80 protein-coding genes, 1 tRNA gene and 2 rRNA genes (1 of these 83 only partly in view) are annotated in these 92,728 nt (G+C 64.3%); 24 read left to right on the forward strand and 59 right to left on the reverse strand.

Annotated features, from left to right (window positions below; genetic code table 11):
* Positions 1-42 precede the first annotated feature (42 nt).
* Together rimK and metH are read right to left on the reverse strand one after the other, a co-directional pair.
* Entirely contained in the window at positions 43-939 is an 897-nt protein-coding gene (gene rimK / locus I6L39_RS04805) for a 30S ribosomal protein S6--L-glutamate ligase (RefSeq protein WP_216991194.1), read from the reverse strand.
* Positions 940-1,177: 238 nt separating this feature from the next.
* Entirely contained in the window at positions 1,178-4,873 is a 3,696-nt protein-coding gene (metH, locus tag I6L39_RS04810; protein ID WP_216991195.1) for a methionine synthase, read from the reverse strand.
* A gap of 205 nt (positions 4,874-5,078) precedes the next feature.
* On the opposite strand from metH, the gene I6L39_RS04815 reads away from it, so the two are divergent.
* A complete protein-coding gene (locus tag I6L39_RS04815) occupies positions 5,079-6,356 on the forward strand; it encodes a sodium:proton antiporter (protein WP_042077943.1) in 1,278 nt (425 codons plus the stop codon).
* A gap of 476 nt (positions 6,357-6,832) precedes the next feature.
* Positions 6,833-7,009 carry a hypothetical protein gene (locus tag I6L39_RS04820; RefSeq protein WP_010672653.1) on the forward strand — a complete coding sequence of 59 codons (177 nt, stop codon included), beginning with the start codon at positions 6,833-6,835 and terminating at the stop codon, positions 7,007-7,009.
* Between the two features lie 65 nt (positions 7,010-7,074).
* On the opposite strand, the gene I6L39_RS04825 is transcribed toward I6L39_RS04820, so the two are convergent.
* The gene (locus I6L39_RS04825; protein WP_209793766.1) at positions 7,075-7,596 is read right to left on the reverse strand and encodes a GNAT family N-acetyltransferase; all 522 of its coding nucleotides are present in this window, start codon (positions 7,594-7,596) and stop codon (positions 7,075-7,077) included.
* Positions 7,597-7,748: 152 nt separating this feature from the next.
* Here I6L39_RS04825 and I6L39_RS04830 point away from each other — a divergent pair, with 152 nt between their 5' ends.
* Together I6L39_RS04830 and I6L39_RS04835 are read left to right on the forward strand one after the other, a co-directional pair.
* A complete protein-coding gene (locus I6L39_RS04830; protein WP_042077947.1) occupies positions 7,749-8,012 on the forward strand; it encodes a hypothetical protein in 264 nt (87 codons plus the stop codon).
* Between the two features lie 73 nt (positions 8,013-8,085).
* Positions 8,086-8,931 carry a neutral zinc metallopeptidase gene (locus I6L39_RS04835; RefSeq protein ID WP_042077948.1) on the forward strand — a complete coding sequence of 282 codons (846 nt, stop codon included), beginning with the start codon at positions 8,086-8,088 and terminating at the stop codon, positions 8,929-8,931.
* Positions 8,932-8,997: 66 nt separating this feature from the next.
* Here the strand turns inward: I6L39_RS04835 and I6L39_RS04840 are convergent, their stop codons facing one another.
* On the reverse strand, positions 8,998-9,675 hold the full coding sequence (locus tag I6L39_RS04840) for an ATP-binding domain-containing protein (RefSeq protein ID WP_042077951.1): 678 nt from the start codon (positions 9,673-9,675) through the stop codon (positions 8,998-9,000).
* A gap of 188 nt (positions 9,676-9,863) precedes the next feature.
* On the opposite strand from I6L39_RS04840, the gene I6L39_RS04845 reads away from it, so the two are divergent.
* The 3 genes from I6L39_RS04845 to I6L39_RS04855 all read left to right on the forward strand — a co-directional run bounded on the left by I6L39_RS04845 (position 9,864) and on the right by I6L39_RS04855 (position 12,395).
* A complete protein-coding gene (locus I6L39_RS04845) occupies positions 9,864-11,180 on the forward strand; it encodes an MFS transporter (RefSeq protein WP_216991196.1) in 1,317 nt (438 codons plus the stop codon).
* 132 nt (positions 11,181-11,312) lie between these two features.
* Positions 11,313-12,032: a MarC family NAAT transporter gene (locus I6L39_RS04850; RefSeq protein WP_216991197.1), complete on the forward strand. Its 720-nt coding sequence runs from the start codon at positions 11,313-11,315 to the stop codon at positions 12,030-12,032.
* A gap of 159 nt (positions 12,033-12,191) precedes the next feature.
* The gene (locus tag I6L39_RS04855; RefSeq protein ID WP_042077957.1) at positions 12,192-12,395 is read left to right on the forward strand and encodes a hypothetical protein; all 204 of its coding nucleotides are present in this window, start codon (positions 12,192-12,194) and stop codon (positions 12,393-12,395) included.
* Between the two features lie 109 nt (positions 12,396-12,504).
* Here the strand turns inward: I6L39_RS04855 and tldD are convergent, their stop codons facing one another.
* From tldD to I6L39_RS04980, 25 genes are all read right to left on the reverse strand, one after another.
* A complete protein-coding gene (gene tldD, locus I6L39_RS04860; protein WP_216991198.1) occupies positions 12,505-13,953 on the reverse strand; it encodes a metalloprotease TldD in 1,449 nt (482 codons plus the stop codon).
* 57 nt (positions 13,954-14,010) lie between these two features.
* Positions 14,011-14,817: a carbon-nitrogen hydrolase family protein gene (locus I6L39_RS04865; protein ID WP_216991199.1), complete on the reverse strand. Its 807-nt coding sequence runs from the start codon at positions 14,815-14,817 to the stop codon at positions 14,011-14,013.
* Positions 14,818-14,919: 102 nt separating this feature from the next.
* Entirely contained in the window at positions 14,920-18,822 is a 3,903-nt protein-coding gene (locus tag I6L39_RS04870) for a YhdP family protein (protein WP_216991200.1), read from the reverse strand.
* Entirely contained in the window at positions 18,823-20,292 is a 1,470-nt protein-coding gene (gene rng, locus I6L39_RS04875; RefSeq protein ID WP_039040432.1) for a ribonuclease G, read from the reverse strand.
* 79 nt (positions 20,293-20,371) lie between these two features.
* On the reverse strand, positions 20,372-20,959 hold the full coding sequence (locus I6L39_RS04880) for a nucleoside triphosphate pyrophosphatase (protein ID WP_128342118.1): 588 nt from the start codon (positions 20,957-20,959) through the stop codon (positions 20,372-20,374).
* Between the two features lie 51 nt (positions 20,960-21,010).
* A complete protein-coding gene (mreD, locus tag I6L39_RS04885) occupies positions 21,011-21,496 on the reverse strand; it encodes a rod shape-determining protein MreD (protein WP_010672635.1) in 486 nt (161 codons plus the stop codon).
* Complete coding sequence (gene mreC, locus I6L39_RS04890) at positions 21,496-22,401, reverse strand: rod shape-determining protein MreC (RefSeq protein ID WP_216991201.1); 906 nt, start codon at positions 22,399-22,401, stop codon at positions 21,496-21,498. The genes mreD and mreC overlap by 1 nt, the downstream gene beginning before the upstream one ends.
* A 41-nt stretch (positions 22,402-22,442) precedes the next feature.
* Entirely contained in the window at positions 22,443-23,483 is a 1,041-nt protein-coding gene (locus tag I6L39_RS04895; RefSeq protein WP_005308111.1) for a rod shape-determining protein, read from the reverse strand.
* A 216-nt stretch (positions 23,484-23,699) separates the two neighbouring features.
* Positions 23,700-27,716, reverse strand: coding sequence for a DUF6701 domain-containing protein (locus I6L39_RS04900; RefSeq protein WP_216991202.1), 4,017 nt, complete (start codon positions 27,714-27,716; stop codon positions 23,700-23,702).
* A gap of 25 nt (positions 27,717-27,741) precedes the next feature.
* Entirely contained in the window at positions 27,742-28,206 is a 465-nt protein-coding gene (locus I6L39_RS04905; protein WP_254203737.1) for an MSHA biogenesis protein MshP, read from the reverse strand.
* Positions 28,196-28,960 carry a PilW family protein gene (locus I6L39_RS04910; RefSeq protein WP_244462938.1) on the reverse strand — a complete coding sequence of 255 codons (765 nt, stop codon included), beginning with the start codon at positions 28,958-28,960 and terminating at the stop codon, positions 28,196-28,198. Before I6L39_RS04910 ends, I6L39_RS04905 begins: the two co-directional genes overlap by 11 nt.
* Before the next feature lie 110 nt (positions 28,961-29,070).
* The gene (locus tag I6L39_RS04915; protein WP_216991204.1) at positions 29,071-29,646 is read right to left on the reverse strand and encodes a prepilin-type N-terminal cleavage/methylation domain-containing protein; all 576 of its coding nucleotides are present in this window, start codon (positions 29,644-29,646) and stop codon (positions 29,071-29,073) included.
* Positions 29,633-30,109, reverse strand: a complete 477-nt coding sequence (locus I6L39_RS04920; RefSeq protein WP_216991205.1) for a prepilin-type N-terminal cleavage/methylation domain-containing protein — start codon at positions 30,107-30,109, stop codon at positions 29,633-29,635. Before I6L39_RS04920 ends, I6L39_RS04915 begins: the two co-directional genes overlap by 14 nt.
* A gap of 68 nt (positions 30,110-30,177) precedes the next feature.
* A complete protein-coding gene (locus I6L39_RS04925) occupies positions 30,178-30,615 on the reverse strand; it encodes a prepilin-type N-terminal cleavage/methylation domain-containing protein (protein WP_209793778.1) in 438 nt (145 codons plus the stop codon).
* Positions 30,616-30,633: 18 nt separating this feature from the next.
* Positions 30,634-31,281, reverse strand: a complete 648-nt coding sequence (locus tag I6L39_RS04930) for a type II secretion system protein (RefSeq protein WP_042077972.1) — start codon at positions 31,279-31,281, stop codon at positions 30,634-30,636.
* Between the two features lie 77 nt (positions 31,282-31,358).
* Positions 31,359-31,817, reverse strand: a complete 459-nt coding sequence (locus I6L39_RS04935; protein WP_042077997.1) for a hypothetical protein — start codon at positions 31,815-31,817, stop codon at positions 31,359-31,361.
* 326 nt (positions 31,818-32,143) lie between these two features.
* Positions 32,144-33,364 (reverse strand): type II secretion system F family protein, encoded by a 1,221-nt coding sequence (locus I6L39_RS04940; RefSeq protein WP_216991206.1) that lies wholly within the window; start codon positions 33,362-33,364, stop codon positions 32,144-32,146.
* Between the two features lie 59 nt (positions 33,365-33,423).
* Positions 33,424-35,136, reverse strand: coding sequence for an MSHA fimbrial ATPase MshE (gene mshE, locus I6L39_RS04945; protein ID WP_216991207.1), 1,713 nt, complete (start codon positions 35,134-35,136; stop codon positions 33,424-33,426).
* An 80-nt stretch (positions 35,137-35,216) separates the two neighbouring features.
* The gene (locus tag I6L39_RS04950; protein ID WP_216991208.1) at positions 35,217-36,386 is read right to left on the reverse strand and encodes a tetratricopeptide repeat protein; all 1,170 of its coding nucleotides are present in this window, start codon (positions 36,384-36,386) and stop codon (positions 35,217-35,219) included.
* A complete protein-coding gene (locus I6L39_RS04955; RefSeq protein WP_216991209.1) occupies positions 36,383-37,273 on the reverse strand; it encodes an ExeA family protein in 891 nt (296 codons plus the stop codon). Before I6L39_RS04955 ends, I6L39_RS04950 begins: the two co-directional genes overlap by 4 nt.
* A 95-nt stretch (positions 37,274-37,368) precedes the next feature.
* Positions 37,369-39,045 (reverse strand): pilus (MSHA type) biogenesis protein MshL, encoded by a 1,677-nt coding sequence (mshL, locus tag I6L39_RS04960; RefSeq protein ID WP_216991210.1) that lies wholly within the window; start codon positions 39,043-39,045, stop codon positions 37,369-37,371.
* 69 nt (positions 39,046-39,114) lie between these two features.
* Positions 39,115-39,417: an MSHA biogenesis protein MshK gene (locus tag I6L39_RS04965; RefSeq protein ID WP_216991754.1), complete on the reverse strand. Its 303-nt coding sequence runs from the start codon at positions 39,415-39,417 to the stop codon at positions 39,115-39,117.
* A gap of 49 nt (positions 39,418-39,466) precedes the next feature.
* Complete coding sequence (locus I6L39_RS04970; RefSeq protein ID WP_216991211.1) at positions 39,467-40,114, reverse strand: MSHA biogenesis protein MshJ; 648 nt, start codon at positions 40,112-40,114, stop codon at positions 39,467-39,469.
* On the reverse strand, positions 40,114-40,707 hold the full coding sequence (locus I6L39_RS04975) for a PilN domain-containing protein (protein ID WP_216991212.1): 594 nt from the start codon (positions 40,705-40,707) through the stop codon (positions 40,114-40,116). The genes I6L39_RS04970 and I6L39_RS04975 overlap by 1 nt, the downstream gene beginning before the upstream one ends.
* A complete protein-coding gene (locus I6L39_RS04980) occupies positions 40,707-41,570 on the reverse strand; it encodes an MSHA biogenesis protein MshI (protein ID WP_216991213.1) in 864 nt (287 codons plus the stop codon). Before I6L39_RS04980 ends, I6L39_RS04975 begins: the two co-directional genes overlap by 1 nt.
* 69 nt (positions 41,571-41,639) lie before the next feature.
* On the opposite strand from I6L39_RS04980, the gene I6L39_RS04985 reads away from it, so the two are divergent.
* Entirely contained in the window at positions 41,640-42,587 is a 948-nt protein-coding gene (locus I6L39_RS04985) for a 1-aminocyclopropane-1-carboxylate deaminase/D-cysteine desulfhydrase (protein ID WP_216991214.1), read from the forward strand.
* 59 nt (positions 42,588-42,646) lie between these two features.
* Here the strand turns inward: I6L39_RS04985 and I6L39_RS04990 are convergent, their stop codons facing one another.
* Positions 42,647-44,566, reverse strand: a complete 1,920-nt coding sequence (locus I6L39_RS04990) for an EAL domain-containing protein (RefSeq protein WP_209793788.1) — start codon at positions 44,564-44,566, stop codon at positions 42,647-42,649.
* A 499-nt stretch (positions 44,567-45,065) separates the two neighbouring features.
* Here I6L39_RS04990 and I6L39_RS04995 point away from each other — a divergent pair, with 499 nt between their 5' ends.
* Together I6L39_RS04995 and I6L39_RS05000 are read left to right on the forward strand one after the other, a co-directional pair.
* The gene (locus tag I6L39_RS04995) at positions 45,066-46,595 is read left to right on the forward strand and encodes an EAL domain-containing protein (protein WP_254203739.1); all 1,530 of its coding nucleotides are present in this window, start codon (positions 45,066-45,068) and stop codon (positions 46,593-46,595) included.
* Positions 46,596-46,767: 172 nt separating this feature from the next.
* Entirely contained in the window at positions 46,768-47,865 is a 1,098-nt protein-coding gene (locus I6L39_RS05000) for a calcium:proton antiporter (protein ID WP_209793790.1), read from the forward strand.
* A 62-nt stretch (positions 47,866-47,927) separates the two neighbouring features.
* On the opposite strand, the gene hutH is transcribed toward I6L39_RS05000, so the two are convergent.
* The 10 genes from hutH to ftsY form a co-directional block, all read right to left on the reverse strand.
* Complete coding sequence (gene hutH, locus I6L39_RS05005) at positions 47,928-49,460, reverse strand: histidine ammonia-lyase (protein ID WP_216991216.1); 1,533 nt, start codon at positions 49,458-49,460, stop codon at positions 47,928-47,930.
* Between the two features lies 1 nt (position 49,461).
* Positions 49,462-51,165, reverse strand: coding sequence for a urocanate hydratase (gene hutU, locus I6L39_RS05010; protein WP_216991217.1), 1,704 nt, complete (start codon positions 51,163-51,165; stop codon positions 49,462-49,464).
* Positions 51,166-51,231: 66 nt separating this feature from the next.
* Positions 51,232-52,188: a formimidoylglutamase gene (hutG, locus tag I6L39_RS05015; RefSeq protein ID WP_216991218.1), complete on the reverse strand. Its 957-nt coding sequence runs from the start codon at positions 52,186-52,188 to the stop codon at positions 51,232-51,234.
* Entirely contained in the window at positions 52,181-53,416 is a 1,236-nt protein-coding gene (gene hutI, locus I6L39_RS05020; RefSeq protein ID WP_216991219.1) for an imidazolonepropionase, read from the reverse strand. The genes hutG and hutI overlap by 8 nt, the downstream gene beginning before the upstream one ends.
* 156 nt (positions 53,417-53,572) lie before the next feature.
* On the reverse strand, positions 53,573-54,277 hold the full coding sequence (gene hutC / locus I6L39_RS05025) for a histidine utilization repressor (RefSeq protein WP_042076163.1): 705 nt from the start codon (positions 54,275-54,277) through the stop codon (positions 53,573-53,575).
* Positions 54,278-54,288: 11 nt separating this feature from the next.
* Complete coding sequence (gene can, locus I6L39_RS05030; protein ID WP_042076162.1) at positions 54,289-54,948, reverse strand: carbonate dehydratase; 660 nt, start codon at positions 54,946-54,948, stop codon at positions 54,289-54,291.
* 125 nt (positions 54,949-55,073) lie between these two features.
* Positions 55,074-55,928, reverse strand: coding sequence for an RNA polymerase sigma factor RpoH (gene rpoH / locus I6L39_RS05035; protein WP_209793795.1), 855 nt, complete (start codon positions 55,926-55,928; stop codon positions 55,074-55,076).
* A gap of 453 nt (positions 55,929-56,381) precedes the next feature.
* Positions 56,382-57,335 carry a permease-like cell division protein FtsX gene (ftsX, locus tag I6L39_RS05040; protein WP_209793796.1) on the reverse strand — a complete coding sequence of 318 codons (954 nt, stop codon included), beginning with the start codon at positions 57,333-57,335 and terminating at the stop codon, positions 56,382-56,384.
* Between the two features lie 195 nt (positions 57,336-57,530).
* The gene (ftsE, locus tag I6L39_RS05045; protein WP_042076158.1) at positions 57,531-58,199 is read right to left on the reverse strand and encodes a cell division ATP-binding protein FtsE; all 669 of its coding nucleotides are present in this window, start codon (positions 58,197-58,199) and stop codon (positions 57,531-57,533) included.
* Between the two features lie 130 nt (positions 58,200-58,329).
* Positions 58,330-59,964, reverse strand: coding sequence for a signal recognition particle-docking protein FtsY (ftsY, locus tag I6L39_RS05050; protein ID WP_216991220.1), 1,635 nt, complete (start codon positions 59,962-59,964; stop codon positions 58,330-58,332).
* Positions 59,965-60,074: 110 nt separating this feature from the next.
* Between ftsY and rsmD the strand changes: the two genes are divergently transcribed.
* Both rsmD and I6L39_RS05060 read left to right on the forward strand, forming a co-directional pair.
* Positions 60,075-60,704, forward strand: a complete 630-nt coding sequence (rsmD, locus tag I6L39_RS05055; RefSeq protein ID WP_216991221.1) for a 16S rRNA (guanine(966)-N(2))-methyltransferase RsmD — start codon at positions 60,075-60,077, stop codon at positions 60,702-60,704.
* A 230-nt stretch (positions 60,705-60,934) separates the two neighbouring features.
* Entirely contained in the window at positions 60,935-61,249 is a 315-nt protein-coding gene (locus I6L39_RS05060; protein ID WP_042076154.1) for a DUF1145 domain-containing protein, read from the forward strand.
* A gap of 37 nt (positions 61,250-61,286) precedes the next feature.
* Here the strand turns inward: I6L39_RS05060 and I6L39_RS05065 are convergent, their stop codons facing one another.
* Positions 61,287-61,652 (reverse strand): YijD family membrane protein, encoded by a 366-nt coding sequence (locus I6L39_RS05065; RefSeq protein WP_042076152.1) that lies wholly within the window; start codon positions 61,650-61,652, stop codon positions 61,287-61,289.
* Between the two features lie 19 nt (positions 61,653-61,671).
* Positions 61,672-62,292 (reverse strand): HTH-type transcriptional repressor FabR, encoded by a 621-nt coding sequence (fabR, locus tag I6L39_RS05070; protein WP_216991222.1) that lies wholly within the window; start codon positions 62,290-62,292, stop codon positions 61,672-61,674.
* Positions 62,293-62,441: 149 nt separating this feature from the next.
* On the opposite strand from fabR, the gene I6L39_RS05075 reads away from it, so the two are divergent.
* On the forward strand, positions 62,442-63,560 hold the full coding sequence (locus I6L39_RS05075) for a fatty acid desaturase (protein ID WP_216991223.1): 1,119 nt from the start codon (positions 62,442-62,444) through the stop codon (positions 63,558-63,560).
* Positions 63,561-64,032: 472 nt separating this feature from the next.
* Here I6L39_RS05075 and I6L39_RS05080 read toward each other — a convergent pair whose 3' ends face one another.
* Positions 64,033-65,286 (reverse strand): phospholipase D family protein, encoded by a 1,254-nt coding sequence (locus I6L39_RS05080; RefSeq protein ID WP_216991224.1) that lies wholly within the window; start codon positions 65,284-65,286, stop codon positions 64,033-64,035.
* Positions 65,287-65,361: 75 nt separating this feature from the next.
* Between I6L39_RS05080 and I6L39_RS05085 the strand changes: the two genes are divergently transcribed.
* Positions 65,362-65,523: a hypothetical protein gene (locus I6L39_RS05085; protein WP_164884656.1), complete on the forward strand. Its 162-nt coding sequence runs from the start codon at positions 65,362-65,364 to the stop codon at positions 65,521-65,523.
* A gap of 4 nt (positions 65,524-65,527) precedes the next feature.
* Here the strand turns inward: I6L39_RS05085 and I6L39_RS05090 are convergent, their stop codons facing one another.
* From I6L39_RS05090 to tatA, 3 genes are all read right to left on the reverse strand, one after another.
* Complete coding sequence (locus I6L39_RS05090; protein WP_209793802.1) at positions 65,528-66,991, reverse strand: lytic transglycosylase F; 1,464 nt, start codon at positions 66,989-66,991, stop codon at positions 65,528-65,530.
* 236 nt (positions 66,992-67,227) lie between these two features.
* The gene (locus tag I6L39_RS05095) at positions 67,228-67,530 is read right to left on the reverse strand and encodes a YfcZ/YiiS family protein (protein ID WP_042076144.1); all 303 of its coding nucleotides are present in this window, start codon (positions 67,528-67,530) and stop codon (positions 67,228-67,230) included.
* Positions 67,531-67,539: 9 nt separating this feature from the next.
* The gene (gene tatA, locus I6L39_RS05100; RefSeq protein WP_042076141.1) at positions 67,540-67,701 is read right to left on the reverse strand and encodes a twin-arginine translocase TatA/TatE family subunit; all 162 of its coding nucleotides are present in this window, start codon (positions 67,699-67,701) and stop codon (positions 67,540-67,542) included.
* Positions 67,702-67,972: 271 nt separating this feature from the next.
* On the opposite strand from tatA, the gene I6L39_RS05105 reads away from it, so the two are divergent.
* Positions 67,973-68,950: a LysR family transcriptional regulator gene (locus tag I6L39_RS05105; protein ID WP_216991225.1), complete on the forward strand. Its 978-nt coding sequence runs from the start codon at positions 67,973-67,975 to the stop codon at positions 68,948-68,950.
* A gap of 60 nt (positions 68,951-69,010) precedes the next feature.
* Here the strand turns inward: I6L39_RS05105 and I6L39_RS05110 are convergent, their stop codons facing one another.
* The gene (locus I6L39_RS05110) at positions 69,011-69,610 is read right to left on the reverse strand and encodes a YhgN family NAAT transporter (protein WP_216991226.1); all 600 of its coding nucleotides are present in this window, start codon (positions 69,608-69,610) and stop codon (positions 69,011-69,013) included.
* A gap of 101 nt (positions 69,611-69,711) precedes the next feature.
* Positions 69,712-69,957, reverse strand: coding sequence for a YecH family metal-binding protein (locus I6L39_RS05115; RefSeq protein ID WP_042076135.1), 246 nt, complete (start codon positions 69,955-69,957; stop codon positions 69,712-69,714).
* Between the two features lie 207 nt (positions 69,958-70,164).
* Between I6L39_RS05115 and I6L39_RS05120 the strand changes: the two genes are divergently transcribed.
* The gene (locus tag I6L39_RS05120; RefSeq protein ID WP_216991227.1) at positions 70,165-71,448 is read left to right on the forward strand and encodes a dicarboxylate/amino acid:cation symporter; all 1,284 of its coding nucleotides are present in this window, start codon (positions 70,165-70,167) and stop codon (positions 71,446-71,448) included.
* Positions 71,449-71,461: 13 nt separating this feature from the next.
* Here I6L39_RS05120 and I6L39_RS05125 read toward each other — a convergent pair whose 3' ends face one another.
* Both I6L39_RS05125 and I6L39_RS05130 read right to left on the reverse strand, forming a co-directional pair.
* Positions 71,462-71,776 (reverse strand): DUF2007 domain-containing protein, encoded by a 315-nt coding sequence (locus tag I6L39_RS05125; RefSeq protein ID WP_042076131.1) that lies wholly within the window; start codon positions 71,774-71,776, stop codon positions 71,462-71,464.
* Positions 71,777-71,991: 215 nt separating this feature from the next.
* The gene (locus tag I6L39_RS05130) at positions 71,992-72,894 is read right to left on the reverse strand and encodes a LysR family transcriptional regulator (protein ID WP_042076128.1); all 903 of its coding nucleotides are present in this window, start codon (positions 72,892-72,894) and stop codon (positions 71,992-71,994) included.
* A 97-nt stretch (positions 72,895-72,991) separates the two neighbouring features.
* Between I6L39_RS05130 and I6L39_RS05135 the strand changes: the two genes are divergently transcribed.
* Positions 72,992-74,044 (forward strand): HlyD family secretion protein, encoded by a 1,053-nt coding sequence (locus tag I6L39_RS05135; RefSeq protein WP_216991228.1) that lies wholly within the window; start codon positions 72,992-72,994, stop codon positions 74,042-74,044.
* Complete coding sequence (locus I6L39_RS05140; protein WP_209793807.1) at positions 74,044-75,597, forward strand: DHA2 family efflux MFS transporter permease subunit; 1,554 nt, start codon at positions 74,044-74,046, stop codon at positions 75,595-75,597. Before I6L39_RS05135 ends, I6L39_RS05140 begins: the two co-directional genes overlap by 1 nt.
* Positions 75,598-75,684: 87 nt before the next feature.
* On the opposite strand, the gene I6L39_RS05145 is transcribed toward I6L39_RS05140, so the two are convergent.
* The gene (locus I6L39_RS05145; protein WP_042076122.1) at positions 75,685-76,311 is read right to left on the reverse strand and encodes a lysoplasmalogenase; all 627 of its coding nucleotides are present in this window, start codon (positions 76,309-76,311) and stop codon (positions 75,685-75,687) included.
* Between the two features lie 172 nt (positions 76,312-76,483).
* Between I6L39_RS05145 and I6L39_RS05150 the strand changes: the two genes are divergently transcribed.
* Positions 76,484-76,642: a hypothetical protein gene (locus I6L39_RS05150; protein ID WP_084202639.1), complete on the forward strand. Its 159-nt coding sequence runs from the start codon at positions 76,484-76,486 to the stop codon at positions 76,640-76,642.
* A gap of 104 nt (positions 76,643-76,746) precedes the next feature.
* Here the strand turns inward: I6L39_RS05150 and I6L39_RS05155 are convergent, their stop codons facing one another.
* The 5 genes from I6L39_RS05155 to I6L39_RS05175 form a co-directional block, all read right to left on the reverse strand.
* Positions 76,747-79,311 carry a TRAP transporter permease gene (locus I6L39_RS05155; protein WP_216991229.1) on the reverse strand — a complete coding sequence of 855 codons (2,565 nt, stop codon included), beginning with the start codon at positions 79,309-79,311 and terminating at the stop codon, positions 76,747-76,749.
* Between the two features lie 87 nt (positions 79,312-79,398).
* Positions 79,399-80,370, reverse strand: a complete 972-nt coding sequence (locus I6L39_RS05160; protein ID WP_042076184.1) for a TAXI family TRAP transporter solute-binding subunit — start codon at positions 80,368-80,370, stop codon at positions 79,399-79,401.
* Positions 80,371-80,926: 556 nt separating this feature from the next.
* Positions 80,927-83,080 carry a S9 family peptidase gene (locus I6L39_RS05165; protein WP_216991230.1) on the reverse strand — a complete coding sequence of 718 codons (2,154 nt, stop codon included), beginning with the start codon at positions 83,078-83,080 and terminating at the stop codon, positions 80,927-80,929.
* Between the two features lie 312 nt (positions 83,081-83,392).
* Positions 83,393-83,824, reverse strand: coding sequence for a DUF411 domain-containing protein (locus I6L39_RS05170; RefSeq protein WP_216991231.1), 432 nt, complete (start codon positions 83,822-83,824; stop codon positions 83,393-83,395).
* 48 nt (positions 83,825-83,872) lie between these two features.
* The gene (locus I6L39_RS05175; protein ID WP_216991232.1) at positions 83,873-84,196 is read right to left on the reverse strand and encodes a hypothetical protein; all 324 of its coding nucleotides are present in this window, start codon (positions 84,194-84,196) and stop codon (positions 83,873-83,875) included.
* Positions 84,197-84,448: 252 nt separating this feature from the next.
* Between I6L39_RS05175 and I6L39_RS05180 the strand changes: the two genes are divergently transcribed.
* The 5 genes from I6L39_RS05180 to I6L39_RS05200 all read left to right on the forward strand — a co-directional run bounded on the left by I6L39_RS05180 (position 84,449) and on the right by I6L39_RS05200 (position 90,828).
* Positions 84,449-85,048 (forward strand): NAD(P)H-dependent oxidoreductase, encoded by a 600-nt coding sequence (locus I6L39_RS05180; RefSeq protein ID WP_216991233.1) that lies wholly within the window; start codon positions 84,449-84,451, stop codon positions 85,046-85,048.
* 40 nt (positions 85,049-85,088) lie between these two features.
* A complete protein-coding gene (locus I6L39_RS05185) occupies positions 85,089-86,945 on the forward strand; it encodes a monovalent cation:proton antiporter-2 (CPA2) family protein (protein ID WP_216991234.1) in 1,857 nt (618 codons plus the stop codon).
* Positions 86,942-87,328 (forward strand): SirB2 family protein, encoded by a 387-nt coding sequence (locus I6L39_RS05190; RefSeq protein ID WP_209793813.1) that lies wholly within the window; start codon positions 86,942-86,944, stop codon positions 87,326-87,328. Before I6L39_RS05185 ends, I6L39_RS05190 begins: the two co-directional genes overlap by 4 nt.
* 288 nt (positions 87,329-87,616) lie before the next feature.
* Positions 87,617-88,603, forward strand: a complete 987-nt coding sequence (locus I6L39_RS05195) for a YafY family protein (RefSeq protein WP_209793814.1) — start codon at positions 87,617-87,619, stop codon at positions 88,601-88,603.
* A 1,071-nt stretch (positions 88,604-89,674) separates the two neighbouring features.
* Positions 89,675-90,828 (forward strand): IS3 family transposase gene (locus I6L39_RS05200; RefSeq protein WP_216990557.1). Its coding sequence is split into 2 segments (ribosomal slippage): positions 89,675-89,912 and positions 89,912-90,828, totalling 1,155 coding nucleotides; the frame shifts between segments, so codons are not numbered across the junction.
* 115 nt (positions 90,829-90,943) lie between these two features.
* On the opposite strand, the gene I6L39_RS05205 is transcribed toward I6L39_RS05200, so the two are convergent.
* From I6L39_RS05205 to I6L39_RS05215, 3 genes are all read right to left on the reverse strand, one after another.
* A tRNA-Asp gene (locus I6L39_RS05205) sits at positions 90,944-91,020 on the reverse strand.
* Positions 91,021-91,116: 96 nt separating this feature from the next.
* Positions 91,117-91,231 (reverse strand): 5S ribosomal RNA (gene rrf, locus I6L39_RS05210).
* Between the two features lie 83 nt (positions 91,232-91,314).
* Positions 91,315-92,728 (reverse strand): 23S ribosomal RNA (locus I6L39_RS05215); it runs 1,475 nt beyond the window's last position.

Raw genomic sequence — 92,728 nt, forward strand, 5'->3', positions numbered from 1 at the left:
CCGAGGGCGCCCTGTTTTATCTGTCTGACACTCGTTTGGGACTCATTCCGCCGGCTTGTGCTTGCGACTCGCCTTGAGCTCCAGATACTCGATGATCTTGCCCGCTACGTCCTTGCCGGAGGCGGTCTCCACCCCCTGCAGGCCGGGGGAGGAGTTCACCTCCAGCACCAGGGGGCCGCGGGCGCTGCGCAGTATGTCCACCCCGGCCACGTCCAGCCCCATGATCTTGGCGGCCTGCACCGCGGTCGCCCGCTCCTCCGGGGTGATCTTGATGGCCGAGGCCTCGCCGCCCCGGTGCAGGTTGGAGCGAAACTCCCCCGGCTGGGCCTGACGACGCATGGCGGCCACCACCTTGCCGTTGACCACCAGGCAGCGGATGTCGGCGCCGTTCGCCTCGCGGATATACTCCTGCACCAGGATGTTGTTGTTGGTCTGGATGAAGGCCTCGATCACGCTCTCGGCGGCCTTCTGGGTCTCGCACAGCACCACCCCTATCCCCTGGGTCCCCTCCAGCAGCTTCACCACCAGGGGCGCCCCGCCCACCATGGTGATGAGGTCGGGCACGTCGTGGGTACTGTGGGCATAGCCGGTGATGGGCAGGCCTATGCCGTGACGGGAGAGCAGCTGCATGGCGCGCAGCTTGTCCCGGGAGCGGGAGATGGCCACCGAACTGTTGAGGGCCATGGTGTTCATCATCTCGAACTGGCGCAGCACGGCGGTGCCGTAGAAGGTGATGCTGGCCCCGATGCGCGGGATCACGGCGTCATAGCTCTCCAGTTCCCGTCCTTCGTAGTGGATAGAGGGATTGTGGGAGGCGATGTTCATGTAGCAGCGCAGGGTGTCGAGCACCTCGACCTGGTGCCCACGGGCCCGGGCCACTTCGACCAGGCGGCGGGTGGAGTAGTTGTTGGGCTCGCGGGATAAGATGGCAATATTCATGGCGATTCCGCTAGAAGGCTGTGCCTGGGCAGGATGGGGCGGGAGAGTATAAAGTGCCACAGCGCCAAGACAACGCCAATTGTTTATCCTGACAACAAGGCAAACCACGCAGAACTCCGCTATGCCATCCCGTTGTCATCCAGATGTCACACGGCGGCACCAGACTGGTCTGTCCCCCAGCACAGGATGCCGCCGTTGTTCGTCAAAGATCAATCTGGATTGACCCGGTTGCCACGCCTCAGTGCAGGTTCGGCCCCAGCCAGCGCTCGGCTTCTGCCAGGGTCATGCCCTTGCGCTGGGCATAGTCTTCCACCTGGTCCGGCTGGATCTGGGCCACGGCGAAGTATTTGCTCTCGGGGTGGGAGAAGTACCAGCCCGACACCGCCGCCCCCGGCCACATGGCGTAGGACTCGGTGAGCTGCATGCCGATGGCCTGCTCCACGTCCAGCAGCTCCCAGATGCTCCCCTTCTCGGTGTGCTCGGGGCAGGCCGGGTAACCCGGCGCCGGACGGATGCCCCGATAGTTCTCGCGGATCAGCTCCTCGTTGGAGAGCGCCTCGTCCGGGGCATAGCCCCAGTGCACTTTGCGCACCTGCTCGTGCAGGTATTCGGCAAAGGCCTCGGCCAGGCGGTCGCACACAGCCTGGATCAGGATGGCGTTGTAGTCGTCGTGGTCCGCCTTGTAGGCCTTGGCGATGGCCTCCTCGCCGATGCCACCGGTCACCGCGAAGGCGCCAATCCAGTCGGGCTTGCCGCTCTCCTTCGGGGCCACATAGTCTGCCAGACAGTAGTTGGGGAAGCCCTGCTTCTCGCTCTGCTGGCGCAGGTGGTGCAGCACCTTGCGCACCTGGGTGCGGGTCTCGTCGGTGTAGACCTCGATGCTGTCCCCCACGGCATTGGCCGGGAACAGGCCGATGATGCCGGCGCAGCGCACGCTCCGATCCTTCTCCAGCCGATCCAGCATGGCGTTGGCGTCGGCGTAGAGGCGCGTCGCCTCCTCCCCCACGACTTCATCCTCCAGAATGCGGGGGAACTTGCCCGCCAGCTCCCAGCTGAGGAAGAACGGCGTCCAGTCGATGTAGGGGCGCAGCACCGAGATGGGCACGTTCTCGAAGGTCTGCACGCCGGGCTCCCGGGGCGCCGGGGGCTCATAACCCACCCAGTCCAGCTGGTGGCGGTTGGCACGGGCATGGGCCAGGGAGACCGGCTTGGAGCGCGGCTGCTTGCGGGCATGCTGATCCCGGGCAATCTCGTACTCCTTGTCGATGCGGGCGACGAAGGCGGGCTTGAGCTCGGGGCTCAGCAGGCTCTGGGCCACCCCCACGGCGCGGGAGGCGTTGGAGACATAGACCACGGGCTCGGAGTAGTTCAGCTCTATCTTCACCGCGGTGTGGGCCTTGGAGGTGGTGGCACCGCCGATGAGCAGGGGCAGCTTGAAACCCTGACGCTCCATCTCCTTCGCCACGTGCACCATCTCGTCCAGCGACGGGGTGATAAGGCCCGACAGGCCTATGATGTCGGCCCCCACTTCCCGCGCCGTCTTGAGGATGGTCTCGCAGGAGACCATGACCCCGAGATCCACGATCTCGAAGTTGTTGCACTGCAGCACCACCCCGACGATGTTCTTGCCGATGTCGTGCACGTCGCCCTTGACGGTGGCCAGCACGATTTTGCCGTTGCTGGAGCCGCCGGACTTCTCCGCCTCTATGTAGGGCTGCAGGTAGGCCACCGCCCGCTTCATCACCCGGGCCGACTTCACCACCTGGGGCAGGAACATCTTGCCGGCGCCGAACAGATCGCCCACCACGTTCATGCCGTCCATCAGCGGCCCCTCGATGACGTGCAGCGGCTTCTCGGCCTGGGCGCGCGCCTCCTCGGTATCCTCCTCGATGAAGTCGGTGATCCCCTTGACCAGGGCGTGTTCGAGCCGCTTGCCCACCGGCCAGCCGCGCCACTCCTGATCCCGCGGATCCTCGGCCTGGGCCCCCGCGCCGCGATACTTCTCGGCGATGGCCAGCAGCGCCTCGGTGGCGTCGGGATTGAGGTTCAGCACCACAGCCTCGACCTTCTCCTTCAGCTCGGCAGGGATGTCCTCGTAGATGGCGAGCTGGCCCGCGTTGACTATCCCCATGTCCATGCCGTTCCTGATGGCGTGGTAGAGGAAGACGGCGTGGATGGCCTCGCGCACCGGCTCGTTGCCACGGAAGGAGAAGGAGACGTTGGAGACGCCGCCGGAGATCATGGCGTGGGGCAGGTTGCGTTTTATGTCGCCGACCGCCTCGATAAAGTCCACCGCGTAGTTGTTGTGCTCGTCGATGCCGGTCGCCACCGCGAAGATGTTGGGGTCGAAGATGATGTCTTCCGGCGGGAAGCCGACGCGGTCCACCAGGATCCGGTAGGCGCGCTGGCAGATCTCGAACTTGCGGGCCCGGGTATCGGCCTGGCCCACCTCGTCGAACGCCATCACGATGACGGCGGCGCCGTAGCGGCGCAGCAGTTTCGCCTGCTCGATGAACTTCTCCTCCCCCTCCTTCATGGAGATGGAGTTGACCACGGGCTTGCCCTGCACGCACTTGAGGCCCGCCTCCAGCACCTCCCACTTGGAGGAGTCGATCATCACAGGCACCCGGGCGATGTCCGGTTCCCCGGCGATGAGGTTCAGGAAGCGCACCATGGCCGCCTCGGCGTCCAGCATCCCCTCGTCCATGTTGATGTCGATGATCTGGGCGCCGTTCTCCACCTGCTGCTTGGCCACGTCCAGCGCCTCGTCGTAGAGCCCTTCTTTTATCAAGCGCTTGAACTTGGCCGAGCCGGTGACGTTGGTCCGTTCCCCCACGTTCACGAACATGGATTCGGAGGTGATGATGAGGGGTTCCAGGCCCGACAGGCGACAGGCCACCGGCAGATCCGGCAGGGCGCGGGGCTTGATGCCGGCGACGGCGTCCGCCATGGCGCGGATGTGGGTCGGGGTGGTACCGCAGCAGCCCCCCACCAGGTTGAGGAAGCCGCTCTGGGCCCACTCGCGGATATGCTCCGCCATCTCGACCGCGTCGAGATCGTACTCGCCGAAGGCATTGGGCAGGCCGGCGTTGGGGTGGGCGCTGACATGGGTCTCGCTGATGCGGGAGAGCTCCTCCACGTACTGGCGCAGCTCGTCCGGGCCGAGCGCACAGTTGAGGCCGAAGGAGATGGGCTTCACGTGGCGAAGGGAATGGTAGAAGGCTTCCGTGGTCTGGCCCGAGAGGGTGCGACCGGAGGCGTCCGTGATGGTGCCGGAGATCATCACCGGCAGGCTGTAGCCCAGCTCCTCGAACACCAGGTCCACCGCGAAGGCGGCCGCCTTGGCGTTGAGGGTATCGAAGATGGTCTCGATCAGGATGAGGTCGGCCCCCCCCTCAATGAGGGCATGGGTCGATTCGGTGTAGGCGGCCACCAGCTCGTCATAGGTGACGTTGCGCTTGCCCGGATCGTTCACGTCCGGCGAGATGGAGGCTGTGCGGTTGGTGGGGCCCAGCACCCCTGCAACAAAGCGCGGTTTCGCCGGATCCTTGGCCGTCCACTCGTCCGCCACGGCGCGGGCCAGGCGGGCTGCCTCCCGGTTGATCTCGGCCGAGAGCGCTTCCATCTCGTAGTCGGCCATGGCGATGCGGGTGGCGTTGAAGGTGTTGGTCTCGAGGATGTCGGCGCCGGCGGCGCAGTACTGGTCGTGGATCTCGCGAATGACGGCGGGACGGCTCAGCACCAACAGGTCGTTGTTGCCCTTGATGTCGGTATGCCAGTTCGCAAACCGCTCGCCTCTATAGTCCGACTCGCCGAGCTTGTAGCCCTGGATCATGGTGCCCATGGCCCCGTCGATGATCAGGATCCGCTCCCTGAGACAGGCTTCCAGCCTGGTTGTGACATCCGCTTTCTTGTTCGACTCTCTGCTCGACACCGCTCGTACCCCTTACATCCATGCAACTGCGTGATGCCCATCCTAGCAGCAATCAAATTAAATGGAAATCTAGCCGTCTATCTGTCCGTATCGGCGATTAAATATAACCATAAATAGGTAATGAGCGGGCACTAGCCCGGGAGTACCCTATGCCCGTCCTCAATAGGGATACGTGCTTGCTGTTTACTAAAGAGAAAAAATAACTATGAGCGTCTACTACACACTCTGCTTCCTGGCAGCCCTGGCGATCTTCATCGCCTTTGCCAACCAGTATGTTGTGAAGATCCAGACCACCATCGCCATCACCGCGGGATCCATGCTGATCTCCGCCCTGATGGTGCTGTTTGGTAAGTTGGGATGGTTCAACCTGGAACCTCTGGCCGTCGAGACCATGGAGAGCATCGACTTCCAGAACTTCCTGCTGAAGGGGATCCTGGGCTTCCTGCTGTTCGCCGGTGGCCTCGGCATCAACCTCAAGGCGTTGCGCAGCCAGAAGTGGGAGATCACCATTCTCTCCATAGTGGCGACCCTGCTCTCCACCTTCATCATCGGCTACGGCTTCTGGTTCATCGCCAGGCTGCTGGGCTGGGAGCTGCCGCTGGTCTACTGCATGCTGTTCGGTGCCCTGATCTCCCCCACCGACCCCATCGCCGTGCTGGCCATCGTCAAGAAGATGAAGGCGCCACCCCAGATCGCCATCCAGATCGAGGGGGAATCCCTGTTCAACGACGGGGTCGGCCTGGTGATCTTCGCCACCGTGTTTGCCGTGGCCTTTGGCGGTGTCGAGCCCACCTTCACCAGCGTGGCCGGCCTGTTCCTGCACGAGGCCCTCGGCGGCATCCTGTTCGGTGCCGTGCTGGGCCTCATCGCCCACGTGATGATCAGCGCCACCGACGACGGCTCCCTGGAGCTGCTGCTGACCCTCTGCATCCCCACCGCGGGCTTCGCCTTCGCCAACATGATCGGCGTCTCCGGCGCCCTGGCCATGGTGGTGACCGGCATCATGATCGGCAACTGGACCCGCCACAGCGGCTTCTCCGAGCAGAGCAGCCACCACCTGGATCACTTCTGGGAGTTGATGGACCAGTTCCTCAACGCCCTGCTGTTCCTGCTGATCGGCCTGGCCCTGGTGCTGCTGGATCTCGCCTGGCAAGACTGGATCCTGCTGGTCATCGCGGTGCCGCTCTGCCTGGCCGCCCGCTTCGTCAGCGTCTCCCTGCCCTACGTGGCCTTCCGCCGCTATCGCAGCTACAACACCTTCTCGGTGCGCATCCTGACCTGGGGCGGCCTGCGCGGCGGCCTGGCCATGGCCATGGCCCTGGCGCTGCCCTCCGGCGTCATGGTGCTGCCGGAGCACGGCGTCGACCTGCGGGAAGTGATCCTGGTGATGACCTACTCGGTGGTGATGTTCTCCATCGTGGTACAGGGCATGACCATCACCCCCATGATCACCGCCGCCAAGAGGGCCTGCGGCGACGCCTGAGTCGCCCGCATCCCCTGACAGACAAGGCACAAAGGGCTCCCTCTGGAGCCCTTCTTTCGTCACCACGACAGTGAAAAATGAGGGAATGCCGGATGGCAGCACAATGAGTGTTTGCTTTTTATGCATTTTGAAGAGAGAATGCGCGCCGGCTAGTCAATCAGCCCTGATTATGTTCGCAATGCTTCACCTCACGATGAATCCTGCCAGTACCTACATAAGCTCCCTCTGATTTACTCGCCTTGAGAACCGTTCAGGCTGTCTGCCTGCGTTGCCCGGCTCTCACGGTGCAGACCCGATCTGCCCATCCATTGGTCTATGCATGTCGCATAGGTCTTGGCGCCTTCCTTGAAAGTGCAGACGCCCCTTATCCGGGCTGGGTATTCCTGCGCGCCCGTCAGCCAGAACGCTGACCGCGCCCATCGACCTGACATTTGCCAACACAAGGAGCAAACACTTAATTTATATAGAGAAATACCATGATGAAACACGTACAAATCCGCAAACCCCTGCGTCGCAGCAAGCCCATCAACCTGCCCGTGCAAGAACACGACGATGATGCGTTTCTGATCCAGTTCAGCACCCGCTTCAGCGGCGGCTTCGCCATCTCCTGCGATGGCATCGCCGGCGAGTTTTCCATCGAAGAGCTCAACTGACCCTGCCTGACGGCAGTGTCCGATGCAGACAGGCCGCAGCTCACGGCGGCCTCCCTTGCCCAGACCTAGACCCGGCAGGGCGCCTTATCCGGCGCCTCCAGCAGCAGGCACTCCTCCTCGCTCTCCCCCAGCCTGACCCGCTTGCCCTGACTCAGCCCCAGCTTGGCCAGTAGCCGGACCGAGCGCTCGTTGCCCGGGGTGACGATGGCCACCACCCGCTCGATGCCGAGCCGCTCGCGACCATCCTTCAGCGCCGCCCGCGCCGCCTCCAGGGCATAGCCCTGTCCGCGCCAGGCCGGCAGGAAGGCGTAGCCGATGTCCTCGCACGGCAGGGTGTCGCGCTTGATGAGACCGCAGATGCCGAGCCTGGCCCCGTCGCTGCGCCTGGCCACCAGATAGAGGCCGTGACCGTGGCGGGCATAGCTGACCGCCGGCCCCTGCTGGATGTAGTTCTCGGCATCGTCCCGGGTACGCACCCCGCGATCGCCGATCCAGCGGTGGAAGTCGCCGTCGTTGAGCAGTTCGAGAATGAAGGGGGCATCGGCAGTGGTCAGTTCGCGCAGTTCCAGGCGCTCGGAGAGGATCATGACAGGGGCTCTGTTGACAAAAACGGGTCACCCAGACTGCCCCCGTCGCCCGATCTTGGCAAGATCCGGGCAGACATTTCTGCCCCGACGGCAGGCGTCCCGGCTATACTGCCCACCCCATGACAACCCCATGCAACAGACAGGACACCACCATGACGGACACCACCGAATTTTTTGATGAAGCGACGCTGCTGGAGATGGTGGAAAACCAGCTCGCCGACGGCCATCCCCTGCAGGTGAAAGCCACCCTGATGCGGCTGGTGATGAAGGGCACCCCGAGGGAAGAGGCGCTGCAATACATCGCCTGCGCCCTGGGCGCCGAACTCATGGCCATGGAGGCCGATCAGGGCCCCTTCAACCTCGCCCGCTACGGCGAGTTTCTCGACAGCCTGCCCGAGATGCCCTGGGCCGAATAAGGCCCCAGGTTAGGCAAGGCGCGGGACCCGCCATTATCATTACTGCCACCAAAGATGACGGGAGTATGGGGATATGCGCTGGCAAGATCGCCGTGAGAGCAACAACGTGGAAGACAGGCGCCAGCAGGGCGGGGGCGGCGGCCTGCCCATCGGCGGCAAGGGGCGCCTCGTCCTGCTGGTCGTGGTCATGGTCGCGGGTTACTACGGCGTTGACCTGAGCCCCCTGCTCGACGAACCGGCCCCGCAGAGCCAGCCCCAGCGTCAGAACCCGTCCCAGGCCGCCAGCGACCCCCTCGCCCGCTTCACCTCGGTGATGCTCGCCTCCACGGAGGATGCCTGGGGCGAGATCTTCCAGCAAAGCGGCAACCACTATCAGGCCCCCAAGCTGGTGCTCTATCGCGGGGCGACCCGCACCGGGTGCGGCCAGGGCCAGTCGGTGATGGGGCCCTTCTACTGCCCGGCGGACGGCTCCGTCTACATCGATCTCTCCTTCTATCAGGACATGCGCGACAAGCTGGGGGCCGACGGTGACTTCGCCCAGGGCTATGTGGTCGCCCACGAGGTGGGTCACCATGTGCAGCACCTGCTCGGCATCTCCACCAGGGTGCGCCAGCAACAGCAGGGGCTGAGCCAGGTGGCCCAGAACCGGTTGTCGGTCAGGCTCGAACTGCAGGCGGACTGCTTCGCCGGGGTCTGGGGCCACTACATGGAAAGAGAGCAGGTGCTGGAGCGCGGCGATCTGGAAGAGGCGCTCAACGCCGCCCAGGCCATCGGCGACGACAGGTTGCAGCAGCAGGGTCAGGGCCGGGTAGTGCCCGACAGCTTCACCCACGGCACCTCGGCCCAGCGCCTCGCCTGGTTCAAACGCGGCTTTGACAGCGGCAGACCCGCCAGCTGCGACACCTTCACCGCCCGCTGACACGCGGCAACGACAGGGCCGGATCCCCGAGGATCCGGCCCTTTCTCTGGGCGCTGGCGGCCCGCCTCAGGCGATCTCGTCCGCCAGCAGATCGGTGAAGACGAAGCCGTCCCTCAGCACAGTCTCCCCCACCCGGATGGCCAGGGGCCGCTGGAACATGGGGCCGTCCCAGGCCAGGGTGTGGAACTCGCCGTTTTCGCCGCAGGGGTCGACCCCGGCGGGCAGGGCCGCCAGCAGGGCCTCATCGAACTCGTGTCCCCCCAGGCTCATGTCCAGCGTCTTGGGATCGAGGGTGCAGACCCTGGCCCTGAGCCCGGCGGCCATCATCTGCTGCGCCAGCTCGGTCGTGTCGCTGCCCCAGAGCGGGAACAGCGGCGTGATGCCGGTTCCCGCGAGCTGGCGCTCCCGGTAGGCGCGCACGTCCTCGAGGAAGAGATCGCCAAACGCCATATGGCGGATCCCCCGGGCCATCACCTCCCCGATGAAGCCGGTCATGGTGCGGCCGTACTCCTCGTTGCTGCAGGGCCAGGGCAGGTCGATGGTCATCAGCGGCAATCCCACGCACTGGGCCTGCCGCGCCAGCAAACTCTTGCGCACCCCGTGCATGGCGACCCGCTCGAATGCCTGATTGAGGGTGGTGAACAGGCCCACCACCTCGATGGCCGGATCCTGCCGCAATCTGTGCAGCGCCCAGGCGCTGTCCTTGCCGCTGCTCCAGGAGAGCAGCACTTTGGTCTTGGTCATGGTTTCTCCCACTGTGTCGTCCCGGGCCAATGGCCGCTCTCCGGTCTCGTTGCACCAGGATGCTGCAAGACAGTGTTGCGAATTGTGCGATTTACATCGCGGGACACAAAAGCATACCCTCGTGATCGAGCGTATCCCCGCAGAGCCTGGGGGAGAATAACTAAAAAAACGATGGGAAACATAAGGATATGAGTACAGTCAGCACATCGAACGACCACGGTCGCCCCCTCAACCGACAGGATTACAAGACCCTGAGCCTGGCCGCGCTGGGCGGCGCCCTCGAATTCTACGACTTCATCATCTTCGTCTTCTTCGCCGTGGTCATCGGCGAGCTCTTCTTCCCGGCGGACATTCCCGAGTGGCTGCGCCAGTTCCAGACCTTCGGCATCTTTGCCGCCGGCTACCTGGCCCGCCCGCTCGGCGGCATCATCATGGCCCACTTCGGCGATCTCATCGGCCGCAAGCGGATGTTCACCCTCAGCATCATACTGATGGCCCTGCCGACCCTGCTGATCGGCCTGCTGCCCACCTATGCCGTGCTCGGCATCGCCGCCCCCCTGCTGTTGCTGCTGCTGCGGATCCTGCAGGGAGCCGCCATCGGCGGTGAAGTGCCTGGGGCCTGGGTCTTCGTGGCCGAGCACGTCCCCGCCCGCCGGGTCGGCGTCGCCTGCGGCACCCTCACGGCGGGCCTGACCGCCGGCATCCTGCTCGGCTCCCTGGTGGCCACCGCCATCAACCGCGGCATGAGCCCGGACGACGTGAGCGACTGGGGCTGGCGCCTGGCCTTCGTGCTCGGCGGCGTGTTCGGCATCGTCGCCATGTACCTGCGCCGCTGGCTGCACGAGACCCCGGTCTTTGCCGAGATGCAGGCCAACAAGTCGCTGGCAGAGGAGCTGCCGCTCAAGACGGTGCTGCGCGAGCACAAGGGCAGCGTCATCGTCTCCATGCTGCTGACCTGGCTGCTCTCCGCCGGGATCGTTGTGGTGATCCTGATGACCCCGACCTATCTGCAGAAGGTCCACGGCATCAGCCCCGCCGATGCCCTGACCGCCAACTCCCTGGCCATAGTCGCGCTCACCCTGGGCTGCATCTTCTACGGCCGCCTGATCGACGCCCTCGGCAGCGGCCCCACCTTCGTGCTGGGCTCCCTGCTGCTGGCGGGATCGACCTACGCCTTCTACCACGGCCTGGCGGCCGGCATGGCGCAGCTGGTGCCGCTCTACATGCTGGCCGGCTTCGCGGTGGGGATAGTCGGCGCCGTGCCCTACGTCATGGTCAACGCCTTCCCGGCGGTGGTGCGCTTCTCCGGCCTGTCCTTCTCCTACAACGTGGCCTACGCCATCTTCGGCGGCCTGACGCCCATGCTGGTCACCCTCTGGATGAAGAGCGACGTGCTGGCCCCGTCCCACTATGTGGTCAGCCTGGCCGGCCTCGGCTTCGTACTGGGCCTCTGGCTCTGGCTGCGCCAGCGCGGTCAGCGTCAGGTCACGCCACAAACCGCCTGATCACCATGGGGCCCCGCACTGTCGGGGCTCCTTCATTCCGGCTATATTCAGCCGGGCTCCCATAGAGTAGCCCCCCCTTGAGGCCAGACCCCCGTCTGGCCCTGTTGTTTGCCAACCACCCCGAGGTACACGATGTTCTTCCAGGTCGTCTTCATCGCCTTGCTGGCCCTGCTGCCCATGGTCAACCCCCCCACCACGGCCACCCTGCTGCTGGGTCTGAGCAAGGGGATGTCCCGCGAGCACATACGCCGCCAGATCAACATGGCCGCCATCTATCTGTTCGCCACCCTCTGCGTCAGCTTCTTCATCGGATCCTCCATCCTGGATCTGTTCGGGATCTCCATCCCGGGGCTGCGCCTGGCCGGTGGCCTCATCATCGCCTTCATCGGCTTTCGCATGCTGTTCCCTGCGCCGAGCCAGGCCGCCGGCGTCGATACCAACCAGAGCATCGCCTTCGTGCCGCTCACCATGCCCAGCATGTGCGGGCCCGGTACCATGGCCCTGGTGATCAGCGGTGCGGCCCAGATAGCCGAGCTGCCGGCGGAGGCCGACCGCTTCGTCATCTATGCCGCCATGGTGACCGCCTTCGCCCTGATGAGCCTCATCAGTTGGGGCGTGCTCAAGCTCGCGGATCCGGTGTGCAAGATCCTCGGCGCCACCGGGATCGACGCCATTACCCGGATCATGGGTTTCCTGCTGGTGTGCATGGGCATGCAGTTCTGCATCAACGGCGTCAAGGAGGTGGCCCAGGATCCCGTGTTCCACGGCGCCCCGGCACCGCAGACGTCCCCCGCCTCGCCCCAGGCCGGCGCCGGCACCCTGGATCATCTCTCCCTGCCGCGCCAGCCCTGACTGAAAACGCTGTCATCCGTCTCGAGAATCGCCCTGGATCTTGCGCCCGATCATGTTGCCCACCCACAGGTGAGGTAGTCTGATTTTTGTACAGGCAGGGTTCAGAGGGTCGCCGTTAGCCTGACTGACGCAGACCCCGTCACTTGAGGAGATATGCAAATGGAAAAGATGCTGACCGAGATTGGAAGCTACAGCCTGTTTCATGAATATCTGAACGTGGTCGGGGCCGCCAGCCCCGCCCTGACCCGGATCAAGACGAGGTGGGAGTTCAAGCAGAAGGATCGTCTGGTTGCCCAGATAAGGGTGGATGCCCAGGGCCACGCCCGGTTCTTCATCGACGCCCGCGCCATCTCGGTCAACTGATCCGAGCCCCCTTCACCAGCCCCGGCCCTGTCCGGGGCTTTTTGTTGCCTTTTCTCCGGCCAATAAAAAACCCCGGCACCGGGCCGGGGTTCGAGAGGGCGAGTGAGCCTTACTGGGTGCCACCCACGGTCAGTTGATCCAGCTTGAGGGTCGGCTGGCCGACGCCGACCGGCACGCTCTGCCCCTCCTTGCCGCAGACCCCCACCCCGCGATCCAGGGCGAGGTCGTGGCCCACCATGGAGACCTGGCTCATGGCCTCTGGGCCGTTGCCGATCAGGGTCGCGCCCTTGATGGGGGCGGTGATCCTGCCGTCTTCGATGAGGTAGGCCTCGGAGGCGGAGAAGACGAACTTGCCGGAGGTGATGTCCACCTGGCCGCCGCCGAAGTTGGGGGCATAGATCCCCTTCTTCACCGAGGCGATGATCTCCGCCGGATCATACTGGCCTGCCAGCATGTAGGTGTTGGTCATGCGCGGCATCGGCAGGGCGGCGTAGGATTCGCGGCGGCCGTTGCCGGTGAGCGGCACCCCCATCAGGCGGGCGTTCTGCTTGTCCTGCAGATAGCCCTTGAGGATGCCGTTCTCGATCAGGACGTTGTAGCCGCCCGGCGTCCCCTCGTCATCGATGGAGACGGAGCCGCGTCGACCCGGCAGGGTGCCGTCGTCGACTATGGTGCAGTGTCTGGAGGCGACCTGCTCGCCGATGCGGCCGGCGAAGGCGGAGGAGCCCTTGCGGTTGAAGTCCCCCTCCAGACCGTGGCCCACCGCCTCGTGCAGCAGCACGCCGGGCCAGCCGGCGCCGAGCACCACCGGCATGGTGCCGGCCGGGGCGTCGATGGCTTCCAGGTTCACCAGGGCCTGGCGCACCGCCTCGCGTACATAGCCAAACGCCCGACTCTCGAGGCCATCCAGTTCGAGGAAATAATCGTAGCCGAAGCGGCCACCGCCGCCGGCGCTGCCGCGCTCCCGGCGATCCCCCTTCTCGGCAATGACGGTCACCGACAGGCGCACCAGGGGGCGCACGTCGGCGGCCAGGGTGCCGTCGGTGGCAGCCACCAGGATCTCCTCGTAGACACCGCTGATGGAGGCCATCACCTGATTGATGGCGGGATCCAGACTTCTGGCGAACCTGTCCATCTGCTCCAGCAGGGCGATCTTCTGCTGCTTGTCGAGGGTCTGCAGGGGGTCCATGGCCGGATAGAGCAGGTTCGCTTCGGTTCTGGCCCAGGCCTTCACCTTGCCCTGCGCACCGGCGGCGGCGATGCCGCGGGCGGCGGTCACCGACTGCTGCAGCGCCAGCAGGCTCAGCTCGTCCGAGTAGGCGAAGCCGGTCTTCTCGCCGCTGACGGCGCGTACCCCCACCCCCTGATCGATGTTGTAGCTGCCGTCCTTGACGATGCCGTCCTCCAGCATCCAGGACTCGTGCCAGCTGCGCTGGAAATAGAGGTCGCCGAACTCCACCTCATGGCTCATCAGGCTGCCGAGCAGCTGCTGCAGGCGCCCTTCGTCGAGGTCGTTCGGGGCCAACAATGCGGCACTAACCTGGCTCAATAGACTCAAATCTTTCTCTCCACTCTCATGCGAGATGTCGTAACGGTTAAATCCACGGCCGCAGGTTCACAGCAGGCGGGCATGATCCAGCACCGGCATGGTGCGCTTCAACTCCTCGACAAGGCCGGCATCCATCTGCGCCAGCACTGTGCCCTGTCCGGTCTCCCGACACGCCAGCACCCGGCCCCAGGGGTCGATCACCATGCTGTGGCCCCAGGTCTGACGTCCCGTCTCGTGGGTGCCCCCCTGGTTGGCGGCCACCACATAGCACTGGTTCTCGATGGCGCGGGCCCGCAGCAGCGGCTCCCAGTGTGCCTCGCCGGTCACGGCGGTGAAGGCGGCAGGCACCAGCAGCACCCGGGCGCCGGCCCGGGCCAGCTGGCGGTACAGCTCGGGAAAGCGCAGATCATAACAGATCGACAGGCCGAGGGGACCAAGGGGGGAGTCTACCAGCACAGGTACCTCGCCAGGGCTGAAGGTCTCGGACTCCCGGTAGCGGCCGTGATTGTCCGCCACGTCCACGTCGAACAGGTGGATCTTGTGGTAGTGACCCCTGAGCTCACCGCTGGGGTCGAACACCAGGGAGCTGGTGTGGATATGGTCCGACCCCGGGATCCGGGTCGGCATGGCCCCGGCCACCAGCCAGATCCCGTGCTCCCTGGCCCAGGCGGCCAGCTGCTGCTGGATGGGGCCTTCCCCTATCGTCTCGGCACCGTCCAGATAACCCTGGCGCTCGCCGAACAGGGCGAAGTTCTCCGGCAGCAGGGCCAGCAGGGGACGCCGTGCCGGCAGGGCCGCCAGCTCGGCGTCAATCCGTGCCCGGTTGTCCTGCCAGTGACGGCCTGACACCAGTTGTATTGCGGCTAACCACATGACTCGCTCCTTGTCGTTGTTTGGCCCCCCTGGATGCGGATCGCATCCCGGGTATCAGGCAGCACTATGCCCCCTCGCCGCCCGGCGCGGAAGATGGCCGGCTCAACGCTGGGCCGGCCCGCCGTGCTTGGGGGTGAGCAGGAAGGGGGTCACCTCCTCGGCGGGCAGGCTGGGCGCCACCGCGTCCACCGCCTCCTTCTGCTGCTGGTTGAGCTTGATGCGGGCGCGGTTGCGCCCCGCCTCGATCAGCCTGGGATCGTCCAGCGGGCCCGAGACCCTGAAGTCGATGCGGGTCACCACGTCCACCACGGGCTCCAGCAGCTTGGAGAGCGCCAGCACGTAGAGTCCGGTGATCGGGGTCAGGGAGAAGGCCGCCACCACAGGCAGGGTCCCCCCCAGGTTCGGCGAGAAGCTCAGATCGTAGTCGAGTTGCCAGCGCACCAGATCGGCGATCCCCTCCCCGCGCAGGTTGCCCGCCGCCCCCTTCATGTAGAAGTCCTTGTTCTCCACCACCCCCTGGCTGACCTTGGCGGAGGCGGACATGGACTCGAAGTAGAAGCCCTTGTCGAAGACGTCGCGAAAATCGAGGCGCAACTTGCGCAGCAGGGAGTCGAGGCTGAGCAGGGAGAGCAGCCGCGCCCCCTTGTCGTTCACCTCCCGCAGGGTCCCCCCTTCCAGCTGGTAGTCGGCGCTGCCGGCCAGAGTCGGCAGGCTCAGCCGGTAGGGGGTATCGCGCCAGTTCAGATCCAGCGCCAGCTTGCCCGGCGCATCGCCGATGGGGGAGGTAAAACCGAGCCGCTTGAGCAGCAGCTCGCTGTTCGGGGTGTCGAGGTGGAGCCGGGCCCGGGTCTGCATCTGGCCGGCGCGCGACAGCCACTCGGCGCCGCCGCGCAGGGTGCTGCCGGCCAGGCGCATCTCCAGCCCCTTGAGATCGAGCCGGTTGGCACCGGGGACCAGCTCCCCCTTCACCTCGCCCAGGGGCAGCTCGCCGAAGCGGCAGTCCACGCAGCTGAAGCGCAGCCAGGGGATGGCGTCCATGATAGCCTTGTCCTGGCGCGCATCGGGATCCGGGCTCAGGTCCGACCCCTTGCCGGACCAGTGGATGCGGGCAAACCTGGCGTCGATGGGCTGGCGGTCGGTCAGCGGCAGGCGCACCACCCCCATCACGTCCGGGCTGTCGATCATCACCTCGGTGGCTTGCTGTACCGGCCCCACGGTGAAGTGCACCGCCTTGAGGGTGGCGGTGCCGATGTCGGCCCGGGCCAGCTGGCCGTCCACCCACCACTCCTGGGGCAGGAAGGCGGGGCCCACCACCGCATTGCCGGTCGTCTCCTGCCCCTTGCCGGGCAGCCAGCGCGTGAGCCTGCCCAGCCAGCCCGCCACGTCCGCCTGCTGCTGGTTGATGGCGAGCAGCATGGGCCTGTCCTGGAGCACGCGCGCGCCGGGCTGGCCGACGTTGACCCTCACCCGGCTCATGTAGGGAGCCCCCTCGCCGTAGACCAGGCGGCCCTGCATGTCCACGTCCGCCCCCAGCACGGCCCGGAGGTCGGCGCTGCCGTCCCGGCCCCGCGCCGTCACCTTGAGGGGGAGGCGAGCCCCGGCGGCCTTGGCCAGCGGGGCCGGCAGATCCAGCCCCATCCCCTGCAGGCTGGAGTCCAGCGCCAGCTGGAAGCTGAAAGGCTTGTCCTCCGGCAGGGTCAGCCCCAGGCTGCCCGCCCAGTTGCTGTTCCCCTGGAGCAGCTCCAGGGCCGGGATGTCCCGGCGCTGGCGGCGGCTGTCCCAGCTGCCCCTGAACTTGAGGTCGGCCTGATAGCCGCGGGGCAGCAGCCTGCCCTCATAGTCCAGGGTCAGCGGCTGGTTCCAGAGGCTGGCCTTGAGGTTGTGAATGCGCGTGTGTTCATTGTCATATTCGAGCCTGCCCGCCACCTTCTCCAGGGGCAGATCCAGGGCGGCGATCCTGACCCTGTTGTCGTGGAAGCTGGCGTCCCCGCTGGCCTTGACCTCCCCCTTGCCGTCCAGCGGTATGTCCAGCTTGACCGTGCCCTTCATGGGGCCGCGGATCTCCACCTCCTGCAGCGCCTTCCCCACCGAGCCGCCGAGGGGCGAGTCCTGCAGGTAGTCGCTGACGGCCTGCCCCTCCCCCTCGACTCTGGCATCCACATAGAGGTGGGCGCCGGGGGAGAGATCCGGGATCCAGGCGTGGACCGAGTCGGAGCTGGCCTTGCCGAGCCGGGTCGAGCGGCTGCGCATGTCCAGCCCCGCGTTCTGGAACAGGAGATCGATCTGCAGGTCGGTCAGCGGCTGCCAGCCGGGGAAGAACTCGTAGGTGGCCTGTTCCAGCGGCACCGCCACCTGGAAGATCCCCTTGCCATTGTCATAGGGGAAGTCCCGGAACTCCCCGTACCATAGCAGATCCGCCCCCTTGGCCCTGCCCCCCTTGATGGCCCCGCTCAGGTAGTCCACCAGGCCATCGCTCATCACGGCAAGGGGGTAGTAACGATCCGCATGGGCCGCATTCTTGACGTCGATGCGGCCGGTCAGGGCGAGGAAGGGGTGATCGAACAGCTCCAGGCGAAAACGGCTGGCGAGGCGCAGGTCGGGGTTCTCCAGGGCGATGTCCTGGCCGTAGAGCACCCACCCCTCTGGAGTCTGCCACCAGTCGAGCCTGGCGCTCAGGCTGTCGACAGGGATGGGCTCCTTGAAGTGGCGCGCCGGATCCACCTTGCCCTTGCCCAGGCTCAGGCGGGCGCTGCCCCCGGCCGGGGTCAGCCAGAAATCGCCGTCCAGTTTCTGCAGGCCGGGCACGTCGTGCCAGGCCCGGGTCTCGAAGCCCCTGAGCTGCCCGCTCAGGGAGAGTCCCTGCCAGTCCCCGTCGGCCTGCAGCAGCAGATCCTGCAGCTGGCCCCTGGGCCGGGTGCGCTTGAGGGTCTCGGTCAGCTCGGGATAGAGGCCAGAGACCAGTTGGCTCAGGTTGGCCACCTGGTCGAGATCGATGGCGGGCACATAGCCCTGGATGCGATCCCCCATCCGTTCGAGCTGCAGACGGCTCTGCAACCAGGTGGCACCGTCGAGCTTGAAGGTGACGTCGTGGCTGGCGAGCTGCCACTCCTCGCCGTCGCGGCGCAGCTGGATCTTGCCGCCCCGCAGATCGAGGCGGTGCGGCTCTCCCTTGACCTCGTCCTGCCAGATCAGGTGGTTGTTGCCAAAGGCCAGCAGGGAGTTGCCGAGCCGGCCCCCCTCGAACTCGCTCCAGAGCTGGAAGTCGAGCTGGCCGGTGACCCTGGGTTCACCGGCGTGGATCCTGGCCAGCATGGGGCTGATGTCCAGCTCGCTGGCCCCGAGATAGAGCTGCCCCTTGAGCCTGTCGAGGCGCACTTGCGGGGCATCCACGTCGATGATGAGGTCCAGGGTGCTCTCGCCCACCCCGTTGATGAGGTAGGCCTTGCCGACCCCCTGGTGGCGCTTGCCGCGATTCTGCCAGCGCAGCTGGGCGATGTTGAGGGCACGCACCTCCCCGAGCGCCGTGGTGAGGCTCAGGCGGCTGTCGTGAATGTCGAAGGTGGAGAGCTGGGTCAGCAGGAAGCGCAGTAGGGCCTCCTGCTGGTTCGGACCCTTGCCGCTGGCGGGGTCCGCGGGCTTCGTCAGATCCAGCGCGATGTCGCCGTCGCTGAGCAGCAGCTGGCCGAACACCGGCTTCCAGTCGTTGAGGGAACGCCAGAAGTCGAGGTGGGCCCAGACCTTGCCGAGCCGCAGGGAGAAGCGGCCCGAGTCCGGGGCGATGACGAGTCCTTCGAGTTCGAGGGCGGGGCCGCGCTGGGTCCAGTCCAGCCCGACGTGCTCGACGCTCACCTCCAGCTGGCTCTCCCCGAGCAGGGTCGCGATCACGGCCTGTCGGTGCTGGTTGAGCAGGGGGCCGCCGAGGCGCACCACGCTGACCAGGACGGCCAGCAGCACGAAGAGGACTCCGAGGGCCAACCAGCCCCGACTCAGCCAGCGATAGACCAATTACATCATCACCACGTCGAACTGCTCCTGACCGCAGAGGGGCTCGCTCACCACCCTGACCTGCTTGCCGATGAAGACCTCCAGCTCCGCCAGGCTGTGGGACTCCTCGCCCCTCAGGTAGTCCGCCACCGAGGGCGCCGCGTAGACGGTGAACTGATCCGCGTCGTAGGCGCGGTTGACCCTGATGATCTCCCGCAGGATCTCGAAGCAGACCGATTCCACCGTCTTGACCCGGCCGCGCCCCTTGCACTCGGGGCACTCGGCGCAGAGCACGTGCTCCAGGCTCTCGCGGGTGCGCTTGCGGGTCATCTCCACCAGGCCGAGCTGGGAAAAACCGTTCACGTTGGTCTTGGCCCTGTCCTTGGCCAGCGCCAGCTCCAGGCTGTGCAGCACCCGGCGGCGGTGATCCTCGGACTGCATGTCGATGAAGTCGATGATGATGATGCCGCCGAGGTTGCGCAGCCGCAGGTGGCGGGCGATGGCGGCGGTCGCCTCGACGTTGGTGTTGAAGATGGTCTCTTCCAGGTTGCGGTGGCCGACGAAGGCGCCGGTGTTGATGTCCACCGTGGTCATGGCTTCGGTCTGATCGATGATGAGGTAGCCGCCGGATTTCAGCTCCACCTTGCGCTCCAGGGCGCGCTGGATCTCGTTCTCGACGTCGTAGAGATCGAAGATGGGCGACTCGCCGGAGTAGTACTCCAGCTTGTTGGCGAGCTCGGGCACGTACTCCTCGGTGAAGCGCTTGAGCTGATCGAAGCTCTGGCGGGAGTCGACCCGGATCTTGTCGAGCTCGGCCCCGACGAAGTCGCGCACCACCCGGAACGCCAGGCTGGGATCCTCGTAGAGGATCTTGCAGGGGGGGTACTTCTGCTTGCGTTCCAGGATCTTGCGCCACAGGCGCTTCAAGAAGGCGGCGTCCTGCTCCAGCTCCTGCTCCCCCACCCCCTCGGCGGCGGTGCGGATGATGTAGCCACCGAGCTCGTCCACATAGCCGGCCACGGTGCGCTTGAGGCGTTCCCGCTCCGCCTCGGACTCGATGCGCTGGGACACCCCCACATGCGCACTCCCCGGCATGAAGACCAGGTAGCGGGAAGGCAGGGTGATGTCGGTGGTGAGGCGGGCCCCCTTGGTGCCCAGCGGATCTTTCACCACCTGCACCATGATGTCCTGCCCCTGGCGCACCAGCTCGGCGATGTTGCCGGCCTGGAACTGCTCCTTCTCCTTGATCGCCACGCACTCGGTGTGGGGGACTATGTCGGAGGCGTGCAGGAAGGCGGCCTTGTCCATGCCGATGTCGACGAAGGCGGCCTGCATGCCGGGCAGCACCCGGCTGATCTTGCCCTTGTAGATGTTGCCCACTATGCCGCGCTTGGCCTGGCGCTCCACGTGCACTTCCTGCAGCAGGCCGTTCTCGACCAGGGCGACCCGGGTCTCGGAGGGGGTGACGTTCACCAGCAGTTCTACCGACATAAGTTACCTTGCCTTTCTAGTTTTGAATTCTGGCACGACGAACAACGGGTAACTCAGCAGCGCACCGCTGACGGGAGGATTACCGGGTCTGCTCGACGTGCTGCTTGATCAACAGATCCGTCTCCAGCAGGGGCAGGCCGACCACGGCGCTGTAGCTCCCCTCGATGCGGCTGACGAACTTGCCGGCAATACCCTGGATGGCGTAGGCGCCGGCCTTGTCGCACGGCTCGCCGGTGCGCCAGTAGGCCTCGATCTCGGACTCGTCCAGCTTGCGAAACGCCACGTTGGTGGTGACCAGCCGCACGTCGCAGCGATCCGGGGTGGCCAGGGCCACCGCCGTCATCACCTGGTGCACCCGTCCGGAGAGCGCCTCCAGCATGTCCTTGGCGTCAAGCAGGTCGGAGGGCTTCTCCAGCACCCGCTCCCCCAGCACCACTATGGTGTCCGCCCCCAGCACGGGCAGCGCCGTGGGCGCCGCGGCCACGCCGGCCATGGCCTTGTCGCGGGCGAGCCGGCAGACGTAGTCCTGGGGCTTCTCCCCCTCGCCGCGCTGCTCGGGCACATCCAGCCTGAGCACCTCGAAGCGGTAGCCCAGCTGGGTCAGGAGTTCGTGCCGGCGGGGCGAGCCCGAGGCGAGATAGAGTTGCAGTTCGTTGTGCTTGTTCATATTCACTCAATGGGGCGAGGCGTGGTCACAATCCGTTGTTTTTGCTCACATTCACTTGATATTGAAGCGACGCCGCACCTTGCGCAAGACCATAAAAATCCAGGGCCATATTAACATCGTCGTCAACGTCGACCAAAAATAGGCGAAATTGAGGCTGGCCCGGCTGAACAGGTGCTCGGCCCAGAACACGGTGATCTTCCCCACCAGGGAGAGCAGGCCGATGATCAGCGCCTGCTGCCAGAGGGAGAAGTTGCGGATCTTCTGGAACTGGAAGGCCGCCAGATAGGTGGTGATGGCCATGGCCATGGCCCGCACCCCAAGGGTGCTGCCGAGCAGCACGTCCAGCAGCAGGCCCGCCACCCAGGCGGTGCCGACGTTGGTGCGGTGCGGCAGCGCCAGCGCCCAGTAGATGAGCACCATGGCGAGCCAGTCCGGCCGGAAGGGCTCGAACTGGAACGGAAGCGGCAGTATGGAGAGACAGAGGGCCAGCAGGATCGAACACCAGATCCAGATCCTGCCGCTGGCGGGTTGCAGCATCAGCGCGTCGCCCCCGCCGCCGAGGTGGCCGTGGCCGCCGAGGCGCTCGCCGCGTGCTCCTCATCCTTGTCGTGCACTTCCGGTTTCTTGTCGGTCCACAGCAGCAGCAGGTAGCGCAGTCTATCCAGCGCCACCAGGGGCTTGGCCTCGATCTGGGCGAAGGGCTTGCCCTCCACGTAGTCGGAGCGGGTCACGGTCGCCACCGGATAGCCTTCCGGGAAGCGACCTCCCAGGCCCGAGGTGACCAGCAGATCGCCGACCTGGACGTCGGTGTTGCGCGGCAGGTTGCGCAGCTCCAGCTTGTCCAGTTCGCCGCTGCCGGAGGCGATGGCGCGCAGATCGTTGCGCAGCACCCGCACCGGGATGCCGTGGCTGGAGTCGGTGATGAGCAGGACGCGGCTGGTGGTGGATCCCACGTGCAGCACCTGGCCGACCACCCCCTGATCGTTGATCACCGGCTGGCCGTTGTAGACGCCGTCCAGCGCCCCCTTGTTGATCAGCACCTGATGGCTGAAGGGGTCGGAATCCACCGACAGCAGCTCGGCCACCATCTTGCGGGACTCCTTGTGCACCGGCGACCCCAGCAGCTCCCGCAGGCGCTGGTTTTCGTGCTCCAGCTGATCCATCTTGAGCAGCCGGGAGCGCAGGGTGAACAGTTGCTGCTCCTGCTGCTTGGTCTGCTCGATGAGGTCGGCACGGGTCTGCACCTGGGTCGACATGGTGTCGAGCAGGGTGCCGGGGGCGTTGGCGATGTACTGCAGCGGGCTCACCAGGGAGCTCAGATAGACGCGGGCGTGCGCAAACACACCGAAGCGGGAATCCGCGACGATGGCAGCGACGGAGATGATGACGGCGAGAAACAACCGTAACTGAAGCGAAGGGCCTCTACCGAAGATGGGTTTCATGAGTCGTCAAAAAAGAGCCGGCGCTCGGCCGGCTTTGGGTCTTATTCGTAGTGGAACAGATCGCCACCGTGCATATCGATCAGCTCCAGCGCCTTGCCACCGCCACGGGCGACACAGGTGAGGGGATCTTCAGCCACGACGACCGGGATGCCGGTCTCTTCCATCAGCAGACGGTCGATGTCCTTGAGCAGGGCGCCACCACCGGTCAGCACCATGCCGCGTTCGGAGATGTCGGACGCCAGCTCGGGCGGGGACTGTTCCAGGGCCACCATGACGGCGGAGACGATGCCGGACAGCGGCTCTTGCAGCGCTTCCAGGATCTCGTTGGAGTTCAGGGTGAAGCTGCGCGGCACCCCTTCGGCCAGGTTGCGACCGCGGACTTCGATCTCGCGCACCTCTTCGCCCGGGTAGGCGGAGCCGATCTCGTGCTTGATGCGCTCGGCGGTGGCTTCCCCGATCAGGCTGCCGTAGTTGCGACGCACGTAGCTGATGATGGCTTCATCGAACTTGTCGCCACCGATGCGCACGGACTGGGAGTAGACCACGCCGTTCAGGGAGATGATGGCCACTTCTGTGGTACCGCCACCGATGTCCACCACCATGGAACCGGTCGCTTCGGAGACCGGCAGGCCGGCACCGATGGCGGCAGCCATGGGTTCGTCGATGAGGTACACCTCGCGGGCGCCGGCGCCCAGAGCGGATTCCTTGATGGCACGGCGCTCGACCTGAGTGGAGCCGCACGGCACGCACACCAGCACGCGCGGGCTGGGGCGGAAATAGTTGTTGTCGTGAACCTGTTTGATGAAGTGCTGCAGCATCTTCTCGGTCACGTAGAAGTCCGCGATCACGCCGTCCTTCATCGGACGAATGGCGGAGATGTTACCAGGGGTACGACCCAGCATCTGCTTGGCGGCATGACCGACGGCAGCGACCGATTTGGCGTTCCCGCGCTCTTGGCGAATGGCGACAACTGAGGGTTCGTTAAGGACGATCCCTTGATCTTTTACGTAGATCAGGGTGTTGGCAGTTCCCAAATCGATCGACAGATCGTTGGAAAAGACGCCTCTGAGCTTTTTGAACATGGCTACGGGAAATCCTAAGAATTTGGAGGTGCAGAAAACCGGCTAACTTTACCAATGCCCACCCCAATGGGCAAGCGCTCAAACTGTCGCCAGTCAATCAGGCGCGACAAAAATGCGAGTCATCACTCACCCGCTCAGGCCGACAAACACTAAGAAACAAGGAGATAAGACGCGGCTGTACACCAAAGCGTCTCTCTCCCCGCCGCCGCACGGATGTCAGGGCATCACTTCACGGCGATAAATAATGCGGTCATTGCCCCTATCCCGGCCAAAGATGGCCTCTCCCAGCAGGTGATCCGCCGTGGCCGGGTCCGCCAGCCAGAGCGGAGCCAGGGGTTGCAATGGCAGCTTGTCCAGCTGTATCCGGTAGGGAATGCGCACGCTCTGGTTCGGCGCGGCGAAGTGGAACCGGGTCTCCCCGCCCTCGACACTGGCCTGGCTGCCGCCGGGAGCGACCTGACCCAGGCCGAGGCGGATCCGGGTGCCATCCTTGAGGCTCAGGTCCCCGGTCGCGGCGTCATAGTGCTGCTCGGGATCGGTGAAGAGAATGCCGTCCCCCGCCAGGGACAGCCGGGTGCAGAGATCCTGCAGGTTGACGCGCCACCGGCCCCCTTCGAAATACTGCACCTGGAGCGGCAGCGCCAGCGGGGCGCTGGCCGCCCCCTGACGAGTGCTGGCGAGCAGCCGGCCGTAGTAGGCGATCATGGTGTCGCTCGTTCCCTGCGGGATCTGCAGCTGCTTCGCGGTGCAGCTCACCCCGGCCTGGCAGTCACCCGTCACGGCCGGATTCATGTCCCGATCCGCGAGGAAGCTGGTCTCGGGAGCTTCACCGTCCGCCACCCTGAGGCCGAGCCGCAGAGCCCGCAGGGGCTCCTCTGGTGCTGTCAGGCCCGGGGTCAGCTCGCGCAATCGCATAAAGCGGCTCTGGCCGGTGAAGTCCGCCACGCCAGCGGACCAGCTGGTCACCAGGGGATCCAGCCGGTTGGAGCGATCCACCCCGTCCTGGTCGTTGGCGGCCACCAGGGAGAGCGTGCCCCTGGCAAAGGCCCCACGGTAGTTCTTCGTAACCCCCCCCTCCTTGTTGCGCGCCTGTACCGTCGTCTGCACCCCAAACGGCTGGCTCATGTAGCTGAAGCCGCCGCAGGCCGGGGTGACGGTGCCGTTCACCAAGTTGAAGTCCCAGGGCACGAAGCGCCCCAACGGCACGCTGGTCGCGGCGGGGATGGTGTAGTTGAAATAGCCTGCTGCCGGGGGGGTCGCCGTCATCCGGAAGACCCCGACCTCGTTGACCGACTGGCTGAGAGTGTTGAGGTTGTTGTTGCCTTTCGCGTTTGAGTGGTCATAACTGGCCGTACCGACCACCGCCTCTTCCCCTGGTTTGGGGGCCACCAGCTCGCTGCCCAGCGCAATATTGGCCAGCGCGAAGTTGGGGGTCGCCAGATTGCCGCTGCACAGGTCCTCGTCATCGTCCGCTTGCCAGGCCACGGCCGCGATATTCAGCTGGAACGCCTCACCGGTCTTCTTGAACACCGGACAACTGGCATCCCCTGCCGCGCAGGCCCCCTGAGTTGGCGTGATGCAGAGCCCGACCGGGCGGCTCACGAACAGATCCGAGCCCGTCATCACCAGGCCTGCCGTGTCGCCGCTGCCATCGTGGCGGGCATTGAGCCGCATCTGGCCCGCATCCGGGTAGTTCACGGTAAGAGTGGTCTCACCATTGGCATCGAAGCTCAGATTGCTGGTCACCGCCGTCGCTTGTGAGGTGGCGATGGCGCTGCCGTTGACCGTTACCTTGCTGCCGAAGGGGTTGCTCGCCGGGCTGACATAGTCGCTCCAGAAGCTGACCGGCTTGCTCACGCTGGCAAAACCGGGCACGCACCTCTGGGTGTCATTGTCCTTCTTGACCGCCTTCAGTTGCACCTGGTGCGGCTTGTTCGCCAGGGTATCCGGCACGTCGAACATAAAACCGCTGTCGGCAAAGCTGAGGGTACAGGCGGCGGTGCTCAGGGCGCCGCTGCCCGCCCGGCAGAGGGTCGGGTGCAGGAATGCCGGCGTCGAGCTGGCCACGCCCATGGTCACGGTGCCCGCCGTATTATTGCGCAGCCGGGCCGTGGTCGAGCCGCCGCTGAAGGTCAGCTGGTTGCCCCCCACCCAGCCATTGCTGGCGGTGTCGGGGGTGAGGCTCAGGGACGCGCTGACCTGCTCGGTGACGAGCCGGGAACAGCTCGCATCGGCACAGGCCTTGATGACCACAGTCTCGGGGTTGCAGGTGAGCGCCTGGCCGGAGTGGCTGAGCTCGAAGTGATCGATCTGGGACCCGCCCGTGCTCCCCCCGCAGGTGTTACCACCGAGGTCCACCTTGTCGACGGCATCCTGATCGAACTCGTAGTCACCGTTTCCGCTGATATCGACATTGCCTCCCGTCGCCAGCGCCCCTTCGAGCGTGGCGTTGCCGGCCATGCGGACATTGCCCGCCACATAGACGACGGCATTGATCTGGTTCTGGCCGGCGATGGAGAGATCCCCCTTCACGTAGATGAAGAGATGCTCGGGCGGATTCTGGAGGTTGAGCCTGGCGTTGTTCAGATCCAGGTTGTTGAAATAGAGCCTCGCCGTCACGCCGGTGGCGATGATCTCGGCCTGGTTGCTGATGGTGCCGTCGTCGAAGTCGTAATCCCCGGGTCCGAAGCTGTTGCCGCTGTGGCCGGTGCAGCTGGTGCCACTCCCCTGCTTGCTGCACACCAGATCCCCAAGGGGGGGCACCAGCACACCGGGGGGCGGTGTCATGCTGGCCCCCTCCGTCGGGGGATCGGTAAAGATATCCTTGCAGGTGGAGATGGGGCATAGGCCGGGCCAGTCCCCGCCGAAAGGCTCATGGGTGACCTTGCTGTTGCCCGTCATGGTGACGTTGACCGCCGACACGGCACCGGTCAGCTGGGCCTGGTCGCCCATGGTCAGGTTGCCCGCCTTCATATAGAGGATGGCGTTGAGCCTGGCATTGCCGCTCATGGTGACCTTGCCGAAGTGGTAGATCATCAGGCTGTTGGCCTTGCCGATGGCGTTGACCTCCATCTGATCGCTCAGGGCCAGATCGCTCTTGATGTAGAGCTGGGCGGCGGTGCCGGCATCGAAGATCAGATCATCGTTGTGGCCAAGTTCCAGCCGGTCGATCCAGTGGCTGCCGCCACGGAAATAGAGGCTGATCTCGGACGTGCTCTGGTGTCTGAACGTCTTGAGGTAGCGGGCCTGCAGATAGCCGTTGATGGCGGCATTGCCGATCATCTCCAGCGTCTGATGGAGCTGGACGCTCAGATCGTTGCGACTGCCCACGGTGGTGATCCTGCCCTGATCCTCCATCCTTAGCCCATAGACGCTGAGCGTGCTCTGGCCCTGGAAGGCCATGATGCTGTTGCCTTTTAGCTCGAGATTCCTGATGAACCAGTTCCCCGCCGCCATGGTGACCGGCACGCCGCCACCCGACACGTTCATGGCGACGTTTTCGATATAGCGGGGCTGGAAGTGGGCCGTCCCGGTGTTGCCATTGCCCGAGACCTCCAGGCGGTTGTAGACGGTGACCCTGGCGTCGGAGAGCCTGCCGTTGCCCGTGACCGTCAGCTCGTTCGCATGCAGGGAACCCGCCCCATGGAGGCCGCTGTTGTAGTCATTCCTGATCGTCAGCTTCCTGGCATACAGGGTCGCGCCGTTGAGGTTGAGCACGGCCCCCTCGGAGAGGGACAGGGTGTCGAAGCGATAGGTTTGCCCCGATGTCAGGGTTACCACGCAACTGTTGCCGCCCCACGACGCATTTCTGTAATCCCCGGCTGCGGGAGAAATGGCGCCATTGCAGGCCAGATCGTTCTGGCCGCCATAGGCAGGAAAGCCTCCCGGATTGGCCGGAAATGCATTGGGGTCCTCGATGAAGGCCACGCCGCCGAGGGGGCTGGCCAGGGCACCGCTGACGTTGCAGTTGGAGATCCAGGTACCCCCGTCCCAGTAGCCGCCGCTGTTGCAGTTGGCGTTTGGCTGGATGTTCTTGCCGAGGAAGGGGTAACGGGTTCCCACGGTCGAGCTGATGATCTTGCTCTCGTTGGTCATGCTCAGCACACCGGGCGCAGCGTGGCTCTGCACCGGGAAGAGGAAGGCGGCGGTGCATTGATCGGCCCCCTGTGCCGGGACCGAGCCCAGCAGCATGGCGAACAGCATGGGGGCCCAGAGAGGCGGGCGGGACGTCATGGGTACTGGCTCCTTGCAAGAGGTCTCACGGCGTGGTGCCATCGAAGGCTTCCGCCACCAGGGTACGGCTCACGGCAAAGTCCGGGCTGGGACCGCTCTGACGCGGATCGCCACAGCGCCCTTCGCTGCGGAATCTGTAGCCGGTCTGGGTCCCGCCGGCCGCGCTCACGGCGATCCGCTGGCAGCTCACCTCGGCTTCGCAGTCCACCAGCCCGGGTACCGCAAACGGGGTCCGGGTCAGGGCGTCGCACTGCCGGGCCTGCCAGTGGTCGTTGGGATAGAGCCGGTACAGCGCGATCTCCAGCCCGCTCTGGGCCGCCATCAGGGCCCGCACTCCGCGCACCTCCACCCCGTGCTTCTCGCCGCTGTCCACCAGGAAGCGCCCCATGGCCGCGGCCAGCAGGGCCATGATGACGATGACGAAGAGGGCGATCATGATGGCGCTGCCACGCTGGGTGCCGGGGGGAAGGGGGCGGGCGTCAGGGGACATTGAGCGTCTCCAGCTTGTGGTTGAAGAGGACGCGCTCGCCGCGCTGCTCGAACTCCAGCCTCAGCCCCACCTCGCTCTGGCTGAAGGCGGCGGGCTCCCGGTAGAAGTAGTGAGCCGCCGGGCGGACATGCTCGGCCATCAAAACCGGCGTGCTGGCGGCGATATCGGTTCCGATGGCGGCGCTGGCCCGCATCAGCCGGCTTCCCGCCACGCAGTAGCGCACCTGCCGGCTGGCAAAATAGATGCGCTGCCCCGGGGAGCCCTTGGCGAAGGTGCCCTGCACCGTCAGCGGCAGCGCCCCCGAGACCGGGCTCCCCACGGTATCGACTTTGGCCACGCACCTGCCGTGCAGGCAGCCCTGATCCAGGGTCAGCAGGGGATCGGCGAGGGGATAGACGATGGCAAGGTCTTGATCCTGCCTGGGAAGCACGGTCGGCGTCACTATGGCGAGATCGCTGCCGAGGCCGGTGCCCAGGTAGCGGCTGGCGGTGACGATGGGCCAGAAGCGCAGGCAGACCCCCTGCTCCATGGCGCTGCCACCCTCGTCCTCGATGCGCACCGAGCCCGGCACGGCGTCCCGCACCTCGCGATTGAGCCGCTCCAGGGCGAAGCGGGCATCGCTCATCAGCTGTTCGCGGCGGCTGGCGTCCCCGTAGATCTGGGTGCCGATGCCGATGAACTGGCTGGAGAAGGTGGCCATGACCCCGAGCAGCAGGATCACCATCACCAGTTCGACCAGGGTGAAGCCCTGCATACGCCTGGGTTGGGCGCAGGTTCGATGAGCGAAGCCTGATCGGACGCGGTAACGGGTTGTGGTAACCAATGCGCAATCGGATGCGGCATAACGGGAATGCGGCTTGTCCATCAATAGTTCCCCCGATAGAGGGCAAAATCCACCTCGCTCCCATCCGGCAGCCGCACGGCCAACTCGATGCGCTTGCCGATGGACTCGGCACCATGGCCCATGCTGCCAAAGAGCGCGTCCGGCACGACCGCGATCTTCACCCGATAGTGGCGATACTCCTCCTCGCTGACACCGGCCGCGGTCTGGGTAAAGCGGTTGGCCGCCACCCAGCTGCCCCCGGTGTCGAAATCGTCCACGTCGTTGAATTCATAGGGACGGGCCTCGCCGCCGTCCGGGCCATAGTCGGCACTCGCCGTGCAGGGGGCATGGGCTATGGGAGGCGTGCCGGCGGTCTCGCCGCAGCGAAAACGGCCGCCGTTGTGATCGGAATGCTCATCGAAGGACTTCTCCAGCACCTCGTTCAGGATGCGCTGGGCCAGCTGAGCCGCCCGCACCTGCTGTACCGGATCCACCGCCTGGGGCGCCTGGTTGATGAGGAGTCCCAGAATACCGGTCAGCGCCACGGCCAGCAGCACCATGCCGACCACGAACTCGACCAGGGTGAAACCGCGATTGGCCTTCTTAAGGGATCGCATGGACATAGCCTTCTGACTCGATGCGCAGACGGGCGCTCTCCCGGCCATCGCTCACCACCAGTTCGCACCCGGCCGCACAGCCCGCCGCCAGGGGCCGGCCACTGTGCCTGTCGAAATAGAAGGCCCCCGGGGGGGAGAGCTGCAGGTTGCCGGACGCCTGCACCAGACGCCCACGGGTCTGCTCATCCGCACTCCAGCCGGAGATGGGGGCGGGGGCGCAGCTCGCCCTGGTCAGATGGCCAAAGCGCCCCGCCTCCAATACCAGCTGGGTGCAGCGCGCCTCCCCTTCCTGCATGTTCATGGTCTGCACCAGCCGCAGCCGGGCCACCAGCTCGTCGCGCAGCGTATGGGTTTCAAAGCCGCCTTTGCCCAGCCACTTGGGCACGGCAAAGGCGGCCAGAATCCCGAGCAACAGGATCACGATCACCAGTTCAATCAGGGTGAAACCCTTGGTTGTCGTCATTCACGCTCTCATCGGGAATATCAGGGATAAAGAAAAAGCGAGGCCGAAGCCTCGCCAGAGCAAAACGATTAGCAACCGCTGAGCGTTGTTACGGCAGCAGAGGTATCACTCGCTTCTTTGTAGTTCACGGTGCATTTGGAGCTACTGGTAGAGAAGACATAGTTACCCGGAGCACTGGAAACCTTGCCGCTCCAGGAGCCATCGATTGTCACCGCATTCTTGATCCCTGCATCAGATGCTTTCGGATAGCCATAAGCTGTTTCAATGGCCGTACCATCAGAACCGGTAACAGAAGCACTACTCACTCGTTCTTCACCTTCCAACGCAGACTTGCTATAGACCAGCTGAGCAGAGCTGCTTACGGCAGCCTGCACACCCTGAGCAGCAGATTTCTTGGCATCATCCTGCAGATTCAGGAACTTGGGCGCGGCGGTGACCGCCAGAATGCCCAGGATGATGATCACGATCACCAGTTCGATCAGGGTAAAACCCGATTGCTTCTTCATTGCGTTTTCCTCGGTTTATCAATTGATATGGGTGGTCACCTGGCCTGAGGCCGGGCGATAACTGAAACTCATGTAGGCGTCCGTGCTCCCTTGCGGGTCCTGATAGCGCCCATCACTGCCCTTGCTGAGGCTGTTGACCAGATAGTAACGGCAGACCGAATCCAGCCCGTTGTTGCTCACCGTGGCATAGAACTTCAGGTCATTGCCGCTACCGCGCACCTCGTCAAAGCTGGCAGTCGCCTTGGGAGGGTTCTGCAGCAGTCCCTCCCAGATATTGAGACAGCGGGCCGCCGTCAGGCTGGCCGGATCCACATTGGCGCTGCCACTCGCCGCCGTGTCCATGGGATACCCCGGAGAGAGCTCGCCATTGCTGACCTGGCTGTCGGTTGGCGTCGTCAGGTAAAAACGGGAGCCGTCATAGAGCACCGTATTGAGCCCGTCCTGCTTGGCCCGTCCTTCGGCCTCCCACTGGGCCCGCACCAGGGAGACCCCGGTGGCGAAACCGCCGGACACCCCCTCCACGCTCGCCTTCTTCGCCTCGTCGGTCACGTCGAGGAAGCGGGGCAAGGCGGTGACGGCCAGGATCCCCAGGATCACGATGACGATCACCAGCTCGATCAGGGAAAAACCGGCCATCCGGCCAGGACTCACTCTCTTTGCTGCCATGCTGCCTCCGTAATGGTCCGCATTATTTCATGTGAACAGAAAAAAATCATGCCGCTGAAGCACTTGAGCGTGCCGGCTCAAGGCTTGCCCACCCGGCCATCGCGAAAACGGTAGCTCAGCCACTGGCCTTCCCAGCCGAACTCGCACCCGCCCCCATCCCGGCTGGCGAGGGCCTGCCAGGCTGGCAGGGCCCGATCCTCTGGGCCGATCAGGGCCAGCCACAACCGGCGGCAGTTCTCGGACGGCGAGCCCAGCGGCAGCACCGCCAGGGGCCAGCCCCGATCGTCGAACTGCCAGGCCAGCCCCTCGGCATGGAGCACAACGGGGCGCCGCTCATCGAGCCAGCGCCCGTGCAGCCGCTGGACCCGCTCGGCGAATTGCTCCCCGAGCAGGCTCAGGCTGACCGCCAGCGCCTCTTCCCGGTGGCTGCGATAGCTCGTGGCCAGGGTGGCAAGGATGACCAGCAGCAGGACGAGGACGACCATCCGCCTGTATCCTCCCAGCCAACGCTGATCCTGCTCCGACTGTCTGCTCATGCCTTCCCGCCCCTTGTCTACCACGCACCGCTCGCATCATGTCCCCCACCAGGAGGAGTGAAGATGCCGGACCACATCATTGACCGCGCACCGCTCGCATCATGCCCCTCACCGGGAGGAGTGAAGATGCCGGACCACATCATTGACCGCGCACGCCCCTTATCATGACCCCCACCAAGAGGAGTGAAGATGCCGGACCACATCATTGACCGCGCACGGCACGCATCATGTCCCCACCAGGAGGAGTGAAGATGCCGAACCACATCATTGACCGCGCACGGCACGCATCATGTCCCCACCAGGAGGAGTGAAGATGCCGAACCACATCATTGACCGCGCACGGCACGCATCATGTCCCACATGGGCGTAAAGATGCCGAGCGCCAGGATCAGCACCATGACCGCCACTATGCCGATCAGGATGGGTTCGATGCGGGCGGTGAGGCTCTTGAGATCGTAATCCACCTCCCGCTCGTAATATTCGGCCGCCTCGTGCAGCAACTCGTCCACCTGGCCCGTCTCTTCCCCCACCGCGATCATCTGCATCACCAGGGGGGTGAACAGGCCGCTGGCCCCGGCGGTGCGCAGCAGGCTCTCACCCCGCTCGATGCCGCCCCGCATGTCGCGGATCCGCCCCGCCATATACGCATTGTCCACCGCATCGGCCACCAGGGTCAGCGCCGTGTTCAGCGGCACCCCCGCCTTGAGCATCATGGAGAAGCTGCGGGCGAAGCGGGCCAGCAGGGAGCGCTCTATGATGGAGCCGACGATGGGCAGTCTGAGCTGCCATCTGTGCCAGGCCAGCTTGCCCCTGGTCGTGGCAACCCAGCGGCGCCAGCCGACGACAGCCCCCACCAGGATGGCCAGCAGCAGCCACCAGTAGTGGACGAAGAAGTGGGAGGTGGCGAGCAGGATCCGGGTCGCGAGCGGCAGCTCCACCCCGAACTTGGCGAACATGTTGGCAAAGACCGGGATCACCATGATGTTGAGGATCACCATGGCGACGGCGATGGCGATCATCACGAAGCTGGGGTAGCGCATGGCGGTCTTGATCCGCTTGCGGGTCTCCAGCTCCAGATCGAAGTAGTTGGCGAGCTGCAGGAAGGCCTCCTCCAGCTGGCCGGTATTCTCCCCCACGTGGATGATGGCCACGAACAGGCTGCTGAACACCCTGGGGTGGGCCTGCATGGAGCTCGACAGCGGCCGGCCATTGCCGAGATCCTCTCCCAGGGCGTGGAGCGCCCGCTTGAGGGGCTTGCTGTGGGCGCTCTCCTCCAGCCCGGCGATGGCGCGCAGTATGGGAATGCCTGCCCGGGTCAGGGCATACATCTGGCGGCTGAACACCACCAGCTCCTCCAGCTTGACGCTCCCCTCCAGCAGCAGGGACCAGTCGATGGCGGCAGACCTGGCCTGGCCGGCCTTCAACTCGGTGGGCATGACCCCGCGGCGCATCAGCTGCTCGGCGGCGGCCAGCTCGCTGGCCGCCTCCACCACGCCGCTGACGGCCTGCCCCTGGCTGTCGCGCCCCTTGTAGGCAAAGCGGCTCATGGGCGACCTCGATCGCCCGGGGGGCTCTGTGATGCACTGCTATGGGTGTGAGTCATGACTTACCCCAGATCCTCCGCCAGCCTGAGCACCTCGTCCACCGAGGTGATCCCCTCCCGGGCATAGTCGAGCGCCGTGAGGGCCAGGGGCCTGTAGTGCTCGTGCTCCCGCGCCGCCCGGGCGAAGCCCTCGGCGTCATTGCGCCGCAGGGCGTCCATCATGGGCTGATCCAGCTCCAGCAGCTCGTAGACCCCGATCCGGCCCGAGTAGCCGGTGAAATTGCAGCTCTGGCAGCCGCGCCCCTTGCGATAGCTGTGCTGGCCGGGCGCCTCCCCAGACAATACGGAGAGCCAGGTGGCCTGCCCCTCGTCCGGCGCCGTCTCGCAGGCGCAGTGTTCGCACACTCGCCGCACCAGGCGCTGGGCCACCACGGCCCGCAGGGCGCTCGCCACCAGGTAGCCCGGGGCCCCCATGTCGATGAGGCGCAGGGCGCTGGTGACGGCGTCGTTGGTGTGCAATGTGGTCAGCACCAGGTGGCCGGTGATGGCGCCGCGCAGGCCGATCTCCACCGTCTCGCTGTCCCGCATCTCCCCCACCAGCAGGATGTCCGGATCCTGGCGCAGGGTGGAGCGCAGCACCTGGGAGAAGGTGAGGCCTATCTTGGGGTTGACCTGCACCTGGTTGATGCGGGGCAATCGGTATTCTACTGGGTCCTCCACCGTGATGATCTTGTGGCTCGCCTGGTTGAGTTCGGAGAGCGCGCCATAGAGGGTGGTGGTCTTGCCGCTGCCGGTGGGGCCCGTCACCAGGATCATGCCGTGGGGACGCCGCAACTGGCGGCGAAAGCGCGTCAGTATGGCCGGCGGCATGCCGGTCTCGATCAGGGACAGTATTCCGGAGGACTGATCCAGCAGGCGCATCACCACGGACTCGCCATATTGCACCGGCATGGTGGACATCCGCACGTCGACGTCGCGGCCGCGCACCTTCATGTTGAAGCGGCCATCCTGGGGCAGCCGCTTCTCCGAGATGTCGAGGCCGGCCACCAGCTTCAGGCGCAGCACCAGCGCCTGGGCGATGCGCACCTCGCTCAGGATGTTCTCGTGCAGCACCCCGTCGATCCGCTGGCGGATCCGCAGCACCTTCTCGTCCGGCTCGATATGGATATCCGACGCCCCCACCTGCACCGCATCCTCGAACAGGGAGCGCAGCAGCTTGGCCACCGTCGCCTCCCCCTCGTCGGTCCCGGCGTTCAGGCCGCCGGTGCCGAGCTCGAAGACGGTCTCCTGGTGCTCCTCGTGCAGCTGCACCGCGAAGCTCTCGATCTCCCGGGTGCGGCGGTAGAGGCGATCGAAATACTCCAGCAACTGGCCTTCCCGCGCCACCGCCAGCACCAGCTCCCGCGGGCTCAGCAGGGCGGCGATGGCATCGAGGGCGCTCAAGTCGGCGGGATCCGACATCACCACAGTCACCTTGTCGTCGGTGAGGTTGACGGCCAGCGCCCGGTAGCGGCGCGCCTGCACCTCGGGCAGCAGGGTCACGGCCGCGGCGTCTATGGTGAGGTTGTTGAGATCGAAGAAGGGCACGTCCAGCTGACGGGCGAGGAAGGTCAGCAGCTGCACCTCGCTGATGAAGCCGAGATCGATCAGGGTGGTGCCCAGCTTGCGGCCGGTGTGGCGCTGCTGCTGCAGGGCGAGCTGCAGCTGATCATCCGAGATGATCTGCTCCTGAACCAGCAGGTCGCCGAGGCGCATCTTCAGTCTGGGTTGTGCCATTTACGCTCCGATGTCGGTTGCTTCACACCCGCGGCCCATCCGGTCAGCGTTCGCCGACGCGGCCGGGCCATGGCGGGTTCTTAGGGGTTGAGCTGGGCGATCCGCTGTTCCAGCCACTGGGTCGAGGCCTCGCCCAGGTTGCCGTGCAGCTGGGCGTTGCGATAGGCGTCCAGCGCCCGCTGACGGTGGCCCTGACCATCCTCGGCCACGCCGAGTCCGAGCCACCAGCGCCCCTGATCCGGCTGCTGGCGCAACAGCCTGACATACAGCTCGGACGCCCGGGCGGGCTGCCCCAGCTCCTGGGCGAGTCCGGCCCAGGTGGCGTAGTAGTCCAGGTTGCCGGCCAGCTCGGGCTGGTAGCCGGTGAGCCAGTCCAGCGCCTTCTGCCGCTCTCCGCTACCGATGGCCACCCGGGCCAGCAGCAGGCGCAGATCGGCCTGGGCGGGATCCAGCCTCAGCCCCTCTTCCAGCACCTGGCTCGCCTCGGCCAGCCGCCCCGCCCCGTAGAGCAGGCCCGCCAGCTGTTCGCGCGCCCCCTGGTTGTGCGGGTCGTGGGCCAGCACTTCGTAATAGCTGTCCTGCGCCTCCTGCATCTGCCCCTTGGCCATGGCGGTGGTCGCCTTGCGTTCGGCCAGGGCGGCCAGTTCGGACGCGGAGAGTTCCACCGTCTCTATCTTCAGGATCCCGGGCTTGCGCGGGGCCGCAGGCGCCTCTTCGGCGTCCTGCTCCGCGGCCAGCTCGGCATAGAGATCCGGCTGCAACTCCTCGTCGCTCGGGATCGCCTCGTCCGCCAGCCCCTCGTCCACCTGGTTCTCATCTGCCTGGGTCTCGTCGGCCTGGGCCCCGGACGCCGGTTGGGCCTCGTCGGCGGGCACCGGCGTCTGAGCCGGGCTCGATACCCTCGCGGGGGACGCCGCCAGCACGCTCGCCGCCCCCTCCGAGGAGGCGGTGGGCACTGCCGTGCTCGCCATCGCAGGGAGGGCGGACGAGACGATCGGAGTGACAGCGGCAGACGCCGATGCCTGGACCGGAGATTCGACGACCCGCGCCGTTGGCTGGGCGGCCCGCTGGCTCTGCTGCCAGTAGATCCAGGTGCGCCAGCCGAGGATCGCCAGGGCCAGGGTGCACAGCAGGGTCAGCACCAGCATCCACCAGCCCTGCTGGCGCACCGGCGCCACGTAGACGGCGGCGTCCTCGGATCCCGGCTGGCGCCGCTCCAGATCCTTGAGCATCTGATTGATCACGCTCATGACCAGACTCCATAGGCCAGGGCGGCCCCCAGCAACAGCAGCAGGGGCCACCAGAAGGTGAGACGACCGCCGCCGGCGTCCTCGGTATCGCGGATGGCGAGCCGCACCAGGGCGCTGTCGATCCGCCGCAGCCCGCGGCCATAGGCCAGCATCAGGCACTTCTGGGCCAGTATGTTGATGAGGCGAGGAATGCCGCGGGATGCGCGCCACAGCCTGCGCAGGGCCCGCCCCTCGAACAGGGCGGCCCCGCGGTAGCCGGAGACCTGCAGCCGGTATTCCAGATAGGCCCGGGTCTCGTCGAGCCGCAGCGGCCGCAGGCGGTAGGAGAAGCCGATGCGCTGGCGCAGCTGGCGCAGGCGGGGTTGCCCCAGCCGCGCATCCAGCTCGGGCTGGCCGAACAGCACGATTTGCAGCAGCTTGCAGGACTCCGTCTCCAGGTTGCCGAACAGCCGGATCGCCTCCAGAGTCTCGTCGGGCAGGGCCTGCGCCTCGTCGATGAGCACCACCACCCGGCTCCCCTGCTGGTGCAGGGCGATGAGGTGGCGGTGGATGCGATCCGTGAGATCCAGCTCGCCCTCTCCCTGTAGCGTCAGCCCCAGCTCCAGGGCCAGGGCCGTGCGCAGCTCCCCCGGGGTGAGATGGGGATTGGGCAGCCAGGCCAGGCGCACCGGACGCGCCTCCGAGCCCAGCTCGCTCAGCAGCTTGCGGCACAGCAGGGTCTTGCCGGTGCCCACCTCGCCGGTCACCTTGATGAAGCCCTCCCCCTGTGCCAGCGCCCAGTTGAGCACCTGCATCGCCTCCTCGTGGGGGGGCAGGCCGTAATAGAAGCCGGTGTTCGGGGTCAGGCCGAAGGGGGGCTCCCGCAGGCCGAAATGGCTCAGATACATCTCCCCTCCCCGGCCCCGTCAGCGCCAATATTGGGGGCTGCGGCGGCAAGAGGCCGGCGAGATGGCGCTGACGCTATGGGGGTGCGCATCATGGTTTAGCCCTTGGGCGGGTACCATTTGTCGAGCAGCTCGGAGGAGCGTTGCAGCTCCTGCTGCCAGGTATCCTTTTCCACCACGGTCGGCTTGAGCATGATCACCAGCTCCACCTTGCGGTTGCTCTCGCGGCGGTTGGTAAAGGCATCGCCGACCCAGGGAATGTCCCCGAGCAGGGGCACCTTGCTGACGATCTCCTGCTTGTCGGTCTTCATCAGGCCGCCGATGACGACGATGTCGCCGTTGTTGGCCTGCACCACGGTATCCGACTCGCGGATGGAGCTCTTGGCGAGCGGCAGCACCAGGGGATCGGCGGTACCGACGTTGATGGTCTTGCTCTGCTCCTCGGTGTCGATGACGGAGGGGTGGATGTGCAGCAGCACCCGGCCGGCCTCGTCGATCTGCGGGGTCACGTCCAGGGCGATGCCCGAGAAGAAGGGGGTCAGCTCCACGTTGGGGGTGACGATGGGGGCCGAGTTGCCCGAGGTGGTGGTGGTGGTCGAGGCATTGGTCACGAAGTACTCGTCCGTGCCCACCTTGATCACCGCCTTCTGGTTGTTGGTGGCGGTGACGCGCGGGCTCGACAGGGTGTTCACGTCCCCCTGGGTCTTGAGCAGGCTGACCGCCACGTTGAAGTTGCCATCGGAAATGGTGAAGCCAGCACCGCCCCCCAGCGCCCGGAAGATCTGGTTGGGGGTATTGGCGATGGGGCTGTCGAGCAGGGAGCCGCCCCCCGTGATGCCCTTGCCGCCATCCCAGCTCGCGGAGAGACCGCTCCAGTCCACCCCCTGCTCGTAGCCCTCGTTGAGGGAGACCTCCAGGATCCGCGCCTCCAGCACCACCTGGCGCTTGAGATGCTCACCGGACTGATCCAGGAACTCGCGCACCGCCTTCAGCTCCTTCGGATAGGCCCGCACCGTGACCAGACCCGCCTGGGGACTGGTGATGACGGCTCTCCCCTCGCCGTTGCCGATCAGGGTCTGCAGGGAGTCCCGCAGATCGGTCCAGTAGTCGTTGTTGCTGTCCGTCTCGATCCGGGTGCCGTTGCCGTTGGCATTGCTGTCACCGTTGGAGGAGGAGTCGAAGTTGTTGTTGCCGCCGTTGTTCAGGCCGTTGTCGACGTTGTTGTTATTGCCGTTGTTATTGTTGTCGTTTGCGGTCACCCCGCCGGTACTCACCGAGGTACGGGAGAGGCCGCGGCGAGCCATCATCAGGTAGTTGACCGGTATGGTCTCGGTGCGCAGACCGGCCGGATAGACGTGGAAGACATTGCCCTTTCGCTGCACGTCGAAGCCGTACATGTCGCCGACCGTCGCCAGCGCCTCCTGCAGGGTCACGTCTTTCAATTCCACCGAGATGGCACCCGCCACCCCGGGATGGACGGCGACGCTGTAACGGGAGCCCTTGAACAGGGAGCCAAAAAACTCCACCGCATCGACGTCATGGGCCGCGATGCGCATCCGTTTCTCGGGGACGGGCAGGGGCTGCTGGGGACGATTGAGCTGCAGCAGTTCGCTCTGCACCGAGGGGGGCAGGGTGGTCAGGGGGGCGGTCGGGGTCTGCTCGCTCATGGCCTGCTTGAGCGCATCCTTCGCCTGCACCGGCTCGGGATGGCGATAGGTAGTGCAACCCGCCATCGCCAGCGCGAGGGGAAGCAGACAAAAAGGGGGTTTTTTCATGTTATTCGTGCACCTGACTCGCAATGAAACTCGACAAACCTGGCCCGTGACATCCTTCACGGTACCGACTCACATCCGGATCTTGCTGCCAAACAGGGTCAGTGTCTGGCGCTTGCCCGCCTTCTCCAGCACCACGGAATCGACGCCGATGGCCACCAGCCGGAAGCCGTTGACCTGCTGGCCCACCCGATAGCTCTGGCCGTTGATCACCGCCAGGGCCGGGCCGTTGCCCAGGATCACGCTCTGCAGGCGGGGCAGGCCGGCCCCCTTGCTCGCACTCGCCGCCGGCGCCGTGCCGGCCAGGGGAGCCGTGGGATCCTGCAGCACCTCCGCCTGGGCCGGGGGGACCAGCAGACAGCCCCACAGGGCCAGCCAGCGCCAGGACGGGAGGGCGCGGGATCCCGTCCCGCCGATATGCCGCTTAACCACGGATAAACTCCTTGCTGGTGCTGAGGGTGTAGATCTCCATCGCCACCGCCGCCTTGGGGTGTTCGACCACCCTGTAGTCGAAGCCCTTCCAGTAGAAGTGACGGGGCAGGGCCTCCAGCGCCTTCAGGTACTGGTAGACATCGAAATAGCCCCCCTCCAGCTGGAGCCGGATCCCGTGCCTGAACAGGTTGACGCGCTGCTCGCCGGCCATCAGCGGCTCGGGTTTGAGGGAGGTCAGCGCCAGCATATGCAGGCTGGCGGAGCGAGACAACAGGGCCTCCAGCACCGCCGGCATCTCCCGGGCCGGGATAAGATCCACCGTCTGGGCCAGCAACTGCCCATCCAGCTGGTCGAGGGACGCCTGCACGCCGGCCAGCTGCTCGCGCACCCGGGCGTTGGGATCCCGCCCCAGCCGGGCCTGCTTGCCCTGGTTCTCCAGGGTCAGGATCTCCAGATCCCGCTGCGCCGCCATCAGAGCCTGGCGATCCTGGTTCAGGCGGGTATTGGCGGCCTCCAGCCAGCCATAGACGCCGAGGGCGCCCAGCAGGATGACCCCCGTCAGCAGGATCAGGATCCGCTCCCGCAGGCTGAGGGCGGCGATCCGGGTCGCCCACCCCTGCCACTGTGCCTTCATCTCCATCAGGGGGCCTCCCGCGCTATGCCACTGAGCTGGAAGGCCAGCCGGCCCTCCTTGTCCCGACTCAGGGTGAGCTCGCCAAACTGCGCCCCCGCCAGGGTCGGGGTCTGCTTGAAGCGATTCACCCAGGCGGGCACGTCCTGGCTGCGTTCGGCCACCCCGGAGAGATTGATCCGCCCGTCGCTTATCTCGATCCGCTGCAGGGAGAGGCGGGCATCCCGCAGGCGGGCGAGATCCGCCATCACGCCCGCATAGCCCCGGGATTTTTGCAGGGAGAGGCTGCCAAGCTGCTGCATCAGCGCCTGCTTGGCGCCCAGCTCCTCCCGCTTGTCGGCCAGTTGCTGCTGCAACCCGGCATCCGCCTGATGACGGGCCAGCTCGGCATTCAGCCGCCTGGCCTCGCCGCGCTGCACGTCGAGCTGTGCCCGCACGCCAGCCAATTCACGGTCCAGGCCCTGCTGTTGCCAGCCATAGAAGAGGGTGGCCGCCAGCAACAGCAGCAGCACGCCGCCCCAGACCAGGCTCATCTGGGGGAGGCTGGCCCACAGGCGCCTGGGTCTGAACTCGGCGCCATAGAGGTTGATATGGTGTTTCATCATTCGCTCCTGCCCAGGGCGGCGCCATAGGCACTGAGGTACTCCACCCCGGCCAGCACCGCCTTGTTGGCCATGGCCGACACCGGGAAGCCGAAGGCCTGCTCCAGGTGGCGGACCAGCAGCCCCATGGCGGAGGAGGCGATGGCGAGCTGCAACTGGCCCGGCTCCGGCAGCTTGAGATGGCCGGCCAGATAGTCGATGGAGCGCTGAAGCTCCAGCGCCAGCGCGTCGAGCAGCTCGTCTTCGGGCTCACGGGGGCCGGTGAGGGCGGCAAAGCCGCGCAGCTGGCGTGAGAAGCAGAGGCCGCCCCGATGGAAGACCAGCAGTTGCAACTCCTGTCCCCTGGGTTGCCAGAGCAGCATGCGGACCGCCTGATCCTCCTCGTAGAGGGCCGTCATGGCCAGCTCGTCGCTGACGATGGCGGCCAGGGTGGCCACGCCGTTGACCGCATCCGCCACCTGCTGTATCCGGCTCTTCGGCACGCAGATCACGTTGATCCTCGGGCGGCCCGCAGGGGGGGTCGGCAGATCCACGTAATCCATGGCGAGCTGCAACACGGGGTCGGTGACGAAGTCCTTGACGGCCCAGGGCAGGGCCCCCGCCATCTCGGCATCGGGCACGGCGGGCTTGTCGATCTGGATCTGCTGATAAAGGCTGGCGGCCAGGGCCACCCGCACCTTAGACTTGGCCAACCCATGCAGGGAAAACAGCTCTGCCAGGGCCCTGGACCACTCGTGAGGCCCATTGACGGCGCGGCTGGTGAACACGGGCGCGGGCCCCGTGCTGGCCAGCAGGATGCGATCGCTGGCCAGCAGGAGTCCGACCTGATGGCTGGGGGACGAACGTCTGAAAAATGACTTCATCTGGCTCTGCACCTGACGGCATGAAACGGATTAAACCTTAACATAAACAGGCGATTAGCCTCCAATTTTATGACAGACAATGCTCCAAAGGCCGGGCCGACGCCCCCCGCAGACGACCCGCTGGCCCCCCTCAGTCTCCCCTCCCCCCTGCACAGGATCCACCACCCGCTGCTGGATGCCAGGGACGTCAGGCTCTGGTGCAAGCGGGACGACCTGATCCACCCGACCCTCTCCGGCAACAAGTGGCGCAAGCTCAAATACCACCTGGAACGGGCCAGGTCACAGGGCAAGACGCACATACTGTCGTTCGGCGGTGCCTACTCCAATCACATCCACGCCCTGGCGGCGGCTGGGTTCAGATTGGGGCTGCGCACCACGGGCATCATACGCGGTGAAGCCGCCACCGTCAGCAACGCGACCCTGAGTGCGGCCAGAGGCTGGGGCATGGATCTCGTTTTCGTGGACCGCCAGATCTACCGGCGACGCCAGGATCCCGACTGGCTGGCCAGGTTCGAGGATGAAGACACCCTGATAGTGCCGGAGGGGGGCAGCAGCCCGCTCGCTATCCCCGGGGTGGCCGAGCTGGTGACCGAACTGCCCTTCTCGCCGGATCTCTGGGTGCTGCCCTGCGCCAGCGGCGGTACCCTGGCGGGGCTCATCGCGGGCAAACGGGAGCGGGAGCGGATCCTGGCCATCGCCGTGCTCAAGGGGGGAGGCTTCCTCCATGACGAGGTATGCCGGCTTCATCCGGCGGCGGCCACCACCCAGGGATGGCACATCGCCCTGGATCACCACGATGGCGGCTACGCCAGGTTCAGCCAGGCGCTCTGGCAATGGGTGCAGGACTTCAGCGCCCAGACCGGGCTGCCGCTCGAGCCCATCTACAGCGGCAAGGCGATGTGGGGGCTGTTTCGGGAGCTGGACGCCGGCCGCATTCCCCGCGGCAGCGAGGTGGTCTTCATCCACACCGGCGGCATGCAGGGGCTGGCGGGCTTGCGGGAGCAGGGCCGTCTCTAGGACCGCCCGCCACGGCCGGTCGCGCCAAAGGGCGCTTCATCGTCCTGCCGGCGCCACTGTCAGGTGGGCATGGTGAACGGTTCGGGCTCGGCGAACCAGGGGCCCTGCCCCGCGTGCACCCCGAGGTGGCGCAGCATCTTCCACTCGTCGCCGCTCTCCACCCCCACCGCTATCACCCGGGTCTGGGTGTTGGCACAGCCGCCCACCAGGCTGCGCACCGCCATCTGGTTGACCTGGCGCAGGTGGATCTCCCGCACCAGGCTGGGGTGCAGCTTGAGGAAGTGGATCTCGAACTCCTTGATGTACTGGGTGCTCACTACATCCTGACCCGCGTGATCGATGGCCAGCTGGCAGCCCAGCATGCGCAGCGCCCGCAGCGGCCGCTTGAGGGCCTCGTAGTGGCGGGTCACCTGGGATTCCGACAGCTGCAGGATCAGCCCCTCGTTGGTGCTGCGCGGCAGCTGGAACAGATCGAAGAAGAGCTCGCGCTGGAACTCCCGGTTGAGCAGGTTCTGGGCGCTGAGGGAGAGACTGACGGGGCAGCTCGACGCCGGCCGCTGCCGCAGCAGGCGCAGGGTGCTGGCGACCACCAGCCGGTCCAGCGGCAGCAGCAGCCCGGCCTTCTCCGCCATGGGCATGAAGACCCCCGCCTGCAGCTCCCTGCCCTGTTCGTCGTGGATGCGGATCAGCAGCTCCTGCTGCAGCACCACCTGATCCCGCTCCTGCTGCACCGGCTGCAGATAGAAGGAGATCCCCCGCTCCTCGATGCGACGGCTGATCAGGGTGCGCCAGCGCACCGTCCCCTTGCTGCTCGCCTCGTCGTTGAGGGACTTCTCGAACAGGAACCATCCGCTGTGGCCCTGCAGGCGCGCGCTCTTGAGCGCCAGCTCGGCCTCCTCCTGCACCTTGAGCAGGGAGTCCTCGGCCTGGTAGCAGACGGCCCCCAGGTAGACGGCCGTCTCCACATTGACCGCCTCGGGCCAGTGCAGGCGCTGCAGGCTCTTGAGCAGCTGGCTGGCCCCGTCCACCATCTCGCTCTCGGACATGTTGGGCAGCAGCACGGCAAACACCTGACCCGCATAGCGGGCCTGCAGGGCGCCGCTGTGCTTGCGCACGAAGGCACCGATGGAGGCGCTCGCCTCCATCAGCAGCTCCTGGCTCGGGCGACTGCTCAACTCGGGATCCAGCTCCTCCAGCCCGGCCAGCTCGATCAGCAGCACCCCGCCGCTGATCACGCTCGCCTCCATGATGGCGCTCTCCAGCCGGTTGTCGAAGAAGAGGCGGTTGCCGATGCCCGTCGTCTTGTCGACGAAGGCATTGCTGCGGATGAAGTTGTCGAACCGGCTGCGCTCCTTGCGGGCGTCCGCCAGCTCGGCCAGCAGATAGTCGAGGGCCTGGCTGGCCGGGGCCGGCCACTCCTCTGCCGGATCATGGGCCAGCTTGGTGAGCTTGCCATCCAGGATCAGCTGGGCCCGTTCCGCCAGCAGTTCGGCACCGCGCAGCTGCTGGCGCAGCCAGCGAATGGAGTACCAGAGCCCGAACACCACGATGAAGACGCCGAGGGAGATGCCAAACATGGCCCGCATGGAGTACTCGAACTCCTTGAACGGCCTGTCCAGCTTGAAGTCGGCCCGCATGCCGGCCTGATTGGGGATCGCCTTGCTGTAGGGGATCAGCAGGCTCTCGTCGGTCTGCTGCTGCACGTCGCGAAACCAGTAGACCCGCTGCTTGTCCTGGCGGATCTCCAGTTCGACCACGTGGGAGGCCCGCAGCAGGGAGGGCAGCCAGCGGGCAAGGGCCTGCTGGTCATCGGTCACCCCCAGCTGCTTGTCGATGATCTCCACCAGGGAATCGACCCGGTTCTGCTGCAGCTCCATGCCCATCTGGCGGAAACTGAAGACCCCGCCCAGCATCACCATGGCCATGGCCGCGATCACGCACAGGGTAATAAAGGAGACGAGTTGAGTGGTCAGTTTCATGTGCCTTTCCGTAGCCGACAGCATCCATAGGGCCTCATGGTATCAGCCTTGGCCAAAGCCCGCCTATGGATGAAGATCCCGCTTCTGCAAATAAGCGGACGGGGGCGTCAGACTCTGGCCGGCAGGCCGTCGGAACGGAAAACTGGAGGAGGGGCAACACCCGGGGGAGACGGACAGAAAAATGGTCCCGCACGGGGACCAAAAGAAACACTCATATCAAAACTAACACTCTGTGCTACTGACAAAAATAGATACAGGAGTATTGAACACACGGTGAGTCAAACCGCACCGCTACTCTAGCCATTTCAGATAAGCTGGACAATTGTCATTTATGACAGGTCAGCGATTGAATCTTCATCAATCAATTTGTCATATTGGTTGTTTATCAAGGGATTACCATTTTTGTTCCAAGTGTGACCGACCCGACTCAAATCGATGCAGCTAATGCTATGATGTTGCAATCCATTTGCATCCCATGCGTCCACCGGACAGGTATCTCTTGCGACGAACATCCCCTCTCTGGATCAGTCTGCTGTTGCTCTGCCTGCCACCGCTGCTGGCCTTGCCCCTCGGGCACCTGCTGGAGCGCCCCCTCGCCCGCCAGTTGCTGACACAGAAAGGCCGGGAGATAGAAGAGGCGCTGCTCGAACGCCACCGCGAACTGGATCAGGGCATTCGCCTCCAGCTGGCTCGCTTTCGTTTCGATTGCGGCCCCCAGGACATGGCGCTGCTGCGCGGTCCCCATTTTTACAGCAAGCATCTTCGAATACAGGGGCTCATTCTCGCCTCCGGCAGCGGCTGCTCCAGCCTGGGACAGACGTTGCCCTTCCACTCCGCCGACATGCCCCCCTACCCCGCTGGCGATCAGTTCGGGATCATCGCCACCCAGGCCAGCTTCCACACCGAGCAGGAGCTGGTTGCCTACTACAGGGCCGGCGGCAATATCGCCTACTGGGTGCTGAGCAACAGCTGGAGCCATGACCTGCTGAAAACCCCTTGTGCCGACTGTTTCTATCTCGAGTTCAGCCAGCTGGAACCCGGCGAGGTGAATCCCATCTTTCCTCGCGGGGACAGCACCATCAAGCAGGAAGCCACCAGCCAGAGCCTGAGCTTCCTGGATCCCGGCAAGCAGATCAGGCAGACCCTGTGGGCGGGCAAGGCGCTGCAGCGCCATGCAAGCATGCGGGCTCGCCACTACGGCCTCTGGTATGGCGGTGCCCTGGGGGGTCTGCTAGTGGCCATCTACTGGGGGCTGCGCAACTACCGGCGCTCCCTCAAGGGGTTGCTGCAGGCCGGGCTGGCACGGCGGGAGTTCATCCCCTTCTACCAGCCCGTGGTGGACAGCCGCACCCGGGAGGTGGTCGGCTTCGAGGCCCTGCTGCGCTGGCAGCGGGGGCGGAACATGGTGCCGCCAGGCACCTTCATCGCCTATGCGGAAGAGCAGGACCTGATCCTGCCCATGACGGATCAACTGCTGGAGCAGGTCATCGCCGATCTCCCCAGTCTGGCGCCGACCCAGTGGGTCAGTGTCAACCTGGTGGCCGCCCACATAGAGCAGCCCCATCTGAGCGGCCAGTTGCAGCGCCATGGCTGGCCCTCTCCGGACAGGCTCACCTTCGAGCTCACGGAGCGCAAGCCCATCACCGACATCCAGGCGGCCATGGGGGAGATCGCCACCCTGCAGGAGAAGGGGTATCACTTCAAGCTGGACGATTTCGGCACCGGCTACGGCGGCTTCGCCTACCTGCAGCGCCTCGGCATCCGCCAGATCAAGATCGACAAGATGTTCGTCGACACCATAGGCACGGACGATCCCAAGCGCAACCTGCTGGAAGCCATCATAGCCTTCGGCCTCAAGTCGGACATGGAGATGATCGCCGAAGGGGTCGAGACCCAGGCCCAGGTCGACTATCTGATCCAGCATGGCGTCCATCTGATCCAGGGCTATGTCTACGCCAGGCCCATGCCCCTCGGCAAGCTGAAGATCTGGCTGCTGGACTGGCGGCAGCACAACCCGGGCGCAGCCTAACCGGTATAGGATCCGGTCTGACTGGCCGGATCCTATACCTCTTGCCACAAAAATGATTTTCCCTCGAGTGGACAACACCCTATATCATCAACGGGTTCGTCACCCCGGTGACGCCATCAAGTTGCTCCATACCCCGTCGGCCACCGCCGCCCCGAGATGAGAACCACTGCCTATGAAGTCCTTTATCCGCCAAGAGATTGCCCTGCCCGCCGGCCTGCTGACCCTGATCTTCTTCAAGACCCTCGGCAGCGACCTGTTGACGGAGGCAACCCCCCTTGCGGTCTACCTGCCGGTGTCGCTGGCCCTGCTCGCCGTCGTCACCTGGGCCATCTTCTCCGTGGTGCGTCATTCCGATGCCCTGGCCATCAAGCTGGGCGAACCCTTTGGCACCCTGATCCTGACCCTGTCGGTCATCTCCCTGGAAGTGGTGATGATCTCCTCCGTCATGCTGACCGGCGAGCCCAACCCCACCATGGCCCGCGACACCATGTTCGCCGTGGTGATGCTGGTCACCAACGGCCTGGTGGGCTTCACCCTGCTGTTCGGCGGCTGGCGCTATCACACCCAGAACTTCAACCTGGACGGGGTGAAATCCTATCTGGTGGCCATCATTCCCCTGGCCCTGCTCTGCCTGGTGCTGCCGAACTTCACCCAGGGCGGCTCCCTGGGGGGGCTGTCCAAGGCCATGTCCTGGATGCTGATCATCGTCTCGATCCTGCTCTACGGCGTCTTCCTGCTGATCCAGACCCGCAGCCACAGCCACTTCTTCGTCGACGGCGATCACGAGGATCACGAGGATCATCACGGCCCGCTGCAGAGCAACGTCTACCACACCCTGCTGCTGATCGCCTACCTGGTGGTGGTGATCCTGCTGGCCAAGACGCTCGCCATCCCCATCAACCACGGGGTGCACGTCATGGAGGCCCCGGCGGCCCTAGGGGGCTTTATCGTCGCCTGTATAGTGCTCGCACCTGAGGCGGTCGGCGCCATCAAGGCGGCCTTCAACAACCAGCTGCAGCGGGCCATGAACCTCTACTTCGGCTCCGTGCTGGCGACCATCGCCCTCACCGTCCCCTCCGTGCTCTTCATCGGCGCCCTGGTGGGACAGGAGGTGCGCCTGGGCCTCTCTGCCGCCGACATGGTGCTGCTCATCACCACGCTCATGGTCTGTAAAGTGACCTTCAGCAGCGGCCGCACTCACGCCCTGCACGGCGCCACCCATCTTGTGCTGTTTGTCGTCTATCTGTTCCTGATGTTTGAACACGGATAAAGCCCAGAAATGAAAAGACCGCCCCATGGGCGGTCTTTTTTATGGTCTGCTCAGACTCGGGTTCAGAGGCTGGGCAAGGTCCCGGCCGGGATCAGGTCGTTGTAGCTGGCACGGCCCAGCAGGGCGGCGGCCGCCTCGATGTCCGGCGCGAAGTACCTGTCCTTGTCGTAGAAGCTGACCTCTTCCCGCAGCCGGCCCTTGGCCAGCTCGATAAGCTCGGTGCTGCGCAGGGGAGCTCGGAAGTCGAGCCCCTGGGCCGCCGCCAGCAGCTCCACCGCCAGGATGCCGCGGGTGTTCTCGGCCATGTCTGCCAGACGACGACCGGCGAAGGTGGCCATGGAGACGTGATCCTCCTGGTTCGCGGAGGTGGGCAGGCTGTCCACCGAGGCCGGATGGGCGAGCGTCTTGTTCTCGGAGGCGAGCGCCGCCGAGGTGACCTGGGCGATCATGAAGCCGGAGTTGACGCCGCCGTTGTTGACCAGGAAGGCCGGCAGACCGGACATGCGCGAGTCGATCAGCAGCGCCATGCGCCGCTCGGAGAGCGAGCCTATTTCGGCGATGGCCAGCGCCAGGTTGTCGGCGGCGAAGGCCACGGGTTCGGCGTGGAAGTTGCCGCCGGAGAGGATGTCTTCATCCTCGGCAAACACCAGGGGGTTGTCGGAGACCGCATTGGCCTCGCACACCAGCACCTCGGCCGCCTGGCGGATCTGGGTCAGACAGGCGCCCATCACCTGCGGCTGGCAGCGCAGGGAGTAGGGATCCTGCACCTTCTCGCAGTTGTGGTGGGACATGCCGATCTCGCTGCCATCCACCAGCAGGTGGCGGTAGCAGGCGGCCGCATCGATCTGGCCACGCTGACCACGCACCGCGTGGATGCGGGCGTCGAAGGGTCGGCGGCTGCCAAGCGCCGCCTCCACGCTCATGGCACCTATGGTGATGGCGCCGGCGTAGAGATCCTCGGCGTGGAACAGCCCTTCCAGCGCAAACGCCGTGCTCGCCTGGGTGCCGTTGAGCAGGGCCAGCCCCTCTTTCGGCGCCAGGGCGATGGGCGCCAGGCCTGCAATCTTGAGGGCAGTGGCGGCGTCGATCAGCTCGCCCTTGTGACGGGCCTTGCCTTCACCTATCAGCAGGCAGCTCATATGGGCCAGGGGCGCCAGATCGCCGGAGGCACCGACGGACCCCTTCTTCGGCACCACAGGATAGACTTCGGCATTGATGAGCCGCATCAGGGCCTCCAGCACTGTCAGCCGGATGCCGGAGAAGCCGCGGGCCAGCGAGTTGAGCTTGAGCACCATCATCAGCCGTACGGTGGCGTCATCCATGTACTCGCCAATCCCTGCCGCGTGGGAGAGCACGATGGAGCGCTGCAGCTCGTCCAGCTGCTCCACCGGGATCCGGGTGTTGGCCAGCAGGCCAAAGCCGGTGTTGATGCCGTACACCACGCGGTTCTGTTCGATCACCTTGGAGACCACGGCAGCGGAGGCGTGGATCCCCGCCAGGGCGGACGAGTCCAGGCTGACGTGTACCGGCTCGCGGCTGACGCGGCGCAGGGTGGCGAGGGTCAGCTCGCCCGGCAACAGATTGAGTTCAAACATCTTATTTCGCTCCCTTGCCAGCTGTGTCCAGCATCGGCAGATCCAGTTTCGCATCAACGGCACAGTTGATGGCAATTTCATAACCGGCATCGGCGTGACGCATCACCCCGGTGCCCGGGTCGTTGCGCAGCACGCGACCGACCCGTTTGGCGGCATCGTCGGTGCCGTCACAGACGATCACCACGCCGGAGTGCTGTGAGAAGCCCATGCCGACCCCGCCACCGTGGTGCAGGGAGACCCAGGTCGCGCCGCCGGCGGTGTTGAGCAGGGCGTTGAGCAGCGGCCAGTCGGAGACGGCATCCGAGCCATCCATCATGGATTCGGTTTCGCGGTTCGGGCTCGCCACCGAGCCGGAGTCCAGGTGGTCGCGACCGATGACGACCGGGGCTTTCAGCTCGCCGTTCTTCACCATCTCGTTGAAGGCCAGGCCGAGGCGCACCCGATCCTTGACCCCGACCCAGCAGATCCGCGCCGGCAGGCCCTGGAAGGCGATGCGCTCGCGGGCCATGTCGAGCCAGTTGTGCAGGTGGGGATCGTCCGGGATCAGCTCTTTCACCTTCTGGTCGGTCTTGTAGATGTCTTCCGGATCGCCGGAGAGCGCCACCCAGCGGAACGGGCCGATCCCCTCGCAGAATAGCGGGCGGATGTAGGCCGGCACGAAGCCGGGGAAGTCGAAGGCGTTTTTCACCCCCTCTTCCAGCGCCATCTGGCGGATGTTGTTGCCGTAGTCCAGGGTGGCGGCGCCGCGGGCCTGCAGGGTCAGCATGGCTTCGACCTGGCGGGCCATGGAGCGGCGAGCCGCCACGTTGACCTCTTGCGGCGCGCTCTTTTGCAGCTCGCGCCACTGGGCCAGGCTCCAGCCCTGGGGCAGGTAGCCGTGCACCGGGTCATGGGCGGAAGTCTGGTCGGTCACCACGTCCGGCGTGATGCCGCGGGCCACCAGCTCGGCGAAGACGTCGGCGGCGTTGCCGAGCAGGCCGACGGAGACGGCGGTGCCGCTCTGCCTGGCCTCTTCGACCATGGCCAGCGCCTCATCCAGGCTGTGGGCCTTCTTGTCGACGTAGCGGGTCTTGAGACGGAAGTCGATGCGGGTCTCGTCGCACTCCACCGCGATCATGGAGAAGCCGGCCATGGTGGCGGCCAGCGGCTGGGCACCGCCCATGCCACCCAGGCCCCCGGTCAGGATCCAGCGGCCCGCAGGCTTGCCGTCGAAATGCTGGTTCGCCACCGCGAAGAAGGTCTCGTAGGTGCCCTGCACTATCCCCTGGGTACCTATGTAGATCCAGGAGCCGGCGGTCATCTGGCCGTACATCATCAAGCCCTTCTTGTCGAGCTCATTGAAGTGTTCCCAGTTGGCCCAGTGCGGCACCAGGTTGGAGTTGGCGATCAGCACCCGGGGGGCGTCCTTGTGGGTCTGGAATACGCCGACCGGCTTGCCGGATTGCACCAGCAGGGTCTGGTCGTCCTCGAGCCGGGTCAGCACCTCGACGATCTTGTCGTAGCAGGCCCAGTTGCGGGCGGCGCGGCCGATGCCGCCATAGACCACCAGGGACTGGGGATGCTCGGCCACTTCCGGATCCAGGTTGTTCATCAGCATCCGCAGGGGCGCCTCGGTGAGCCAGCTCTTGGCAGTCAGCTCGGTACCGTGGGGAGCACGGATGATCCGGCTCGGATCGTGGCGGGGATCCTGGTGTTGCACAGACATAGACACTCCTTGTTTATCAATGCAGCCGCCATGCGGGGGCACAGTGCCCCCTGGCGAGTCGGCCGACTACTTGGTTAGTTGATGGACCAGCCGGGCGGCCACGCGGGCGCTGCGGTTGTCCAGATCCAGACTCGGGTTGTACTCGGCCAGATCGGCGAGCCTGAGCTTGCCGCTGGCCCGGATATGGGCGATCAAGGGTTCGATGACCGCCAGCTCCACGCCGCGGGCGGCGGGGGCGCTCACCCCTGGCATCACGGCGGCGGGCAGCACGTCCAGATCTATGGTCAGATAGAGGTGGTCGCAACGGGCGATAAAGGCATCCAGCCCGCTGAGCAAGGCTGGCAGCTCGGTCTGGGTCATGGCCTCGTCCAGCACGTGCCAGACCCCCAGCGCTTCGGCGCGGGCAAAGAGCGCTGCGGTGTTGGCGGTCTCGGCCACCCCGAGGCAGGCATAGGTAAAGGACGTGCCCTGGGCGGCGCACTGCTCGGCAATCTGGAAGAAGGGGGTACCCGAGCTCGCCTGCTCCTGCTTCATGCGCAGGTCGAAGTGGGCGTCGAAGTTGATGATGCCCACCCGGCCACGACCAGCCAGATGACGGTTGAGGCCGCTCCAGCTGCCGAACGCCACCTCGTGGCCGCCTCCCAGTACCAGGGGGAAGTGTCCCTGATCCAGCGCACTCGCGACCCGCTCGGCCAGCCGGTCGTGGGCGGCATCGAGATCCCCGTCGTCGCAGTGCACGTCACCGCCGTCATGGACGGGTCGGCCCAGGTGCCAGGCGGTGTTGGCCAGCAGTTTGCGGATGGCCTGGGGTGCACCGGCGGCGCCCACCCGGCCCTTGTTTCGGCGAACCCCCTCGTCACAGGCGAAGCCGAGCAGCACCACACCGGGCTCGCTGTCGGCTTGCCAGGACTTCGCCTCTTGCCAAGGCAGAACCTTGTCGTGCCAGCGCAGGGCCAGATCACCATCTTCCGGATCCTGGCGCCCCTGCCAGACCGACATGTCGACCGGGTTGAACTTATCCATGGTGCGTCTCCTCACCGTTGAATACCCGGCTGACCAGCTGATCGACGCCGACCAGGTAGCTGATTTCGGAGGGGTGCGCGCAGCTCCAGATAAGGAAATCCGCCTGCATGCCCACTCTCAACTGCCCCAGATGTTCCTGCTCGCCGAGCGCTTTGGCGGCATGGCGGGTCACCCCGGTCATGGCCTCCACCGGGGTCAGGCCGAACAGGGTGCAGGCCATGTTCATGGCCATGCGCAGGGAGACGATGGGGGCCGTACCCGGGTTGATGTCGGAGGAGACCGCCATGGGCACCCCGGCGCGGCGCAGGGCCTCGACAGGTGGCAGCCTGGTCTCCTTCAGGAAATAGAAGGCGGTGGGCAGCAGGGTGGCGACCACGCCGCGGTGGGCCAGCGCCTGTATTCCCTCCTGATCCAGATACTCCAGGTGATCCACCGAGAGGGCGCCGAAATTGGCGGCGAGCGTGCTGCCCCCCAGATTGGAGAGCTGATCCATGTGCCCCTTCACCGCGAGGTTGTACTGATCCGCCGCCAGATAGACCTGCTCGGTCTGGGCGAGGGAAAAGCCGATGTGTTCGCAGAAGACGTCCACCGCATCCGCCAGACCCGCCTCGGCGGCGGCCGGGATGATCTCCTGGCAGATGGTCTCGACCCAGGAATCGGGATCGTCCCGGTACTCCGGCGGCACCGCATGGGCCGCCAGCAGGGTGGTCTTGACCCGGATCGGCAGCGCCTCCCCCAGCCGGCGGGCGACTCGCAGCATCTTGAGCTCGTCCGCCAGGGTGAGGCCATAGCCGGACTTGATCTCCACCGTGGTGACCCCTTCCCGGATCAGGGACCTGATCCTCGGCAGCGCCAGCTCATAGAGCTGATCCTCGCTGGCCGCGCGGGTGGCGCGCACGGTGGAGAGGATGCCGCCCCCCCTGCGGGCGATCTCCGCATAGGGCACCCCTTTCTGGCGCAGCTCGAACTCCTCGGCCCGGCTGCCGGCGAAGACGAGGTGGGTGTGGCAATCGATGAGGCCTGGGGTCACCAGCCTGCCCTTCATGTCGCGCCAGTGGGCGGGATGGGGCCCCTTGAGATCCTGCATGGGGACCAGGGCGTGGATCCTGCCGTCGTGAACGCCGAGGGCGTGAGGCTCCAGCAGGCCGTAGTCCGCCAGATCGGGGCGCAGGGTGGCGGGCGTCACGTTGAGCCAGACCCGCTCGCAGTTCAACAGTTCCTTGTTCATACCGACCTCTAAATGTATATACAATATTTTATAGCCGATCTCTGGAGAGAAAGAAAGGATCCAGTTCACATCTTGATAACAGCGGCTTTATTAGAGTTTAGGCACAAAAAAGCCCACCAGAAGGTGGGCTTTCAAATACCTAGTATGTATATACAATCAGGCCAATCGGGTCTTGGAGCTCAACTTGTAGCGGGAGCCCGGCGAGAGCAGGCGGGCATAGGAGACCAGGTAGCCGTCCGACCAGGTGCGCCGGTGCAGCAGCAGGCAGGGGGTATCGACCCGCACCTGCAGCAACCCGGCCTCGCCGGCACTCGGCAGCACCGCCTCCACCACGTGCTCCATCTCGGAGAGGGGGCAGACCTCCATCAGATAGCTGTTTGGCGTCTGCCTCGTGAAATCCTGCTCGCCGTATTCCGGCAGGCGCTCGGCATCGACGAAGCGCTCCTCCAGCTGCAGCGGCTCCCCGTCGGCCTGGTGGACGATGAGGCTGTGAAAGGTGGGTGCCCCCACCCGCAAGCCGAGGCGCACCGCCACCTTCTCGTCGGCGGCCTGGCGTTGCAGGCGGATCACCCGGGCACTGTACTGGCTGCCCCGCTCGGCGATCTCGTCGGCTATGTTGCGAATCGCCAGGAGCGGCGACTCGGTACGCCTGTCCGCAACGAAGCTGCCGGCGCCGGCGCTGCGCACCAGCCAGCCCTCGGCCACCAGCTCACGCAGCGCCTTGTTCACCGTCATCCGGCTCACGGCGAACTGCGCGCACAGGGCGGCCTCGGTCGGGATCCTGTCCCCCGCCTGGTAGTGGCGTTCGCGGATCCCGTCCAGGATGTGCTGCTTGATCTGAAGGTAGAGGGCGGGGGCCACCAGGCGGCGCCTCAGCGACGGCGGTGGGGCGGACGCATGTCCGGCCAGGCGCGATAGACGTCCGGGATCTGGTCCGGGCCGCTGATGCAGAGATCGAGATCGTGCAGCAGACCGTCCTTGATGCCGTAGATCCAGCCGTGCACCGCCAGCTCCTGACCCTTGCGCCAGGCATTCTGGATGATGGTGGTGTGGCAGACGTTCGCCACCTGCTCGGCCACGTTCAGCTCGCACAGGTAATCGAAGCGCTCGTGCTCATCCTCGATGGCCTCGAGCTCTTCGCCGTACTTGAAGTAGACGTCCTTGATGTTGCGCAGCCAGTTGTCGATGAGGCCCAGCTCCTGGTTCTGCATCGCCGCCTTGACGCCGCCGCAGCCATAGTGGCCGCAGACGATGATGTGTTTCACCTTGAGCACCTCCACCGCATATTGCAGCACGGAGAGGCAGTTGAAATCGGTGTGTACCACCAGGTTGGCGACGTTGCGGTGGACGAAGACATCCCCCGGCAGCAGTCCCATCAGCTGGTTGGCGGGTACCCGGCTGTCGGAGCAGCCGATCCAGAGGTACTCCGGGGCCTGCTGGGCGGACAGGGTAGCGAAGAAATTGGGATCCTCGGCCTTGATCCGCTCCGCCCACTCGCGGTTATTGGTAAACAGGTCGTTCAACAGTTTCACTTCTGCTCTCCCTAACTGTGGCAGTGGCGGCAACATAACATACACAAGGGTAACCAAGGCAAGGCCGACCAGATCCCCGTGAAACAAAAACAGGGCCATCAGGCCCTGTCTCGTGTTGGAGGCCCTCAGGCATCCATGGCGTCTTTCAGCTTCTTGAGGGCGTTTTTCTCAAGCTGACGCACGCGCTCGGCGGAAACGCCATAGTTGTCGGCCAGCTCCTGCAAGGTGGTCTTGCTCTCCTCATCCAGCCAGCGGGCACGGATGATGTGCTGGCTGCGCTCATCCAGGGTGGCGAGCGCCGCGCTCAGACGACGGGTGGCGTGGTTGTCCCAGTTGTCGTTCTCTATGGTGGCGGCCAGATCGGAAGACTTGTCTTCCAGGTAGTGCACCGGGGCGAAGCCGCCCTCGTCCTCGTCGTCACCCACCAGATCGAAGGCCTGGTCGTAGTTGCTCATGCGCGCTTCCATCTCGGTGACGTCGGCGGCGGAGACCCCGAGGTCGGCGGCCACGGCCTGTACCTCTTCGTGGTTCAGCCAGCCCAGGCGCTTCTTGGACTTGCGCAGGTTGAAGAACAGCTTGCGCTGGGCCTTGGTGGTCGCCACCTTGACCATGCGCCAGTTGCGCAACACATATTCATGGATCTCGGCCTTGATCCAGTGCACGGCGAAGGAGACCAGACGCACGCCCACGCTGGGGTCGAAGCGCTTGACGGCTTTCATCAGGCCGATGTTGCCTTCCTGCACCAGATCGGCCTGAGGCAGGCCATAGCCGGAGTAGCTCTTGGCCACGTGAACGACAAAGCGCAGGTGCGACATGACCAGCTGACGGGCAGCCTCGAGATCGCCATCCTGCTGCAAACGCATCGCCAGTTCGCGCTCTTCCTCTGCACTCAGCACAGGGATCGAGTTGACTGCCTGGATATAGCCTTCCAGACTACCTTGCGGAATCAGAGCCATAGTGCGCTGCAATGAAGTTCCCATGTTCTACCTCTTACTTTTCAATCGAATCAGTCTAACACCCTGAGAAGGCGTGTCTACCGACCAGGTATCATTCTGCGGGCTGAATCAAACATAACCCCAGCATGAACCCGGCCTATCTTAGGCTGACGGCATGAATCATAAATGAACGGTCAAAAAAAAGGGGTCACAGTGAAGGACCCCTGAAAAGTAGCATGCTAAGTCCATTGTTGCGGAGCTCGCAACCTTCACATGCTTGCCAAGTCAGACGAGCAAGGCATAGGGGCCATACCCGTATTCATTCTGTTGCAGTAAATAGACCGTTGATAAATCAAAAGGTTCAGAGGATCCACATAATGATCCTCTGCACGGATACCATTCAGATTACTCTGAGAAAGTGGCCCGTGCCAGAAACGGGCCACTCTTTTACTTGATCCAGTTCGCAAAATCCAGTGGTTTGCGTTGCTGGTAAATCAATCAGGAAGGTTCGATGTCGCGAATGTGGCGATGGACCGAAAACCAGGAGGCGATCAGCCCCAGCAAGGCCCCCAGCAGTATGAGGTTGAAGCCGTCGAACGCCCCCATCCCCACCAGCCGGAAGTTGCTGTTGTAGAGCCCCGCCAGCTCCTTCACCACCCCCTCGCTCCAGATCACCATCACCTCGGTCAGCCACCAGGCCAGCATGCCGCCGATGACACCGAACCAGATGCCGGTATAGAGGAAGGGACGATGGATGAAGGCATCGGTCGCCCCCACCAGCTTGAGCACTTCGATCTCGGAGCGCTGGTTGAGGATATTGAGGCGAAGGGTGTTGCCGACGATCAGCAGCACCGCGGAGAGCAGCAGCACGGCAATGCCGGTGATGGTATGACGCAGCAGGTTCATGATCCCCTGCAGCCGGGTCAGCCACTGCAGATCCAGCTTGCCCTGCTCGATGCCGGGTTCGTTCTCCAGCTTGGCGAGCAGCTCCGCGGCCCCTTCCGGATTCTGCCAGCGCGGATCCGGGATCACGCTCAGCACCGGCGGCAGCGGGTTGCTGTCGAGATAATCCAGGGCATCGCCGAAACCGGAGATCTCGCGGAACTCCCTGAGCGCCTCGTCCCGGTTCATGTAGGTAACGGACTCCACCTCGGGGTAGAGCAGGATCCGCTGCTGCATGTCGAGGATGCTCTGCTCCGGCAGATCCTTGCGCAGATAGAGGGAGATCTGGGAACTGGTCTGCCAGCTCCCCTCCACCACCTCGGCGTTTTTCAGCAGCACGTGGAAACAGGAAGGCAGCGCCAGGCTCACGCCGAGCACCGCCAGGGTCATCAGGGAGGCGAGCGGATTGCGCCACAGCTCCCCCAGGCTGGCAAAGGCCTGACGCACGTGATCCACGCCATACATCATCAGACGGCGCAACGGCGGCTGTTTATGACGAACGATAGCCATCAGCACTCTCCCCCGTGTCGAATATCCGCGACCTGATCCATCCACATGACCATCATCAGACGACGCAACGGCGGCTGTTTATGACGAACGATAGCCATCAGCACTCTCCCCCGTGTCGAATATCCGCGACCTGCTCCATCCACATGACCATCATCAGACGGCACAGCGGCAGCTGTTTATGACGAACAATAGCCATCAGAGTTCCTCCCCGGACGAATACATGCGCCCCGCCTTGAGGGTCAGGGTGCGATAGCGCATGCGGGCGATCAGCCCCAGATCATGGGTGGCAATCAGCACCGAGACCCCGAAGCGGTTGAACTCCTCGAACAGGCGCATGATGTCCATGGAGAGCTGGGGATCCAGGTTGCCGGTCGGCTCGTCCGCCAGCAGCAGGGGAGGCTTGTTGACGATGGCACGGGCGATGCCGACCCGCTGCTGCTCACCGCCGGAGAGCATGCGCGGCTGGTAGCGCTCCTTGCCGAGCAGGCCCACCTTGTCCAGCGCCGCCGCCACCCGCTTGTTGATGTCGGCGTGGCTGTAGCCATCGATCACCAGGGGCAGGGCCACGTTGTCGAACACGGTGCGGTCCATCAGCAGCCGGTGATCCTGGAAGATCATGCCGATCTGGCGGCGCACATAGGGGATCTGGCTGCGCTGGATATGGCTGACGTCATCGCCGTGGAAGAAGACGCGGCCATCGGTCGGTCGCTCCATCACGCTGATGAGTTTCAGGAGGGTGCTCTTGCCCGCCCCCGAATGGCCGGTCAGGAAGGCCATCTCCCCCTTGCGCAGGTGGAAACTGACCTTCTGCAGCGCCTGATGGCCACCGCTGTATACCTTGCTGACCTTGTCAAAACGAATCATAACGGTTCCCTGACAGTGACAAACCCCGACCGGGATCGAGGTGGATCATACCCTGAGAGTGACAAGCCCCGACCGGAGTCGGGGCTGGGACACTGCTCATCGCGGCTGAGCTGGCGCAGCGCGGCCAGGCTCATTCATCGCGACTGAACAACGCCTCGATAAAGTCGTTGGCGACGAAGGGGCGCAGATCGTCGATCCCCTCGCCCACCCCGATGTAGCGGATCGGGATCTGGAACTTGTCCGCCACCGCGAAGATGACGCCGCCCTTGGCGGTGCCGTCCAGCTTGGTGAGGGTGATGCCGGTCAGGCCCACCGCCTCGCTGAACAGCTTGGCCTGGCTCAGGGCGTTCTGGCCAGTGCCCGCGTCCAGGGTCAGCATGATCTCGTGGGGCGCCGTATCGTCCAGCTTCTTCATCACCCGCACCACCTTCTTGAGCTCCTCCATCAGGTTGCTCTTGTTCTGCAGGCGGCCGGCGGTATCGGCGATCAGCACGTCGGCGCCACGGGAGCGGGCGGCCTCGATGGCGTCATAGATGACGGAGGCGGAGTCGGCCCCCGTGTGCTGGGCGATCACCGGAATGTTGTTGCGCTGGCCCCACACCTGCAGCTGCTCGACGGCGGCGGCTCGGAAGGTATCGCCGGCGGCCAGCATCACGCTCTTGCCCTCGGCCTGGAACTGCTTGGCCAGCTTGCCGATGGTGGTGGTCTTGCCGACGCCGTTCACACCCACCATCAGGATCACATAGGGCTTCTTGCTGGTGTCGATCACCAGGGGCTGCTCGACCTTGGCCAGCATCTCGCCCATGTCCTGCTTGAGCAGGCCGTAGAGCGCCTCGGCATCCTTGAGCTGCTTGCGATCCGCGTGCTGCACCAGGCCTTCGATGATGCGGCTGGTGGTGTCCACGCCGAGATCGGCGGTCAGCAGCTGGGTCTCCAGTTCCTCGAACAGATCGTCGTCTATCTTCTTGCCGCGGAACAGACCGAAGAAACCGGAGCCGATATTCTCCCTGGTGCGCACCAGGCTGCGTTTGAGGCGAGCGAAGAAGCCCTCCCGCTGCGGTTTGTCCTGGGTGTCGTCGTCCACCTTGGCGGCCAGCGGCAGAGCCGCCAGCGCGGCGGCCTGTGCCTCCATCTCGGCCACCAGGCGCAGATCTTCCGCTCTCTGGGCCTCTTTGGCGATACGGGCCTCCTCGGCAGCCTGGGCTTCGGCGGCAATGAGGGCCTCTTCCGCGGCGCGAGCTTCGGCGGCAAGACGGGCTTCTTCCGCGACCTGAGCTTCGGCGGCGATACGCGCCTCTTCGGCAGCCTGAGCCTCGGCGGCAAGACGAGCGTCTTCCGCGGCCTGAACTTCGGCGGCGATACGAGCTTCTTCGGCAGCCTGAGCCTCGGCGGCAAGGCGGGCCTCTTCCGCGGCCTGAACTTCGGCGGCGATACGCGCTTCTTCGGCGGCCTGAGCCTCGGCGGCAAGGCGCGCTTCTTCCCCAGCCTGGGGATCGGCAGCGATCAGGGCCTCATTGACGATGACGGGCTCGAGTTCGCCCTCCGGCTCTTCCGCCACCAGGGGGCCTTCCTCTGGACCCGTCAGGGCTGCCTCGTGCGGCACAGCAGGAGCCTCGGTCAGGGGAGCATCAACTACGGAAGCGGGGGCAACGGTGACCTCGGACTCGGCGACAGCCGGGGTGGCGTCGGGCGCCTGCGATGGGACGGCCTCAGCCTCTTCTTTCTTGCGGCCGAAACCCAGCCAGGAAAACAAACCTTTTGCCATCTAAAAATACTCACATCAAAGGCTGACTGCTAAGATAGCCGTCCCTCGGCGGGTCGGCATAAAAATGAACCGCCTTATACTATCACTTTATTTTCTGACGACGAAACGCGATGCCCAGAGTGAAATCCAGCCGTAACGGCCCGAGCAAGAGCCCGGCCCCCCAGGGGCGCGCGGGCGTGGTACGAATCATCAGCGGCCAGTGGAAGGGGCGCAAACTGCCGGTCAGGGATGTGGAAGGACTCAGACCCACCACGGATCGCGTCAAGGAGACCATCTTCAACTGGCTGGCACCCCATGTGCGCGGCGCCCGCTGCCTCGATCTCTTTGCCGGCAGCGGCGGGCTGGGGTTGGAGGCCTTGTCGCGTTACGCCGACCAGGTGACCCTGATCGAGATGGACAGGGGCGCCGCCGACCAGCTCAGAAAGAACCTGACCGTGCTCGGCAGCACTCAGGGCCAGGTGATCCAGGCCGATGCGGTGAGCTGGCTGCAAGGCCAGGCCACCCCCTTCGATCTGGTGTTCCTGGATCCGCCGTTTCGCCGCGAACTGCTGCCTCAGGTGTGCGAGCTGCTGGAACAGCGCGGCTGGCTCGCGCCGGACGCCCTCATCTATCTTGAGCGGGAAAAGGAGATGGCCGATCTGGCCCTGCCCGCCAGCTGGCAATTACTCAAGGACAAGCAGGCGGGTCAGGTCTGCTACCAGCTCTATCTTCGGGACACCAGAAATGACGCTGCAGTTTAAAGGGGGGGATGGGCGCTGTGCCCCTCCCCGTCAATGTGGGCAATTGCTCAAGGACAAGCAAGTCGATCAGATCAGGTCTGCTACCAGCTCTATCTGCGGGACACCAGGAATGACGCTGCAGTTTAAAGGGGGGGATGGGCGCTGTGCCCCTCCCCGTCAATGTGGGCAACGACTCAAGGAAAGGCAGGCCGGCCAGGTCTGCCATCAACTCTATGTACGGGAGGTAGGCGATGAAGCGGGCGTTTAATCTGTTGGCAATGGGGGTGCTGCTGTTCTTCTGGTTCGGCGTGGTGCTCGCCCTGCTGGGCACCCTGCCGGGCAAACTGAACGGCTTTCTGCCGGTGTGCGGCGTCATAGTGATACTGATGCACTGGGTGCAGGCGAGCATGATCAAGGCCGCCTGCAAGCCCTATTTCGCGGTCACCCGCCTCGAATTCACCCAGGTGCTGATCTTCGGGGTGTTCGGCATGATGGAGATCCGCGCCAAGCTGCAGGCCATCATAGACGCCAGGCAGAAGGGAGAGACCCCGCCCCGGGCCGACTGAGGTCGACCCGCCCTGCCAGACCGGAAGGAGTGACTCGTCACTCCTTCTGCGTTTTTCCGAGGCTGATGCCCAGCTTGATGGAGAGCGCGGCCAGCAGCAACAGCATGGCGATGAGGGAGAAGAAGTTGCTGCCAAGCTCGGGGTACTGCACCTTGAGCAGGGCCGAGTGCCCGAACACGCCGATGAAGAAGCAGATCAGCATGCAGCTGGGGGTGTTGCCCACCATGGGCTCGTGACGATAGTGCTGGTAGAGCTGGTTGGCCGCCAGCAGCAGGGCGATCAGGGGGAAGAAGGAGAAGGGGACGACCGACTCCAGCAGGGTCGACAGGAAGGCATCCCCGCAGATACCCATCAGCAGGGCCAGCACCAGGGGCTTCTTCGGGATCGGGTTCGGTTCATGCATGAGGCTGTCCATCCTTGCGTTAAGAGAGAGATTCGCGGCGCTTGCGGTTCTGCACCTCGGCGCCCATGGCGATCATCCGCAGCTGGCTGATGGTGCGCTCCGACAGCGCCTTGCACTCTTCGGGGGTCATGTCGAGGGCATCGGCACCGGCACTGAAGACGATGGTCACCATGGCCTCGGCCTGGATGTAGGCCTCTTCCCGCGGCGCCTGCGTGGTGGCCTCCAGATAGTCGGTGAGCTCGGCGATGAAGTGCTGGATCTCCCGGGCCACCGCCTGACGGAAGGCGGCCGAGGTGCCGGAGCGCTCGCGCAGCAGCAGGCGGAAGATGTTCGGGTTGTTCTCGACGAATTCCATGAAGGTCTGCACCGAGGTGCTGATGACGCTGCCTCCTCCGGCGATGCGCTGGCGCGCCTGGCGCATCAGCTGGCGCAGGGTCAGCCCTCCCTCGTCCACCAGGGTCAGCCCCAGCTCTTCCATGTCGCGAAAATGGCGGTAGAAGGAGGTCGGGGCTATGCCCGCCTCCCTGGCCACTTCCCGCAGGCTGAGGTTGGAGAAGCTGCGGTTGGCACAGAGTTGACTGAACGCCGCGTCGATCAGCGTACGCCGGGTCTTTTCTTTTTGTTGCGCGCGAATACCCACGAAAACAGTCACCTTGAGATTAGCGAGGCCAGATGATAACCCGAAGGGCGGGACGGGATCAGGTTTGTCTCCGACTTTTTTACCATTGACCCGCATTCCGGCTCAATGGAGAATAGTGAACAGCTGTTCGCTGAAAGGAACCGAGTGAGATGGAACGCCCCCCGATCATCATGACCAACACCCTGCTGTTTGCCCTCTCCGGGCTGACCGCGCTGATCGCCGTGCCCTGGTACGGCATGACCCATGGCTATGACCTCTGGCAGTGGGGCAGCTTCCTGCTGCTGTTCTGCTACTGCGGCATCTCCATCACCGCCGGCTACCACAGGCTCTGGTCCCACAAGGCCTACAAGGCGCACCCGCTGCTGCAGTGGATCTTCGCCATCGGCGGCGCCCTCGCCCTGCAGAACTCGGCGCTGCACTGGTCGTCGGATCACCGTCGCCACCACCGCCATGTGGATGACAACCAGAAGGATCCCTACAGCGCGGGCCGCGGCTTCTGGTTCTCCCACATCGGCTGGATGCTGCGGGAATACCAGCGCGACACCTACCACGACTACAGCAACGTGCGGGATCTGCAGAACAACCCCGTGGTCGCCTTCCAGCACAGGCACTATCTGGCGCTGACCCTATGCACCAACATCGGCATTCCGTTGCTGCTGGGACTCGTGCACGGGGACCTGCTCGGCATGCTGCTGCTCGCCGGGGTGCTGCGCATGGTGATGACCCATCACACCACCTTCTTCATCAACTCCCTGGCCCACATCTGGGGCAGCCAGCCGTTCACCGATCGCAACAGCGCGCGGGACAACGGCATCCTGGCCTTCTTCACCTTCGGCGAGGGGTACCACAACTTCCACCACCTGTTCGAGAACGACTACCGCAACGGCATCCGCTGGTGGCAGTTCGACCCCACCAAGTGGCTGATCCAGAGCGCCGCCTGGTGCGGGCTGGCCAAAGACCTGAGATCCTGCCCGGAGGAGCGCATCGAGCAGGCCCGGCTGGAGATGCAGCTCAAGCGGGCCCAGGCCAGGCTGCACAAGCAGGATGACAGGGAGCTGTGGCAGGCGCTGCTGCAGGAGGAGTACGACAAGCTGAGCCAGCAGATCCAGCACTACTACGCCAGCCGCAAGCAACTGCTGGAGCAGCGCGGGCGCAAGGCCCTGGCGCGCTACGACAGGCTCAGGCTGCAGCTGGAATATCGCTCGCTGCGGGACGGCTTCCTCGTTGCCAAGCGCAACTGGAGCCGACTCCTGGCCGGCATCGCATGAGACGCTCAAGATCCAGGAGCAAGAAGACCGCCAGCTGGCGGTCTTCTTGCTTTGGCACCCAGGGCGGGAGACAAAAAAATGGGGCGACACTCGCATGTCACCCCCTCGCAAATAGCATGTTCCATATTGGGATCCGGCAATGAAGGGGCGCCGTTGCGCCTCACGGGTTTCCGCTCCCGATCCGCGATGCCTGCCGGAGCAATCCGACCGGCCCAGTTCCCCTGTTGCCTTCGCCCACACGGCAGACCCGCCGCCGTGTTTGTCCTTGCAACCGGAATACTACCCAGTTGAATAAAATAAAAAACCGCTTTATGCGGCTCCCCATGCAGGCAAGGTGCCAGAAAAATCACCAACATCAGGATATAAATCGATTAAAAACAATACGATAAAATCCCCATCCGGTTTTGGATGGCAAACGTTATCCTCGAAGGCGCACAAGGCTTTGCGAGATCTCGCACAAGCCCTGCGCCCCTCACAGCCAGCGGTGCAAAGGTAACCAATCGCTCAATTGCGCCAGCAGGCGCCGCCAGGGTGAGGGCGGTCCCCCCACAGGGTGAACGGCTCGCTGCAGCCATGCCTCGATCAGGTGCTGCAACTCGTCGCACAGCGCCGGGCAGCGAAGGTGCAGCATCAGCTCGGTGTTGAGCATCAGGGAGCGGGGATCCAGATTGAAGCTGCCGAGCAGCGCCTCTTCCTCTCCCATCAGGATCAGCTTGGCATGCAGACTGGTCTCCTCACCCACCAGCTCGAACAGCTCGATCCCCTGGCGTTCGAGCCAGGGGCGGTGACGTCGGTAGGCGCCATAGACCAGGGGGACGTCCGTGCTGGCCAGGGAGTTGGTCAGGATAGCGATGCCGACCCCCGCCCTGCGCTGCTCCCGGAGGCGGCGACGCAGGCCCCGGGTCAGGATCAGGTAAGGGCTCACCAACCTCAGGGCCCCCAGGTTGGCCGCCAGCTTGCGTCCCAGCCGGGGGGCCGTGGTCGGCCGGGAGACCAGCCCCTTGCCGGGCCGGTCGAACCAGCACTCCCCCAGGCCCGGATGCCAGCGCAGGGGCACGGGCTCGTCGTCGAACAGGCTGGCGGGCAGATCGTAGACGGCGGCCATGGCGGGCTCGGTCAGGGTCAGCAGGAAGTCGTTCAGGACGGCGATTTCGGCGGGCAGCAGGGGGCGTCGCAGCAGGCGCCGCACGGGGTGGCTCCAGCGGCTCTGCCAGAACAGCTCGAACCCCTGCTCGGCCTGCTGGCAGAGCGAGCCGCGGCAAAGCAGATCCAGATCGATGAAATGGGGGGCCGCCCCCAGCCCGAAGTAGCGATCGCCGATGTTGCGCCCCCCGATCACCGCCTGGCCCCCGTCCACCAGCAGCAGCTTGTTGTGCATCCGGTGGTTGATGCGGCGAAAGCTGAGCAACCCCTCCAGCAGCAGGGTCAGGGGGCGCCAGCCCCTCAGCCAGAAGGGGTTGAACAGGCGCACCTCTATGCCGGGCTCTGCCGCCACCGCCTCCAGGAAGCGGTTGTCACCGCCATAGAGATCGTCGATGAGCAGCCGGACCCGCACCCCGCGCCTGGCAGCCCGGATCAGCTCGGCCAGCAGCAGCTTGCCGCTGCCGTCCTCCTCCCAGCTGTAGTACTGGGCCAGGATCCGGTGGCGGGCGGCGCGGATCAGCTGGCAGCGGGCCTTGAGGGCAGCGCCGGGATCGTCGAGCAGGGCAAAGTCGGCGGGGATCAAGGGTCATCTCCTTGTCATCTGGTCATGGCATAACCCAGACAACCGCCCCGATGCCGGCGTGTCAAGGAGCCCATGATGGAACTGCATGACCACCCCTCCCTCAGCCAGGGACCACAGGCCAGCCAGCCGGATCCCACCCCCGCCAGGCTGCTGATGCCCTGGTACCAGCAGCACAGGGATCTGGGCTGGGAGTCCCTCCCGCGTCTTCATGAGGATCGCCTCCCCGGCCGGCACTGACCGCTCAGGGCTGCGCCGCCTCTATGGCCTCGGACTTGCCCTCCAGCTGGGGCAGGCTGAAACGGTAGGCCACGTAGTATTTGTAGATGGTGCCGACGTAGTTGATGGGCCCCTGGCCAACCTCGTTGGCCACCAGCTGCTCCACGTTGCCGAACCAGACGTTGGGATCCAGCCCCCGCTCCCTGGCCTTGGCCTGCAGCGCCTGCACCCGGTTCGGGCCCGCATTGTAGGCCGCCAGGGCAAACAGGTGGCGGTTGAGCCTGTCCATCCCGGGATCGTTGAAGTAGGTGTCGAGGATCAGCCGCATGTAGCGGCAGGCCGCCTCCACATTGCCCTCCAGGCTGGTGAGCCGGGTACCGCGGATCCCCACCTCGCCCCCCGTGCTCGGTAGCAGTTGCATGATGCCGACCGCCCCCTTGTGGGATCTGACGTTGGGATCGAGGCCGGACTCCTTGTAGCCGAGCGCCGCCAGCATCAGCCAGTCCAGCTGGTATTTGTCGGCCTGGGCCTCCAGCACCTTGCGGATGGTCGACAACCGCCCCAGGGGATCCGGCGCCAGGATATTGCTCATCCGGTCGCTCTGGGCCAGCAGGCGGCGCAATGTCATGTCGCTGTAGAGGGTGCGCTTGCTCGACTCCGAGATATAGGCGTTCACCGCCTTGAGCAGCTCGGGGCTGTTGTTGCGCAGGGCCCAGGCGCTGCGCCCCTTGTCCCGCAGCGGGATCAGCCTGTGGGCCTTGAGGCCCCCTATCATGTCGAGCCAGATCCGGCCCTTGAAGCTGTCGGTGACCGTCAGCGGTATGATGCCGGCCGCCACCATCTCCAGCAGATCCCCGTCCTGCAGGTATTCGGGCACCGTCTCTATGTAGACGGGAGGCAGCCCCAGCTCGCGAAACAGCCAGTTCAGCTGGTGCAGGCTCTCATGGTAGCTGGAGCTGGCGCGGACCCAGATCCGCCGACCGGAGAGCTGGGTGATGCGGTTGAAGGCGGGCAGCTCCCGCTGGCTCACCACCCACTCCTCGATGGGGGAGATGAGCGGCTGGGAGAAGGTGACCTGCTCGCGTCGGGTCGGCGTCACCGTCAGATTGGCGGCCACCAGATCCCCGCGCCCCTCGGTGAGATAGTCCAGCAGCCGGTCCTGGCGCACCGGGATGTAGATGATCTTGAGCTTGAGCTTCTCCCCAGGGAGGTAGGTCTGGTTCAGCCAGCGCTCGAAGCCCTGCAGCTGGTTCACCAGGATGCCGTACTGGGCCCCCTTGTCGAAGAAGAAGAACCCCCGCTCATAGACCACCAGGGCCCTGAGCTCCTTCTTCTGCAGGATGTGTTCGAGATCCCCCGCCTGAGGTAGGAGCTTGGGTTTGACGTCCACGGCGCGGGAGGGGGCGTCACCAGACCGGGAATGGAGATCCGCCGCCAGCAGAGGGAGCGCGCAGAGGGCCAGCAGGCCCCAGATCCATCGCCTCATCATGATATAGCCACCTCGCTGTGGGTCGGCGCACCCTGTCGGGTCCCCAGCAGAAGGAACCGTCCTGGCGCCTGCGGTTCATGGCAAGAGCCATCGGGCGTCGCGGGACCAGCTGCCGATCGGCGCATGCCGGACGGGAACCGGATCGTCCGTGGAATAACTCACTATACAACGCAAAGGGAGGGAGAAGGCGAGGGGCAAAGCAAGACGGCAGGCAGACCTGCCGTCTCATCAAGGGCTCAGATAGAGCGGGCACGCATCTCGAAGATCAGCTTCTCGGCGGTGCAGGTGAATTGCAGGCGGGCCTTCAGGATCACGCCGTCGGGGCCCTGGCTCAGCTCGCTGCTGCTCCTGGCCTCGGCGGTGACCTGTTGGGCCAGCGCCTCGTAGGCCGCCAGCTTGTCGCGGGCAGCGGCTTCGGTCGCCGCCTCGATCACCAGCTCCATCACGTCGTCACCCTCGCCTATGATGGTGCCGATCTCGGCGAAACAGCCGCAGCTGTCGCAGGTCTCGTTCAATTCCACTTTCTCGTCAACAGACATACTTCACTCCTACTTGTTCGGATGTTCGTCGTCGCGCAAGGCGTTGCGAAAATCCCTGATGGCGGTGCCCAGATCCTCACCGGCGCCGGCCAGGCGTTTGCTGCCAAACACCACGACGACGACCACGAGCAAGATCAGCAGATGCCAGATATGAATGCCACCCAGTCCCATGGGGATACTCCTGACTGATAGATACCCTGAGGTTGTATCAAAAGAAAGCGTATCGATTGTTGGGCGAAATCAAGCCAGGTGCAAGTTTACGAATCAATCATAAAAAAATACGGCGACCAGGGGCCGCCGTATGAGTCGGTGCTACTTGTCCCCTCAACCGCTACATCCTGTACCAGCCGCCACCAGGGCGAGAGACCCGTCGAGCATAGGATCGCCAAGATATGAAAACAAATGGTATAAATTCATCTAAGAATTGAAGAGGATTCATATCATGTTGCTGGAACAGCTTGGCCGCATAGACCTTAATTTGTTGATTATCCTGCAAGTCTTGCTGGAGGAGCGCAACGGCAGCCGGGCCGCTCGCCGCCTGCACCTGAGCCAGTCCGCCGTCAGCAAGGCCCTGGGCCGGCTGCGGGAGACCTTCGACGACCCCCTGTTCGTCCGCTCCGCCTACGGGATGGATCCCACCCCTCGCGCCCTGGATCTGCAGCAACAATTGCAGCCCATACTGCTGTCGCTGGACAACCTGATCCAGCCGCCGGACTTCGATCCCGCCAGCACGGAGCGGGAGTTCGTCATCGCCAGCATGGACAGCGCCTTCACCCTGTTCGCGCCGCTCTACCTGAGCGAGCTCAAGCGCCAAGCGCCGGGGATCCGGCTGCGTTACGAGGAGTGGACCGAACACAGCCTGACCGAGATGAGCCAGGGCCAGGTGGATATCGCCTTCACGGTGCGGGAGAACTGCATCAACTCGGATTTTCGCCTCGACACCCTGCCCAACGCCATCTGCCAGCGGCTGCTCGCCATCGACGATCTCACCTGCCTGGTACAGCGGGATCACCCGGCCCTGCGCGACCCCGAGTGGGATCTCGCCCGCTACCTGGCCTATCCCCACGTGCAGACCTACTGCGAGGGGCGGGATCGCTGGATGCTGGATCACAAGCTGGCGGAGCAGGATCTCTATCGCCGGATCGAGGCGACCGTCCCCTCCTTCGAGGCGGCGCTGCGCATGGGCATGCACTCGGACATGATAGTGACCCTCTCCCGTCTCTATGCCCGCCACGCCACCCAGGTCTACCCCCTGGTGCCGCTGCCGCTGCCCATCGCCCTGGACAGCATCTCCCACCTGCTCATCTGGCATCAGCGTCACGAGGAGGATCCCGGACACCGCTGGCTGCGGGAGACCCTGCTCGCCCTCATCATGGGCAAACTGGAGACGTCAGCCGACGGCGCTGCCGCTGCTGCCTGACGCGCAAAAAAACGGGGCTCCTGGAGCCCCGTTTCACCTTGAGTTCAGCATGCCGCCCCGTCAGTTCTGACCCGTCACCGCCAGATAGTGGTGCACGCCGTCCAGCAGCATCTGCACCGAGATCATCACCAGCAGCATGCCCATCAGCCGCTCCACCGCGGTGAGTCCTCGCTCACCCAGCAGCTTGTTGAACAGCTCGTAGAACATCAGGATCACGGCGCTGGCACCCCAGGCCATCAGCAGCGCCAGAGACCAGTCCACCATGCGGGTCGGCTCCTGGTTCGCCAGCAGCAGCAGGGAGGCCAGGATGGAGGGGCCCGCGATCATGGGGATGGCCATGGGTACCAGGAAGGGCTCCTCCCCCGCCGCCAGCCCGGTCACGCCGCCGGGGGTCGGGAAGATCATCTTGATGGCGATGAGGAACAGTATGATGCCGCCGGCGATGCTGACCGCCTCCTGGCGCAGGTTGAGGAAGCTCAGGATCTGCTGACCGGCGAACAGGAAGCCCATCATGATACCCAAGGAGAATAGCAGCTCGCGGATCATCACCTTGTGCCGCCGTTTGGGATCGACGTGGCGCAGGATCGAGAGGAAGACCGGCAGGTTCCCCAGGGGATCCATGATCAGAAACAGCATGACGGCAGCGGAAAAAGTGTCCATACAACGCCCAGGCAACGCCTTCAACAGAAGAGGGAAAAGAGGGCGAATATAACAAAGGTGGCGGGATTCGGCGAGCACCCGGCAGCGCTCGCCGTCGGGAATCAACCGTGGTTGCAGATCTTGTCGGCGCGGGTCTGGAAGCCCTCGTCGGATTCGATGAACTTGCCGCGCCTGGCCAGGAAGTCGATCAGGGCTTCGGCATCCATCTCGCTGGCGCTGCAGGTGTGGAAACGGGCATCCGCCCCGAAGCGATCATCGATGGCCTGCTTGAGGCTGGCCCGGGTAAACTGGCCGCCCTGCGCCAGCATCATCTCCATCACGTCGTGACCGTGTACCGATTGAGTCATTGCAAACCTCTTAATCATCATGTCAGATGCCCATTAAAGCCAAAAGCCCGGCGCCCGATCTTGATGCAAGCCAACAAAACACCTTTTTTCGTGTCCCCGGGGTGGCCCTGTGCGCCGCTTTGTCGATAATGTGGCAACCTGACGGGGGGACGGCTACACTAGCGCCCCTTTTTGCCATCGCAGACAGAAAATAAGGACATTGGCGTCATGCTGTTCCATGGATTGGTCTTCAAGCCCTGGCGGATCTGGACCCGCCGCCCGCTCTGGTTGAAGACCCTGCTCGGCATGCTGATCGGGATAGGGATCGGGCTCGGCTTCAACGAGCTGGCGCTCCTGCTCAAGCCCATCGGCCTCCTGTTCGTGAACACCATACAGATGCTGATGGTGCCCCTCATCTTCTGCTCTGTCATTGCCGGTCTCACCTCGCTGCTCAAGGGCAAGACCCTGGATCGGATCGCCGGCAAGGCCATCACCCTCTATCTCTGCTCCACCGCCATCGCCATCTGCATCGGCCTGATGATGGGCTGGCTGCTGGAGCCGGGCATGGGTGCCAACATGGATCCCTATGAACGGGGCGCCCTGGCGGAGCAGCCGACCCTGGCCAGCGTGCTGAGCCACCTGGTGCCGCGCAACCCGATGCAGGCCATGGTGGACGGCAAGATACTGCAGGTGATCGTATTCGCCGTGGCCCTCGCCCTGGCCCTCAACGCCACCGGGCGGCGCGGTCGCCCCGCCATCCTGTTCTTCACCTCCCTGGCGGAGGGGATGTTCAAGCTGACCCAGATGGTGATGGCCCTGGCCCCCTATGGCGTCTGCGCCCTGATGGCCTGGATGACCGGCAAATACGGGGTCAGCCTGCTGCTGCCGCTGCTCAAGGTGATCGGCGCCGTCTACCTCGGCTGCCTGCTGCACCTGCTCGGCGTCTACAGCAGCCTGCTGCTCCTGCTGGCCCGCCTCAACCCGCTGCACTACTTCAAGAGCATCCTCGACGCCCAGGCGGTGGCCTTCACCAGCAGCTCAAGCAGCAGCACCCTGCCCATCAGCCTGGCCTGCGCCGAGCGCAGGCTCGGGGTCTCCCCCGCCATCACCGCCAAGGTGCTGCCCATCGGCGCCACCATCAACATGGACGGCACCGCTCTCTATCAGGGGGTGACCGCCCTGTTCGTGGCCCAGGCGTTCGGGGTGGATCTGCACCTGGTGGACTACCTGACCATCATCAGCATCGCCACCCTGGCCAGCATAGGCACGGCGGGCACACCCGGCACCGGGCTGATGCTGCTGACCCTGACCCTGACCGCGGTGGGACTGCCGCTGGAAGGGGTGGCCCTCATTGCGGGCATCGACCGGATCCTCGACATGGCGCGCACCACGGTCAACGTCTCCGGCGACATCCTGGTCTCCGTGCTCATCGCCCGCAGCGAGAAGGAGCTGGATCTCGCCACCTATCACGACGCCCACGCGGGAGATGACATCGACTTCACCCTGCGTTGAAATGCGGCCGCGATCAGTGCTCGTGGGGATCGTGATGGCAGCGCCAGCAGATGTCGAAATTGGCGCCGTTCTCCTCCCCGCACTGGCCGCATAGCCAGCCGTTCCCCTGACGCTGCTGGTAGCGCTCGATGATCCGGCCCGCCCGCAGTCGATCCTGCTCGCACACCATCAGGGTGACCTGCAGCAGATCCACCGGCAGTTCCCCCAGCGCACCACTGAGCCCCTCCCCGCTGAGCCGCACCCTGACGCCCTCGACCTCCAGGGCCCCTTTCAGGGCGTGCGCCTCCAATGAGTGAGAGGCGCGATACAAGTTAATCCACTGATCCATACGTTGTCCTCGAAACCGCTTGTCAGTGCCGCCAGCGCCACCCTCATTCCAGGGCGTGCGCCTCCAGGGAGTGGGAAGCCCGATACAAGTCAATCCACGGATCCCTTCATGCCCTCCTCGCAATGCCCGTCTCGCACCGCTCCCGCCCGGGCCGGGCCGTCCAGGAGCGGCTGGCTCCATGGCATGTGATCCACTGTGCCCGCCCCCGGCGCCGCTCACAACAGCTTGTCGATGCCATACTCGGGGCCGTTGGCCACCAGAAAATCGATGAATGCCCTCAACTTGCGCGGCATCAGCCGCCGCTCCGGAAACAGCAGGTAGATGGGCACCCTGGGTTGCTGCCAATCCGGCAGCAGCGACACCAGGGCACCGCTCGCCAGCTCATCATGGCACAGCATGGCGGGCAGGGAGGCGAGCCCCAGCCCCGCCTTCGCCGCCTCGCGGGCGCAGGTGATGTTGTTGACCTGGAAGCGGGAGGGCGGATCCACCAGCACCTCGCGATCGTCCCGCTCGAAACACCAGTGGGACGCCAGGAAGCCGCTGCTCACCGCCACCCGCTCATGGTGTACCAGATCTTCGGGGTGGGCGATCGCCGGGCTGCGGGCCAGGTACGCCGGGCTGGCGCACAGCAGCCGCTCCGTGCTCCACAGGCGCCGTGCCGCCAGATTGGAGTCGCTCATGTCACCGACCCGCACTATGGCGTCCAGCCCCTCGCTGATGGGATCCACGATGCGGTTGGTCAGCTCCAGCTCCACCTGCAGCCCCGGATAGGCTTGCAGGAAGTTCGCCACCAGCCTGCCCACCACCAGCTGCCCCGTCTCGATGGGGACCGCCAGCTTGAGGGTGCCGGTCACCTCCTGCTGGCTGGCGCTCAGCATCAGCTCTGCCTGGGCCAGCTCCTCCACTGCCTTGCTGCAACGCAGGTAGTACTGCTCCCCCGCCTCGGTCAGGGTGAGCTGGCGAGTGGAGCGGTAGAGCAGCCGCACGCCGAGACGCTGCTCCAGCTCGGCGATGCGCCGGCTCACCGTGGCCTTGGTCATACCCAGCTCCTGGGCGGCGGCGGTGAAGGAGCCCTTGTCGACGATGCGCACGAGAATGAGGGCTGCGTTCAAGTCCATTGTCTCACCAGTGAAACTGTATATCTCATGAATGGATACTAATCGAAACAGTCTCGCGATGTTAGCCTGCCCGCCACAGTTCAGGAAACCCAATATCATGAGTCAACACAAGAAGATCCCCCTGCTGGCCGCCCTGCTGCTGGTACTGCTGGGCATGCTGTTCGCCGCCTACTGGTATCTGCACGGCCGTTACTTCGAGAGCACCGACAACGCCTACCTGCAGAGCGAGGTGACCGGCATCGGCTCCAAGCTCTCCGGCTACATCGGCGAGGTGCTGGTGACCGACAACCAGGCGGTGAAGGCGGGCCAGCTCATCGCCCGGCTCGACGACCGGGAGTACAGGACCCGGGTCGCGGAGGCCGAGGCCGACCTGCGCCTCAACCAGGCGACGGCGGAGAACCTGGCCGCCACCCGCACCCAGCAGCTGAGCCTCATTCGCCAGGCCGAGGCCAGGGTCAGCTCCGCCAATGCCGAACAGGTGCGGGCCCAGCAGCAGGTGCGCCGCGTCAGCCAGCTCAATGAGCGCCACTACAGCTCCCAGGACAACCTGGACGAGGTGCGGGCCGGCTTGCAGGTCAGTCAGGCCCAGGAGCAGGAGGCCAGGGCCGCCCTGCAGGCCGCCCGCGAGCGGCTGCTGGTGCTGGACGCCGAGGCCAAGCAGAACCAGGCCAGGCTGGCATTGAGCGCCGCCCAGCTCGAACAGGCCAGGCTGGAGCTCGGCTACACAGAGCTGCGGGCCCCCGCCGACGGCATCATCGGCAAGCGCAGCCTGCGGGAGGGGCTCTATGTCCAGTCCGGCATGCAGGTGGCCAGCCTGGTGCCCCTGAGCCAGGTCTGGGTCGAGGCGAATTTCAAGGAGACCCAGTTGCAGCATATGCAGCCGGGGCAGAAGGTGGAGGTGATCCTGGATGCCTACCCGGATCAGCCGGTCGAGGGGATCATCGACAGCCTGGCTCCCGCCACCGGTGCCAAGTTCGCCCTGCTGCCGCCGGAGAACGCCACCGGCAACTTCACCAAGATAGTGCAGCGGGTCCCGGTCAAGATCCGCATCCCGGAGCCGGGCCCCCTGGCGGGCAGGCTGCTGCCGGGCCTCTCCACCGAGGTGATAGTGGATACCCGCACCCCTGATCCCGTGGTGGCCGCCCACTGATGGAACCCATTCCACGCCGCAACTGGATCGCGGTCATGGGGGGCCTCATCGGCGCCTTCATGGCCATCCTCGACATCCAGATCACCAACGCCTCCCTGAAGGACATTCAGGGGGCCCTCTCGGCCACCCTGAGCGAGAGCTCCTGGATCTCCACCTCCTATCTGGTGGCGGAGATGATCGCCATCCCGCTGAGCGGCTGGCTGAGCCGGGGGCTGAGCGTGCGGCGCTACCTGCTGTGGACCACGGGGGCCTTCATCGTCGCCTCCGTGCTCTGCTCGTTCAGCTGGAACCTCACCAGCATGATCGTCTTTAGGGCGCTGCAGGGCTTCACCGGCGGGGCCCTGATCCCCATGGCCTTCTCCCTCATCGTCAGCCTGCTGCCGCTGCACAAGCGGGCCACCGGCATGGCGCTGTTCGGCCTGTGCGCCACCTTCGCCCCCGCCATAGGCCCGACCCTGGGCGGCTGGCTGACCGAGCAGATGTCCTGGCACTACATCTTCTACCTGAACGTGCCGCCGGGCCTGCTGGTGATGGCCATGCTGGCCCACGGCCTGGACAGGAAGCCGGTGGACTGGGAGGTGATCAAGCGGGTGGATCTGGTCGGCATCCTCACCATGGCGGTGGGGCTGGGCCTGCTGGAGGTGGTGCTGGAAGAGGGCAACAGAGAGGACTGGTTCGGCTCCAGCTTCATCGTGCGGCTCACCGTCATCTCCGTGGTGGCGCTGGTGTTCTTCGTCATCAGCCAGCTGCTGCGCCGCCACCCCCTGGTCAACCTGCGGCTGCTGCACAACCCGCGCTTCGCCCTGGCCTGCTTCGCCTACCTGGTGCTCGGCATGGCGTTGATGGGATCCATCTATGTGCTGCCGCTCTACATGACCCAGATCCACAACTACAACGCCCTGGAAATCGGTGAAGTGCTGATGTGGATGGGGTTGCCCCAGTTGCTGGTGCTCCCCCTGGTGCCCAGGCTGGTGACCCGCATCGATCCGCGCTATCTGGTGAGCTTCGGCTTTCTGGTCTTCGCCATCAGCTGCTTCATGAACGTGAACATGAATGCCGACTACGCCGGGCCCCAGCTGATCCAGTCCCTCATCGTGCGCGCCCTGGGCCAACCCTTCATCATGGTGCCCCTCTCCCTGGTGGCGACCGCCAGCCTGACGCCGGACGAGGTCCCCTCCTCCTCCACCCTGCTCAACGTGCTGCGCAACCTGGGGGGCGCCTTCGGCATCGCCATCATCGCCACCCTGATCGACAACGACACCCGGACTCATGTCAGCCAGATCGGCAGCACCCTGGCCGCCAGCAGCATCGAGGGACAGAGCTACCTGCTGCAACTAGCCCAGAACCTGATGGCCCAGGGCTCGGATCCGGCGCTGGCGCAGCAGCAAGCCAGGGCCATGCTGTCCAATACCATCAACCGGGAGGCCGCCATCATGGCCTACAACCAGGTGTTCTACGTGATGGGCATCTTCCTGTTCATCGCCAGCGCCCTGATGCTGCTGCTCAGGCAGCCGGCCCCCAGGACGGCGGATGCAGAACCGCTGGAGGCGTGAAAAACGGTGAGAATGGAACAGCAAAACGGGCCTAAGGGCCCGTTTTTTGTCTGTGCCTCCCTCTGCGAGGAGACAACTCCGACACCCTCAGCCTGCCAGCGAAGCGGCGATCAGGAACTGGGCGGCGAAGTAGCTGCTCATGATCCAGGCAGTGGCATGGGGGAAGGGGCGACGGAAACGGTCGAGGGCCAGCATGCTGTCGGAGAAGAGGAACATCAGGGCCCCCACCAAGGCGGCGGCGCTGCCGGCGGTGAGGGAGGCGTGCCAGGCACCGGCGGCCACCCAGGCCATGGCGATGATCACCAGCATGTAGCAGAAGACGGGGATCCGCATCTCGCCGAGCTTGCTCCACAGCAGGCCGAACACCATGCCGGCCAGCCCCAGCAGCAGCAGACCGTCCACCAGCTTGAGCACCAGGGGGCCCTGGGCGAAGCCGACGATGTAGCAGAGGTGCGCGACAAGAAATGCCGCCAGCCCCTGGATGAAACGATCCCTTGGCAGCATCAGCAGCACGTCCCCGGCCAGCGACAGGCAGAGGCCCAGCAGGATCCAGGCATGAGAGCCGTTGTGGTCGTCGCTCTGGTAGCCGAATGCCAGGGCGATGATGAACAGCATGGTCAGCGGCTTGCTGATGTAGAACTGACGAGGGTCTGAGCCGTAGGCCGCGCGGATGTGCCACCAGCCCGATGCGATGATCAAGAAACTCAATAACATGCCCTGCTCCTCACCGGCTGCTCGCACTCGGACGGCAACCTCTTTAGTGCACGCAAGAGTAGCAAATTCCCCCGGGCAGTGGCAGGGGGCGAAGCAGATGGCACCCTACGCCTAAAGTCTAATTGCCCCCTCCGCACGGCTCGGGCATAAGAGACAGCTCCGGAGGATCACCATGGAAGACGCAATGACCAACTACCTGCCCGCCATCGACATCATGATGTGCCACCTTGGCATCAGTTTTGAGCAAGCCTGCGAGCAGCTGGGCCTGAGCCCGCAGGAACAGCAGACCCTGGATCTGCTGCAAAAGCAGAAGCAGGTTCAATCAAACTAGCCCTCCCGGTATGCCCGTGGTCTGCTGCAGAGGCGGCGGCCGGCATCACCTCCCCCCAGCATTGAAAACGGCGCCCGAAGGCGCCGTTTTTTATTGGGTGATGATCAGGGTCGAGCGACCCGGCGGCGTTGCAGCCAGACCACTGCCCCGAACAGCAGGAAGCCCGGCAGCCACATCAGCTCCTTGGGCCAGCGCTCGGTGGGCGCCTTGACGCTCAGGATCTGCTGATCCATCTCCAGCCCCAGATCGGCCGCCTGGCTGCCGAAGGTGACGGTGTCGATCAGGATCTTGCCGTCCTGTTCGTAGGTCTGGATCCCCAGCGTGGCCATGCGATCCTCACCGCTCGCGCCATCCGGCACCGGCAGCAGCACGGTGAAGCGGCGCAGCTTGCCCACCGCGTCCTCCCCTTCCATGCGCAGGCGCAGGGTGCTCTCTGCCTCCACCTGCCCCATGGTCTGGACCAGCTCCGCCGGTGCCGTGTCACGATAGGGGTCGTGCAGCAGATCCATCCAGAAGCCGGGGCGGAACAGGGTGAAGGCCACCAGCAGCAACAGCACGCTCTCGTACCAGCGGCTCTTCACCAGGAACCAGCCCTGGGTCGCGGCGGCGAAGATCAGCATGGCGATGGTCGCCACGATGAAGATCATCACGCCGTGGGCGAAGTCCACGTTGATGAGCAGCAGATCGGTGTTGAAGATGAACAGGAACGGCAGCGCCGCGGTGCGCAGGCTGTAGTAGAACGCCGTGATCCCGGTCTTGATGGGATCCCCCTTGGAGACGGCGGCCGCGGCGAACGAGGCCAGCCCCACCGGCGGGGTCACGTCCGCCATGATGCCGAAGTAGAACACGAACAGGTGCACCGCGATGAGCGGCACGATGAGGCCGTTCTGCTGCCCCAGGGTGACGATCACCGGCGCCAGCAGGCTCGACACCACTATGTAGTTGGCGGTGGTGGGCAACCCCATGCCGAGGATCAGGCTCAGCAGTGCGGTCAATATCAGCATGAGCAGCAGGTTGCCCATGGAGAGGAACTCCACCAGATCCGCCAGCACCAGGCCGACCCCGGTCTGGGAGACGGCCCCGACGATGATGCCGGCGGTGGCGGTGGCGATGCCGATGCCGATCATGTTGCGGGCACCGGCGATCAGCCCCTCGCGCAGGTCCACCACACCATCGGTGAAGCTGCCGTAGTCATGCTTGCCGTCCGTGCGCAGCCAGTTCAGCAGCGGGCGCTGGGTCAGCAGTATGATGATCAGCATCACCGAGCCCCAGAAGGCCGACAGGCCCGGGGAGAGGCGCTCCACCATCAGACACCACACCAGCACCACCACGGGCAGCAGGAAGTGCAGGCCGGAGAGCAGCACGGCGCGGGTCTCCGGCAGCTCGTCCAGGGGCTTGTCCGGGTCTTCCGACGGCAGCGGCTCGTTGCTCGCGGCTATCTTCAGCAGTCCCAGGTAGGCGACGGCCAGCAGCAGGCTGATCCCCGGCAGGGCATGGTCGCCCAGCGCCGGCTTGAGCCAGCCCAGGCCGTAGTAGACCGCCATGGAGAGGCCGCTGATGAGGGCGGCACCGAAGGCGAAGCCGGTCAGGCGGCGCAGCCAGGGGCGCGGCTGGCGGTTGCCGATGGGCTCCATGCCGAGCTTGAGCGCCTCCAGATGGACGATGTAGAGCAGCGCGATGTAAGAGATGGCCGCCGGCAGGAAGGCGTGCTTGATGATCTCCACGTAGGGAATGCCCACGTACTCCACCATCAGAAAGGCCGCGGCGCCCATGACGGGTGGCATGATCTGGCCATTGACCGAGGAGGCCACTTCCACTGCACCGGCCTTCTCCTTGGAGAAGCCGACCCGTTTCATCATGGGGATGGTGAAGGTGCCCGTGGTGACCACGTTGGCAATGGACGAGCCGGAGATGACCCCGGTCAGGGCCGAGGCCACCACGGCCGCCTTGGCCGGGCCGCCGCGCAGGTGACCCAGCAGGCTGAAGGCGAGCTGGATGAAGTAGTGACCGGCACCCGCACGCTCGAGCAGGGCACCGAACAGCACGAACAGGAAGACGAAGCTGGTGGAGACCCCGAGGGCGATGCCGAACACCCCTTCGGTGGTGATCCACTGGTGATTCGCCAGGGCGTGCAGGCTCACCCCGCGGTGGGCCAGCAGGGAGGGCATCCAGGGGCCGGCCAGGCTGTAGGCCAGGAAGACGATGGCGATGACCGCCAGGGCCGGGCCCAGGGCTCGGCGGGCGGCTTCCAGCAGGAGCGGGATGCCGATGCAGGCGACCGCGAAGTCCATGGAGGTCAGGTTGCCGGGGCGCTGGGCCAGCTGGTCATACATGACGAACAGGTAGCTGGCGACGGCGGCGCCGACGAGGCCGAGGGCGATGTCGGCGAGGGGCACCCGATCCCGCGGCGAGGTGCGCAGAGCCGGGAACACCAGATAGGCGAGCAGGATGGCGAAGGCCAGGTGGATCGAGCGGGTTTCAGTGTCGTTGAGCACGCCGACGCCGAGGGAGAACGGCAGTGGCGAGGCGATCCAGAGCTGGAACAGGGACCAGACCAGCGCGAGGCCCGCGATGATCCAGCTCATTGCGCCGACCGGCAGGCGGGCGCCCACGTCCTGGGCGATCAGCTCCTCGGCCGAGAGCGCCTCTTGTTGTTGTGTTTGCTGCATAGTGTGACTCTGTTGGTGCTGCAATAAACGGGACTCGCTCCCCCTAAGGAGGAGCGAGTCCGGGGCACATCCGAAGCCGCAGCCGGATTACATCCAGCCACGTTCCTTGTAGTAGCGGACCGCGCCTTCATGCAGCGGGGCGGAGAGACCCACCTTGATCATGTCGGCCTCCTTCAGGTCGGCGAAGGCCGGGTGCAGGCGCTTGAAGCGATCCAGGTTGTCGAACACGGACTTGACCAGCTGGTAGACCACTTCCGGATCGGCCTTGGCGCTGGTGGAGAGCACCGCCTTGCCGCCGATGGACGGGGTCGGGTTCGGGCTGCCCTTGTAGAGGCCACCGGGGATCTCGGCCTTGCTGTAGTAGCTCTTCTCGGCCAGCAGCTTGTCGATCTCGGGGCCGGTCACCGGCACCAACACGGTGTCTGTGGTGGTGGAGGCTTCCTGGATGGCGCCGTTCGGGTGGCCGACGAAGTAGCTCATGGCGTCGATGTTGTTGTCACCCAGGGCGGAGGCCTGCTCGGCGGGCTTGAGCTCGGAGACCAGGCTGAAGGCGGACTTGTCCCAGCCCTTGACGGCCATGATCTCTTCGAAGGTGTCCCGCTGGCCGGAGCCCGGGTTGCCGATGTTGACGCGCTTGCCCTTGAGATCGTCGAAGCCGGCGACCTTGGCGTCCTTGCGGGCCAGGATGGTGAACACTTCGCTCTGCAGGGAGAAGACGGCGCGGATGTCGTCCATGGCCCCTTCGGCCTTGAACGGCTCTACGCCCTTCATCGCCTTGTACTGGTGGTCGGACTGCATGATGCCGAAGTTGAACTCACCGGAGCGGATGCCGTTGACGTTGGCCACGCCACCGCCACTGGCCGGTGCGTTGCACTTGATCTGGTGATCGGCGGCGCCGCGGTTGAGGAAGCGGCAGATGGACTGGCCCGCCACATAGTAGACGCCGGTCTGACCGCCGGTGCCTATGGTCACGAAGCGCTCCTGCGCCTGTACCGGACCACCAAAAGAGACACCGACCAGGGCAGCCGACAGGGCGCACGCCAAGGATAATCCTTTCATGTTCTTCATCCTTTTCATTGATTTATCCCACCCGATTCCCGGGTGAATATGAGACGGACCCGCATCAAGACCGGATCTGCCTGTACAGCCTCGTACGAGGAAATGGTCGAGCGGCGAGCGCCCTGCCATCAGCCACCATCATCCTGCGGTGAGATAATCGGCGTCATGCCGATCGGAGGTGATCTGACCACGGCTGGCCAGTTCAAAAGAGTTAACGCCCCCGATTAAGCACATGGCGCCAACATAAATCAAACAAAACAGCAAAATGGTGGATTTAAATAGCGAGAATTTTGAAGCGGATCATCAATTTCTCTGCCGCAGATTAATTAGATGCGCCATCGAATGGAAGCAATAAAAACGTGGGCAGATTCTTTCGTAACCCTTGACTGGCAAGGGTTCCCATTCTGGTGTGTTCTATCGAAATGACGGCCATATCCAGCATAAACACCATCTCGATGACGTCGCCGCCACCTGGATGCAGAAACCCCGATCGACCGCCTTCGCCGGCGGCCCGATCGGGGCTTCGTTACAAATCGTTTTCATCCGACCCTGGCGGTCACGCCTTGCTGCCGGCCAGCTCCAGGATGAAGGCGAACTCCAGGGCGATGTCCTCATAGGCCTTGAAGCGCCCCGACTTGCCGCCGTGACCGGCGTCCATGTCGGTGCTGAGCAGCAGCAGGTTGTCGTCCGTCTTCAGCTCCCGCAGCTTGGCGACCCACTTGGCCGGCTCCCAGTACTGCACCTGGGAGTCGTGCAGCCCTGTGGTGACCAGCAGATTGGGGTAGGCCTGGGCCTTGACCTGATCGTAGGGGCTGTAGGCCAGCATGTAGTCGTAGTAGCGCTTCTGGTTCGGGTTGCCCCACTCGTCGTACTCGCCCGTGGTGAGGGGAATGGACTCGTCCAGCATGGTGGTGACCACGTCGACGAAGGGCACCTGGGCCACCACGCCGCGGTAGAGCTGGGGCGCCTGGTTGATGACGGCCCCCATCAGCAGGCCACCGGCGCTGCCCCCCATGGCGTAGACCTGATCTCTGGCGCCATAGCCCCGGGCCACAAGCGCCTCGGTCACGTCGATGAAGTCGTGGAAGCTGTTCTGCTTCTTCAGCAGCTTGCCGTCTTCATACCAGGTGCGGCCCAGCTCCTCGCCACCCCGCACATGGGCGATGGCGTAGACGAAGCCGCGATCCAGCAGGCTCAGGCGCGAGCTGCTGAAGTCCGGATCCATGCTGGCGCCGTAGGAGCCGTAGCCATAGACCAGCAGCGGATTCTGGCCGACCTGCTTGAACTTGTCCTTGCGATAGACCAGGGAGACAGGCACCTTGACGCCGTCGCGGGCGGCGATCCAGAGCCGCTCGCTGGCATACTGGTCCGCCTTGAACCCCGCCACCGGCTGCTGCTTGAGCAGGGTGCGCTTGCCGCTGTCCATGTCGAGCTCATAGGTGGAGGACGGCGTGGTCATGGAGGAGTAGCCATAGCGCAGGGCGCTCGTCTCCGGCTCAGGGTTGTAGGCGAGCCAGGTGACGTAGGCGGGGTCGTCGAAGGCGATCTCCTTCTGCTCGCCGCTCTGCCAGTTGACCTGACGCAGCCGGGTCAGCCCCTGGCTGCGCTCCTCCAGCACCAGCCAGTCCCTGAACAGGGCGTAGCTCTCCAGCAGCACGTCGGGATTGGGGGCGATCACCGCCTTCCAGCGCTCCACCGGGCTCTCCCTGGTCTCGTACAGGCCGAAGTTCTTGCCGTCCTTGTTGGAACGCACGTAGAAGCGGCCGCGGTAGTGATCCAGGCTGTATTCGTGGTCCACCTGGCGCGGCAGGAACAGGCGCGGCGTCTGACCCGGCACATTGGCGTCGATGAGGCGCGCCTCGCTGGTGGTGGTGCTGGAGAGGGCGATGACGATGAAGTCTTCCGAGGTGGTGGCGTAGAGGCTGACGTAGAAGCTGTCGTCCTTCTCCTCGTAGACCAGCTGATCCTTGGCCGGATCCGTGCCGAGGGTGTGGCGATAGACCTGATAGGGCAGCAGGGTCTGGGGGTGCTTGCGCACATAGAACACCGTCTTGCTGTCGTTGGCCCACACCAGGTTGCCCGAGGTGTTCTCGAGGACGTCGGCGGCCCATTTTCCGCTCTCCAGATCCAGGAACTGGATCTTGTATTGACGGCGGGAGAGGAAGTCCTCCGCCACCGCCAGCCAGCGGTTGTTGCGGCTCACCTCCAGGGCTCCCAGAGAATAGAAGTCGTGCCCCTCGGCCCGCTGGTTGCCGTCCAGCAGCAGGCTGGACGCCTCGTCCCCCTCCACCTTGCTGCGGGAGTAGATGGCGTACTCCTTGCCCGGCTCGTAGCGGGTCTGGTAACGGTAGCCGTTCTTCACATAGGGAACGGACTCGTCCTGCTGGGGAATGCGGGCCACCATCTCCTGGTAGAGCTGATCACGCAGCGGCTTGGCCGGCTTGAGCATGGCCTCGGTGTAGGCGTTTTCGGCCTTGAGATAGTCCAGCACCTCGGGTTTCTGCCGCTCGTCATCGCGCAACCAGTAGTAGTTGTCGACCCGCGTGTCCCCGTGCTTCTTGAGTGGATGGGGATGCTTGGCCGCCACCGGGGGAACAATGGCGGACGGGAGGGAGGTATCGCTTGTAGGCATGGTGGACTCTTCATTGGCATGGGAAGAGGGGGCGACCAGCAGGCAAGCCAGCAGCAACCCTCGGGAAAAGGTGAACATGTCGCATCCTCTGCGCAGTAACAGGGCTGGCGGCCCGGGGGAACGCCAGACATCGACGGCACACGCCGCCACCCGTACCGCCGATGCGGTGACCAGGCTGGCGAAAGGGTGCACTGTCCCTGAGAAAATAAATTGGCGATCAATCTGCCCCTTGTCGCCCGGGGTTGCAAGCGATCCCCTGACTTTCCCCCCAAATCGACGAAAAAGGGCCGCCATCTCGCGATGGCGGCCCCCTTCCTGACCGCGAGCGGCACGGGCTCGCTCAGGTGTGCCTCACATGATGGAAGCGTGCCTGCTCACGGCCAGCCTTCATCAGCCGGGATAGCTCGACCAGACCTTGGTCGCGCCCTCCTTGTCTATGCTCAGCACCTCATAGGGCTGACCCGGAATGTCCATGCCCGGCGCACTCTGGGGCATGCCCGGAATGGTCAGGCCGCGGATCGCCGGCTTCTCCTTGAGCAGCTTCTGCACGTCGGCGGCGGGTACATGCCCCTCCACCACATAGCCGTTCACCACCCCGGTGTGGCAGGACGCCAGCTGCGGAGTGATACCGTGCTGCTGCTTGACCGGTTCAAGCTCTTCGGTTTCCACGACCTTGACTGCGAAGCCGTTCTCTTCCATGTGCTTGATCCAGGTCTTGCAGCAGCCGCAGTACTTGGACTTGTAGACGGTCATCTGCTCGGCTGCCAGAGCAGAAAAACTGAGGGTACCGGCCACCACGGCCAGCAACAGGGACTTGTACATAACTCACCTCGGATAAGAAGAAATGCCCAAAAAACGGGGGAACTCGACTCAACCTTGGTGGCGGGGAGGACGCTCCAGTCGCTCGGACGGCGCGTCTGGCATGAACAGGGAGGGGGAGAGGAAGTCCGGGGAGTCCGGCTCAAGCCGGGCCACCGTCAGGCTGTCGGCGGTGAGCGCCGTCATGGCGAGCGCCGAGGTGAAGCTGCCACAGGGCATGGCCTTCTCCAGGATGCGTTCGCTCTGGCTGCAATGGGGCGTCAGGGTACAGAGATCGGTGGCCGCCCGGCTGCCAAACGACATCAGCACCATCAGCAGACTCCACAGGGGGAGCCAGCGGCGGGCGCGAGCGAGTTGGCGACGGGTCAGGACCATGACAGGACTCATTGACGAAATGATGGCCCATGGTAACCCCTGGCCCTGGGGGAGGGTCAAGCCCGCCAGCTGAGGGAGATCAAAAGCGCGCGAGATAACGGCCATCGACCGCCAGACGCGGCCACAGCCGGGGACTCGCCATGCCCCGTGAGGGTGTCATTCACACCCGATGCTGGCAGGCCAGGGTGCTTCTTGATAACGTCGCTGCTCAATGCACCTTTTTTGCCGGTACTAGACCTCTTCAGGAACCCCATGAAACGCATTCTGGTTATCTTCTCGCACCCGGCGCTGCAGAGTTCCCGGGCCAACAAGCAACTGTTGCAGGCCTTGTCCGGCCTGGACGGCATCACGCTGCACGACCTCTACCACCACTACCCCGACATGTTCATCGACGTGAAGCGGGAGCAGGGCCTGCTGTCGGAGCACGACATCATCGTCTTCCAGCACCCCTTCTACTGGTACTCCTGCCCGGCCATCATGAAGGAGTGGATGGACCTGGTGCTGGAGTACGGCTACGCCTACGGCCCGGAAGCCCACGCCCTCAGCGGCAAGCAGTGGCTCTCTGCCATCACCACGGGGGGGGCTCCCGAATCCTATTGCAGCGCCGGCTACAACCAACGTCCCCTGCTGGACTTTCTGCTGCCGTTCCAGCAGACCGCACAGCTGTGCGGCATGACCTGGTTGCCACCCTTCGTGCTGCACTCCTTTCACAAGATCCGTGACCCGGAGGCGCTGCGCCGCTGCGGCCAGGACTATCGCCAGTTGCTCTGTGCCCTGAGGGACGAACAGCTGACGCCGGCCAAGCTCGCCGGCAGCGCCTATCTGCGGGATCTGCTGGAGGGACTGTCATGATACGAAGCGAGACGAGACAACGAGGGCGGAGGAGTCACTGATGGGACACGGATTGCTGTTTGACGCCCTGATCTATCTTTCTGCCGCGGTGATCGCGGTGCCGCTGGCCAAGCGCTGGGGGCTGGGATCGGTGCTCGGTTACCTGCTGGCGGGCATCATCATCGGCCCCTTCCTGCTCGGCCTGGTGGGGGAGCAGAAGGATGTGATGCACTTCGCCGAGTTCGGGGTGGTGCTGATGCTGTTTCTGGTAGGCCTGGAGCTTCGTCCTGCCCTGCTCTGGCAGTTGAAGGGCCCCATCCTCGGCACCGGCGGCCTGCAGGTGCTGCTCACCAGCGCCGCCCTGACCGGAGTCGCCTCCCTCATCGGCCTGCCCTGGCAGCAGGGGCTGGCCATCGGCCTCATTCTGGCGCTCTCCTCCACCGCCATCGTGCTGCAGAGCCTGCAGGAGCGCAGGCTGATGCAGAGCGAGAGCGGCCGATCCGGCTTTGCGGTGCTGCTGTTCCAGGACATCGCCGTCATCCCCATCCTGGCCATACTGCCGCTGCTCGCCATCGCGCCCGTGGCCAGCGGCGGCGGCCCCGAACTGGCGGGCTGGCAACATGGTCTGCTGGTGGTGGCCGCCATCGCCGGCATAGTGCTGGGGGGTCACTACCTGATGCGGCCCGTGTTCCGCGCCATCGCAGAGGCCCACATGCGGGAGATCTTCGTCGCCGCCGCCCTGCTGCTGGTGATCGCCATCGCCGTGCTGATGGAGTCGGTGGGCCTCTCCCCTGCCCTCGGCTCCTTCCTCGCCGGCGTGGTGCTGGCCGACAGCGAATACCGCCACGAGCTGGAGGCGGACATAGAGCCGTTCAAGGGGCTGCTGCTCGGCCTCTTCTTCATGTCGGTGGGGGCCGGCATCGACTTCAGCCTGTTTGCCGCCCATCCCCTGCTCATCCCGACCCTGGTGATTGGCCTGATGGTATTGAAATGGGGTGTGCTGATGGGGCTCGGCCTCATCATCCGTATCTCCCCCAGCCAGCGCTGGACCTTTGCCCTGGCCCTGGCCCAGGGGGGGGAATTCGCCTTCGTGCTGTTCTCGTTCGCCGCCCAGAACAAGGTGCTGCCGGGGGAGACCATCTCCCTGCTGACCCTGGTGGTGGCGCTCTCCATGGCGCTGACACCGCTCTTGCTGATCCTGAACGACAGGGTGATCCAGCCCTGGTTCGACTATCGAAATCGGGAGGACCAGCCGGAGCACGAGCAGCCGGAACTGGTGGAGCACCCTGTCATCATTGCCGGCTTCGGCCGCTTCGGTCAGATAGTGGGGCGCCTGCTGCACGGCCATGGCATCGGCACCACCATACTCGAGCAGGACGCCAGCCAGATCGAGATGCTGCGCAAGTACGGCTATCAGGTATTCTACGGCGATGCCAGCCGGCTCGACCTGCTGCACGCCGCCGGCGCCCACAAGGCCAAGCTGCTGGTGCTCTCCATCAACGATCCGGCCACCTCTCTCGCGGTGATCGAGATGGTGAAGAAACACTTCCCGCATCTCAGGATCCTGGCCCGTGCCCAGGACAGGCCCCACGCCCACGAGATCCTGCGCCACGGGATCGACAGCGTGTACCGGGAAACCCTGGGGTCGGCGGTGGATCTCGGAGTCGAGGCCCTGACGCAGCTGGGATTCCGGGCCAACCAGGCCTGGCGGGCCGGGCAGATGTTCAAGCAGTATGACAACCGGCTGCTGCGGGAACAGGTCAACTACCTGGACGACGAACACACCTATATCAACAAGAGCCTGCAATACCGCGAAATCCTCTCCGACCTGCTGCAAGACGATCAGGAAGGGCAGGAGCGTACCCACGCCCACAACTGGAACAGCGGTCTGCCCGACAACGACAAGGAAGCAATATGATTGCCTATTACCCCATGCTCAAACACCTGCACATGACCCTGGCCCTGGTCAGCCTGCTGCTGTTCGTCTACCGCTGGAGCCTGGCGCTCGGCGGCAGCGAGCGGTTGCAGCAGAAGTGGCTGAAGATCCTGCCCCATATCAACGACACCTTCCTGTTGCTGTTCGGGATCCTGTTGGCGGTGAGCCTGCAGATGAACCCAGGTCAGCAGCCCTGGCTGATGGGCAAGCTGATCGCCCTGGTGGTCTACATAGGTCTCGGCGTCATGGCGCTCAAGCGGCCGGCCCGCGGCCAGAAACTCGTGGCCGGCATCGCCGCAATCGCGGTATTCGGCTACATGATAGGTGCGGCCATCACCAAGTCTGCCTGGTCCTGGCTGGCCTGATGACCCCTGGCGGTGAGGGCTGGTGCCTCACCGCATTTCCCCCTCTCGATACGCTCCGGACCCCATTCCCCCCTCTGCCATCAGGATGGCGACAATCCTGCCGAGGCTTAATCTCAGCAAAAAAAAGCCCCAAACAGACCTTCAAATCTCATTTTTTACTTTATTTATCATCACCTTACGAAATTTTGTATGAAAATGGCGACAGTTGTCGCAGCAAAACTTGCGACATAGACTGTCGCAGGCCATGGCTAGGATACACTCAACGCTAAACCAGTGAAGGCATGCACCATGAGTAAGAAGCTGTTACGACAACTGACCTTGGCGCGTTGCATCCCGCACCGCCCTTACAAGCTGACCGCCAGCCAGCTCCAGGTAAAACTGGAAGAGGAAGGCATTCACGTCAGTCTCCGTACCGTGCAACGGGACCTGGAAGAGATGTCCGGCATGGGGCTGTTCGACCTCACCTCTGATGAACGCAGCAAACCCCATGGCTGGTGCTTCGAGCGCCATGGCCTCAACGATTTTGCCAACATCATGCCGCTCTCTCTGGCAGTGGCCCTGAAGACCTGGAGCGATCAGGCGAGCCAACTGCTGCCGGCGAGCGTGCTGACCGAATTGAACCCGCTGGTCGACAAGGCCGGCCAGGTGATCCGCGACAGCCAGAGCGAACTGGCCGAGCGCTGGCTGGAGAGCGTGCATCAGTCGCCGCGTCCGTTTGCCGGCAACCCGGAAATCCGCCGCAGCACCCTGATCCGCGACGCCCTCTGGCGCGGTCGCAAGTTCAGCGCCGAGATCCAGCGCGTCATCAAGGAGCGCACCGTGTGGCTCTGCTACGACCGCATCAACCCGCTCGGGATCCTGAACCAGTCCGACGGCCCCATCCTGCTCTGCACCCTGTCCGAGCTGGATCCCAAGGTCTATGGCATTCCGTTCGATCACATCAAGAACGTGGAGCTGACCAACTTCAGCGCGACCCAGCCGAAGGATTTCAACATCCAGAAGCTGATCCGCGACCAGGGTTATCAGGACGTCAGCGGCCCGATCCGCTTCGTCGGCCGTATCGATGCCAACTGCCCTACCCTGATCGACGGGCAGATCCCTGGGCACAATCCGCGCATGACCCGCTACGACAAGCGCAGCGTGGTGGTGGAGACCGAAGTGCAGGATACGCCCGAGTTCCGCTCCTGGCTGAACAACATGAGCGGCGATCTGGAAGTGCTGGCTCCCGAGTCACTGCGCAAGGCATACCCGGCGCCGGGCACCCGGGTCAGCTGAGAAACACTCAGAACACATGATGAAAAGCCGAGCCTGGTCTCGGCTTTTGCTTGTTTTTCAGACATAACTATTCAATTAATTTTTAACTCTTGCACCTCTGATTGAACCTTCTGTACCATCGTTTTCCTGCCGATTTTTGGTTGTGAGAGATCTGCCATTCCCCCTGTAAGACCCCTCAGTGTTGAACCGTACGCAAAGCCATCCCGGGCGGGATATACTTTCCAAAGAAACCAACTAAGTTATTGATATAAATAAATAATAAGCTTGGGTATGGACGAGTGATTCACACCGCGGCCTGCGCCTGTCGCCTTGCCCGCCTTGTACATGTACACGATTGCCTTACTATGGGTCTCACAAGGACGAGCCGGTTCGGCAGGATGCAGGAACGGCGAATAAACAGGGAATAATCCACAGGACGTGGATCAGGAACACCTCGGGATGAGGCCGATGACTTGGATAGTCATCACAGGGAGCGACAGGACAACTGCAGGATGCGGTCTCAGGACACCTCAGGAAGAGGCTGAGTGGCAAGGACAGTCACTCGCAAGGACGAAAGGACGCCGCAAGATGCGGTCAGGAACAGCTTCAGGATGAAGCGAGATAGCCAGGGTGGTTATCTGTCAGGAAGACGCAAGGAACACCACGGGATGTGGTAACGGACACCTCCAGGATGGAGAGGGTGAAGCAATCAGGATCGATTGCCAGGCTAGGAAGGCCACAGGACACCCCAACGGATTGGGAAGGGGAAATTCCAAAGGAAAGGATAGAGTCAAGGATTGCAGGGAGCATGGCAGTTCATGGACTGGACGAAATGACTTGAGGGGACGGCAGACGCCGTCCCCTTTTCTTTTGCCTGCCCTTTTATGCCTACGTCAGGCATACCCATCTTCATTGGAGATCACAGGTTCCAATGCGCAGGACACAGCCTCCCGGGCCAGCACCTTCAACACACCAGCAAAAGTTCACAACCCCATCCCGACAACTTGGCAAGACCGATCTCTTGCTGGTTGAATCGCCCCTACTTTCCTAGACACCTCAAGAGCCTCAAACTGAGGTCAATCAGGAGGTGTTATGAGCAAGCAGCAACGTTACACAGAAGAATTCAAACTGGCAGCCGTCAAGCAGGTGACTGAGCGCAATTACCCAGTAGCAGAGGTCGCTGAACGACTTGGTATTTCCAGCCACAGTCTTTATGTCTGGATCAAACGCTACAGCCAACCCGAAGCGCAGCAACAGGATGACTCCAGCCAGCAAGCCGAAATTCGGCGCCTCAAGGCTGAACTGCGTCGCGTCACCGATGAGCGAGATATCTTAAAAAAGGCCGCCGCGTACTTTGCCAAGCTGTCAGGGTAAGGTACGCCTTCATCCGGGAGCACGCGTCCGCACATCCCATCCGCAGACTGTGTCGGATGATGAATGTCCACCCGAGCGGTTATTACGCCTGGCAGCACCAGCCTTTATCTGCCCGAGCCCTGGAAGACCAACGCCTTCTTGGCCAGATCAAGCAATGTTGGCTAGAAAGCGGGGGCATCTATGGTTATCGCAAGATCCGGGATGACCTGCGAGAGATGGGCGAGACCTGTGGGAAACACCGGGTGGCGCGATTAATGCGTCATGAAGGTTTACGTTCACAAACCGGTTATCGCCGCCGTCCCGGTCATTATGGTGGCCGGCCAACGGTGGTTGCACCGAACCATCTTGAACGCCAGTTCGATGTGACTGAGCCAAATAAGGTCTGGGTAACAGACATCACTTATATCCGAACCCATGAAGGTTGGCTCTATCTGGCCGCGGTATTGGATTTGTTCTCACGACAAGTCATTGGTTGGTCAATGGGGCCACGTATCGACCGAGAGCTGGCTATCAGCGCGTTACTGATGGCGGTGTGGCGACGGCGACCGGAGCAGGAAGTGCTGGTTCATTCCGACCAAGGGAGCCAGTTTAGCAGCTATGACTGGCAGGATTTTTTGCGGGATCATCGGCTTAAGGCCAGCATGAGCAGACGTGGCAATTGTCATGATAACGCGGTGGCGGAGAGTTTCTTCCAGCTCCTAAAACGCGAGCGGATCCGACGTAAAACCTATGCGGATCGCGAGGAAGCCCGGCAGGATGTGTTCGATTACATTGAAATGTTTTACAACCCCAAGCGCCGGCACAGTTTCAACAATGGGCTATCGCCAGTAGAGTGTGAAAAGCAATATTTCGAGCGGCTCGAAAGTGTCTAGAGAAGCCGGGGCGATTCAGTTCGCAACCCTGCCTGCAATCCCTTGATTCCCGATTCCCATGTACAAATGCCGGATAGCAAAAAGGCCTTCCCGTCAGGGAAGGCCTTTCAATTAGTGGCGGAGCGGACGGGACTCGAACCCGCGACCCCCGGCGTGACAGGCCGGTATTCTAACCGACTGAACTACCGCTCCGCATTCGGTTAGCTTTCGCTAAATCATGTGCCGCTTCTATGAGGTGTCATCCTCGCAGCCAGTGATGTTATTTTGCACATCGCTGTTTAATTGGGTGCCTGGCAGTGTCCTACTCTCGCATGGCGAATGCCACACTACCATCGGCGCTACAGCGTTTCACTTCTGAGTTCGGCATGGGGTCAGGTGGTTCCACTGCGCTATTGCCGCCAGGCAAAATCTTCAATCTAAGAAAGCTGATTTTGTTGTTCGTTCTCGGTATCTGCTACAAGCCTTCGAACACTTCTTGGGTGTTGTATGGTTAAGCCTCACGGGTAATTAGTATGGGTTAGCTCAACACGTCGCCGCGCTTACACACCCCACCTATCAACGTTGTGGTCTCCAACGGCCCTTTAGGACCCTCAAGGGGTCAGGGATGACTCATCTCAGGGCTCGCTTCCCGCTTAGATGCTTTCAGCGGTTATCGATTCCGAACTTAGCTACCGGGCAGTGCCACTGGCGTGACAACCCGAACACCAGAGGTTCGTTCACTCCGGTCCTCTCGTACTAGGAGCAACTCCCTTCAATCATCCAACGCCCACGGCAGATAGGGACCGAACTGTCTCACGACGTTCTGAACCCAGCTCGCGTACCACTTTAAATGGCGAACAGCCATACCCTTGGGACCGACTTCAGCCCCAGGATGTGATGAGCCGACATCGAGGTGCCAAACACCGCCGTCGATATGAACTCTTGGGCGGTATCAGCCTGTTATCCCCGGAGTACCTTTTATCCGTTGAGCGATGGCCCTTCCATTCAGAACCACCGGATCACTATGACCTACTTTCGTACCTGCTCGACCTGTCCGTCTCGCAGTTAAGCTGGCTTATGCCATTGCACTAACCTCCTGATGTCCGACCAGGATTAGCCAACCTTCGTGCTCCTCCGTTACTCTTTGGGAGGAGACCGCCCCAGTCAAACTACCCACCAGGCACTGTCCGCGAGCCCGATTCAGGGCCCTGCGTTAGAACATCAAACATACAAGGGTGGTATTTCAAGGACGGCTCCAGCGCAACTGGCGTCACGCCTTCAAAGCCTCCCACCTATCCTACACATGTAGGTTCAATGTTCAGTGCCAAGCTGTAGTAAAGGTTCACGGGGTCTTTCCGTCTAGCCGCGGGTACACCGCATCTTCACGGCGAATTCGATTTCACTGAGTCTCGGGTGGAGACAGCATGGCCATGGTTACACCATTCGTGCAGGTCGGAACTTACCCGACAAGGAATTTCGCTACCTTAGGACCGTTATAGTTACGGCCGCCGTTTACCGGGGCTTCGATCAAGAGCTTCGCTTGCGCTAACCCCATCAATTAACCTTCCGGCACCGGGCAGGTGTCACACCCTATACGTCCACTTTCGTGTTTGCAGAGTGCTGTGTTTTTGATAAACAGTCCCAGCCATCTGGTCACTGCGACTCCCGTCAGCTCCATCCGCAAGGGACTTCACCAACAAGAGCGAACCTTCTCCCGAAGTTACGGTTCTATTTTGCCTAGTTCCTTCACCCGAGTTCTCTCAAGCGCCTTGGTATTCTCTACCCGACCACCTGTGTCGGTTTGGGGTACGATGACTTGTAATCTGAAGCTTAGAGGCTTTTCCTGGAAGCAGGGCATCAATGGCTTCCGCACCGTGGTGCGTTCGTCTCGTGTCTCAGTGTTGTGTCTCCGGATTTGCCT

It is taken from the genome of Aeromonas sp. FDAARGOS 1409, assembly GCF_019048705.1.
GTDB lineage: Bacteria > Pseudomonadota > Gammaproteobacteria > Enterobacterales > Aeromonadaceae > Aeromonas > Aeromonas sanarellii.

What these genes read in the sequence shown, in the direction of transcription:
- rimK (WP_216991194.1), bottom strand. Translation starts at nt 939, where the DNA reads ATGAATATTGCCATCTTATCCCGCGAGCCCAACAACTACTCCACCCGC.
- I6L39_RS04815 (WP_042077943.1), top strand. Translation starts at nt 5,079, where the DNA reads ATGAGCGTCTACTACACACTCTGCTTCCTGGCAGCCCTGGCGATCTTC.
- I6L39_RS04820 (WP_010672653.1), top strand. Translation starts at nt 6,833, where the DNA reads ATGATGAAACACGTACAAATCCGCAAACCCCTGCGTCGCAGCAAGCCC.
- I6L39_RS04825 (WP_209793766.1), bottom strand. Translation starts at nt 7,596, where the DNA reads ATGATCCTCTCCGAGCGCCTGGAACTGCGCGAACTGACCACTGCCGAT.
- I6L39_RS04830 (WP_042077947.1), top strand. Translation starts at nt 7,749, where the DNA reads ATGACGGACACCACCGAATTTTTTGATGAAGCGACGCTGCTGGAGATG.
- I6L39_RS04835 (WP_042077948.1), top strand. Translation starts at nt 8,086, where the DNA reads ATGCGCTGGCAAGATCGCCGTGAGAGCAACAACGTGGAAGACAGGCGC.
- I6L39_RS04840 (WP_042077951.1), bottom strand. Translation starts at nt 9,675, where the DNA reads ATGACCAAGACCAAAGTGCTGCTCTCCTGGAGCAGCGGCAAGGACAGC.
- I6L39_RS04845 (WP_216991196.1), top strand. Translation starts at nt 9,864, where the DNA reads ATGAGTACAGTCAGCACATCGAACGACCACGGTCGCCCCCTCAACCGA.
- I6L39_RS04850 (WP_216991197.1), top strand. Translation starts at nt 11,313, where the DNA reads ATGTTCTTCCAGGTCGTCTTCATCGCCTTGCTGGCCCTGCTGCCCATG.
- I6L39_RS04855 (WP_042077957.1), top strand. Translation starts at nt 12,192, where the DNA reads ATGGAAAAGATGCTGACCGAGATTGGAAGCTACAGCCTGTTTCATGAA.
- I6L39_RS04865 (WP_216991199.1), bottom strand. Translation starts at nt 14,817, where the DNA reads ATGTGGTTAGCCGCAATACAACTGGTGTCAGGCCGTCACTGGCAGGAC.
- rng (WP_039040432.1), bottom strand. Translation starts at nt 20,292, where the DNA reads ATGTCGGTAGAACTGCTGGTGAACGTCACCCCCTCCGAGACCCGGGTC.
- I6L39_RS04880 (WP_128342118.1), bottom strand. Translation starts at nt 20,959, where the DNA reads ATGAACAAGCACAACGAACTGCAACTCTATCTCGCCTCGGGCTCGCCC.
- mreD (WP_010672635.1), bottom strand. Translation starts at nt 21,496, where the DNA reads ATGCTGCAACCCGCCAGCGGCAGGATCTGGATCTGGTGTTCGATCCTG.
- mreC (WP_216991201.1), bottom strand. Translation starts at nt 22,401, where the DNA reads ATGAAACCCATCTTCGGTAGAGGCCCTTCGCTTCAGTTACGGTTGTTT.
- I6L39_RS04895 (WP_005308111.1), bottom strand. Translation starts at nt 23,483, where the DNA reads ATGTTCAAAAAGCTCAGAGGCGTCTTTTCCAACGATCTGTCGATCGAT.
- I6L39_RS04900 (WP_216991202.1), bottom strand. Translation starts at nt 27,716, where the DNA reads ATGACGTCCCGCCCGCCTCTCTGGGCCCCCATGCTGTTCGCCATGCTG.
- I6L39_RS04905 (WP_254203737.1), bottom strand. Translation starts at nt 28,206, where the DNA reads ATGTCCCCTGACGCCCGCCCCCTTCCCCCCGGCACCCAGCGTGGCAGC.
- I6L39_RS04910 (WP_244462938.1), bottom strand. Translation starts at nt 28,960, where the DNA reads ATGCAGGGCTTCACCCTGGTCGAACTGGTGATGGTGATCCTGCTGCTC.
- I6L39_RS04915 (WP_216991204.1), bottom strand. Translation starts at nt 29,646, where the DNA reads ATGCGATCCCTTAAGAAGGCCAATCGCGGTTTCACCCTGGTCGAGTTC.
- I6L39_RS04920 (WP_216991205.1), bottom strand. Translation starts at nt 30,109, where the DNA reads ATGACGACAACCAAGGGTTTCACCCTGATTGAACTGGTGATCGTGATC.
- I6L39_RS04925 (WP_209793778.1), bottom strand. Translation starts at nt 30,615, where the DNA reads ATGAAGAAGCAATCGGGTTTTACCCTGATCGAACTGGTGATCGTGATC.
- I6L39_RS04930 (WP_042077972.1), bottom strand. Translation starts at nt 31,281, where the DNA reads ATGGCAGCAAAGAGAGTGAGTCCTGGCCGGATGGCCGGTTTTTCCCTG.
- I6L39_RS04935 (WP_042077997.1), bottom strand. Translation starts at nt 31,817, where the DNA reads ATGAGCAGACAGTCGGAGCAGGATCAGCGTTGGCTGGGAGGATACAGG.
- I6L39_RS04940 (WP_216991206.1), bottom strand. Translation starts at nt 33,364, where the DNA reads ATGAGCCGCTTTGCCTACAAGGGGCGCGACAGCCAGGGGCAGGCCGTC.
- mshE (WP_216991207.1), bottom strand. Translation starts at nt 35,136, where the DNA reads ATGGCACAACCCAGACTGAAGATGCGCCTCGGCGACCTGCTGGTTCAG.
- I6L39_RS04950 (WP_216991208.1), bottom strand. Translation starts at nt 36,386, where the DNA reads ATGAGCGTGATCAATCAGATGCTCAAGGATCTGGAGCGGCGCCAGCCG.
- I6L39_RS04955 (WP_216991209.1), bottom strand. Translation starts at nt 37,273, where the DNA reads ATGTATCTGAGCCATTTCGGCCTGCGGGAGCCCCCCTTCGGCCTGACC.
- mshL (WP_216991210.1), bottom strand. Translation starts at nt 39,045, where the DNA reads ATGAAAAAACCCCCTTTTTGTCTGCTTCCCCTCGCGCTGGCGATGGCG.
- I6L39_RS04970 (WP_216991211.1), bottom strand. Translation starts at nt 40,114, where the DNA reads ATGGAGATGAAGGCACAGTGGCAGGGGTGGGCGACCCGGATCGCCGCC.
- I6L39_RS04975 (WP_216991212.1), bottom strand. Translation starts at nt 40,707, where the DNA reads ATGAAACACCATATCAACCTCTATGGCGCCGAGTTCAGACCCAGGCGC.
- I6L39_RS04980 (WP_216991213.1), bottom strand. Translation starts at nt 41,570, where the DNA reads ATGAAGTCATTTTTCAGACGTTCGTCCCCCAGCCATCAGGTCGGACTC.
- I6L39_RS04985 (WP_216991214.1), top strand. Translation starts at nt 41,640, where the DNA reads ATGACAGACAATGCTCCAAAGGCCGGGCCGACGCCCCCCGCAGACGAC.
- I6L39_RS04990 (WP_209793788.1), bottom strand. Translation starts at nt 44,566, where the DNA reads ATGAAACTGACCACTCAACTCGTCTCCTTTATTACCCTGTGCGTGATC.
- I6L39_RS05000 (WP_209793790.1), top strand. Translation starts at nt 46,768, where the DNA reads ATGAAGTCCTTTATCCGCCAAGAGATTGCCCTGCCCGCCGGCCTGCTG.
- hutH (WP_216991216.1), bottom strand. Translation starts at nt 49,460, where the DNA reads ATGTTTGAACTCAATCTGTTGCCGGGCGAGCTGACCCTCGCCACCCTG.
- hutU (WP_216991217.1), bottom strand. Translation starts at nt 51,165, where the DNA reads ATGTCTGTGCAACACCAGGATCCCCGCCACGATCCGAGCCGGATCATC.
- hutG (WP_216991218.1), bottom strand. Translation starts at nt 52,188, where the DNA reads ATGGATAAGTTCAACCCGGTCGACATGTCGGTCTGGCAGGGGCGCCAG.
- hutI (WP_216991219.1), bottom strand. Translation starts at nt 53,416, where the DNA reads ATGAACAAGGAACTGTTGAACTGCGAGCGGGTCTGGCTCAACGTGACG.
- rpoH (WP_209793795.1), bottom strand. Translation starts at nt 55,928, where the DNA reads ATGGGAACTTCATTGCAGCGCACTATGGCTCTGATTCCGCAAGGTAGT.
- ftsX (WP_209793796.1), bottom strand. Translation starts at nt 57,335, where the DNA reads ATGGCTATCGTTCGTCATAAACAGCCGCCGTTGCGCCGTCTGATGATG.
- ftsE (WP_042076158.1), bottom strand. Translation starts at nt 58,199, where the DNA reads ATGATTCGTTTTGACAAGGTCAGCAAGGTATACAGCGGTGGCCATCAG.
- ftsY (WP_216991220.1), bottom strand. Translation starts at nt 59,964, where the DNA reads ATGGCAAAAGGTTTGTTTTCCTGGCTGGGTTTCGGCCGCAAGAAAGAA.
- rsmD (WP_216991221.1), top strand. Translation starts at nt 60,075, where the DNA reads ATGCCCAGAGTGAAATCCAGCCGTAACGGCCCGAGCAAGAGCCCGGCC.
- I6L39_RS05060 (WP_042076154.1), top strand. Translation starts at nt 60,935, where the DNA reads ATGAAGCGGGCGTTTAATCTGTTGGCAATGGGGGTGCTGCTGTTCTTC.
- I6L39_RS05065 (WP_042076152.1), bottom strand. Translation starts at nt 61,652, where the DNA reads ATGCATGAACCGAACCCGATCCCGAAGAAGCCCCTGGTGCTGGCCCTG.
- I6L39_RS05075 (WP_216991223.1), top strand. Translation starts at nt 62,442, where the DNA reads ATGGAACGCCCCCCGATCATCATGACCAACACCCTGCTGTTTGCCCTC.
- I6L39_RS05085 (WP_164884656.1), top strand. Translation starts at nt 65,362, where the DNA reads ATGGAACTGCATGACCACCCCTCCCTCAGCCAGGGACCACAGGCCAGC.
- I6L39_RS05090 (WP_209793802.1), bottom strand. Translation starts at nt 66,991, where the DNA reads ATGATGAGGCGATGGATCTGGGGCCTGCTGGCCCTCTGCGCGCTCCCT.
- I6L39_RS05095 (WP_042076144.1), bottom strand. Translation starts at nt 67,530, where the DNA reads ATGTCTGTTGACGAGAAAGTGGAATTGAACGAGACCTGCGACAGCTGC.
- tatA (WP_042076141.1), bottom strand. Translation starts at nt 67,701, where the DNA reads ATGGGACTGGGTGGCATTCATATCTGGCATCTGCTGATCTTGCTCGTG.
- I6L39_RS05105 (WP_216991225.1), top strand. Translation starts at nt 67,973, where the DNA reads ATGTTGCTGGAACAGCTTGGCCGCATAGACCTTAATTTGTTGATTATC.
- I6L39_RS05110 (WP_216991226.1), bottom strand. Translation starts at nt 69,610, where the DNA reads ATGGACACTTTTTCCGCTGCCGTCATGCTGTTTCTGATCATGGATCCC.
- I6L39_RS05115 (WP_042076135.1), bottom strand. Translation starts at nt 69,957, where the DNA reads ATGACTCAATCGGTACACGGTCACGACGTGATGGAGATGATGCTGGCG.
- I6L39_RS05120 (WP_216991227.1), top strand. Translation starts at nt 70,165, where the DNA reads ATGCTGTTCCATGGATTGGTCTTCAAGCCCTGGCGGATCTGGACCCGC.
- I6L39_RS05125 (WP_042076131.1), bottom strand. Translation starts at nt 71,776, where the DNA reads ATGGATCAGTGGATTAACTTGTATCGCGCCTCTCACTCATTGGAGGCG.
- I6L39_RS05130 (WP_042076128.1), bottom strand. Translation starts at nt 72,894, where the DNA reads ATGGACTTGAACGCAGCCCTCATTCTCGTGCGCATCGTCGACAAGGGC.
- I6L39_RS05135 (WP_216991228.1), top strand. Translation starts at nt 72,992, where the DNA reads ATGAGTCAACACAAGAAGATCCCCCTGCTGGCCGCCCTGCTGCTGGTA.
- I6L39_RS05140 (WP_209793807.1), top strand. Translation starts at nt 74,044, where the DNA reads ATGGAACCCATTCCACGCCGCAACTGGATCGCGGTCATGGGGGGCCTC.
- I6L39_RS05145 (WP_042076122.1), bottom strand. Translation starts at nt 76,311, where the DNA reads ATGTTATTGAGTTTCTTGATCATCGCATCGGGCTGGTGGCACATCCGC.
- I6L39_RS05150 (WP_084202639.1), top strand. Translation starts at nt 76,484, where the DNA reads ATGGAAGACGCAATGACCAACTACCTGCCCGCCATCGACATCATGATG.
- I6L39_RS05155 (WP_216991229.1), bottom strand. Translation starts at nt 79,311, where the DNA reads ATGCAGCAAACACAACAACAAGAGGCGCTCTCGGCCGAGGAGCTGATC.
- I6L39_RS05160 (WP_042076184.1), bottom strand. Translation starts at nt 80,370, where the DNA reads ATGAAAGGATTATCCTTGGCGTGCGCCCTGTCGGCTGCCCTGGTCGGT.
- I6L39_RS05165 (WP_216991230.1), bottom strand. Translation starts at nt 83,080, where the DNA reads ATGTTCACCTTTTCCCGAGGGTTGCTGCTGGCTTGCCTGCTGGTCGCC.
- I6L39_RS05170 (WP_216991231.1), bottom strand. Translation starts at nt 83,824, where the DNA reads ATGTACAAGTCCCTGTTGCTGGCCGTGGTGGCCGGTACCCTCAGTTTT.
- I6L39_RS05175 (WP_216991232.1), bottom strand. Translation starts at nt 84,196, where the DNA reads ATGGTCCTGACCCGTCGCCAACTCGCTCGCGCCCGCCGCTGGCTCCCC.
- I6L39_RS05180 (WP_216991233.1), top strand. Translation starts at nt 84,449, where the DNA reads ATGAAACGCATTCTGGTTATCTTCTCGCACCCGGCGCTGCAGAGTTCC.
- I6L39_RS05185 (WP_216991234.1), top strand. Translation starts at nt 85,089, where the DNA reads ATGGGACACGGATTGCTGTTTGACGCCCTGATCTATCTTTCTGCCGCG.
- I6L39_RS05190 (WP_209793813.1), top strand. Translation starts at nt 86,942, where the DNA reads ATGATTGCCTATTACCCCATGCTCAAACACCTGCACATGACCCTGGCC.
- I6L39_RS05195 (WP_209793814.1), top strand. Translation starts at nt 87,617, where the DNA reads ATGAGTAAGAAGCTGTTACGACAACTGACCTTGGCGCGTTGCATCCCG.